General features: G+C 63.2%; 99 protein-coding genes, 4 pseudogenes and 2 riboswitches (2 of these 105 cut by a window edge). Of the genes and pseudogenes, 59 read left to right on the plus strand and 44 right to left on the minus strand.

Annotation, left to right across the window (positions count from 1 at the left end; all coding sequences use genetic code 11):
* The 14 genes and pseudogenes from IHQ72_RS30740 to IHQ72_RS30805 form a co-directional block, all read left to right on the plus strand.
* Window positions 1–708, plus strand: partial view of an ammonium transporter gene (locus tag IHQ72_RS30740; protein ID WP_258119357.1) — the 3' portion only. Its footprint begins 687 nt before the window's first position; 708 of the gene's 1,395 nt are visible here — the last part of the coding sequence; the start codon falls outside the window, past its left edge; its stop codon occupies window positions 706–708.
* A 22-nt stretch (window positions 709–730) separates the two neighbouring features.
* Window positions 731–949, plus strand: coding sequence for a hypothetical protein (locus tag IHQ72_RS30745; protein ID WP_258119358.1), 219 nt, complete (start codon window positions 731–733; stop codon window positions 947–949).
* Window positions 950–1,080: 131 nt separating this feature from the next.
* The gene (locus tag IHQ72_RS30750; protein WP_258119359.1) at window positions 1,081–1,977 is read left to right on the plus strand and encodes a class II glutamine amidotransferase; all 897 of its coding nucleotides are present in this window, start codon (window positions 1,081–1,083) and stop codon (window positions 1,975–1,977) included.
* Window positions 1,978–1,981: 4 nt separating this feature from the next.
* Complete coding sequence (locus tag IHQ72_RS30755) at window positions 1,982–2,713, plus strand: GXGXG domain-containing protein (RefSeq protein ID WP_258119360.1); 732 nt, start codon at window positions 1,982–1,984, stop codon at window positions 2,711–2,713.
* 6 nt (window positions 2,714–2,719) lie between these two features.
* Window positions 2,720–4,048 (plus strand): FMN-binding glutamate synthase family protein, encoded by a 1,329-nt coding sequence (locus tag IHQ72_RS30760; protein ID WP_258119361.1) that lies wholly within the window; start codon window positions 2,720–2,722, stop codon window positions 4,046–4,048.
* 37 nt (window positions 4,049–4,085) lie between these two features.
* On the plus strand, window positions 4,086–5,393 hold the full coding sequence (glnT, locus tag IHQ72_RS30765; protein ID WP_258119362.1) for a type III glutamate--ammonia ligase: 1,308 nt from the start codon (window positions 4,086–4,088) through the stop codon (window positions 5,391–5,393).
* A 92-nt stretch (window positions 5,394–5,485) separates the two neighbouring features.
* Window positions 5,486–6,739 carry a sarcosine oxidase subunit beta family protein gene (locus tag IHQ72_RS30770; protein ID WP_258119363.1) on the plus strand — a complete coding sequence of 418 codons (1,254 nt, stop codon included), beginning with the start codon at window positions 5,486–5,488 and terminating at the stop codon, window positions 6,737–6,739.
* 15 nt (window positions 6,740–6,754) lie between these two features.
* Window positions 6,755–7,024: a sarcosine oxidase subunit delta gene (locus IHQ72_RS30775; RefSeq protein ID WP_258119364.1), complete on the plus strand. Its 270-nt coding sequence runs from the start codon at window positions 6,755–6,757 to the stop codon at window positions 7,022–7,024.
* Between the two features lie 175 nt (window positions 7,025–7,199).
* Entirely contained in the window at window positions 7,200–10,175 is a 2,976-nt protein-coding gene (locus IHQ72_RS30780; RefSeq protein ID WP_374120416.1) for a sarcosine oxidase subunit alpha, read from the plus strand.
* Entirely contained in the window at window positions 10,168–10,797 is a 630-nt protein-coding gene (locus IHQ72_RS30785; RefSeq protein WP_258119366.1) for a sarcosine oxidase subunit gamma, read from the plus strand. Before IHQ72_RS30780 ends, IHQ72_RS30785 begins: the two co-directional genes overlap by 8 nt.
* 309 nt (window positions 10,798–11,106) lie before the next feature.
* A complete protein-coding gene (locus tag IHQ72_RS30790; protein WP_258119367.1) occupies window positions 11,107–13,476 on the plus strand; it encodes a trimethylamine N-oxide demethylase in 2,370 nt (789 codons plus the stop codon).
* 238 nt (window positions 13,477–13,714) lie between these two features.
* A pseudogene (locus tag IHQ72_RS30795) lies at window positions 13,715–15,423 on the plus strand (trimethylamine N-oxide permease).
* A 191-nt stretch (window positions 15,424–15,614) separates the two neighbouring features.
* Entirely contained in the window at window positions 15,615–15,821 is a 207-nt protein-coding gene (locus tag IHQ72_RS30800; RefSeq protein ID WP_258119368.1) for a GDCCVxC domain-containing (seleno)protein, read from the plus strand.
* A gap of 83 nt (window positions 15,822–15,904) precedes the next feature.
* A complete protein-coding gene (locus tag IHQ72_RS30805) occupies window positions 15,905–16,219 on the plus strand; it encodes a putative quinol monooxygenase (RefSeq protein WP_258119369.1) in 315 nt (104 codons plus the stop codon).
* A gap of 105 nt (window positions 16,220–16,324) precedes the next feature.
* On the opposite strand, the gene IHQ72_RS30810 is transcribed toward IHQ72_RS30805, so the two are convergent.
* The 4 genes from IHQ72_RS30810 to IHQ72_RS30825 all read right to left on the minus strand — a co-directional run bounded on the left by IHQ72_RS30810 (window position 16,325) and on the right by IHQ72_RS30825 (window position 23,106).
* Complete coding sequence (locus IHQ72_RS30810; protein ID WP_258119371.1) at window positions 16,325–17,818, minus strand: aldehyde dehydrogenase family protein; 1,494 nt, start codon at window positions 17,816–17,818, stop codon at window positions 16,325–16,327.
* Between the two features lie 67 nt (window positions 17,819–17,885).
* Entirely contained in the window at window positions 17,886–21,032 is a 3,147-nt protein-coding gene (locus tag IHQ72_RS30815; RefSeq protein WP_258119372.1) for an efflux RND transporter permease subunit, read from the minus strand.
* A gap of 251 nt (window positions 21,033–21,283) precedes the next feature.
* On the minus strand, window positions 21,284–22,423 hold the full coding sequence (locus tag IHQ72_RS30820) for an efflux RND transporter periplasmic adaptor subunit (protein ID WP_258123987.1): 1,140 nt from the start codon (window positions 22,421–22,423) through the stop codon (window positions 21,284–21,286).
* Window positions 22,424–22,497: 74 nt separating this feature from the next.
* A complete protein-coding gene (locus IHQ72_RS30825; protein ID WP_258119374.1) occupies window positions 22,498–23,106 on the minus strand; it encodes a TetR/AcrR family transcriptional regulator in 609 nt (202 codons plus the stop codon).
* 299 nt (window positions 23,107–23,405) lie between these two features.
* Here IHQ72_RS30825 and IHQ72_RS30830 point away from each other — a divergent pair, with 299 nt between their 5' ends.
* Entirely contained in the window at window positions 23,406–23,759 is a 354-nt protein-coding gene (locus IHQ72_RS30830) for a VOC family protein (RefSeq protein WP_258119376.1), read from the plus strand.
* Window positions 23,760–23,951: 192 nt separating this feature from the next.
* Window positions 23,952–24,848: a PhzF family phenazine biosynthesis protein gene (locus IHQ72_RS30835; RefSeq protein WP_258119378.1), complete on the plus strand. Its 897-nt coding sequence runs from the start codon at window positions 23,952–23,954 to the stop codon at window positions 24,846–24,848.
* 111 nt (window positions 24,849–24,959) lie between these two features.
* Here IHQ72_RS30835 and IHQ72_RS30840 read toward each other — a convergent pair whose 3' ends face one another.
* The 4 genes from IHQ72_RS30840 to IHQ72_RS30855 form a co-directional block, all read right to left on the minus strand.
* Entirely contained in the window at window positions 24,960–25,415 is a 456-nt protein-coding gene (locus IHQ72_RS30840) for a DUF417 family protein (protein WP_258119379.1), read from the minus strand.
* A gap of 159 nt (window positions 25,416–25,574) precedes the next feature.
* Window positions 25,575–27,212, minus strand: coding sequence for an acyl-CoA synthetase (locus tag IHQ72_RS30845; RefSeq protein ID WP_258119381.1), 1,638 nt, complete (start codon window positions 27,210–27,212; stop codon window positions 25,575–25,577).
* A gap of 73 nt (window positions 27,213–27,285) precedes the next feature.
* Complete coding sequence (locus tag IHQ72_RS30850) at window positions 27,286–27,588, minus strand: type II toxin-antitoxin system RelE/ParE family toxin (RefSeq protein WP_258119382.1); 303 nt, start codon at window positions 27,586–27,588, stop codon at window positions 27,286–27,288.
* Between the two features lie 17 nt (window positions 27,589–27,605).
* Window positions 27,606–27,851, minus strand: coding sequence for a type II toxin-antitoxin system ParD family antitoxin (locus IHQ72_RS30855; protein ID WP_258119384.1), 246 nt, complete (start codon window positions 27,849–27,851; stop codon window positions 27,606–27,608).
* A 169-nt stretch (window positions 27,852–28,020) separates the two neighbouring features.
* Between IHQ72_RS30855 and IHQ72_RS30860 the strand changes: the two genes are divergently transcribed.
* The 4 genes from IHQ72_RS30860 to IHQ72_RS30875 all read left to right on the plus strand — a co-directional run bounded on the left by IHQ72_RS30860 (window position 28,021) and on the right by IHQ72_RS30875 (window position 31,770).
* Window positions 28,021–28,986 (plus strand): sugar-binding transcriptional regulator, encoded by a 966-nt coding sequence (locus IHQ72_RS30860; RefSeq protein ID WP_258119385.1) that lies wholly within the window; start codon window positions 28,021–28,023, stop codon window positions 28,984–28,986.
* Window positions 28,987–29,071: 85 nt separating this feature from the next.
* Complete coding sequence (locus IHQ72_RS30865) at window positions 29,072–31,126, plus strand: bifunctional aldolase/short-chain dehydrogenase (protein WP_258119386.1); 2,055 nt, start codon at window positions 29,072–29,074, stop codon at window positions 31,124–31,126.
* A 103-nt stretch (window positions 31,127–31,229) separates the two neighbouring features.
* A complete protein-coding gene (locus tag IHQ72_RS30870) occupies window positions 31,230–31,490 on the plus strand; it encodes a type II toxin-antitoxin system ParD family antitoxin (RefSeq protein ID WP_374120417.1) in 261 nt (86 codons plus the stop codon).
* Window positions 31,483–31,770: a type II toxin-antitoxin system RelE/ParE family toxin gene (locus IHQ72_RS30875; RefSeq protein ID WP_258119389.1), complete on the plus strand. Its 288-nt coding sequence runs from the start codon at window positions 31,483–31,485 to the stop codon at window positions 31,768–31,770. The genes IHQ72_RS30870 and IHQ72_RS30875 overlap by 8 nt, the downstream gene beginning before the upstream one ends.
* A 202-nt stretch (window positions 31,771–31,972) precedes the next feature.
* On the opposite strand, the gene IHQ72_RS30880 is transcribed toward IHQ72_RS30875, so the two are convergent.
* The 3 genes from IHQ72_RS30880 to IHQ72_RS30890 all read right to left on the minus strand — a co-directional run bounded on the left by IHQ72_RS30880 (window position 31,973) and on the right by IHQ72_RS30890 (window position 35,672).
* Window positions 31,973–33,028, minus strand: a complete 1,056-nt coding sequence (locus tag IHQ72_RS30880; RefSeq protein ID WP_123146924.1) for a substrate-binding domain-containing protein — start codon at window positions 33,026–33,028, stop codon at window positions 31,973–31,975.
* A 61-nt stretch (window positions 33,029–33,089) separates the two neighbouring features.
* Complete coding sequence (locus IHQ72_RS30885; RefSeq protein WP_258119394.1) at window positions 33,090–34,109, minus strand: ABC transporter permease; 1,020 nt, start codon at window positions 34,107–34,109, stop codon at window positions 33,090–33,092.
* Between the two features lie 36 nt (window positions 34,110–34,145).
* A complete protein-coding gene (locus IHQ72_RS30890) occupies window positions 34,146–35,672 on the minus strand; it encodes a sugar ABC transporter ATP-binding protein (protein WP_258119396.1) in 1,527 nt (508 codons plus the stop codon).
* A 136-nt stretch (window positions 35,673–35,808) separates the two neighbouring features.
* On the opposite strand from IHQ72_RS30890, the gene mtnK reads away from it, so the two are divergent.
* From mtnK to IHQ72_RS30905, 3 genes are all read left to right on the plus strand, one after another.
* A complete protein-coding gene (gene mtnK, locus IHQ72_RS30895) occupies window positions 35,809–37,080 on the plus strand; it encodes an S-methyl-5-thioribose kinase (protein ID WP_258119398.1) in 1,272 nt (423 codons plus the stop codon).
* The gene (gene mtnA / locus IHQ72_RS30900; RefSeq protein WP_258119400.1) at window positions 37,077–38,168 is read left to right on the plus strand and encodes an S-methyl-5-thioribose-1-phosphate isomerase; all 1,092 of its coding nucleotides are present in this window, start codon (window positions 37,077–37,079) and stop codon (window positions 38,166–38,168) included. Before mtnK ends, mtnA begins: the two co-directional genes overlap by 4 nt.
* 337 nt (window positions 38,169–38,505) lie before the next feature.
* A complete protein-coding gene (locus IHQ72_RS30905) occupies window positions 38,506–39,333 on the plus strand; it encodes a phosphogluconate dehydrogenase C-terminal domain-containing protein (RefSeq protein ID WP_258119402.1) in 828 nt (275 codons plus the stop codon).
* Between the two features lie 183 nt (window positions 39,334–39,516).
* Here IHQ72_RS30905 and IHQ72_RS30910 read toward each other — a convergent pair whose 3' ends face one another.
* Both IHQ72_RS30910 and IHQ72_RS30915 read right to left on the minus strand, forming a co-directional pair.
* Entirely contained in the window at window positions 39,517–40,284 is a 768-nt protein-coding gene (locus IHQ72_RS30910) for a hypothetical protein (RefSeq protein ID WP_258119404.1), read from the minus strand.
* 63 nt (window positions 40,285–40,347) lie between these two features.
* A complete protein-coding gene (locus IHQ72_RS30915; RefSeq protein ID WP_258119406.1) occupies window positions 40,348–42,021 on the minus strand; it encodes a polysaccharide biosynthesis/export family protein in 1,674 nt (557 codons plus the stop codon).
* A gap of 691 nt (window positions 42,022–42,712) precedes the next feature.
* On the opposite strand from IHQ72_RS30915, the gene IHQ72_RS30920 reads away from it, so the two are divergent.
* The 6 genes from IHQ72_RS30920 to apnL all read left to right on the plus strand — a co-directional run bounded on the left by IHQ72_RS30920 (window position 42,713) and on the right by apnL (window position 49,906).
* Window positions 42,713–43,654: a D-ribose ABC transporter substrate-binding protein gene (locus IHQ72_RS30920; RefSeq protein WP_095483864.1), complete on the plus strand. Its 942-nt coding sequence runs from the start codon at window positions 42,713–42,715 to the stop codon at window positions 43,652–43,654.
* Between the two features lie 94 nt (window positions 43,655–43,748).
* Window positions 43,749–44,423 (plus strand): DUF2291 family protein, encoded by a 675-nt coding sequence (locus tag IHQ72_RS30925; RefSeq protein ID WP_258119411.1) that lies wholly within the window; start codon window positions 43,749–43,751, stop codon window positions 44,421–44,423.
* Complete coding sequence (locus tag IHQ72_RS30930; RefSeq protein WP_258119412.1) at window positions 44,420–45,973, plus strand: sugar ABC transporter ATP-binding protein; 1,554 nt, start codon at window positions 44,420–44,422, stop codon at window positions 45,971–45,973. The genes IHQ72_RS30925 and IHQ72_RS30930 overlap by 4 nt, the downstream gene beginning before the upstream one ends.
* On the plus strand, window positions 45,970–47,034 hold the full coding sequence (locus tag IHQ72_RS30935) for an ABC transporter permease (RefSeq protein ID WP_258119414.1): 1,065 nt from the start codon (window positions 45,970–45,972) through the stop codon (window positions 47,032–47,034). Before IHQ72_RS30930 ends, IHQ72_RS30935 begins: the two co-directional genes overlap by 4 nt.
* Window positions 47,035–47,036: 2 nt before the next feature.
* On the plus strand, window positions 47,037–48,071 hold the full coding sequence (locus tag IHQ72_RS30940; RefSeq protein ID WP_258123988.1) for a Gfo/Idh/MocA family protein: 1,035 nt from the start codon (window positions 47,037–47,039) through the stop codon (window positions 48,069–48,071).
* Window positions 48,068–49,906 (plus strand): D-apionate lactonase, encoded by a 1,839-nt coding sequence (gene apnL, locus IHQ72_RS30945; protein ID WP_258119416.1) that lies wholly within the window; start codon window positions 48,068–48,070, stop codon window positions 49,904–49,906. The genes IHQ72_RS30940 and apnL overlap by 4 nt, the downstream gene beginning before the upstream one ends.
* A 2-nt stretch (window positions 49,907–49,908) precedes the next feature.
* Here the strand turns inward: apnL and IHQ72_RS30950 are convergent, their stop codons facing one another.
* The gene (locus IHQ72_RS30950) at window positions 49,909–50,622 is read right to left on the minus strand and encodes a transcriptional regulator NanR (RefSeq protein ID WP_258119417.1); all 714 of its coding nucleotides are present in this window, start codon (window positions 50,620–50,622) and stop codon (window positions 49,909–49,911) included.
* Between the two features lie 143 nt (window positions 50,623–50,765).
* Between IHQ72_RS30950 and oiaX the strand changes: the two genes are divergently transcribed.
* The 9 genes from oiaX (at window position 50,766) to dhaL (ending at window position 61,001) form a co-directional block, all read left to right on the plus strand.
* Entirely contained in the window at window positions 50,766–52,016 is a 1,251-nt protein-coding gene (gene oiaX / locus IHQ72_RS30955) for a 3-oxo-isoapionate-4-phosphate decarboxylase OiaX (RefSeq protein WP_258119419.1), read from the plus strand.
* A gap of 13 nt (window positions 52,017–52,029) precedes the next feature.
* Window positions 52,030–53,364 carry a four-carbon acid sugar kinase family protein gene (locus tag IHQ72_RS30960; RefSeq protein ID WP_258119421.1) on the plus strand — a complete coding sequence of 445 codons (1,335 nt, stop codon included), beginning with the start codon at window positions 52,030–52,032 and terminating at the stop codon, window positions 53,362–53,364.
* Between the two features lie 158 nt (window positions 53,365–53,522).
* Window positions 53,523–54,407 carry a helix-turn-helix domain-containing protein gene (locus tag IHQ72_RS30965; protein WP_258119422.1) on the plus strand — a complete coding sequence of 295 codons (885 nt, stop codon included), beginning with the start codon at window positions 53,523–53,525 and terminating at the stop codon, window positions 54,405–54,407.
* 89 nt (window positions 54,408–54,496) lie between these two features.
* The gene (locus tag IHQ72_RS30970; protein WP_258119424.1) at window positions 54,497–55,156 is read left to right on the plus strand and encodes a 2Fe-2S iron-sulfur cluster-binding protein; all 660 of its coding nucleotides are present in this window, start codon (window positions 54,497–54,499) and stop codon (window positions 55,154–55,156) included.
* 3 nt (window positions 55,157–55,159) lie between these two features.
* Window positions 55,160–56,146 carry an FAD binding domain-containing protein gene (locus tag IHQ72_RS30975; protein ID WP_258119426.1) on the plus strand — a complete coding sequence of 329 codons (987 nt, stop codon included), beginning with the start codon at window positions 55,160–55,162 and terminating at the stop codon, window positions 56,144–56,146.
* Between the two features lie 9 nt (window positions 56,147–56,155).
* The gene (locus IHQ72_RS30980; protein ID WP_258123989.1) at window positions 56,156–58,444 is read left to right on the plus strand and encodes a xanthine dehydrogenase family protein molybdopterin-binding subunit; all 2,289 of its coding nucleotides are present in this window, start codon (window positions 56,156–56,158) and stop codon (window positions 58,442–58,444) included.
* 127 nt (window positions 58,445–58,571) lie between these two features.
* Window positions 58,572–58,718, plus strand: a riboswitch (FMN riboswitch).
* 76 nt (window positions 58,719–58,794) lie between these two features.
* The gene (locus IHQ72_RS30985; protein ID WP_258119427.1) at window positions 58,795–59,268 is read left to right on the plus strand and encodes a 6,7-dimethyl-8-ribityllumazine synthase; all 474 of its coding nucleotides are present in this window, start codon (window positions 58,795–58,797) and stop codon (window positions 59,266–59,268) included.
* A gap of 75 nt (window positions 59,269–59,343) precedes the next feature.
* Window positions 59,344–60,351 (plus strand): dihydroxyacetone kinase subunit DhaK, encoded by a 1,008-nt coding sequence (locus IHQ72_RS30990; protein WP_258119428.1) that lies wholly within the window; start codon window positions 59,344–59,346, stop codon window positions 60,349–60,351.
* Window positions 60,352–60,362: 11 nt separating this feature from the next.
* Window positions 60,363–61,001, plus strand: a complete 639-nt coding sequence (dhaL, locus tag IHQ72_RS30995) for a dihydroxyacetone kinase subunit DhaL (RefSeq protein ID WP_258119433.1) — start codon at window positions 60,363–60,365, stop codon at window positions 60,999–61,001.
* 6 nt (window positions 61,002–61,007) lie between these two features.
* Here dhaL and derI read toward each other — a convergent pair.
* The 3 genes and pseudogenes from derI to IHQ72_RS31010 all read right to left on the minus strand — a co-directional run.
* Window positions 61,008–61,436, minus strand: a pseudogene (derI, locus tag IHQ72_RS31000) (D-erythrulose-4-phosphate isomerase); the annotation flags it as partial.
* A 28-nt stretch (window positions 61,437–61,464) separates the two neighbouring features.
* Window positions 61,465–62,193, minus strand: a complete 729-nt coding sequence (locus IHQ72_RS31005; protein ID WP_244602704.1) for a triose-phosphate isomerase — start codon at window positions 62,191–62,193, stop codon at window positions 61,465–61,467.
* A 39-nt stretch (window positions 62,194–62,232) separates the two neighbouring features.
* On the minus strand, window positions 62,233–63,000 hold the full coding sequence (locus IHQ72_RS31010) for a DeoR/GlpR family DNA-binding transcription regulator (RefSeq protein ID WP_258119438.1): 768 nt from the start codon (window positions 62,998–63,000) through the stop codon (window positions 62,233–62,235).
* A 292-nt stretch (window positions 63,001–63,292) separates the two neighbouring features.
* Between IHQ72_RS31010 and fba the strand changes: the two genes are divergently transcribed.
* A complete protein-coding gene (gene fba, locus IHQ72_RS31015; protein WP_095483847.1) occupies window positions 63,293–64,357 on the plus strand; it encodes a class II fructose-bisphosphate aldolase in 1,065 nt (354 codons plus the stop codon).
* A 43-nt stretch (window positions 64,358–64,400) separates the two neighbouring features.
* Here the strand turns inward: fba and IHQ72_RS31020 are convergent, their stop codons facing one another.
* The 10 genes from IHQ72_RS31020 to IHQ72_RS31065 all read right to left on the minus strand — a co-directional run bounded on the left by IHQ72_RS31020 (window position 64,401) and on the right by IHQ72_RS31065 (window position 76,218).
* Complete coding sequence (locus IHQ72_RS31020) at window positions 64,401–65,342, minus strand: sugar phosphate isomerase/epimerase family protein (RefSeq protein ID WP_258119439.1); 942 nt, start codon at window positions 65,340–65,342, stop codon at window positions 64,401–64,403.
* On the minus strand, window positions 65,342–66,859 hold the full coding sequence (locus IHQ72_RS31025) for a glycerol-3-phosphate dehydrogenase (RefSeq protein WP_258119441.1): 1,518 nt from the start codon (window positions 66,857–66,859) through the stop codon (window positions 65,342–65,344). The genes IHQ72_RS31020 and IHQ72_RS31025 overlap by 1 nt, the downstream gene beginning before the upstream one ends.
* 49 nt (window positions 66,860–66,908) lie before the next feature.
* Complete coding sequence (locus IHQ72_RS31030) at window positions 66,909–67,949, minus strand: 2-hydroxyacid dehydrogenase (protein WP_258119442.1); 1,041 nt, start codon at window positions 67,947–67,949, stop codon at window positions 66,909–66,911.
* A gap of 10 nt (window positions 67,950–67,959) precedes the next feature.
* Complete coding sequence (locus tag IHQ72_RS31035) at window positions 67,960–69,513, minus strand: FGGY-family carbohydrate kinase (protein WP_258119443.1); 1,554 nt, start codon at window positions 69,511–69,513, stop codon at window positions 67,960–67,962.
* Window positions 69,513–70,637 (minus strand): ABC transporter ATP-binding protein, encoded by a 1,125-nt coding sequence (locus IHQ72_RS31040; protein ID WP_258119445.1) that lies wholly within the window; start codon window positions 70,635–70,637, stop codon window positions 69,513–69,515. The genes IHQ72_RS31035 and IHQ72_RS31040 overlap by 1 nt, the downstream gene beginning before the upstream one ends.
* Window positions 70,634–71,752, minus strand: a complete 1,119-nt coding sequence (locus tag IHQ72_RS31045; protein WP_258119446.1) for an ABC transporter ATP-binding protein — start codon at window positions 71,750–71,752, stop codon at window positions 70,634–70,636. The genes IHQ72_RS31040 and IHQ72_RS31045 overlap by 4 nt, the downstream gene beginning before the upstream one ends.
* A gap of 5 nt (window positions 71,753–71,757) precedes the next feature.
* Window positions 71,758–72,615, minus strand: a complete 858-nt coding sequence (locus IHQ72_RS31050) for a carbohydrate ABC transporter permease (protein ID WP_095518160.1) — start codon at window positions 72,613–72,615, stop codon at window positions 71,758–71,760.
* A 9-nt stretch (window positions 72,616–72,624) separates the two neighbouring features.
* The gene (locus tag IHQ72_RS31055) at window positions 72,625–73,548 is read right to left on the minus strand and encodes a carbohydrate ABC transporter permease (protein WP_077381507.1); all 924 of its coding nucleotides are present in this window, start codon (window positions 73,546–73,548) and stop codon (window positions 72,625–72,627) included.
* A 205-nt stretch (window positions 73,549–73,753) separates the two neighbouring features.
* Window positions 73,754–75,199: an ABC transporter substrate-binding protein gene (locus IHQ72_RS31060; protein ID WP_123146896.1), complete on the minus strand. Its 1,446-nt coding sequence runs from the start codon at window positions 75,197–75,199 to the stop codon at window positions 73,754–73,756.
* A 44-nt stretch (window positions 75,200–75,243) separates the two neighbouring features.
* A complete protein-coding gene (locus IHQ72_RS31065; RefSeq protein ID WP_128284199.1) occupies window positions 75,244–76,218 on the minus strand; it encodes a sugar-binding transcriptional regulator in 975 nt (324 codons plus the stop codon).
* 220 nt (window positions 76,219–76,438) lie between these two features.
* On the opposite strand from IHQ72_RS31065, the gene IHQ72_RS31070 reads away from it, so the two are divergent.
* The 12 genes and pseudogenes from IHQ72_RS31070 (at window position 76,439) to IHQ72_RS31125 (ending at window position 92,294) form a co-directional block, all read left to right on the plus strand.
* Entirely contained in the window at window positions 76,439–77,497 is a 1,059-nt protein-coding gene (locus IHQ72_RS31070; protein WP_258119454.1) for a substrate-binding domain-containing protein, read from the plus strand.
* A gap of 35 nt (window positions 77,498–77,532) precedes the next feature.
* Window positions 77,533–78,762 (plus strand): ABC transporter substrate-binding protein, encoded by a 1,230-nt coding sequence (locus tag IHQ72_RS31075; RefSeq protein WP_258119455.1) that lies wholly within the window; start codon window positions 77,533–77,535, stop codon window positions 78,760–78,762.
* Between the two features lie 101 nt (window positions 78,763–78,863).
* Entirely contained in the window at window positions 78,864–79,709 is an 846-nt protein-coding gene (locus IHQ72_RS31080) for a carbohydrate ABC transporter permease (protein WP_258119457.1), read from the plus strand.
* The gene (locus IHQ72_RS31085) at window positions 79,706–80,548 is read left to right on the plus strand and encodes a carbohydrate ABC transporter permease (protein WP_258119460.1); all 843 of its coding nucleotides are present in this window, start codon (window positions 79,706–79,708) and stop codon (window positions 80,546–80,548) included. Before IHQ72_RS31080 ends, IHQ72_RS31085 begins: the two co-directional genes overlap by 4 nt.
* Before the next feature lie 21 nt (window positions 80,549–80,569).
* Window positions 80,570–81,610, plus strand: coding sequence for an ABC transporter ATP-binding protein (locus IHQ72_RS31090; protein WP_258119461.1), 1,041 nt, complete (start codon window positions 80,570–80,572; stop codon window positions 81,608–81,610).
* Window positions 81,611–81,670: 60 nt separating this feature from the next.
* On the plus strand, window positions 81,671–82,951 hold the full coding sequence (locus tag IHQ72_RS31095) for an amylo-alpha-1,6-glucosidase (protein WP_258119462.1): 1,281 nt from the start codon (window positions 81,671–81,673) through the stop codon (window positions 82,949–82,951).
* 289 nt (window positions 82,952–83,240) lie between these two features.
* Window positions 83,241–84,641, plus strand: a complete 1,401-nt coding sequence (locus IHQ72_RS31100; RefSeq protein WP_258119464.1) for an SWIM zinc finger family protein — start codon at window positions 83,241–83,243, stop codon at window positions 84,639–84,641.
* Complete coding sequence (locus tag IHQ72_RS31105; RefSeq protein ID WP_258119466.1) at window positions 84,638–86,146, plus strand: DUF5691 domain-containing protein; 1,509 nt, start codon at window positions 84,638–84,640, stop codon at window positions 86,144–86,146. Before IHQ72_RS31100 ends, IHQ72_RS31105 begins: the two co-directional genes overlap by 4 nt.
* Entirely contained in the window at window positions 86,100–87,179 is a 1,080-nt protein-coding gene (locus IHQ72_RS31110) for an ATP-binding protein (protein ID WP_077381511.1), read from the plus strand. The genes IHQ72_RS31105 and IHQ72_RS31110 overlap by 47 nt, the downstream gene beginning before the upstream one ends.
* Before the next feature lie 6 nt (window positions 87,180–87,185).
* Window positions 87,186–89,444, plus strand: a complete 2,259-nt coding sequence (locus IHQ72_RS31115; protein ID WP_258119469.1) for a DUF5682 family protein — start codon at window positions 87,186–87,188, stop codon at window positions 89,442–89,444.
* A pseudogene (locus IHQ72_RS31120) lies at window positions 89,437–90,689 on the plus strand (VWA domain-containing protein). The gene IHQ72_RS31115 and the pseudogene IHQ72_RS31120 overlap by 8 nt, the downstream one beginning before the upstream one ends.
* A 186-nt stretch (window positions 90,690–90,875) precedes the next feature.
* Window positions 90,876–92,294 carry an FAD-binding oxidoreductase gene (locus IHQ72_RS31125; protein WP_258119470.1) on the plus strand — a complete coding sequence of 473 codons (1,419 nt, stop codon included), beginning with the start codon at window positions 90,876–90,878 and terminating at the stop codon, window positions 92,292–92,294.
* A gap of 43 nt (window positions 92,295–92,337) precedes the next feature.
* On the opposite strand, the gene IHQ72_RS31130 is transcribed toward IHQ72_RS31125, so the two are convergent.
* Together IHQ72_RS31130 and IHQ72_RS31135 are read right to left on the minus strand one after the other, a co-directional pair.
* Window positions 92,338–93,267, minus strand: a complete 930-nt coding sequence (locus IHQ72_RS31130; protein WP_258119471.1) for a pseudouridine-5'-phosphate glycosidase — start codon at window positions 93,265–93,267, stop codon at window positions 92,338–92,340.
* Window positions 93,268–93,298: 31 nt separating this feature from the next.
* On the minus strand, window positions 93,299–94,408 hold the full coding sequence (locus IHQ72_RS31135; protein ID WP_258119472.1) for a carbohydrate kinase: 1,110 nt from the start codon (window positions 94,406–94,408) through the stop codon (window positions 93,299–93,301).
* Window positions 94,409–94,582: 174 nt separating this feature from the next.
* On the opposite strand from IHQ72_RS31135, the gene murQ reads away from it, so the two are divergent.
* The 3 genes and pseudogenes from murQ (at window position 94,583) to IHQ72_RS31150 (ending at window position 96,798) form a co-directional block, all read left to right on the plus strand.
* Window positions 94,583–95,506: an N-acetylmuramic acid 6-phosphate etherase gene (gene murQ / locus IHQ72_RS31140; RefSeq protein ID WP_258119474.1), complete on the plus strand. Its 924-nt coding sequence runs from the start codon at window positions 94,583–94,585 to the stop codon at window positions 95,504–95,506.
* 37 nt (window positions 95,507–95,543) lie between these two features.
* Window positions 95,544–95,661, plus strand: a pseudogene (locus IHQ72_RS31145) (esterase); the annotation flags it as partial.
* Between the two features lie 6 nt (window positions 95,662–95,667).
* Entirely contained in the window at window positions 95,668–96,798 is a 1,131-nt protein-coding gene (locus IHQ72_RS31150) for an anhydro-N-acetylmuramic acid kinase (RefSeq protein ID WP_258123990.1), read from the plus strand.
* Here the strand turns inward: IHQ72_RS31150 and IHQ72_RS31155 are convergent, their stop codons facing one another.
* Window positions 96,799–97,224 carry a GNAT family N-acetyltransferase gene (locus IHQ72_RS31155; protein ID WP_258119475.1) on the minus strand — a complete coding sequence of 142 codons (426 nt, stop codon included), beginning with the start codon at window positions 97,222–97,224 and terminating at the stop codon, window positions 96,799–96,801. It lies immediately after the preceding gene.
* A gap of 155 nt (window positions 97,225–97,379) precedes the next feature.
* On the minus strand, window positions 97,380–98,552 hold the full coding sequence (locus IHQ72_RS31160; RefSeq protein WP_258119476.1) for an MFS transporter: 1,173 nt from the start codon (window positions 98,550–98,552) through the stop codon (window positions 97,380–97,382).
* A gap of 48 nt (window positions 98,553–98,600) precedes the next feature.
* Between IHQ72_RS31160 and IHQ72_RS31165 the strand changes: the two genes are divergently transcribed.
* Window positions 98,601–99,140, plus strand: a complete 540-nt coding sequence (locus tag IHQ72_RS31165) for an Lrp/AsnC family transcriptional regulator (RefSeq protein ID WP_258119477.1) — start codon at window positions 98,601–98,603, stop codon at window positions 99,138–99,140.
* A gap of 17 nt (window positions 99,141–99,157) precedes the next feature.
* Here IHQ72_RS31165 and IHQ72_RS31170 read toward each other — a convergent pair whose 3' ends face one another.
* The 6 genes from IHQ72_RS31170 to IHQ72_RS31195 form a co-directional block, all read right to left on the minus strand.
* A complete protein-coding gene (locus IHQ72_RS31170; protein WP_258119478.1) occupies window positions 99,158–99,994 on the minus strand; it encodes a GNAT family N-acetyltransferase in 837 nt (278 codons plus the stop codon).
* 5 nt (window positions 99,995–99,999) lie between these two features.
* Window positions 100,000–100,746 carry an aspartate/glutamate racemase family protein gene (locus IHQ72_RS31175; RefSeq protein WP_258119480.1) on the minus strand — a complete coding sequence of 249 codons (747 nt, stop codon included), beginning with the start codon at window positions 100,744–100,746 and terminating at the stop codon, window positions 100,000–100,002.
* Between the two features lie 8 nt (window positions 100,747–100,754).
* A complete protein-coding gene (locus IHQ72_RS31180; RefSeq protein ID WP_258119481.1) occupies window positions 100,755–101,573 on the minus strand; it encodes an ABC transporter permease in 819 nt (272 codons plus the stop codon).
* 4 nt (window positions 101,574–101,577) lie between these two features.
* Window positions 101,578–102,462, minus strand: coding sequence for an ABC transporter permease (locus IHQ72_RS31185; RefSeq protein WP_258123991.1), 885 nt, complete (start codon window positions 102,460–102,462; stop codon window positions 101,578–101,580).
* A 229-nt stretch (window positions 102,463–102,691) separates the two neighbouring features.
* Window positions 102,692–103,981 carry an ABC transporter substrate-binding protein gene (locus IHQ72_RS31190; protein WP_258119483.1) on the minus strand — a complete coding sequence of 430 codons (1,290 nt, stop codon included), beginning with the start codon at window positions 103,979–103,981 and terminating at the stop codon, window positions 102,692–102,694.
* A 34-nt stretch (window positions 103,982–104,015) separates the two neighbouring features.
* Window positions 104,016–105,104, minus strand: a complete 1,089-nt coding sequence (locus IHQ72_RS31195; protein WP_258119484.1) for an ABC transporter ATP-binding protein — start codon at window positions 105,102–105,104, stop codon at window positions 104,016–104,018.
* A 262-nt stretch (window positions 105,105–105,366) separates the two neighbouring features.
* Here IHQ72_RS31195 and IHQ72_RS31200 point away from each other — a divergent pair, with 262 nt between their 5' ends.
* The gene (locus tag IHQ72_RS31200; RefSeq protein ID WP_258119486.1) at window positions 105,367–106,080 is read left to right on the plus strand and encodes a GntR family transcriptional regulator; all 714 of its coding nucleotides are present in this window, start codon (window positions 105,367–105,369) and stop codon (window positions 106,078–106,080) included.
* A gap of 156 nt (window positions 106,081–106,236) precedes the next feature.
* On the opposite strand, the gene IHQ72_RS31205 is transcribed toward IHQ72_RS31200, so the two are convergent.
* The 7 genes from IHQ72_RS31205 to IHQ72_RS31235 form a co-directional block, all read right to left on the minus strand.
* A complete protein-coding gene (locus tag IHQ72_RS31205) occupies window positions 106,237–106,821 on the minus strand; it encodes a HupE/UreJ family protein (protein ID WP_258119487.1) in 585 nt (194 codons plus the stop codon).
* A 38-nt stretch (window positions 106,822–106,859) separates the two neighbouring features.
* The gene (locus IHQ72_RS31210; protein ID WP_258119488.1) at window positions 106,860–107,402 is read right to left on the minus strand and encodes a hypothetical protein; all 543 of its coding nucleotides are present in this window, start codon (window positions 107,400–107,402) and stop codon (window positions 106,860–106,862) included.
* Window positions 107,403–107,404: 2 nt separating this feature from the next.
* Window positions 107,405–108,613: an agmatinase family protein gene (locus IHQ72_RS31215; RefSeq protein WP_258119489.1), complete on the minus strand. Its 1,209-nt coding sequence runs from the start codon at window positions 108,611–108,613 to the stop codon at window positions 107,405–107,407.
* Between the two features lie 12 nt (window positions 108,614–108,625).
* A complete protein-coding gene (locus tag IHQ72_RS31220; RefSeq protein ID WP_258119490.1) occupies window positions 108,626–109,435 on the minus strand; it encodes an ATP-binding cassette domain-containing protein in 810 nt (269 codons plus the stop codon).
* Window positions 109,432–110,244 (minus strand): ABC transporter permease, encoded by an 813-nt coding sequence (locus IHQ72_RS31225; RefSeq protein ID WP_077381712.1) that lies wholly within the window; start codon window positions 110,242–110,244, stop codon window positions 109,432–109,434. The genes IHQ72_RS31220 and IHQ72_RS31225 overlap by 4 nt, the downstream gene beginning before the upstream one ends.
* Before the next feature lie 105 nt (window positions 110,245–110,349).
* Window positions 110,350–111,414: a putative urea ABC transporter substrate-binding protein gene (locus tag IHQ72_RS31230; protein WP_258119493.1), complete on the minus strand. Its 1,065-nt coding sequence runs from the start codon at window positions 111,412–111,414 to the stop codon at window positions 110,350–110,352.
* A 100-nt stretch (window positions 111,415–111,514) separates the two neighbouring features.
* Window positions 111,515–111,629, minus strand: a riboswitch (guanidine-I (ykkC/yxkD leader).
* Window positions 111,630–111,769: 140 nt separating this feature from the next.
* Window positions 111,770–112,456, minus strand: a complete 687-nt coding sequence (locus IHQ72_RS31235; protein WP_258119495.1) for a GntR family transcriptional regulator — start codon at window positions 112,454–112,456, stop codon at window positions 111,770–111,772.
* A 296-nt stretch (window positions 112,457–112,752) separates the two neighbouring features.
* On the opposite strand from IHQ72_RS31235, the gene IHQ72_RS31240 reads away from it, so the two are divergent.
* The 3 genes in view from IHQ72_RS31240 to IHQ72_RS31250 are tightly spaced (at most 58 nt apart) and all read left to right on the plus strand, a layout consistent with a single transcriptional unit that may run on beyond the window.
* Entirely contained in the window at window positions 112,753–113,880 is a 1,128-nt protein-coding gene (locus IHQ72_RS31240) for a BMP family ABC transporter substrate-binding protein (RefSeq protein WP_258119497.1), read from the plus strand.
* 58 nt (window positions 113,881–113,938) lie between these two features.
* Window positions 113,939–115,045, plus strand: coding sequence for an ABC transporter permease (locus IHQ72_RS31245; RefSeq protein ID WP_258123992.1), 1,107 nt, complete (start codon window positions 113,939–113,941; stop codon window positions 115,043–115,045).
* A protein-coding gene (locus IHQ72_RS31250) for an ABC transporter permease (protein ID WP_258119499.1) crosses the window boundary here: on the plus strand, window positions 115,045–115,343 show its 5' end (the start). It continues 628 nt past the right edge of the window; 299 of the gene's 927 nt are visible here — the first part of the coding sequence; its start codon is at window positions 115,045–115,047; the stop codon falls past the right edge of the window. Before IHQ72_RS31245 ends, IHQ72_RS31250 begins: the two co-directional genes overlap by 1 nt.

Here is a 115,343-nt window from a genome sequence, read left to right on the forward strand (position 1 = left end):
TGGCTGGTCACTATCGGCCTGTTCCTGATCTTCACCGGCTTCTGGGGCTTCTATGCCGCATGCAACATTCCGCTGATCAGCCCGGCCACGATTGCCGGCCAGATCACCGGCGAGACCTGGACGGCGACCAACATCTATCTCGCGCCGACGACGCTTTCGGCGATCACCTTCAACTTCCTGATGTCGCTGTCGGGCGGTATGCTGGCCGGCTACATCGTCTCCAAAGGCGACCCGTTCTGGACGTTTTCGATGGGGCTGTGCGGCGTTATCTCAACCTCGGCCGGCAACGACCTCTATCACCCGATCCAGGCACTGCTGATCGGCGCGATCGTCCCGAGCATCTGCTATAAGCTGCACTATTTCGTCGAGCGCCGCTTCAAGATCGACGATGCGGTGGGCGCCGTCGCCGTGCACGGTTACGGCGGCTTCCTCGGGGTCGTGGTGGCGGGCTTTATGCTGTGGGGACAGCCGTCCTCGCCCTATGAGGGCTTCGCGCACATCAACCCGCTCGGCAATTTCGCTGGTGCGGTGCTGATGTTCGTGCTCGGCTTCGTCCCCACCTTCATAGTTTGCAAGATCCTCAACAGCATGAACCTCCTGCGCGTACCGGCGAAGGTGGAACTCGAGGGCGTCGACTTTGCCCTTAACCATGCGTTTGAGGCGTCGGTCCGCGAAGTGGGAGCCGCCGAAAAAGCCATGATCAAATAGTCAACGGGCAAGGAGAACCGCAATGTCTACCAATGGAATGGAAAGCTGGGCTGTGGACCTCAAGGACGTCGGCGCGATCTACCCGTTTCAGGGTTCCGAAGTCGTGATGGTGATCATCGGCCTCGTCTTCTGGATCGGGTGGCACGTTCTTCAGACGCGCCAGGAGAACGCTGAGATCGAGGCCGATATGGCTGCGGATCGCACCGGGGATGAGACGAGAAGGGCAATCGACCGCCATTAAGTCGCCGACGGTCGTCTGGCGCGTCATTTGCGCCAGACGACTTGTCCAAGATGAAAAAAACTTTCATACGAGTTGAATTCGACTCATGAAGCTGGTAGCAGCTAAATCATACCTCATCTCGGGAGCCTGACATGTGCGGAATCGTCGGACTGTTTTTGAAGGACAAGTCGCTCGAGCCCCGGCTCGGCTCGATGCTTTCGGAGATGCTGATCTCGCTCAGCGATCGCGGTCCCGACAGCGCCGGCATCGCCATCTATGGAGCGCCATCCGGCAACGAGGCCAAGATCACCATCCAGTCGGCCAAGCCGGAGCACGATTTCCGCAACCTCGACGCCGAACTCGCCAGGGCGATCGGAACGCCGGTGAACATCGCAGTGAAATCGACGCATGCGGTCGTCAGGACCACGCCCGACAAGATCGATGAAGTGCGCGAGGCCATCCAGGCGCTGCGCCCCGATATCCGCACCATGGGCGCCGGCGACGTCGTCGAAATCTACAAGGAGGTCGGCTTGCCCGAAGCGGTCGTCGATCGCTTCGACGTGCGCAGCATGACCGGTACGCACGGCATCGGCCACACCCGTATGGCGACGGAATCGGCGGTGACGACGATGGGCGCGCATCCGTTCTCGACCGGCGCCGACCAGTGTCTGGTGCATAATGGCTCGCTCTCCAATCACAACAATGTCCGTCGCGAGCTGATCCGCGAAGGCATGAAATTCGAGACCGAGAACGACACCGAAGTCGCGGCCGCCTATCTCTCCTCGCAGATGGCGCATGGCAAGAATCTCGGCGAGGCGCTGGAAGGCACGCTGAGCGACCTCGACGGCTTCTTCACCTTTGTCGTTGGCACCAAGAACGGCTTCGGCGTGGTGCGCGATCCGATCGCCTGCAAGCCTGCCGTCATGGCCGAGACCGACCAGTATGTCGCCTTCGGCTCGGAATATCGCGCGCTCACCAAGCTGCCCGGCATAGATAATGCGAGGGTCTGGGAACCCGAGCCCGCAACCGTCTATTTCTGGGAGCATTGAGTTCATGTCGGCAATCAACGTCTCCAAGGTACTCGACCAGAGCCATGCGTCACGAGTCTTCGACCTGGCCGAGATGCCGCTGCGCGAGCTCAACCGGGCGCTTCATAATTTGACCCTCGGTTCGAACGAGACCGCCTGGGAAGTGCTCAATCCGAAAGGCAGCCATTCGGTCGCCGTCGGCGTCGACCAGCCGGTCACTATCGATGTCCGCGGCAGTGTCGGCTATTATTGCGGCGGCATGAACGACGGCAGCGCCATCACCGTGCATGGCTCGGCCGGACCCGGCGTTGGCGAAAACATGATGTCGGGTTCGATAACGGTGAAAGGCGACGCCAGCCAATATGCCGGCGCCACCGGTAGGGGCGGGCTGCTGGTCATTGAGGGTAACGCGTCGTCGCGCTGCGGCATTTCGATGAAGGGCATCGACATCGTCGTACATGGCAATATCGGCCACATGTCGGCCTTCATGGCGCAGTCCGGCAATCTGGTGGTGCTGGGCGATGCCGGCGACGCGCTCGGCGATTCCATCTACGAGGCGCGGCTCTTCGTGCGCGGCAAGGTCGGCAGCCTCGGCGCCGACTGCATTGCCAAGGAGATGCGGTCCGAGCATCTGGAATTGCTGCAAGGCCTGCTCGACCGCGCTGGGGTGACCGGCGTCAAAGCGGCGGAATTCACGCGTTACGGCTCGGCGCGCACGCTCTACAATTTCAACATCGACAACGCCGACGCGTATTGAGGCAGCATGACCTATCGCAACCCGCCGACGACGCCGCGCAAATCAGCGACCTTCGACGACTACACGCTTTCCGAGATCCGCCGCGCCGCGGCGACCGGCATCTATGATATTCGCGGCGCCGGCGCCAAGCGCAAGCTGCCGCATTTCGACGACCTGCTGGTGCTCGGCGCCTCGATCTCGCGCTATCCGCTGGAAGGCTATCGCGAGCGCTGCGACACTGGCGTGGTGCTGGGTTCGCGCCATGCGAAAAAGCCGATCGAGCTGAAAATCCCGATCACCATCGCCGGCATGAGTTTTGGCTCGCTGTCCGGTCCGGCCAAGGAAGCGCTCGGCCGCGGCGCGACGCTGTCGGGCACCTCGACGACGACCGGCGACGGCGGCATGACCGAGGAAGAGCGCGGCCATTCCAAGACGCTGGTCTACCAATATCTGCCGTCGCGTTACGGGATGAACCCGCGCGATTTGCGACGGGCGGATGCGATCGAGATCGTCATCGGCCAGGGCGCCAAGCCCGGCGGCGGCGGCATGCTGCTTGGCCAGAAGATCTCCGACCGTGTCGCCGAAATGCGCACGCTGCCGAAGGGTATCGACCAGCGCTCGGCCTCGCGCCACCCCGACTGGACCGGACCCGACGATCTCGAGATCAAGATCCTGGAACTGCGTGAAATCACCGACTGGGAAAAGCCGATCTACGTCAAGGTCGGCGGCGCGCGGCCCTATTACGACACAGCCCTTGCGGTGAAATCAGGCGCTGATGTCGTCGTGATCGACGGCATGCAGGGCGGCACCGCCGCAACCCAGGAAGTATTCATCGAGAATGTCGGCCAGCCGACGCTTGCCTGCATCAGGCCGGCGGTGCAGGCACTGCAGGATCTCGGCATGCATCGCAAGGTGCAGCTGATCATCTCGGGCGGCATCCGCAATGGCGCCGATGTCGCAAAGGCGCTGGCGCTCGGCGTCGATGCGGTGTCGATCGGCACCGCAGCACTGGTCGCGCTCGGCGACAACGATCCGCGCTGGGAGGCCGAATACAACGAACTCGGCACCACCGCCGGCGCCTATGACGACTGGCATGAGGGGCGCGACCCGGCCGGCATCACCACGCAGGATCCCGAACTGATGGAGCGGCTCGACCCAATCGCCGCCGGGCGACGCCTGGCCAACTACCTGAAGGTGATGACGCTGGAGGCGCAGACGATTGCCCGCGCCTGCGGCAAGAACAGCCTGCACAATCTCGAGCCCGAGGATCTCGTCGCGCTCACGATCGAAGCCGCCGCCATGGCCGGCGTGCCGCTGGCCGGGACCAACTGGATACCGGGGAAGAACGGCTTCTGATATCAAACTACCAAATACCAATAAGCGAGGAACTATAATGGGGAACGATCTCGCCGCCTTCGCCAAAGGGAACGGCGTCAAATATTTCATGATTTCCTACACCGACCTGTTCGGTGGGCAGCGCGCCAAGCTGGTTCCGGCGCAAGCCATCGCCGACATGCAGAAGGACGGTGCAGGCTTTGCCGGCTTTGCGACCTGGCTCGACCTGACGCCGGCGCATCCCGACATGCTGGCGGTGCCGGATCCGGATTCGGTCATCCAGCTGCCGTGGAAGCCGGAAGTCGCATGGATTGCTGCCACTTGCATGATGAACGAAAAATCGGTCGAGCAGGCGCCGCGCAACACGCTGAGGCGGCTGATTGCCGAGGCGGCGGGCGACGATATGCATGTCAAGACCGGCGTCGAGGCCGAGTTCTTCCTGATCTCGCCGGACGGCAAGACGATTTCCGACGAATACGACACGGCGTCAAAGCCCTGCTACGACCAGCAGGCGGTGATGCGGCGCTACGATGTCATCGCCGAGATCTGCGACCACATGCTGGCGCTCGGCTGGGGCCCCTACCAGAACGACCATGAGGACGCCAACGGCCAGTTCGAGATGAACTGGGCCTTCGACGATGCACTGGCGACCGCCGACAAGCATTCCTTCTTCAAGTTCATGGTCAAATCTGTTGCAGAAAAGCACGGCCTGCGCGCCACGTTCATGCCAAAACCATTCCCCGGCCTGACCGGCAATGGCTGCCACGCCCACATCTCGGTGTGGGACAAGGACGGCAAGACCAATGTCTTTGCCGACAACGCCATGGAGCTTGGCCTGTCGGCGAAGGGCAAGAATTTTCTCGGCGGCATCATGAAGCATGCCTCAGCACTTGCCGCGATCACCAACCCGACCGTCAATTCCTACAAGCGTATCAATGCGCCGCGCACTATTTCGGGCGCCACCTGGGCGCCGAACTCTGTGACATGGACCGGCAACAACCGCACCCACATGGTGCGCGTGCCCGGCCCCGGACGCTTCGAGCTGCGCCTGCCCGACGGCGCGGCAAACCCTTATCTGCTGCAGGCCGTCATCATCGCCGCCGGCCTCGACGGCATCCGCTCGAAGGCCGATCCCGGCAGGCGCTACGACATCGACATGTACCAGTTCGGTCATACGGTGGAGGGCGCGCCGAAGCTGCCGCTCAACTTGCTCGATGCATTGCGCGAGTTCGACAACGACAAATCGCTCAAGGCGGCGCTGGGTGAGGAATTCTCGTCGGCTTATCTAAAGCTGAAGCACCAGGAATGGAATTCCTATGCTTCCCACTTCACCCAGTGGGAGCGTGACCACACGCTGGATATCTAGAGCATCGGAACGAAAAGCGTGAAGCGGTTTTCGGATGATTCCGATGCGTCAAGAAAGGTCCTGCGTGGCGCGAGCGACCTCGGAATAGATTTATGAAATACTCGATCTTCTCCCTCGCCCGCGCCGCATTTTCCGGCCACAAGACCTGGCAGCGCACCTGGCGCGACGCCAGCGTGAAGGACCGCTACGACGTGGTGATCATCGGCGGCGGCGGTCACGGCCTGGCGACGGCATGGTTTCTCGCCAGTGAGTACGGCATCAGGAATGTCGCCGTGCTCGAAAAGGGCTGGATCGGCTCCGGCAATGCCGGCCGCAACACCACCATCATCCGCTCCAATTACGGGCTGCCCGGCAATACCGGCTTCTACGAGCTGTCGATGAAGCTGTGGGAGCGCATGGAGCAGGACCTGAACTACAACACGATGGTCAGCCAGCGCGGCGTCATCAACCTCTATCATTCCGACGCGCAGCGCGACGCCTATGCGCGGCGCGGCAACACCATGCGCATCAACGGCATCGATGCCGAACTCTTGGACCTTGCCGCGGTCAAGAAGATGATGCCGTTCCTGAACTTCGACAATGCACGCTTTCCCGTGCAAGGCGGCCTGCTGCAGCGCCGCGGCGGCACGGCACGCCACGACGCGGTGGTCTGGGGCTATGCTCATGCGGCGAGCGCGCTCGGTGTCGACATCATCGAGAACTGCGAGGTGACAGGTTTTGCGCGCGACGCCAACGGCAAGGTGACCGGCGTCGAGACGTCGCGCGGCACAATCGGCGCCGGCAAGGTCGGCATGGCCGTTGCCGGCAGTTCGTCGCGCGTCGCGGCGATGGCTGGACTGCGCCTGCCGATCGAGAGCCACGTGCTGCAGGCCTTCGTTTCCGAGGCGATCAAGCCGCTGATCCCCAATGTCATGACCTTCGGCGCCGGCCATTTCTACGTCAGCCAGTCCGACAAGGGCGGACTGGTCTTCGGCGGCGACATAGACGGCTACAATTCCTATGCCCAGCGCGGCAATTTGCCTGTGATGGAAGACGTCTGCGAGGGCGGCATGGCGCTTATGCCGATGATCGGTCGCGTGCGCCTCTTGCGCCAGTGGGGCGGCATCATGGACATGTCGATGGACGGCTCGCCGATCATCGACAAGACCCCGGTGGACGGGCTCTATCTCAATGCCGGCTGGTGTTATGGCGGCTTCAAGGCAACGCCCGGCTCCGGCCTTGTGTTTGCCCATCTTTTGGCCCGCGAGGAACTGCACAAGGAGGCCGCGCGCTTCCGCCTCGACCGGTTCCGGCGGGGTGCTGTGATCGATGAAAAGGGCGTCGGCGCCCAACCTAACCTGCACTGAGGACGGTCCAAAAGCATGCGTATTGTCTGTCCCTTCTGCGGCGAACGCGAACTCGGCGAGTTCACCTATCTCGGCGACGCCAAGCCGCTGCGTCCGGCAGCCGGTGGCTCGGAAGACGAGGTGTTCGACTACGTCTATCTGCGCGACAACATTGCCGGCGAGACCAGCGAACATTGGTACCATGGCGGCGGCTGCCGGGCCTGGCTGAAGATCGCCCGCAACACGCTGACACACGAGATTTCCTCGGTCGAGCCGGCCGCGGGCGTGGGTCAGGCTGCAAAATGAATTCTGTCCAAGTTGGCGCCGCCCCTCACCCTTACCCTCTCCCCGTGAAGAACGGGGAGAGGGGGATCGCCAGCGTTGCGGCCAGTCCCCTTCTCCCCGTCGCTATACGGGAAGAAGTGCCCGGCAGGGCGATGAGGGGCAGCGCGGCGTTCTTACATGATGGCCGGCAATCGTGATCTCCAGTCAATCCCATCGTCTCGCGTCCGGCGGCCTTATCGACCGCTCGGCGCCGCTGAATTTTCGCTTCGACGGCAAAACCTTTGCCGGCTTCCAGGGCGACACGCTCGCCTCGGCGCTGATTGCCAATGGCGTCAAGCTGGTCGGCCGCTCGTTCAAATACCATCGGCCGCGCGGCATCCTGACATCTGGCTCGGAAGAACCCAACGCGCTGGTCGAGTTGCGCACGGGGGCGCGCCGTGAGCCCAACACCAAGGCGACCACCGTCGAACTTTATGACGGTCTGGAAGCCGCCAGCCAGAACCGCTGGCCGTCGCTGCGCCACGATCTGATGGCGGTGAACCAGCTGTTCTCACCAATCTTCGTCGCCGGGTTCTACTACAAGACCTTCATGTGGCCGGCGAAATTCTGGGAGGCGATCTACGAGCCAGCGATCCGCCGCGCCGCCGGTCTCGGTCGCGCCGCGGGCGTTGCCGATCCCGATCATTACGACAAGGCATGGGCGCATTGCGACGTGCTGATCGCCGGCTCCGGCCCTGCCGGGCTCGCGGCAGCGCTCGCCGCCGGTCGCAGCGGCGCCCGCGTCATCCTGTGCGAGGAAGATTTTGCACTTGGCGGCCGCCTGCTTGCCGACGGCGGCACAATCGACGGCATGCCGGCGGCCGAATGGATTTCCCGCACGCTGGCCGAACTCGCCACGCTGCCCGATGTCCGTCTCATGAACCGCACGACGCTGTTCGGCGTCTATGACGGCGGCACTTATGGCGCCATCGAACGGGTCAACGATCACCTGCCCTTCCCGCCCGAACACCAGGTGCGCCAGCGGCTGTGGCGGATCGTGGCCAAACGCTGTGTCGTCGCCGCGGGTGCCATCGAACGGCCGATCGTCTTTGCCGGCAACGACACGCCCGGCGTGATGATGGCTTCGGCAATGCGGACCTATGTCGCGCGCTATGCGGCGACCCCTGCGAAGCGGATCGCCCTGTTCATCAACAATGAGGATGGCTGGCGCACGGTCCAAACCGCGCTTGGCGCCGGACTGCAGATCGCCGCGGTCATCGATGCGCGTCCGGACGTGTCCGCCACGCATCGCGCGCTCGCCGCCAAAGCCGGCTTTGCCGTTTTGAACGGCTCCGTCGTCGGTGTCGAAGGCGGCAAGGACGGTGTCAGGAAAATCTCGATATCGCTGACCGGCGGCGCACGCGCCGAAGTCGAAGCCGACGGGCTTGCCGTTTCCGGCGGCTGGAACCCGGCGGTCGGGCTGACCTCCTGCCATCGCGGCCGGCCGAAATGGCAGGACGATTTATCCGCCTTCGTGCCGGACAGCGCCCCTGTGGGCATGGTGGCCGCTGGTGCCGCCAACGGTGCCTTCGGCCTCGGTGCCTGCCTGCGACAGGGATTCGCCGCCGGTGCGACGGCAGCGCAGAGTGCCGGGCGCGATGGCAATCCCAGCACGCCGCCTGTCGCCGACGATGAGGCTTTTTCGCTGACCCCGCTCTGGCATGTCGCCGGCAAAGGGAAAGCCTTTGTCGACTACCAGCACGACGTCACCGCTGCGGACATCGAACTGGCGCAGCGCGAAGGTTTTGAATCCGTCGAGCATCTGAAACGCTACACGACGCTCGGCATGGCCACCGACCAGGGCAAGACCTCGAACGTCGCCGGCCTCGCCATCCTGGCGGCGGAATCAGGCAAATCCATCCCCGAGACCGGCACGACGATCTATCGCCCGCCCTATGTGCCGGTCGCCATCGGCGCCTTCGCCGGCCATCATCGCGACGAGAATTTCCATGCGACAAGGCTGACGCCGTCGCATCACTGGGCGGCCGAACAGGGCGCGGTGTTCGTCGACACCGGCCTGTGGAAGCGCGCGCAATGGTATCCGCGCGCCGAGAAGGACTGGCTGGACTCGGTCACCCGCGAGGTCAAGGCGGTGCGCGGCGGTGTCGGCTTCTGCGACGTCTCGACGCTCGGCAAGATCGACGTGCACGGCCCGGATGCCGGTGCCTTCCTCGACCGCGTCTACATCAACACCTTCTCCAATCTTGCTGTGGGAAAAGCCCGCTACGGGCTGATGCTGCGCGAAGACGGCATGGTCTATGACGACGGCACCACGTCGCGGCTGGCCGAGGATCACTATTTCCTGACCACCACCACCGCCAAGGCCGGGCCGGTGATGCAGCATCTCGAATTCTGCCGGCAGGTGCTGTTTCCGGAACTCAACGTGCAACTGACATCCGTCTCCGACCAGTGGGCGCAATTCTCGATCGCCGGGCCGAGCGCGCGGGAGTTGCTGAAACAGGTCGTTGATGAATCCGAGGACCTCTCGAACGAGGGGTTTCCATTCATGGGCGCGCGGGAGGTATCCCTTCGCGGCGGCATCGGGGCGCGGCTGTTCCGCATTTCGTTCTCCGGCGAGATGGCGTTCGAGATTTCCGTTCCGGCCCGCTACGGCGACGCGCTGGTGCGCAATCTGATGCTAGCCGGCAAACAATTCGGCGTGACGCCCTACGGCACCGAGGCGCTCGGCGTCATGCGCATCGAAAAGGGCCATGTCGCCGGGCCGGAACTGAACGGCACGACGACCGCCGCCGATCTCGGGCTTGGCAAGATGATGTCGACCAGGAAGGATTTTATTGGCCGCGTCATGGCCGGGCGCGAGGCGCTGGTCGCACCGGATCGGCAGGTCGTGGTCGGCATCAAACCGACCGACAAGACGCGCCGCCTGCGCTCCGGCGCGCATATCATTCCGAAGGCCGAGATACCGGGTCCCGACAACGACCAGGGCTATGTCACCTCGGTCTGTTTCTCGCCGACGCTTGACCAGTGGATTGGGCTCGCGCTTGTCGAGCGCGGCCGCGAGCGCATCGGCGAGATCGTCCATGCGCATGACCCGCTGCGCGGCGAAGACTATGACGTCGAGCTGTGCAATCCCGTCTTCTACGATCCGGATGGAGGGCGCCAGCGTGGCTGAGTTTTCTTGGGCTTCCCGCAGTCCGCTGGAGGATGTCCTTGTCGTGGGCGCCTATGGCGCGCGCGACGTCGAACCGGGCATTTCGCTCACCGAGGTTCGCAATTTCGACCTGATCCAGATGATGGCGCGACGCGGCAAATGGGCGGAAATGGCAAGCACCGCCAAGGACCGTTTCGGCGTTGCCGCCCCGGATGTGCCGAAGGCCGTCAGCGCTTCGGACGTGACGCTCATCTGGTCGGGACCGGATCAGTTCCTCGTCCTGTCCAAGGGCGGCAAGCACGCGATGGACATTTTGAGCCAGGCGTTTTCGCAATCCGCCTCGCTGTCCGATCAGTCGCATGCGCGCGCCCTGATCAGCGTCTCGGGAACGAAGGCGCGCGCCATGCTGGCCAAGCTGTCGTCGCTCGACCTGCACCCGGCGTCGTTCCCGATCGGCGCCGCTGCCGCGACATCGATCGACCACACCAGCGTCAATCTCTGGCGTGGCAATGACCGGCCGGATGGGCAGGCGGTGTTCAACCTTTTGGTGTTTGCCACGTTCGCGGAAAGCCTGTGGCACACGATGCTCGACGCGGCGGCCGAGTATGGCGTCGACATCAGGCTCTCGGAGGAATTGGGGTAGTCTTCGCGCCCTCTCCTTCTCCCCTTGTGGTAGAAGGTGGATTGGCGCGCAGCGCCAAGACGGTTGAGGGGTGCTGGAAGAAACTCGGCGTCAAAGAGTCAAATGATTCTAGGCGCTTACGTCTGGCCGTTGCGATCCGTCCAGCACCCCTCATCCGACCGAGCTGCGCTCGGCCACCTTCTCCCACAAGGGGAGAAGGGAGAACCGCGCCTAGTCGCTCCGGCTTGCCAAAACTGCAAGCACTGCTATTCTTCCCGCTAATATAATTTCACGTACAGGCAAACTTGTTTCTCAAGACATAGGGTCGAGATGAGCCAGTCGCCCTACCCCGCCGTCGTCGCCGGACCGCCCCGGCCGAGCCTGATCCTGCGGCCCGGCCAGATCGCGCTGCCGGCTGGCATGGAGCGCTATTGCGTCCAAGGCAATGGCGCGGCCCTCATCGACGTCGAGGCCGGCGACACGATCAGCGTGCGCAATGTCGAAGGCGGGCAGGCGTGCGAGCTTTTGGCATGGGACAGGAGCGGCGCCACCGACGCCGGCATTTTCGGCGAAAAATCGAACAGCAACGCCGCCGGCATCAAGACGCTGCTGGCCGATGGCGATGACAGCCTCGCTTCCTTGCGCCGAGGGCTCGAGCGACGCCAGGTGCAACTTGATCAAGCAAGGGCGGTTCGCGTCTTCGGCGGCGCCACCCCTGCCGGCACTGAACAGAGTTTTACCGTCGCCCGCGACGGCTCGATGCTCATTGCCGCCCCGGGCGGGCCGATGCTCGTCGACGGCCATGACACGGCGACGCCGCTCAACGTCATTGTCCGGCGCGCCACCATTCGCCCAGCGGCGAAGTCGCAATTGGGCGACCCGCTGGCCGAACCAGTGCTCGATTTGCGCGTCCATTCGGCGACCGCCGAATCCTACTTCGTCAAAGCCGGCGACTATCTGCAGATCATCGATGTCGACGGGCGCCAATGTACCGATTTCCAGTGTTTTTCGGCGCGCAAGCTGGACAAGGGGCGCGACCATCCGCTCGACGTGACGACGACCCGCACGCTGATGGGCTCCAGCTACCCAATGCCCGGCCTGCACTCGAAATATTACGACCAGGACATGGAGCCGCTGGTCGAGGTGGTGCAGGACACATGCGGGCGGCACGATGCATTCGCGCTCGCCTGCGCCGCCAAATATTACGATGATATCGGCTATCCCGGTCACCCCAACTGCTCGGAGAATTTCAACCGGGCGCTCGCCGATAAGGGCGTTAGCCCGCGCGCGGGCTGGATGGCGATCAACTTCTTCTTCAACACGGCGATCGACGCGCATGGCGTCATGGTTTCCGACGAGCCGTGGTCGCGGCCGGGCGACTATGTGCTGCTGCGCGCGCTTACCGACATCGTCTGCGTCTCGTCCGCCTGCCCCGACGACACGACGCCGGCCAATGGCTGGAACCTGACCGACATCCATGTGCGGACCTATTCCGGTCAGCACAAATTCTCGCGAGCGATCGCCAGACGCATGACGCCCGATTCGGAACCGAAAATGACCCGCGAGACCGCTTTTCATTCGAGCTTTGCCAAGCACACCCGCAACTTCGTCGAGTACAGGGGCTATTGGCTGGCCAATTCATTCGCCAAAGAGGGCCCGATCGATGAATACTGGGCCTGCCGGCAGGATGCCGTGATGATGGACCTGTCGCCGCTGCGCAAATTCGAGGTCACCGGCCCGGATTCGGAAGCGCTGCTGCAATACACGCTGACCCGCGACGTGAAAAAACTCGGCGTCGGCCAGGTGGTCTATTCCGCCATGTGCTACGAGCATGGCGGCATGATCGACGACGGCACGCTGCTCAGGCTCGGCAAGGATAATTTCCGCTGGGTCGGCGGCGACGATCTTTCCGGCGAATGGCTGCGCGAGACGGCAATGAGCCTCGGCCTCAACGTGCTGGTGCGCTCGTCTACCGACCAGATGCACAATGTCGCCGTGCAAGGACCGAAAAGCCGCGACATCCTGAAGGAAATCGTCTGGACCTCGCCGCTGCAGCCGTCGATAGAGGAACTCGAATGGTTCCGATTCGCCGTCGCCCGCATCGGCGGCGGCAACGGCATTCCGGTCGTCGTTTCGCGCACCGGCTATACCGGCGAGCTCGGCTACGAGATCTGGTGCCATCCGCGCGACGCCGAAAAGGTGTTCGACGCCATCTGGGAGGCCGGCCAGCCGCACAGCCTGAAGCCGATGGGGCTGCAGGCGCTCGACATGGTGCGCATCGAGGCCGGGCTGATCTTTGCCGGCTATGAATTTTCCGACCAGACCGATCCGTTCGAAGCCGGCATCGGCTTCACCGTGCCGCTGAAGAGCAAGACCGACGATTTCATCGGCCGCGAGGCGCTGATCCGGCGCAAGGAAAATCCGCAGAAGAAACTGGTCGGCCTCGACATCGACGCCAATGTCGCGGTCGGCCATGGCGATTGCGTCCATGTCGGCCGCGCTCAGATCGGCGAGGTCACATCGAGCATGCGCTCGCCGGTGCTGAACAAGAACATCGCGCTGGCCAGGCTTGACGTCACCCATGCCGCCATCGGCACCGAGGTCGAGATCGGCAAGCTCGACGGCCACAGCAAGCGGCTGCCGGCACGCGTCGTCGCCTTCGCCCACTACGACCCGCAAAAAACCAGACCGCGCTCCTGACGATTTCCGGCCTGAAATCAGCTGGCGGCGCGTGCCGCCGGCGCGTGTTCCACATCTGCGATGTGCACAGCTTCACAAAAACGCTTGACGTGAAGGCGTGACGCGTCAATCTTCACTCGTAAGAAAAAAATACTACTGAGCGGAAACGCCTGAGGTCGTTCAACGCGTGCGTCGGTGACGCCTCGCGAGGTGTCGGCTGTCGCCGATGGGGAACATCAAAAATGGGGAATGCACAGATATGAGCACGATAGTCTCTGCCCTGGTGTCGCCTGCCGAAGGGCAGCTGCACCGGAATATCGATTGGCGCGGCGCCTTTTGGGTGGCAAGCGGCGTTCCCGCCCTTGTCCTGTTTTCGATCGGCGGCATTGCCGGCACGACCGGCAAACTGGCATTCCTGATCTGGACCGTGTCCATGATCATGGGCTTCCTGCAATCCTTCACCTATGCGGAAATCGCCGGCCTGTTCCCGAACAAGTCCGGCGGCGCCTCGATCTATGGCGCCACCGCCTGGCTGCGCTATTCCAAGTTCATCGCGCCGCTTTCGGTGTGGTGCAACTGGTTCGCCTGGTCGCCGGTGCTGTCGCTCGGCTGCTCGATCGCCGCGGCCTACATCCTCAACGCGCTGGCGCCGGTGCCGCTGTTTACCGACACCTCGCCGGAAGTCGCCGCCTATCTCGCGGCAAATACCGGGGCGAGTGCCGCCGATGCCATCGCGGCGGTGAGCGCGGCCGCAACACCGGCGATCCGCAACTGGACGCTCTACGGTCACACGCTGGGTCCGGTCTCCTTCACCTTCAACGCCACCTTCTTCATCGGTGCGGTGCTGATGCTGATCATCTTCTCCATCCAGCATCGCGGCATCCTGGGCACCGCCAACGTGCAGAAATATATCGGCCTGTTCGTCATCATTCCGATGCTAATCGTCGGCGTCGTGCCGATCATCACCGGCCAGATCGACTGGGCGAATTTCTCGCCGCTGGTGCCGCTCGCGGCCGCCTATGCGCCCGAGCCCGGGGCGTGGAACATCGCCGGCTGGACGCTTGTTCTCGGCGGCATGTTCATCGCCGCCTGGTCGACCTACGGTTTCGAGACCGCCGTCTGTTACACCTCCGAGTTCAAGAATCCCGGCACCGACACCTTCAAGGCGATCTTCTATTCCGGCCTGCTGTGCATGCTGCTGTTCATCCTGGTGCCGTTCACCTTCCAGGGCGTGCTCGGCTTGAACGGCATGCTGGCGACCCCGATCGTCGACGGCTCCGGCGTTGCCGACGCCTTGGCCGGCATGGTCGGCGGCGGACAGCTGATCCATAGCCTGCTGGTGATGCTGATGATCCTGGCCCTGGTGCTCTGCATCATGACGGCGATGGCGGGCTCCTCGCGTACCCTCTACCAGGGCTCGGTCGATGGCTGGCTGCCGCGCTATCTCAGCCACGTCAACGAGCATGGCGCCCCGACCCGCGCGATGTGGACCGACCTGATCTTCAATCTGTTCGTGCTGGCCATCGCTTCGGCCGATGCGACCAGCTTCTTCTTCATCCTCGCCGTTTCGAATTGCGGATACATCATCTTCAACTTCCTCAACCTGAATGCCGGCTGGATCCACGCATCGACAACGGCCACATCGCGCGGCCGTGGAAGGCACCGAGCTGGCTGCTCGGCCTCGGCGCCATCCTTGCCTATGTCAACATGATCTTCATGGGCGCCGGCGCCAAGGTCTGGAACCCGATGGCGCTGTGGGCAGGACTCATCACGGCTGCCCTCATCATCCCGGTGTTCTGCTTCCGGCATTACGTCCAGGACAAGGGCAAATTCCCCGACCACATGCTGGCTGATCTCGGCATGACATCGTCCGATCTCGCCGTCAGAAAGGCGGGCATCCTGCCCTACCTGACACTGATCGCCGGCGTCGTGGTGATGCTGCTAGCCAACTGGCTGTTCGTCATCTGACATCGGCCTGAAAGGATCGAGTGCGGACCGCCGCGCTCGATCCGATTTGCTTCCAGAGGCTCGTCGCAAGCTCGCTCACTGGAAGCTCGCGATCGCGAGGTCGGGTAGTGTCTCAGTTTGAAATTTGACGCCGCGCTTGTCGCGATCCGGGCCGAACTCCTATATGCTTAGCGGAAAGCATTGGAGCGGCAATGAAGCTTGAGAGCACCATCACTTGCCCGGACTGTGGGCACCAGTCTGTGGAAACGATGCCGACCGACGCCTGCGTTCACTTCTACGAATGCAAAAACTGCAGGTTACTCCTGAAGCCCTTAGCGGGCGATTGCTGCGTTTTCTGCTCATATGCCGATCTGCCATGCCCGCCGCTTCAGGAGAGTAGCCATGCCAACCGGATCTAAAGGCCAGAAGCGCCCCGCCGACGTGATCGGCAACGCCGTCCGCGTCATGCGCATTGCGACCGGTACAGGAAGCGGAATAGCGAATGATTGTCAGGATAGCAGAACTGGAGATCGATCCCGACCAGATCGAGGCTTACGGCGCACTCCTATCAGAAGAGATTGAAGCCTCGGTGCGGCTAGAACCTGGGGTCATCTTCCTGTACGCGCTGTCGGTCAAGGGAAGCTGCGATAAGGTGCTGGTGATTGAAGGCTACGCTGATCAAGCAGCCTATGAGGCGCACCTCACCACGCCACATTTTCTCAATTACAAGACTCAAACTGCCGACATGGTGAGATCGCTTCGGCTAATCGAGACGGACCCGATCTCGCTCAAAGCGAAAAATCAGATTTCAAACTGAGACACTACCCGAGCAACGACCCGCCGCCGAGGCGGGTTTTTTGTTTCAGGCTTTGCCAGCATCTTGGCGGTCAGCGCCGCGGTGGAGGATTGGCAGGCGGATCGCTCAATCGATCTTGATGAACACGCCCTTGGTGTTGAGATACTCGTCGAGGTGCTCGGCGCCGCCCTCGCGGCCGTAGCCGCTCATCTTGTAGCCGCCGAAGGGCACGGCCGGATCGATGGCGTGATAGGTATTCACCCAGACCGAGCCGGCGCGGATTTTTCGCGACAGCTGGTGCGCGGTGGCGACATTGCGGGTGAAGACCCCGGCAGCAAGACCGTAGGGTGTGTTGTTGGCCCGCTCGATCGCCTCATCGAGCGTATCGAACGGCAGCGCCGAAATGACCGGCCCGAAGATTTCCTCGCGCGCGATCTTCATGTCGTCCGAAACGCCGGCAAAGACCGTCGGCGCGACGAAATTGCCAGCGGCCAGCGCGCCTTCCACAAGGCGCGTGCCACCGGTGACGAGGATTGCGCCCTCCGCCGTGCCGGCTTCGAGATACGAGGCGACCCGCTGCAACTGCTTTGCCGAGACTAGCGGACCGATTTCGGTTGCCGGGTCGATGCCGTCGCCGATCCTGAGACCCTTGGCATAGGCCGCCAGCCGCTCGACGAACTCGTCATGGATGGAGCGCTCGACGAACAGGCGCGAGCCGGCGATGCAGATCTGGCCGGAATTGGCGAACACTGACATCGCCGCCACCGGCACCGCTCTGTCGAGATCGGCGTCCGCACAGACGATGACCGGCGACTTGCCGCCGAGCTCCAGCGAGACGCGCTTGAGGTTGCCCGCCGACGCCCGGACGATCGACTGGCCGGTCGCCGTCGAGCCGGTGAAGACGATCTTGTCGACGCCCATATGCTCGGCAAGTGCCGCACCCGCCTCGGCGCCGGTGCCGGTCACGATATTGACGACGCCTTGGGGAACGCCGGCCTCGTTCATGATGTCGGATATCAACAGCGGCGTCAGCGGTGCCTCTTCGGAAGGTTTCAGCACCACCGTGCAGCCGGTGGCCAGCGCCGGTCCGATCTTCCAGATCGAAGCGGCCGTCGGTGCGTTCCACGGGATGATGGCGCCGACGACGCCGACCGGCTCCTTGCGCGTGAAGGAGATGATTTCGCCCGGCAGCGAGTTCTCGATCGTCTCGCCATGCAGGGACGTTGCCATGCCGGCGTAATAGCGCAGCATACCGATGACACGGTTGCGGTTGGCGCGGGTGCGCACGATCGGCATGCCCATGTCGGTCGTGTCCGAGCGGCTGATCTCCTCCCAGTGCTTTTCGAAGAGGTCGGCGATCTTGAGGAGCAGCACCTGCCGCTCATAGGGCTTGAACCGGCTCCATGGCCCGTCGAAGGCCCTGCGCGCCGCGGCCACCGCCAGCTCGATATCCTCGCGGTCGCCGCGCGGCACCGTGGCAATGACCGCGCCGGTGGCGGGATTGCGGGTCCCCATGGTCCGGCCCGAGCGGGCGTCGACCCAGGCGCCATCGACGAACATCTGACGGTGGCGTCCGTCGATCGGCTGGCGCAGCGCCACCGGTGTCTGAGCTACGGTCATGACGTCCTCCTCCAGCGCTCTGCCGGTGGGCGGATTTAATCCCTGGACGTCACATCTGCCAACAGCTCTATTCGGCTGCCAGAGCCAGTCGCGGTCTGTCGTCGTTTTCTGCCAGCTCCGGCTCGGCCGCCTGCTCCGCGTCCTCGGCCTTCTTGCGCTCCCTGCCGAAGAACAAGGCATAGCCTGCCGGAAGGACGAGAATGGTGAGCACCGTGGCGACCAGGATGCCGCCCATCATGGCGTAGGCGAGCGGACCCCAGAAGACGCCACGCGAAATCGGGATCAGCGCCAGGACCGCCGTCAACGCCGTCAGCATGATCGGCCGGAAACGGCGGACCGCCGAGCCGATGATGGCCTCCGAGTGTTCCATGCCGGCCGCGATATCCTGGTCGATCTGGTCGACCAGGATGATCGAGTTGCGCATGATGATGCCGAGCAGCGCGATCACGCCGAGGATGGCGACGAAGCCGAACGGTGCGCCACTGATCAAAAGTGCCGCCGCCGCGCCGATGATGCCGAGCGGACCGGTCGCCAGCACCAGCATCGCCTTGCCGAAGTGCTGCAGCTGGATCATCAGCAGCACGACGATGACGGCCAGCATGATTGGAGCTTTCGCAGCAATGGAGGCCTGACTTTCGGCCGAATCCTCGGCGCCGCCCTGGATCTCGATGTTGTAGCCGGGTGCCAGACCGTCGCGCAGGCCTTGCATCTCGCTGTACATCTTCATCACGACATCGTTCGACTGCACGCCATCCGGCAGCGTGGCACGCACGCTGATGGTCGGCAGGCGGTCGCGGCGCCATTCGACGCCTTGCTCCAGCACCGGGACGACCTTGGCGACCTGCGACAGTGGCACGAAGCCACCGAAATCCGTCGGGACAGAGACCGAGTCGACCGCCGACAGCAGGTGGCGGCTCGCCTCCGGTTCCCGGGCGACGATCGAAACGGTCTCCTCGCCGTCGCGGAAATCATCGAGCGGCGCCCCCGTCATGCTTGCCTGCAGCGTCTGGCGGATGCGCTGCGAGGTGACGCCGAGCGCCCGGGCGCGATCCTGGTCGATCACCAGCTTCATCTCCGGCACTGGCTCCAGCCAGTCGTCGTGAACGGCGCCGAGCAGCGGATTTGCCTGGAACTTCGCCTTCACCTCGTCGGCGATGCGGCGCACCTCCTGGCGATCCGGGCCCATGACGCGCATCTGCACCGGCCAGCCCGTGGGTGGCCCGAGGAACAGGCGGTCGACCTTGGCGCGGACCGACGGGAGATCCTCGGCCAGAATGGTGCGCAGCTTGACGATCAGCCGTTCGCGGGCCGGTTCGTCATTGGCCATCACCAGAAGCTGGGCGAAGTTCGGATTGCGAAGCTGCTGGTCGAGCGGCAGGAAGAAGCGCGGCGCGCCCTCACCGATATAGGTGGCGATGAAGCGCTTGTCCTTGTCGTCCATCATCCTGGTTTCGAGCGCCTTGGCCTGCGTCTCGACTTCCTTGATGCTGGTGCCCTCCGGCAGCCAGAGGTCGACAAGGATTTCCGGACGCGATGACTGCGGGAAGAAATTCTGCGGGATGAACTGGAACGCCCACAGGCTGGTTGCGAAGGTCACCAGTGTCATGGCCAGCACGATGATGCGGTGGCGCACGGACCAGCCGACGGTGGCGCGAAGCCGGCGGTAAAAGGGCGTATCGAAAACATCGTGATGGCTGCCGGCGTGTTTTCGCTGCTTGAGGATCATATGACCAAGCCACGGCGTGAAGTAGACCGCCACGAACCAGGAGACGACCAGCGCGATGCCGACGACGTAGAACAGCGTGCGTACGTATTCACCGGCCGTCGAGGCCGCGAAGCCGACCGGAATGAAGCCGGCCGTGGTGATCAGCGTGCCGGACAACATCGGGAAGGCCGTCGAGGTATAGGCGAAGCTCGCCGCCTCGACCTTGACAAGTCCTTCCTCGAGCTTGCGCTCCATCATTTCGACGACGATCATCGCGTCGTCGACGAGCAGGCCGAGCGCGATGATCAGCGCGCCGAGCGAAATGCGCTGCAGATCGATGCCGATCTCGTACATGATGGCGAAGGTGGCGGCCAGAACGAGCGGAATGGTGATCGCGATCACCAGGCCCGAACGCCAGCCGATCGTCAGGAACGAGACGACAAGCACGATCAGCAGCGCCTCGCCAAGCGCTTCCATGAACTCGGTCACCGCTTCCCTGACGACTTCCGGCTGGTCGGCGATCTGATCGACCGAAACGCCGTAAGGCAACGCCTCTTCGAAGCGGTGATAGGTCGCCTCAACGTCCTTGCCGACATCGGTGACGTTGAAGCCCTTGGCCATGACGACGCCGACCTGGACACTGTCGTGCCCGTTGAAGCGGTATTTGCGCTGATAGGGGTCTTCGAGGCCTGTGGTCACGGTGGCGATGTCGCCGAGGCGCGTCACCTGGTTGCCGGCGCGCAGGCGAAGTTCGCGGATGTCGGCCGCCTCCGTCACGTTGCCTTCGACCGAGATGCGCACCGAACGCTGGCCGGTGTCGACCGAGCCTGCCGGATCGACATTGTTCTGGCCCTTGATCGCGTTCTGCAGATCGGTGAGCGTCAGGCCGCGCTCGGCAAGTACCTTGGACGAAACGTCGATGTAGAGTTTTTCCGGCTGGTCGCCGATGATCACGGCCTTTTCGACGCCGGGCGTCGTCAGCAGCATGTCACGCGCCTGGATGGCTAATTTCTTCAGCTCGGGATAGCTGTAGCCGTCGCCGCTGATCGAATGCAAGGTGATGAAAGTGTCGCCGAACTCATCGTTGAAGTAGGGCCCGAGCAGCCCCTGAGGCAGCTCATTGGCGATGTCGCCGACCTTCTTGCGTACCTGGTAAAAGGCATCCGCGACTTGCGTGGGATTGGTGTCGCCTTCCACCTGCAAGGTGATGATGGCGCTGCCGGCGCGCGTGTAGGAACGGACGAAATCGAGATGCGGCGTTTCCTGCAGCTTGCGCTCGATCTTGTTGACGACCTGGTCCTCCATCTCCTGGATCGAGGCCCCCGGCCAGACAGCCTGGACGACCATGACGCGGAAGGTGAAGTCCGGGTCTTCCTTCTGGCCCATGCGCATCAGGCCGAGCGCACCGGCAACGATGATCAAGCCGAACAGGAACCGCGCAATGCTCGGGTGCCCGATTGCCCAGCGCGAAAGATTGAAGGGCCGCTTTTCATTGGTGTCGGTGGTCATAGCGCCAGTCCATTTGTCTGATCGTCAGCGCACGCACACGGCATGCCCACGGAGCTTCTAATGCTGGCTTCCGGGCGGCGAGGCTTTCCGAGCGGAGAGACACTCATCGCGGTGGGACGCGAGGATCGATGTGGGGGGTTACATCGACCTGACGTCTCGACAATCGGGCACCTGCCGCCCGGAAACCATGACCTGCTTGACCTCGCGGCTTGCGCCGATGCGAGGAAAAGCCGGTTTAATTTGCTTGGCCGTCAGCGCACGCGCTTGGCGGCATTGCCATCGTCGTCCGCCGATGCGGACTGTTGCACCGCATCGCCGGTCAGCTTGACCTTCAGATTTTCGGCCATGAATTGCGTGCCCGCCGCAACGACGATGTCGCCGGGGTTCAATCCTTCGGCAACATGCACGCCGTCGGCGGTGAACTCGGCGACCTTGATCGGACGCGCATGGACGGTCTCGCCGTTGCGGTCCACGGTCCAGACGACCTGCTGGCCATCCTTTTGCGCTAGGGCGCTCAACGGGATCGATACGCTCTGCGGGCTGTTGTTGGCCGCCGACGCCTCAATGTTCGCGGTCATGCCGAGAAGCACGCGCGGATCGTTGGGCAGGCTGACGCGAACGGCAAAGGTACGCGACTGCTGATCGGCGCTGCCGGCGACTTCACGGACCTTGCCGTCGAGCGTCAACGCATCGTCGGACCAGAAGCTTGCCTTGACATTCTTGCCCGGCTTGAACTGGGCGATATCCATTTCCGGAACGGCGATCAGCACTTCCTTTTCGCCATCGACGGCAACCGTCACAACCGGCGTGCCGGAGCCGACCACCTGACCGACATCGGCGGCGACTGATGTGACGATGCCGTTCCTGTCCGCCTTGAGGTCGGTGTAGAGGACCTGGTTTTTCGCCTGATCTAGCGCTGAGCGGGCGGAATTTCGGGTGGCGACTGCCTGATCATAGCTGAGCGTTGCCTGTTCGAGCTGCGATTTCGACGCAAAGTTCTTGGCAAACAACTGTTCGGCACGACGGCGGGCAAGGCCTGTCGTCTCGACCTGCCGCTCGGCCGCCTCGAGGCTGGCCTCGGCGCTGTTGACCGAAAGGTCGTAGTCGGCGGGATCGATGCGGGCCAGAACGTCGCCCGGCTTCACGCGCTGGCCGATATCGACCAGGCGCTCGGTGATCTTGCCGTTGATGCGGAACCCGAGATTCATCTCGGTGCGGGCGCGCACCGATCCGGAGTAGGAAAGCTCACGCGTATCGTTCGCCTTGGCGATCTCGACGACCTTGACTGGCCGGATAATGTCCTTGACCTCCACTTTTTCTTGCGAGCAGCCGGCGAGCCCGAGCGCCGCGAGGACGACCAGAGCCGGACCAACGGCCGGTAGCCTGTTCATGATGGATTTGGACAAAGACACTTGCGTACTCCCGAACTGGAGATGAATTATCGGCAACCGGCCGACGCCGCCGGTCATTTCTTCAAGGCCCTGATCGCAAACTCGATAAGCTCGTCCGGCATCGCCCGATTCTTTTTGGCAAGGCACTGGGCGACCATCTGCGGATGACAGAGGGTGATGATGGCGGCGCTGAAACAGCGCGAAGCGACTTCCGGGTCCTGATCGGCAAACTCGCCGGTTGCGATACCGTCGCTGATCACCTCCGCCACCAAGCCGCGGATCCTGTCGATATGCTTCTCGATGACATGCCAATCGCGTTCGATGGCAACGACGACCATTTCGTGCACCTTCTCCTGGTCGAGCATGGTGTCGCGGGTCCACTGATAATGCGTTTGAACGTAGCGGCGAAGCTTTTCGCTGGCCGTTCCGGGACCATGGCAGGCGTCGTAGGTCAGTTGGTAGCAGGTAGCGAGCATGCGGCCGCAAACGGCCTGATGGATTTCGACCTTGGAGGCGAAGAAACGATAGATGTTGGCCGTCGACATGCCGAGTTCACGCGCTATGTCGGCGACATTGGTCTTGCCGTAGCCGTAATGGCGGAACAGTCGCTCGGCGCAATCGAGGATGCGCGCGACATTCTCCTGCCGGACCAGGTCGGCCGTCGTATCGAGGGTATCAGACATCTTTTTTCATGAGCTCATTACGAATGACGAATTTTGAATTTCGTCACTCGTAATTCGAAATCACCCGCCTGTCAACAGGTGACATTATCCGTCTTAGGCGACTGGTGACATCTGTTGACACCACTTGGGCGTGATCAGCGTTAATGAACCTGCTACTGGCAGTGCACATGTACCCGCCAGGCCATCAATGCTCATCTACGGCGTTTTGCGGCTCAGATGATCGGCCCGCTATTTGTTCAAAACGGGCTCCAGTGTGCGCAGCAATGCATTATCATCTAATGCGGAAAGGAGTTTATGGGATGACCGTACTGCGCATCGTCACGAATATTGCAACAGACAGCATTCCGGATGTTCGGAAGTTCTATTCCGACCTGTTCGGGCTCGATGCCGTGATGGATCACGGGTGGCTCGTCACGCTGGCGTCCAGCGAAACAACCATCCCCCAGATCAGCATCGCCAGCGAGGGCGGCTCAGGCACGCCGGTGCCCGATCTGTCGATCGAGGTCGACAATGTCGACGAGGTGTATCTTCGCGCAAACGAGATCGGCTGCAGAGTGGTCTATGACTTGACCAACGAACCGTGGGGCGTAAGACGTTTCTTCATTGCCGACCCGACCGGCAAACTGCTCAACGTGCTCTCGCATCTTCGTTAAAGCGCGTCGCCTGAAGGGATTCATGCGAGCGCTTTAAATCTCTAGCTTTATGCACGTCGTTGTCCCAAAACCGCAGCGCACTTTTGGGCCGCATGCATTAGAAATTGCCTGCAAATGCGGGGACATTGGCGACCTTCCAAACATTCAGCCCCAACGACTGAAACGGGCCCAATTGCGGTCATCGGAGGACACTTGAGCAGAACAATTCCATTTCATTTCGTCGATGTCTTCGCGGTAGAGCCGCTGACGGGCAATTCACTTGCGGTGGTCGACAGCGGTGGCGAGTTGGCGCTTGAGCTCATGCAGAACATTGCACGTGAGTTCAACCAGTCCGAGACAACCTTTGTGCTACCGGCGACCCGGGCGGACGCCGACTGGAAGTTGCGCTCTTTCACGCCGAAAGGTGTAGAGGTTTTCGGTGCAGGCGGCCACAACACGCTAGGGGCTTGGTGGTGGCTCGCTGCAGCGGGGCGGCTCGATCTGGGCGATGGCCCAACATGGTTTCACCAACAGATCGGCGACTTGGTATATCCATTGGCTATCTGGCAAAGCCAAGGGAAACTCGAAAAGATCATTATGCAGCAAGAAGCCCCAGTGGCTGGCCGGCAGCTCTCAAACCTTGGCGCTCTTGCCAAGGCACTCGGCCTTGACACTGAAGAAATAGCGGCGGATGTCGTGCCTTGCCAGGTGGTCTCGACTGGTGCTGCCCATCTCCTGGTGCCGATCCGCGATCGCGAAGCCGTCGACCGGATTTCGCCTGATGCCAAGCAACTTTTCGACCTGCTCAACGAGGTCGGCGGGGAAGGCTGCTACGTCTTCTCACTCGATCCACGCCAGCCCGAAACCACAGCGTATGCACGGTTTTTCAACCCGACTGTTGGCATTTCAGAGGATCCGGCAACCGGTACGGCGGCTGGTCCGCTCGCCGCACACCTCGTTGCACACGGTCTTGCACAGCCCGGCGTAGTCAAGGTCGAGCAAGGCACGGCGCTCGGACGTACCAGCATCATTGAGGTAGATGTAGATGCCGGCTCAGTGAGCGTATCGGGACGCTGCATTGTGGTGGCGAGCGGGGCGTTTTCGATCTAGTCGAAGGTTGCAAATCCGGTAGCCGCGCAGGCAGCGAACCTATGCCCCCACAAGATCGCATTGGCGCGCTATGCGGATGACGTCTGCCACTCGCCTTCGACTCGGATTGGCTTAGGTAGCCGATTTGTTTAATCTGTTCAGGCTTTCGCCCAGTATGACAAGCGCGATGCCGAGCAGCGCGATGTCCTTGATCAGGAACTGACCGGCGGGACCGAGCGCGGGAAAGCCCAGCGTCGGCTCCCAGATCGGCAGGGCAACCATGATCGAACAGGTGACCAGGAAAATCAGGACCGCCAATGCCCCGCCGGCCACACCGGCGCCAGCCGACCAGGGGCAGGCAATCAGGAGAAGTGCGGTCGCGATCTCGACGACACCAAGCACATAAGAGGCGCCGGCTTCACCAAAAACCGGATACATCCAGGCGAGCCAAGGCGTGCCGCTGATCAACGGCCTCAACGCCTCGATCTCCACCGCCGTGAACTTCATCCCGCCGATCATGAGAAGCGGCAGTATGACCCCGGTCAGGGCGACGATCCGTCCGGCTTTGCCGACAGCGGTGTTCTCCATTGGAATGCTCCTCATGCTGGATCTTCTGCCGAGTTGGTTCTGTATCGAGGACGATCGGGAGGCACTCGATCCGACACTGAGTGATCTTTTTTGCTCCGTTCAAGCTGGGTTTAGCTGGGCCAATGGTGATCTGGCACGGATTAATGGGTTCTGACCTAACTACCCCTTCGCCATCTCCCTCAGCCTGAACTTCTGGATCTTGCCGGTTGAGGTCTTCGGGATTTCGGCGAAGATCACCGCCTTCGGCACCTTGAAGCGGGCGAGCAGCGCGCGGCAGTGATCGATGATCTCGGCTTCGGTCGCCGTCCTGCCCGGCTTCAGCTCGACATAGGCGACCGGCACCTCGCCCCATTTGTCGTCGGGCCTGGCAACGACGCCGCAGGATGCGACGGCAGGATGCTTGTAGAGCGCCTCCTCGACCTCGATCGAGGAGATGTTCTCGCCGCCGGAAATGATGATGTCCTTGGAGCGGTCCTTGAGCTGGATGTAGCCGTCGGGATGCCTGACGCCGAGGTCGCCCGAGTGGAACCAGCCGCCGGCAAAGGCCTCGTCGCTCGCTTTGCGGTTCTTCAGATAGCCCTTCATGACGATGTTGCCGCGGAACATGACCTCGCCGATCGTCTCGCCGTCGGCCGGCGTCTCATCCATCGTCTTGGGGTCCATCACTGTCAGATCCTCGAGCGCGGCATAGCGCACGCCTTGCCTGGCCTTCCTCGCCGCCCTGAGACCCTTGTCGAGCCCGTCCCACTCGCCATGCCATTCGTTGACGACGGCCGGGCCATAGGTCTCGGTAAGGCCATAGAGGTGAGTGACCACAAAGCCTGCATCGGCCATGCCCGACAGCACTGCTTCCGGCGGCGGTGCCGCGGCCGTGCTGAAGGTGACCGTCTGCGGAAATTGCCGCTTGTCCTCGTCCCTGGCATTGATCAGCACCGACATCACGATCGGCGCGCCGCACAGATGGGTGACGCCATGATCGGCAATGGCGTCATAGATCGGCTTCGGCCGCACCCAACGCAGGCAGACATGGGTGCCGGCCTGCACGGCCAGCGTCCATGGAAAGCACCAGCCATTGCAGTGGAACATCGGCAGCGTCCACAGATACACCGCATGCTTGCCCATAGCGGCATGGATGGTGTTGGCGTAGGCCATCAGTGCCGCACCGCGATGATGATAGACGACGCCCTTGGGATTGCCTGTCGTGCCGGAAGTGTAGTTGAGCGAGATCGCATCCCATTCGTCGTCCGGCATCGACCAGGCGAAATCCTCGTCGCCACCCGCGACGAAGTTCTCGTAGTCGAGGGTGCCGATCCGCTCGCCCTTGGGATAAGGGGCATCGGTGGCGTATTCGGGATCGTCATAGTCGATGACCAGCGGTTTTACCTTAGCCAGCGCCAGCGCCTCGCTGACGACATTTGCGAATTCGCGATCGACGACAAGCAGCTTGGTTTCGGCATGGTCGAGTTGGAAGGCGATGACCGCGGCATCGAGGCGGGTGTTGAGCGAATGCAGTACCGCCTTGATCATCGGCACGCCGAAATGCGCTTCCAGCATCGGCGGCGTGTTGGACAACATGACGGTGACGGTGTCGCCCTTGCCGATGCCGCGCCTCTGCAGCGCCGAGGCAAGCTTCAGCGACCGCCGCCAGAATTCACGATAGGTCGTGCGCTGGCGACCATGGATGATAGCAACATGGTCGGGAAAGGTCTTTGCCGCCCGCTCCAGATAGCTGAGCGGCGTCAGCGGCTGGTGGTTGGCTGGTTTCCTGTCGAGATCCTGTTCGTAGGGATTGCCCATCCCGTCCTCCCCAATATCGAGCGCTTCCAACCACGGGACGCCGCGGACGAGGCCGCCTCAGCTACTCCCGCCGCTACTCCTCGCCCTTACCTTCTGACCATAAACTATCGATGTCCCGATGCCCTTCGACGATATTCGCCACCTCGAACCAATCGCCGTTATAGCGGAAGAAAATCACGTATCCTCTGAAAGCGAAACTTCTGATATCTGGCCGCAGATCGGGACGAGCACGGCCAATCGTCGCCGGCAAGCTCGACAGATCACGGCATTTCTGGCGCAGAGCATCCACAAAACGTCGGCCGATCGCCAGGCTGCCGCTTTCGCGAGTTATGTATTCAAAGATATCAACCAAATCTGTTTGGACCGACGGCAACATGCGCAGCCGTGGCACTCCTAGAAGCCTTCCTTTGCGAGTTGCTCAGCCTTGGCTTCCATGGCCGCATCAATATCCTGCTCGGTCGCTTCGCCGTCGTCGGCAAACGATTTGTCCAGCATGGCGCGCAAGGCCTTCAGCTTTTCCTCGCGTTCCTCGACCAGGCGCAGGCCCTCGCGCACGACTTCGCTGGCAGAGCCGTAGCGGCCACGCTTCACAATGTTGGCCACAAAGGCTTCCCAGCGATCTCCCAATGAGACGTTCATTCTCGAGCCTCCTGTTTCGTAAATGGTACTGCAATAACAATGAATGCGCAATTACTGACATAGCGGAGATCTCGCGCTCCGTTGCCTGGCAACGGGCGAAAAGCGGCCAGCACCTCGGCCGCGTTTGACTTTTGTCGAGAGCCGTGAATAATGTCAGTGAGGAGATGGCATGGCGATCCGACCGGCAGAACAGCTTATCCACAAAGCCGCCTGGCTCTACTATGCCCATGGCTTGCGCCAGGACCAGGTGGCCAGCCAGCTCAAGATTTCCCGAGCCTCGGTCGCCATGTATCTGCGCAAGGCGCGCGAGACCGGCATCGTCAACATCTCGACCTCGACCCAGCTTTTCACCGACGACGTCCTGGCGCGCCAGCTCGAAGACGCGCTGAAGCTCGACGCCGTCTGGATCGCGCCGGAAAACGGCCATATCGCCGATCCGTCGACCGACATCGCGGTGCTGGCGGCCAGCGTCTTTCTCGAACTGATCAAGAAGGGCGACCGCATCGGCGTCGCCTGGGGGCGGACCATCTATACGATCGCCGACATCATGTCCTATGCCGATCTGCAGGATGTCACGGTGGTGCAGCTCTGCGGCAACCTCGGAGCCCCCTACTCCTACCGGCCCGACCAATGCACCATGGAAATCGCCCGCCGGCTCAACGCCGAGGGGCTCAATTTCTATGCACCGCTGGTGCTGACGACGGAAGAACTGGCGCGCGGCCTCCGCGCCGAGCCGGTGATCCGCGAGCAGCTATCGGGCATTAGTGAATGCAACCTGGCGCTTTACTCGGTCGGCACCGTCGACGCCGACAGCCATGTCGTCAAATGCGGCGCGCTGACTGCGAGCGAAATGGAGGTGCTGCGCCGCGCCGGGGCTGCCGGCGTCATCGCTGGGCAGATCATCGACGCGCAAGGTCAGGCGCTCGATTGCAGCTACAACCGGCGGGTCATTTCGGCGGAGCTGTCATCGCTGCGCAAGATCGAAAAGCGCCTCGTGGTGGTGCAGGAGGACAGCAAGTTCGGACCGCTGGTGGCGGCGATCGCGGGTGGGTTGTGCACGCATCTGGTGGTCGGCGCACGGATGGCGCGACGGCTGCTCGACCATGCCGGACCGGCAGCGGAAAAGGTCGCCTAGATACGTAAAACTCCGCCGCGGGCGCATTGTCATCAAGGCGTCGCGGCGTTCCTGTTCACACAAAGAGAAATCGGACGAAGCGAACATGAAGAACCTGTGGAACGACGGCGACGCGGAGAAGCTGGTTGCCGACTATGCAAACAAGGGTGTTGCCCGTGACCTGGCGCTGCGCGTCTACACGACACGGCTTCTAGGCGGCGAACCGCGGCTTGTCCTGCATGGCGGCGGCAACACCTCCTGCAAGACAAAGGCCACCGATCTCGTCGGCGACGAATGGGACGTGCTTTGCGTCAAGGGCAGCGGCTGGGACATGGGCGTCATCGAGCCGCAGGGCCTGCCGGCGGTCAAGCTCGGCGCCCTCTTGAAGGCGCGATCGCTCAAAAAACTCTCCGATGAGGATATGGTCGCCCTGCAGCGGGTGAACCTCATCGACCCGTCTTCGCCCAATCCTTCGGTCGAGACGCTGCTGCACGCCTTCCTACCGCACAAATTTGTCGACCACACGCACTCGACCGCCATCCTGGCCATCGTCGACCAGGACGACAGCGAGGCGCTGAGCATGAAGGTCTTCGGCAGCAAGATGGGATTCGTGCCCTACATCATGCCGGGCTTCGACCTGGCGAAGGCGGCTGCCGATGTCTTCGACGCCGACCCGACGGTCGAAGGCCTGATCCTCGACAAGCATGGCATTTTCACCTTCGGCGACGATGCCAAACAGGCCTACGACCGGATGATCCATTATGTGAACGTCGCCGAGGATTTCATCGCCAGCCACGGTAAGCCCCGCACCGAAAAAGCCGCCTTGCCGGTCAGACTGGCGAAGCCTGCGGATATCGCGCCGATGCTGCGCGGCGCGGTGGCGGTAGCGCGCGGTGAAGGCCGCTTCGACCGCATGATCAGCGATTTCCGCACCTCGGAAGCGATCGTCGATTTCATCAATTCGGCCAGGATTGCCGACTTTGCCGGGCGCGGCGTGTCGACGCCCGACCTGTCGATCCGCATCAAGACCGGACCGATGGCGCTGCCGGCACCCGACGCCGACAAGATCGGCGACTACAAATCCGTCATCAGCCAACATGTCGAGAAATTCGCCAAGGACTATCGCGCTTACTTCGAAACCAACGACGCACTCGACGATGTGAAGCGCACGATGCTCGACCAGATGCCGCGCCTGACGCTGGTGCCGGGCCTCGGCATGTTCGGCCATGGCCGCACGCTGAAGGATGCGAAGATCGCCTCCGACGTCGGTGAAATGTGGATCGAGGCGGTGCGCGGAGCCGAAGCGATCGGCGATTTCCGCCCGCTGTCCAAAGCCGACCTGTTCCCGCTCGAATACTGGTCGCTGGAACAGGCCAAGCTCGCCTCCAACAAGCCGAAGCCGCTGACCGGCCAGGTTGTGCTGGTCACCGGCGGCGCCGGCGCGATCGGCGCCGCCACGGCAAAGCTGTTCGCCGACAACGGGGCCCATGCCGTCGTTGTCGATCTCGACGCGTCAAGGGCTGCCGAGGCAGCAAAAAAGGCCGGCAACAGTTCGATCGGCATTGGTGCCGACATCACCGATCCGGCGCAGATGCGCGCTGCGTTCGACAAGGCGGTCGCCGTCTACGGCGGCCTCGATATCCTGGTTTCCAATGCCGGTGCGGCCTGGGAAGGCAGGATCGGCGAGCTCGACGACGCCACTTTGCGCAAGAGCTTCGAACTCAATTTCTTCGCCCACCAGTCGGCGGCGCAGAACGCGGTGCGCATCATGCTCGAACAGGCCACCGGCGGCGTGCTGCTGTTCAACACCTCCAAGCAGGCGATCAATCCGGGTCCGAAGTTCGGCGCCTATGGCATACCAAAGGCGGCGACGCTGTTCCTGTCCAGGCAGTATGCCCTCGACTATGGCGCCCATGGCATCCGCTCGAATGCCGTCAACGCCGATCGCATCCGTTCGGGGTTGTTGACCGACGCCATGATTGCCAGCCGCTCGGGCGCGCGCGGCGTGTCGGAAAAGGAATACATGGCGGGCAATCTGCTTGGGCAGGAAGTGACGGCCGGGGACGTCGCCCAAGCCTTCCTGCATCATGCGCTGGCCGAGCGGACCACCGCCGATGTCACGACGGTCGACGGCGGCAACATCGCCGCGGCGTTGAGGTAACTGAAACTTTGCCATCCTCGCGGTGGGAGATCACCGGAAATCCTAACAAAGATTGTTAGATCTCGTGAGATATGATATACGGTTAGGCATGAAAACCCAACCCATGCGCACCCTTACCATATCCCTCACCCCGCAACAGGCGGCCCGCCTGCAAAGCGCTATCGAGGGCGGGGGATATGCCTCTAACAGCGAGATTGTCCGCGACGCCCTGCGCCTGTGGGAACAGCGCGAGGAATTGCGCGCCTTGGAGTTGGAACATTTGAAACGGGCCTATGCCGACGGCATGGCCAGCGGCAAGCCGGTGGAAGTTGAACCCGCCGAGTTCATACGCGGTTTGAAAGCAGAACGCCGCGCCCGTGGCTAGATATCGGCTCACGCCGCGCGCCTCGCAGGATTTGCGGGATATTTGGCGCACTATCGCAATCGAGAATGAAAAGGCAGCCGACAAGCTGCTTATGCGCTTTTTTGACAAACTGGAGCTGGCGGCGGAGCATCCCAAGATGGGCACAGCCAGGCCAGAGTTGAGCTTGACGGCCCGCGTGCTCATCGAAGGCCGCTACATCGTCATCTACGAACCGCAGTTGGAGGGCATCCTGGTCGTGGCAATCGTCCACGGGATGCGCGATCCGGAGCACTGGGTGTAAAAAACCAGAGAGGCTGACGGAGCAGGCATTCAGACCTAAAGCGCGTCGCGTTTGACCGGCCTCATGCGACGCGCTTTAGGTTGTTGTTTTTATGCATGTCGTTGTCGCAAAACCGCTGCACACTTTTGCGCGACATGCATTAGAAAAGAGCGACCCAAAAGCCGCCCGCGAGCCGCTCTTTCCTTGCGCCTGCGATGGAACGTTACTTGGCGTTCGGGTTCGGCATCCAGGCCGGCATCGCGACATCGGCATGGGCGAACTGCGGCAGCTTGGCCGAGAGGTCTTCCATGTTCTTGATGTCCTTGTCGATCAGGTCCTTCTGGGTGATCAGCGTCGGCGGCACGATGACGTTGTGGCCGGGGTCTTCGCCGGCCAAAAGCTGCGCCAGCGCGCGCACCGAAACCTGGCCGACGACTGCCGGATTGGTGGCGGCCGTTGCCGCCCAGGCGCTGTCAGGCTCGCGCATCGCGGCGATGTCGGAGGTCGAGATGTCGGCCGAATAGATCTTGATGTCCTGGGACAGACCGGCCTCGTCGACGGCGATCTTCACGCCCTTGGCAAATTCATCATAGGGCGCGAACATCACCTTGATGTCGGGGTTGGCCGAGAGCACCGAGCGGGCCTGGTTGGCGACGGAATTGGCGATCGGATTGTCGAGCGTGCCGAACATCGCCGCCTCGTTGATGCCGGCATATTTCTTCTTGAAATCGACCCAGGTCTCGTTGCGGCGGTCGAGCGGCGCGATGCCGGCGACGTAGACGTAGCCGGCCTTCCAGCTCTCGCCATTGTCCTTGACCGCCTGTTCGAGCGCGAGGCGCGCGAGGTCGCGGTCGGACTGCTCGATCTGCGGTATCTTGGGGTTTTCGACGTTGACGTCGAAGGCGACGACCTTGATGCCGGCGTCGACCGCGCGCTGGGCGGCTTCCTTCATCGATTCCGTCAAGCCGTGCTGGATGATGATGCCCTGGACGCCGAGCGCAATGGCCTGGTCGACCATGTCTGCCTGAAGGGCAGCGTCCTGACGGCTATCGAGGACACGCAGATCGACGCCGAGCGCCTTGGCCTGCGCTTCGACACCGGACAGATAGGCCTGGAAGAAGTCACCGGTCGAGAGATAGCGGACCAGCGCGATCTTGACGGCGCCGGGCTTATCGAACGGCGCCGGCTTGTCCTGCGCCATCGCCGGGACCTGCATCAGCAGCGCGGCGCCGGCAAGCCCGAGTGCTGCCTTACCCAAAAGTCTTCTTGTGATCTTCATGTTGTTTCCTCCACTTGTTGAACTCAAATTTCAGCCGGTCGAAATCCTATCTGTCGAAATCCTATCTCTTGCCCCTACCGGAAAGGGCGAAGGTGAAGACAAGGGCAACCACGAGAACCAAGCCCTTGATGAAATCCTGCGTGTAGTAGGGCGCGTTCATCATCGTCAGGCCCTGCAGCAGCACGCCGACAAACACCGCACCGACGGCCGTGCCGAAGGCGTTCGGCTTGGCGGCGCCGAGGACCGCGTAGCCGATGAGCGCCGCTGCGACAGCATCGAGCAGGAGATTATTACCCGAGGCGATGTCGCCGCGTCCAAGCCGGGCAGCGAGCAAAATGCCGCCGATCGAGGCAAAAACCCCTGAAATAACGTAGGCCCAGATTTTGTATGCCTTGACAGGCGCGCCGGCGAGCTCGGCAGCCCGTTCGTTGCTGCCGACCGCATACATCATGCGTCCGAAACGGGTGTATTCAAGAAAGAACCAGATCATCACTGCAAGCAAGAGCAGGACGACCACCGAAACCGGGATGAGGTTGGGGATGAAGAAATCGAAGCGGTGGCGGCCGAGCGCCAGGAAGGCGGCGCCGAACGTGCCGTTGGCGACCGAGCCGTCGGGCATTGTCATACCGGTGGCGATCGAGCGGCCCTCGGTCGGGATACGCTGCAAACCGACGAGCAGGAACATCATGCCGAGCGTCGCCAGGAGATCCGGCACGCGCATATAGACGATCAGCCAGCCATTGATGAGCCCGACGATGGCGCCGATCAGGAGACAGGCGACGACCGCGACGACGGCGTTCTGCTCCAGCACCACCATGACATAGGCGGCTGCCATCATGGCGCTGGTGGCGACGGAGCCGATCGACAGGTCGAAGCCGCCGACGACCAGGGTGGCAGTGACGCCGAGCGCCAGCACGCCGGTGATGGCGACGGACTGAAAGATGAAGACGGCGCTCTGCGGCGAGACGAAGCCATCGGCGGCGACGGCGAAATAGGCGATCAACCCGAACAGCAGAGCGATGAAGCCATAGCGAATGGCATGGTCGCGCGCGGCTGCCATCCTTACCCAACCCGAACTCATGCCCTCTCCATTCCACGTCCCATTATCTGCCCGCCCTCACGCTGCGCTGTGCAGCGGCCCGCCCGCCACTTCGGCCAGCAGACGCTCAAGATCGATGTCGGCATTGTGATGTTCGCCGACGATTGTCTGCTCCGACATCACCAGGATGCGGTCGGCGGTCTCCAGCGCCTCGTCGAGTTCAGTGACGAACAGCAGCGTCGCACGGCCGTTCGCGCTCGCCCGCAGCTTGGCCGCGATATCGCGCCTGGCTGAAATGTCGACGCCCTGAAACGGCTCGTCCAGGATGAACAGTTTTGCCGCCTGCGACATCCAGCGCGCGACCATCACCTTCTGCTGGTTGCCGCCGGAAAGCGCCGACATTTCGTCTTTCTCCGAGCGGCAGACGATGCCCAGTTCCCGTATCTGTTGGCGGGCGGTGGCGCGCTCGATGCGGCGCTTGAGCACGCCCAGACGCGACATCTGCTTGTGGAATGGCAGGCTGATATTCTCCTGAATGTTGAAGTCGCCGACGATCCCGTTTTCGCTCCGGTCCTTGGCGACGAGAAATACGCCGGCGGCGATCGCCTCGCCTGTCGAACCCGGAGCATAGGGTTTTCCGTTCAACGTCATGGTCCCGGTGAGCGGCTTGTGGACGCCAAACAGCGTCTCGGCGAGCGCGGTCTTGCCGACGCCGACGAGGCCGGTGATGGCAACGACCTCGCCATCGCCGAGCGTCAGCGAGATCGGCCTGGCGCCTTGCGCAATGCGCAACCCGTCGATCGTCAGGACAGGCCTGGTCGAATTCCTGGCGACGATCCGGTCGAGGTGGATCTTGCGGCCGAGCATGGCGTTGACTGCGCCTTCATAGTCGAGCGGCTTGCGGTCGAAAACGCCTGAGATGACGCCGTCGCGCATCGAGACGATACGGTCGGCAAGCCGCCTGATGTCCGACATGCGGTGCGAGATGTAGAGGATTGCGACGCCGTGCCCGCGAAGCCTGTCGAGCAGCGCGAAAAGCCGGTCGGCCTCGGCGCTGGACAGAGAGGACGTCGGCTCATCGAGGATCAGCACTTTCGGCTGATGCGCCATGGTGCGGGCTATCGCCACCATCTGGCGGTCGGCCAGCGAGAGATCGCTGATCCGGGCTCTCAGGTCGATGGCCAGCCCCATGCGGTCGGCAACCGCCTTTGCCTCGCGACGCACCCGGCCCGGATTGAACAGGGTCGGCGCGCCACTGCCACTCAGCCTGTCGAGCGTCAAATTGGTGGCGACGTCGAGGTCGGCTACGACACCGTCATTGATGTTTTGATGGACGGTGACGACACCGGCGCGTATCGCCTCCGCCGGCGTATTCGGCGCGAAATCCTCCGGCGCGAAGTCGTGGCCGGCAAGGCTCATCGTGCCGCCGCCGCGCTCGTAGACGCCGCTGATGATTTTGACCAGGGTGGATTTGCCGGCGCCGTTGGCGCCCATCAGCACGGTCACTTCACCGGCATGCAAATCGAGCGAGACGCCGCCAAGCACCTCGATATGGCCAAAGGACTTCCTCAGGCCGTGCACGCGGAACACGGCATTATTGCCCATTCGTTCCTCCCTGACCATGACGCTAGGGGCTGCTCCGGCAATTGTCAACACGATTGACAATTGCCAGAGAGCTTCCTAGCTTGGACCAACCGCCTTGGCTCCACTATGATGGGAGCACATCAGCGGGAGGGTGAGGATGACTGGGAAATTGCCGTTCGAAGCACTGTCGGTCGACACCCTGGCAGCACGCCTCGGCGCCAACGATGCCCTGTGTTCGCATATCGGCAAAGATACAAGCCGATGGAAGGTCCGCGAGGTCGGCGACGGCAATCTGAACCTGGTCTTCGTCGTTGAGGGCGCCACTGGTGCTGCCGTCGTCAAGCAGGCCCTACCCTATGTCCGCCTGGTCGGCGACAGCTGGCCGCTGCCGTTGAAGCGCTCCTTCTTCGAGTATCACGCGCTGACGCGACAGGAGGCGAGAGCGCCAGGTTCGGTGCCTGCGATCCATCACTTCGATGAGAGCCAGGCGCTGATCATCATGGAATATCTGTCACCGCACATCATCCTGAGGCGCGCGCTGATCGAGGGCCGGCAGCTGCCGAACATCGCCAGAGACATCGGCCTGTTCATGGCCCGCACCCTGTTTCGCGGCTCCGACCTGCATATGGCGACCAAGGATCGTAAAGCCGATCTGGCGCTGTTCGCCGACAATGTCGAGCTCTGCGACATCACCGAGAACCTGGTGTTCTCGGACCCGTATTTCGACGCCAAGATGAACCGGCATACGAGCCCGCAGCTGGACAGCATCGTCGCAGAGTTGCGCGCGGACCGCGATCTCAAGGTCGAGGCGCAGCGGCTGAAGCACATTTTTGCGGCCAATGCGGAGACGCTGCTGCATGGCGACCTGCATTCCGGCTCGATCATGGTCACCGACTCAGAAACGCGGATGATCGATCCCGAATTCGCCTTCTACGGCCCGATCGCCTTCGACGTCGGCATGCTGCTCGCCAATTTCTGGATGGCGTTCTTCTCGCAGCGTGGCCACGAGCGGAATGGAAAGCGCGACACCATGCGCGCCTATCTGCTCGATGTGACGGTCGACACATGGTCGGTCTTCCGCACCGAGTTCTCGCATCTGTGGCGAACCGAGCGCACGGGCATGCTCTACCAGAAGTGCCTGTTCGAGGATCAGGGCGACAGGCTTGGCGCCGAACAGGCGCTCGATCACATGCTGCATCAGGTCTGGACCGAAATGCTGGGCTTTGCCGGCGTCGAGGTGCACAGGCGCATTCTGGGCCTCGCGCACAACGCCGATTTCGAGACCATTGCCGACGAGGATCTGCGCGCCACATGTGAGGCAAAGGCGCTGAAATTCGGCCGTCACATCGCCGTCAACCGGCGCCAGATTCACAGCATCGACGAGGTCAACACGCTGGCCGCGCTGATCGAGCAGGAGAACAGAATTTGAACGTCGGCGACCGCCACTATCGCACCATCTGGCTGAGCGACGACGGGCGTTCGGTGGAGATCATCGACCAGCGCTGGCTGCCGCATGATTTCCGCGTGGAAAAAGTCGGCACCGTTGCCGGCATCGCCACGGCGATCCGCGACATGTGGGTGCGCGGCGCGCCGCTGATCGGCGTCACCGCAGCCTATGGCGTCGCCATGCAAATGGCAAACGATCCTTCCGATGCAGCACTCGACGGCGTCTGGGAGGTCTTGCACGAAACGCGCCCGACAGCGATCAATCTGCGCTGGGCGCTCGATGAGATGCGCAATTTCCTGCGGCCGCTTCCATCTGGACAACGCGGCGAGGCTGCTTACCGGCGCGCCGGCGAAATCGCCGACGAGGATGTCGGCCTCAACCGCGCCATCGGCGCCAACGGCCTTGAACTCATCAAGGAAATCGCGGCGCGCAAGCAGCCGGGCGAACCGGTCAACATCCTGACCCACTGCAACGCCGGCTGGCTGGCCACCGTCGACTACGGCACCGCCACGGCGCCGATTTATCTGGCTACGGAAGCCGGCATTCCCGTTCACGTCTATGTCGACGAAACGCGCCCGCGCAACCAGGGCGCTCAGCTGACCGCATGGGAGATGGCCGGCCATGGCGTGCCGCATACGCTGATCGTCGACAATGCCGGCGGCCATCTGATGCAGCGCGGCAAGATCGACATGGTCATCGTCGGCACCGACCGCACCACCGCCGACGGCGACGTCTGCAACAAGATCGGCACCTATTTGAAGGCGCTGGCCGCGGCCGACAACGACGTGCCGTTCTACGTCGCGCTGCCCTCGCCGACCATCGACTGGACGGTGGGTGACGGGCTGGCCGAAATCCCGATCGAACAGCGCTCCAGCGACGAGGTCTCACTGGTCTGGGGCAAGACCGCGAATGGCGAGATCGCGCAGGTCCGCATCTCGCCGGAGACGACGCCCGCGGCGAACCCGGCCTTCGACGTGACGCCGGCACGGCTGGTCACCGGGTTGATCACGGAACGCGGCGTCGCCAAGGCCTCGCGCGAAGGTTTGAAGGCGATGTTTCCCGGACGCTGATGATCCTGTCCCGCGGATACTGCTGAAACGGTTGCAGCGGACCACCGCCTAAACGTCAAGACTGCCGGTCTCGCCGGACCCTGAAAGACCCGCCCTCGCGGGCTATGAAAAAGATCTGCGTCTACAAGACTCGGGCATTCCGATGTCGATCCACCTCATGATCCCGACAAGGCCGCCACCAAGTGGCGCAGCCAATGGCGCGGGACTGCGCCAATGGAATTGGCTCTCTTGAACTCGTTCGTCCCAAATCGGATTGCCAAGCCATGGTAGTGTGATTATACCAGTTACTAAGGTGACGATCGGCAGGGCCATCGTTCGAGATCAGGAGTACGGCTAGATGACAACGATTGCGCTGTTTGGTGCCGGCGGCAAAATGGGTTACCGCCTGTCGACCAATTTTCGCGGCTCTCCCTACACGATACGCCATGTCGAGGTCAGCGACGCCGGCTGCGAGCGGCTGAAGACGGGGCTGGGCATCGACGCGGTCAGCGCAGATGAAGCCCTGAACGGCGCCGAGGTGGTGATCCTGGCGGTTCCCGACACCCATATCGGCAAGGTTGCGGCCAGCATCGAGGGCAAGCTTGCTTCCGGCACCATGGTCGTCGTGCTCGACGCCGCGGCACCTTTCGCCGGCCATTTGCCGAAACGGCCGGACCTGACCTATTTCGTCACCCATCCCTGCCACCCGCCGATCTTCAACGACGAAACCGATATGGCGGCCAAGAAGGACTATTTCGGCGGCGTCAAGGCCAAGCAGCATATGGTCAGCGCACTGATGCAGGGGCCGGAGGAAGATTTCGCCAAAGGCGAAGCAATCGCCAAGATCATCTGGGCTCCGGTCATGCGGTCGCATCGCGTCACGATCGACCAGATGGCGCTGCTCGAGCCGGGCCTTTCTGAGACTGTCTGCGCCTCCCTGCTCGTTGTCATGAAGGAAGCAGTCGACGAGGTCGTCGCCCGCGGGGTCGACCAGCAAGCGGCGCTCGACTTCCTGCTTGGCCACATGAACGTGCTCGGCGCCGTCATCTTCGGTGAAACCAAGGGTGTGTTCTCCGACGCCTGCAACAAGGCCATCGAGTTCGGCAAGCCGGTGCTGATGCGCGACGACTGGAAGCGGGTCTTCGAGCCTGAGGAGATCGCGGCCAGCATTCAGCGCATCACCTGAGGCGGAAGTAACTGAAAATCATGGAAGCATTTTGAGCCGTCCGCCCCCGGGGCGGCTTTTCATTGATTGATTTGCATCCTCAACAATGCGGTTGTGGCCCGGCATCGAGGAGGGGCAATCTCATGCAACGCTGGCCAATCCTGACTGTATTTCTCGTGCTACCCTTTGCGTGACAGGCGCGTCCTATGTCACCGCGGTGACCTTACCCGCCGCATCGAGGCGACAGCCGACTCGCGCCTGCCGAACCTCGATGCCGCCTTGTCTTGCGTAGTGTATGCGCACCTCGATCCGCGCCGTGAGTGCGCCCCGACGTTGCTGGCGCAACGGACCTGCGCTTACCGCGTGAACACGTACGGCACCAAGGGGCGTCGCAGCCGACGCGATCGCCGTGCGGCAGGCGCGCACCACAGCTTGTGGGGTACCGGGTGTCGCTTTCAGTGGCGCCAGAAATCCCAACGGATAGCCATTGGTGATCGGCGCCAACGCGTCGCGACCAGTTCCGGAAGGCCTGAGCGCGCGCGGCAGTACGGCGAATTGTCTCGCGGCCTTGGCCTTGGCGGTGGCAGGCGTGATGCCGGCGCTGCCGCTCGCGACTTGCCCAGAGCCCAGGGCGGGGTTGCCTGGCTTACCGCCTGGAGCGGTGCCCGATCCGGACGAAGGGTCGCCCACCCCGACACCTGTGGATAGGCCCCCGGTTGCGCCGCCGAGGTTGCCGCTGACGCCAAGTCCGGCACCGAGCGATCCTTTGCCCGCGCCGAGCGATCCGCCAAGGCTTGCTCCCCCTACTCCGTCGACGCTCGAGCCGCCCGCCACAGAGGCGCCTTTCGAGCCGGCGCTCACGCCAGCACCGACCCCGACACCGCCAAGTTTACCACCAAGCCCCGCGTCAAGAGCCGAGGCAGGGCCAATTGCGATCGCGACTGTCAATGCGGCTGCGACGTATTTGTTCATTTCCATACTCCTCCTGCGGCATGTATCTCGGCCCACGGAAATGCGGTTCGCGATCAGCCCTCGCTAGCGAGAGCCGAGCTTCGGCGGTCGCTTCGGGAGCAACGCGTCGGGAAGCGCAATGGTCGCCACCAGAACAGGTCGCGATGGCCTTTTGACCTTCACTTTGTGGATTTCCCGCAACCCGGGTTGATGGGCTGGTCGCGAGCGCGCAGACACATCTCCACGTGAAGTTGCGCCGGCACGTGCCTTCGGAGCGCGGTTCATACGCTCGGTGCGACGCTCATCCCGGGCCTTTTCAATGTCAGTCGCCTTTCGCGCGGCGCTGAGGTCGCGGGCTAGACCGATGGCCTTGTTGCGCTCCTGCTCCAACGCGACGCTCAGCTCCATTGAGACTCGGCTCGCTTCCTGCTTTGCCGCGTCGCGTTCCCGGCGAGCGCTGTCGAGATCACGTGCGGCTGAATCTGCCCGTTCGCGTTCCAGTTCGAGTGCATCGCCAGCTCGCTTTAAAGCCGCCTCTGCCACCTGTCGTTCCTTGATGGCGTTGGTCTGCGCGGCCGCAGCCAGATCTGCGCTTGTCTTAAGAGCGTCGATAGTTTGGCGCGCCACGGTGAGTTCGCGTTCGAAGCGCTCAGCCTTGTGCCGCTCCTCATCAAGCGCTCGCTGCGCCTCTGCCACAGAGGCCTCCATAGAGTGACGCGCTTCAAGCCTGGCCGCCTTCTCGTGATCGGCGAGAATGGCTTTGGCCTTTAAGCCTTTGACTTCGCGTTGCGCCACTTCCAGATCGAGCGCGAGCTCTTCGGCTCTTCGCCGCTGCTGATTTAGGGCTTGTCCTTGTTCAGCCATCGTGTCGGCTGCCGCACGCGCCTGCGCGCTGGCGTCGCGGGCGCCGCGCTGCATCACGGCCAGTTCCGTTCGCGCCGCCGCCAATTCGCGGCCCTCATGGTCACCGCGAGCCGGCTGCACGCTCTTCCTGAGCGCGTCCACTTCCCTCAGCGCCGCAAAGAGCTGCTGTTCCAGTGCGCCGCGGTCAGTCCGCACCGCATCGAGTTCCCGTACCAAGGCGGCAGCCCGTTGACGCGCCGTCGCAAGGTTCTGATTGTGTCGGACGGCATCGTTGCGAGCAGTCTGGCGAGCCGCAAGTGCTTCCTCGCGAGCTGCCGCAATTTCCATGCGAGCGGCGGACAGCTCATTCAGCAATGCCCCTTCCAGAGCTTGCTGTTGCTCCGCTGCAGGCTGCCAAGGTGTGTGGGAACCGCGCACGCTCGGTTGCGCCTCGGCCTTGCCCTTCTCGACACTGGCGCGTTCCGAAGCCACGGCCGAAGAGCTGTCGTCGGCTGCGTCTGCCGGCGGGTCGGGCGCTTTTCGTTTGCCCGGGTGTTCCACCGAACCTGTGATGTCCGAGGGCAGATTTTGTATCAGTTTGACGGTTGTATCCGCCCGTTCTTGACGGCCGCTCCTGGCTTGCAAGCGATCGGAAATCAGCTCTGCCAGCTCCTCCTCACGCAGACCTGCGGCGGCAATGTTCCCGATCACTGGAAGGTCAAGCGTGCCAGCCGAGTCGATGGTGAAAGTATGGTTGAGCTGCAACGCCTCCAAAACGCCATCGCGCAAGGCAGTCCATCGCCAAACATGCAGTTCGATCGTGTCTCGCGGGGCAAGTCTGTCGTCAGTCTTCGGCCGACCGTGTGCCGCGGATTCCAGCAGCAGGATGATACAGAACGAAATGAGGCACAACATGGCGCTGCAGCTCCTGCCGCACATGCCACGAAATGAAGCCAAATGCCGTCGGTCAGCAAAGCTTAGCGCGGGGCTGCAGGATGGCGGCCTGGAACTCTGCACAAAATTCATAGCTGAACCTCACCGGCAACGCGATCCTTGCCGCGAACGGATCCATAAGAAACCCGCGCGCAGGCTGGAGCCGCGGAGAAATTCCACAACCAAAGCGCGATACTAGCAAAGCCTGCGCGTACCGCTGAGCACCGAATAAGGCGTAGGAGTGTCTCCTCTTTACTTACTTATTACGCTCTCACCCCGCGTATCATACCCCTTACGGTGGTGGTTATCCGGCTTGGCCAGCTGCCGGCGCATCGTAGGGAACGAAGTATCGCTCTTGGTGGATGCCTCTCGATAGCCGGTGGCTGATGCAGGAGCCGCTCGCTGCTCATCAGATACATATCATCTGAATTTGTGGTTGACTCATTATACCAGTTGGCTTAGCTGTTGGAATGGCTTTGGCCAGCCGAGGCCGGGCTGAAAATTGGGTAGATGGCAGGTGGAGGGGCAGCTGGGGACGGAACCGAACAGGATGATCCGCCCAGGTGAGCCGGCGAATGACCGATCCGCGACACGGACGCGATCCGCCTGGCGAACTGGGATGCATTTTAGCCCGGGCCGCGGAGGCACAGGCTTTTTCAAATGGGAGGAAATCATGAAACTCACTCGCAGAATGACACTTGCGGCTTTCGCCGGCATGCTGGCGCTTGGCACCGCCGCACCCGCCTACGCGGCGGATCTCATTGCCATCATTACGCCTTCGCACGACAATCCATTCTTCAAGGCCGAAGCCGTCGGCGCGGAAGCCAAGGCTAAGGAACTCGGCTACGAAGCACTGGTGCTTGTCCATGACGACGACGCCAACAAGCAGTCCGAGCTGATCGACACCGCGATCGGCCGCGGCGCAAAGGCGATCATCCTCGACAATGCCGGCGCCGACGCCACCGTCGCCGCCGTGCAGAAAGCCAAGGATGCGGGTGTTCCCTCGTTCCTGATCGATCGCGAGATCAACGCTACCGGCGTCGCCGTCGCGCAGATCGTCTCCAACAACTACCAGGGCGCCCAGCTCGGCGCGCAGGAGTTCGTCAAGCTGATGGGCGAGAAGGGCAATTTCGTCGAGCTGGTCGGCAAGGAATCCGACACCAATGCCGGCATCCGCTCCAAGGGTTACCACGATGTCATCGACGACTATCCGGACCTGAAGATGGTGGCGCAGCAGTCGGCCAACTGGAGCCAGACCGAAGCCTATTCCAAGATGGAATCGATCCTACAGGCCAACCCGGACATCAAGGGCGTGATCTCCGGCAACGATACGATGGCGATGGGCGCCTATGCCGCCCTTGCCGCCGCCGGACGCAAGGACGTCATCGTCGTCGGTTTCGACGGATCGAACGACGTGCGCGACTCGATCGCTTCAGGCGGCATCAAGGCCACAGTCCTGCAGCCGGCCTATGCGCAGGCGCAGATGGCAGTTGAGCAGGCCAACGACTTCATCAAGAACAAGAAGTCTCCGGCCGAGGAAAAGCAGCTGATGGACTGCGTCCTGATCAATGGCGACAATGCCGCTAAGCTGGAAACCTTCGCGCTGACCAACTGAGCCGGCGTGACATCAATAGCAAGGGACGAGCTTCCGGCTCGTCCCTTGCTTCCATTTCCTGGGTGCCCCTGACCGCCATGCCGAACAAGCCGACATGTTGAACAAGCTGACTTGGCCGACCGTTGCCTGGCCGATCCTCGCCGCGCCGATGCTTGCCGTTACCGTCGGCATTAGCCTGACCGCCTGCAAGATCCTGCCGACACCATCCGGAGAAAACGACGGCAAAGCGCCGGCCTTCAATGCGGACAAGATGGTCGGGGATATCTGGGCTGCCAAGGTGGTGCCCTATCTCCAGCAGAAGGCCGGACCGTTTCCCGAGGTTCATGCCCTGGCGAAAGCCGATCCAGCGGCTGCCGGCGCCAAGTATGGCAATCCGAAGAAGCAGGCGAATTCGCCATGGACCTTTGCGGTTCGCCTCGAAGGCAAGGTGGTCACGGCGAATACACAGTCACGCGCGGCGACCATGGACGTCGATGCCGACGGCGACGGCAAGGCGGATGCGCGGGTGCAGATCGGACCGGCGATGCGTGGCACCGCGCTGCGCGACAGTCTCGACTTCATCCAGTTCAACGATTTCACCAACCAGATCGACTTCGCCCAGTTCGGCAAGGCGTTCAACATCTATGCCGACAGGACAGTGCTTTCCAAGCTGCCGCGCGAAGCGCTGGAGGGCCGGAGCGTTAGGGTTGTCGGCGCCTATGCCATGGGCAGCGGCCAGGACCTGCCGCTGGTGACGCCGGCGGAGGCAGAGATCGGGCCGAAGCCATGAATGCCGCCATCGATCACGATGTCATCCTGAAACTGGAAGACGTCTCGAAGGTTTACTCGGGCACCGTCGCGGTCAAGCGCGCGAATTTCGAGGTGCGCAAGGGCGCGGTCAACGTGCTGGTCGGCGAGAACGGTGCCGGCAAATCGACGCTGATGAAGATCATCGCCGGCGTCGAACAGCCGACGCTCGGCCGCATTCTCCTGGAGGGCGAGGAGGTTTCCTTCTCATCGTCGGGGGACGCGGTGAGCAGCGGCATCGGCATGGTGTTCCAGGAGCTGAACCTGTTCGGCAATCTCACGGTCGCCGAGAATATTTTCGCCACGCGCGAGATCACCAACCGGTTCCGCAAGATCGACAGCCGCGAACAGGAGCGCCGCGCGGCGGAATTTCTCGAGCGCCTGGAAGCCGGCATCCGGCCCGATATGCTGGTCGAGGACCTGCGCATCGGCCAGCAGCAATTGGTCGAGATCGCCAAGGCGGTTTCGCTCGACGCGCGCATCCTGATCATGGACGAACCGACCTCGGCGCTGAGTGCGGCGGAGGTCGAGATCCTGTTCAAGGTGATCGCCGACCTCAAGGCGCGCGGCGTGGCGATCGTCTACATCTCGCACCGGCTCGAGGAGCTGATCCGTATTGGCGACTACATCACCGTGCTGCGCGATGGGCGGATCACCGGCCAGGAGAAGATGAAAAACGTCGACATGCAATGGATCGTGCGGCAGATGATCGGCTCGGACGCCAAGGACTTCGCCAAGGCCGACGGCCATATTCCAGGCGAAGAGATCTTCCGCGCCGAGGACATCTGCCTGCCGCGCGTAACCGGTGGGCTTGCCGTCGATCATGTCTCGCTGTCGCTGCGCGCCGGCGAAATCCTCGGCATCTACGGCCTGATGGGCGCCGGGCGCAGCGAGCTGTTCGACTGCATCATGGGACGTCACGGCCATGCGACAGGATCGATCTTCATCGCCGGCAAGAAGGTCAGAGAGCGCGACACGACGCGGCGGATCCGGCGCGGGCTGGCGTTGATCCCCGAGGACCGCCAGCGCGAAGGGCTGGTCTCGATCCTTTCGGTTGCCAGCAACCTGACGCTGGCTAGCCTGTCGCGGTTTGTCCGCCTGTTTCACATTCGCGGTGCCGAGGAAAACCAGGCGGTGACGCAGATGGTGCGGGAACTGGCGATCAAGGTCGCCAATCCGGCACAGGAGGTCTCGTCGCTGTCGGGCGGCAACCAGCAGAAGGTGGTCATCGGCAAGGCGCTGCTCACCGGACCCAAGGTGCTGCTAATGGACGAACCAAGCCGCGGCATCGATGTCGGCGCCAAGGCCGATGTCTTCCGCACCATGCGCAAACTGTCCCGCGACGGGCTGGGCATACTTTTCGCCACCTCCGATCTCGACGAGGTGATGGCACTGTCGGACCGGATCGCGGTGATGAGCAATGGAAAACTGACCGGCATGTTCGATCGCGCCGAGGCGACGGAGGCGGCACTTGTCGCCGCATCGGCGCTTGGCCACGGACCGGTCCCCGCACACGGAGAGCCACGCCCATGACTGACATCCCGGCCAAGGCCTCAGTTGCCTCCGCCTCGAACGGCTCCGTGCTGCTGACGCTGATGAAGGCGAGGACGTTCATCGCGCTGATCGCCGTCCTGATCTTCTTCTCGATCGCAGCGCCGAATTTCCTGTCGGCCGCCAATCTGATCCTGATGTCGAAGCACGTGGCGCTGAACGCCTTCCTGGCCATGGGCATGACCTTCGTCATCATCACCGGAGGCATCGACCTGTCGGTTGGTTCGATCGTCGGCCTGTGCGGTATGGTCGCCGGCTATCTCGTGCTCAACGGCATCGACCTGCAGATCGGCTACACGATCTATTTCAACGTCTTCGAGATCGCACTGATCACACTTGCGGTCGGCATACTGATCGGCGCCGTCAATGGATTGCTGATCACCAGGCTGAATGTCGCGCCGTTCATCGCCACGCTCGGCGTGCTCTACGTCGCGCGCGGCCTGGCGCTGCTGTCGTCCGACGGCCGCACCTTCCCGAACCTCGTCGGCAAGCCCGATCTGGGTACGACCGGATTCGGCTTCCTCGGTGCCGGCCGGCTGCTCGGCCTGCCGGTTTCGATATGGATACTAGTCGTCGTAGCACTTGGGGCGGCTTACCTGGCCAAATACACCCCGCTCGGCCGCCACATCTTCGCCGTCGGCGGCAACGAGCGGGCGGCGCGGATTTCGGGCATCCGGGTCAACATGGTGAAGATGTTCGTCTACATGTTCTCCGGTTTCTGCGCGGCAATCGTCGGCCTGATCATCTCGTCCGAGCTGATGGCCTCGCATCCGGCGACCGGCGAAAGCTTCGAGCTCAACGCCATCGCAGCGGCGGTGCTCGGCGGCACCTCGATGTCGGGTGGCCGCGGCACGATCGGCGGCACCATCGTCGGCGCCTTCGTCATCGGCATTCTCTCCGACGGGCTGGTGATGATGGGCGTAAGCTCGTTCTGGCAGATGGTGATCAAGGGCCTCGTCATCATCGTCGCCGTCGTCGTCGACCAGGCGCAGCGCCGGCTGCAGAGCCGCGTGACGCTGATGCAGATGGCAAAGGCAGGCTGATGGTGGCGGAACTGCGTGGAGCGCTGATCGGCTGCGGCTTCTTTGCCGTCAACCAGATGCACGCCTGGCGCGATATCGCCGGCGCCTCGATCATCGCCATTTGCGACCGCGATCCGGAACGGCTCAAGGTCGTCGGCGACCAGTTCGGCATTGCGCGGCGCTATGCCGCCGCGGCAGCACTTTTTGCCGGCGAAAGACTGGACTTCGTCGATATCGCCACCACCGCGCCGAGCCACCGTCCGCTCGTCGAGATGGCAGCACAGAACCGCGTTCCGGCAATCTGTCAAAAACCGTTTGCGCCGTCGCTTTCTGACGCCAAGGCCATGGTCAGGGCATGCGCCGACGCCGGCGTGCCGTTGATGGTGCATGAGAATTTTCGCTGGCAGTCACCGATCCAGGCGGTCCGTGCTGCGCTCGACAGCGGTGAAATCGGCACACCCTTCTTCGGACGGATCTCGTTCCGCTCGGCCTATGACGTGTTTTCCGGCCAGCCCTATCTGGCGACGGGAAAGCGCTTCATCATCGAAGACCTCGGCATCCATAGTCTCGACATTGCCCGCTTTCTGCTTGGCGACGTTTCGACGATCACGACACGAACCGCTCGCATTAATCCTGAGATTGCCGGCGAGGACGTCGCTACCATGCTGATGGACCACAAGAGCGGCGCAACGTCCGTGGTCGATTGCAGCTATGCGACGAAGCTCGCCACTGAGCCGTTTCCGCAGACACTGGTCGAGATCGACGGCAGCGATGGTACGATCCGGCTCGAGCAGAATTACCGGCTCACCGTCACCGGCAGGAACGGAACGGCGGTCAGCGACGTCTCGCCGCCGCTGCTGCCCTGGGCATCGCGCCCATGGCATAACATCCAGGAAAGCGTCGTCGCCATTCAAAAGCACTGGGTGGATTGCCTGGCGAACGGGACCGAGCCGGCAACCTCGGGTGCGGACAATCTTAGGACCTTGGCGCTGGTCGAAGCCGCCTATGCAGGTGCTGCGAGCCGTGAACCGGTGCAACTCGACGCCTTGCTCAGATGACCGCCGACGCCTTCCTCCTCTATGGCACGCATGCGGTCGAGGCCGAGCCGGTCGGGCTGCGCGCCGGCGTGCTCACCGCCGACTTCGTCAACGGCAATCTGCGCACCATCCGCCATGGCGGCATCGAAGTGCTGCGCGCCATAGCCTACATCGTCCGGGATCGCGACTGGGGCACCTATGAGTCGGCGCTTACGGATTTAGTCATCGACCAGGGCGCCGACACTTTCTCGGTCAGCTATTCGGCAAGTTGTGTCGGACCGCGGGGAAGCCGACTCGACTTTCGCGCGACAATTAATTGTTCCGCCGACGGCCATCTGGCTTTCGACGTGAGCGCACTTCCCGAAAGCGATTTCGAAACCAATCGCTGCGGTTTCTGCATCCTGCATCCGATCGCCGGCCTGGCCGGCAGTCCGGTCACGGTCGAGCACACCGACGGCAGCGTAGTGGAAACAAAGCTTCCGCTGCTGATCGACCCCTGGCAGCCTTTCAAGGATGTGCGGGCGATCGCCCATGAGGTCCGGCCTGGCGTTATCGCCGAATGCCGGATGGAAGGCGACGCGTTCGAAATGGAGGACCAGCGCAACTGGTCGGATGCGTCCTACAAGACCTATGTCCGGCCGCTCGCGCTGCCGTGGCCCTATATGCTGCCTGCCGGCGAGACTGTGCGCCAGACGATCAGTCTGCGTGTGGCCGGCGATGGGAAAGTGCCGGCTGCCGCAGCAACCGCCGAACCAATCCGCGTCGAGCTCGGCGAAACCGGACCGCTGCTGCCGGATATCGGCGTCATCATCTACCCGGATGAGGTCGAGACGGCGCTGGCGAACCTGCCGAAACTGTCCGCGCTCGGCCCGCAACAGCTGATGTTCCACTACGATCCGACGCGCGGCCACGGCCTCGACGCCTTGCAGTCCTATGCCCGGCTCGCCGCCGCCTACCCGGCCGTGACGACGCTGGAATGCGTCGTTTCCTGCGTTGGCGATCCCGATGCCGAGCTTTCAGGTGTCGCTGACATGGTGCGACAGGTCGGGCTGAGGCTCTCGGCCATCGCCGTTTCGCCTTCGGTCGACCGGCAGTCGACGCCGCCGGGCAGCGCATGGCCTGAATGTCCGCCACTCGAAGACCTTTATGCCGCGGCGCGCCGCGCGTTTCCCGATATCCGCCTCGGCGGCGGTATGTTCAGCTATTTCACTGAGTTGAACCGCAAGCGCGTTCCCGCCGACTTGCTCGATTTCGTCACCCACTGCACATGCCCGATCGTGCACGCCGCCGACGATCTCAGCGTCATGCAATCGCTGGAGGCGCTGCCTTTCATCACCGCATCGGCGCGGGCGATCTTCGGGGCAAAACCCTACCGGATCGGCCCGTCGACCATCGCCATGCGGCAAAACCCCTATGGCGGCGCGACCAAGGCCAACCCGCATACTCAGCGCATCGCCATGGCCGACCGGGATCCTCGCCATGCCGGCCTGTTCGCGGCAGCATGGACGATCGGCTATGCCGCGCGCGTCGCGCCGGCCGGGCTGGAGGCACTCACGCTTTCCAGCTTCACCGGACCGTTCGGCGTGCTGGCGGCATCCGGGGAACCCGTCGGCGAAGGTGAACCCCGGCCGACCTTCCAGGCCGTGCGAGGGCTTTGCGAACTGGCCGGCTTCAGGCACGTAGCGGCGAGGACGAGCGATGAGACGCGGGTGCTCTCGCTGGCCGCCCGTTCTGCCGCGGGCAAGACCGTCATGTGGCTGGCGAACCTGACGGCGAGCAAAGTGACGGTTGATATTTCCGGGTTCGAACGACGCCACCTTGTGATGACGCCTTACGCGATCATCCGGATCGGGTGAAATCAGCTGCCGGAATTCATCACATAGAGCGCGCGTGAGCGCTCGAGGTGCTTGATCATCGCCTTTTCGGCGCCGTCCGCATCCTTCTGCTCGATGCGCCCGATGATCTCTTCGTGCTCGGTCAGCGTGAAATTTTCCTTGCCGGTCCAGATCAGCATTTCGGTGTGATATTCCTTCAGCCAGCCCAGCATCGCTTCGCTGACTGCGACATAAATCGGGTTGCCGGATATTGCCGCGATCTGGGTATGAAATTTCATGTCGGCCGATATGAAAGCCTCGGAATCGCCGCGAAAGCTCCGCTGTTCGGCAACGGTTGCGCGCAACCGCTGAACGTCCTCGGCGGTGGCTTTTTCTGCGGCTTCCCTGACCATGCCGCGCTCGAAGAAGATGCGCGCGTTCTTGAGGTGCTCCAGCGTGTCCTTCGATGACGACAGGATGATCTTGGCCGCGCCGTCGACCTGTTTGATGATCGACTTGGCGGTCAGCTGAAGCACTTTCGCCCGCTCGCCGTGCGAGATCGCAACAAGACCCATATTGCTCAACGCCTGCATCGCTTCGCGGATCGCAGGCCTGCCGACCTCGAAGCGCTCCATCAGTTCGCGCTCCGACGGCATGTCGTCGCCTGGCTGCAATTCGCCGCTGGTGATCAGGCGCTTCAGCCTCAAAAATACTTCGTCGGAAAGCTTGCGCCGGACGATCGGCTCCGAACGGTTCATCGTCGCGAATCACTCCTTTGACCGGTGTCTGTTTAGCATTGCCATCACGAATCCCGGAATGCTCGGCCGAGCAGGATATCGCTTGCAATACTTATGTACTCATTATACCAGATTTCCAGGATCAGGGAATTTTTTTTCGAACTATGATCACCCTCACCTATCGCATCGAGACATCGGCGAGCATCGAGGCGCTGGCGGCCAAGATCGCCAGCGACCAGTCGACCGGAACCTTCGTCGCGCTGGCCGGCGAAACCGAAGAGCTCAAGGCGCGGGTGGCGGCGCGCGTTCTTGCGATTAGACATCTGCCGGACGCCGATCGCCCGTCCCTTCCCGAAGCCGGCGACGGGCCTTTCAGGCGCGCGGATGTCGATATCGCGTTTCCGCTCGATGCCATCGGCACCGATCTTTCGGCGCTGATGACCATCGCCATCGGCGGCGTCTTTTCGATCAAGGGCCTGTCCGGCATTCGCGTCGTCGACATGAAGCTGCCAGAGGAATACCGGGGCGCGCATCCGGGTCCGCAGTTCGGCGTCGCCGGCAGCCGCCGGCTGACCGGCGTCACGGATCGCCCGATCATCGGAACGATCGTCAAGCCGGCGCTGGGGCTGCGCCCGCACGAGACGGCCGCAATGGTGGGTGAGCTGATCGACGCCGGCGTCGATTTCATCAAGGACGACGAGAAGCTGATGAGCCCGGCCTATTCGCCTCTGTCGGAACGGGTCAAGGCGATCATGCCGCTCGTCCTCGACCATGAGCAGAAGACCGGCAAGAAGGTGATGTATGCTTTTGGCATCTCGCACACAGACCCGGACGAGATGATGCGCAACCATGATCTGGTGGCGAAGGCAGGCGGCAACTGCGCGGTGGTCAACATCAATTCCGTCGGCTTCGGCGGCATGGCCTTCGTCAGAAAGCGCTCCAGCCTGGTGCTCCATGCCCACCGCAACGGCTGGGACATTCTCACCCGCCACCCCGGCCTCGGCATGGAGTTCAAGGTCTGGCAGCAGTTCTGGCGGCTGCTCGGCGTCGATCAGTTCCAGATCAACGGCATCGCTTCGAAATACTGGGAGCCGGACTGGTCCTTCATCGAGTCCTTCAAGGCAGTGACCACGCCGATCTTTTCGCCTGATGATTGCGCGCTGCCGGTCGCCGGCTCAGGCCAATGGGGTGGACAAGCCCCCGAAACCTACCGGCGAACCGGCCGAACGATCGATCTTCTCTATCTCTGCGGCGGCGGCATTGTCAGCCACCCTGACGGACCGGGCGCCGGCGTGCGCGCCGTGCAGCAAGCCTGGCAGGCGGCCGTCGATGGCATACCGTTGGCGGACTTCGCCCTGAGCCACCCCGAACTGGCGCGGTCGATCGAAAAATTCGGCTACGGCAAAGCTGCCTGAGCAAAGCGACGCCATGCAAAACCTGCTCCTGAGCTATTATGGCGATGATCTCACCGGCTCGACCGACGTCATGGAGGCGCTCGAGCTCGGCGGCGTGCCGACCGTGCTGTTCATGCGTCAGCCGGACGAGGCCCTGCTTTCGCAGTTCAGGCATTGCCGTGCCATCGGCCTGGCCGGCACCAGCCGCAGCGAGACGCCGCAATGGATGGACACGCATCTGCGAGGCGCCTTCGCCTGGCTGAAGACCCTGAACGCCGAGATCTGCCACTACAAGGTCTGCTCGACCTTCGATTCCAGCCCGGCGATCGGCAGCATCGGCCGGGCCATCGAGATCGGCCGCTCGGCTTTCAGCCAAGCCAGCGTGCCGCTGGTGGTCGGCGCGCCGCAGCTCAAGCGCTACACCGCCTTCGGCCATCTGTTTGCGTCTTACCGCGAAAGATATTACCGCATCGATCGCCATCCCGTGATGAGCCGCCACCCGACCACGCCGATGGATGAATCCGACCTGCTGATCCATCTGTCGCGCCAGACGGACCTCAGCTCGGGGCTGATCGACCTGGCGACGCTGCAGTCGGCGTCCCGCTCGGAAGCGTTCGATCGCCTGATCGAGAATGGCAGCGACATCGTGCTTTTTGATGTCGACAGCCTGGAAAGTCAGGCGCTTGCCGGCAAGGAGATATGGCGCGGCCGCAGGCCGGGCGGCACTTTCGTCGTCGGCTCTTCGGGCATCGAATATGCGCTGCTGGCCGAATGGGTGTCCAACGGGACCGTTCGTGCCGAGCCCAGCTTTTCGCCGCCGGGCGCGGCCGACCGGATTGCGGTGGTCTCGGGCAGCTGCTCGCCGACAACGGAACGACAGATCCGGCATGCTTTGACGGACGGTTTCGACGGGATCGCAGTGGATCCTGTCGAACTGGTTTCTGAGGCCTCCGGCGACGCGATCGCGCGCGCGGCAGCAAACGGCCGTGCTAGCCTGGAAGCCGGGCGCAGCGTCGTCCTCTACACCGCGCTTGGACCAGCAGCCGACCGGGGCGCCGAAATCGACCGGCAGCAAGGCGCCCGCCACAAGCTTGGCCGCGGCCTCGGCGAACTTCTTCGCGAGCTGACGATCAAGCAGAAATTAAAGCGCGTGGTCATCGCCGGCGGCGACACGTCGAGCCATGCACTCGGCCAGCTGGGCGTCGATGCGCTGACGGTGCGGATGCCGCTGCCCGCCTCGCCGGGCTCTCCGCTTTGCGTCGCCCACTCGCGCGTCAAGGCAATCGAAGGACTGGAGGTCGCCCTCAAGGGCGGGCAGGTCGGAACCGATCGCTATTTCTGCGCCATCCGCGATGGGCTCGCTGGTTGACAGGATTTGCCTGATCTCACGACTTCTTGAACACGGCGCGGTTACCAACGCACGATGCCTGTCCCACATAAACCGCCGTATACGTAGCGGCGGGGCGGCGCACAACGCTCAAGCGGGGCTGGATCACGGCTCCGCAATTGAACCAGCGGGGTGGCGCGATGTCATTCAGACCGTTGCTTGGTGATGGACGGGTTCGGAGTCAGGAGGAGAAGTCGGAGACCCTGCAAACCGCGTCATGGGGCAGCTCCTCGATCGTTTTCGACAATCGGCGGTGGGCGTGCCGGGAGGCGGAACTCCGCTGGACAGCCCCTCATCACCTGATCGTGCTGACCGAAGAAGGCGGAACGTCCCATACATCTATCCGGCACGAGGCAAGATCCCTCTATGACGGAATGGACCGGCCCGGAGCCCTCACCTTCGTCCCCGCAGGCGCGGAGCGGCAGGGCTGCTATCGCGATGTAAACCTGTCCTACTCAGCCTTGTGGATCGATCCCGATATCAGGCTTCCTGGATGCGAACGCCTGAGAGACCTGCCGATCCTGGTGAACAGGAAAGACGTGGTGATCGCCACGCTCCTGAGTTCGCTTCGCGACGAGATGGCACTCGGCGACAAGCCGGACACTGCCTATGTCGAGCATCTGGTCGCCCTTGTCAGCCTCCGTGTGGCCAACCTGAACCGGGAGCAACAGCCGCCTGTACGTCACGGCTGTCTCAGCCGTCGGGCGCTTGGTCGAGTCCGGGATTACATCGATGCACATATGAATTCCGACGTTTCGCTAAGCGAGCTGGCAGCTGTCGTGGACATGGCCGTCGACAGTTTTGCTCGCCGCTTCAAGGCGACGACCGGCCTTGCACCCTATGCCTATCTGATCGAGGAACGCGTGCGGCGAGCGGAGACGCTGCTGCGCGAAACGGATTTATCGATCGCTAGCATTGCCTTTCGCCTCGGCTTTTCAAGCCAGAGCCACTTCACCACGACGTTCCGGCGTCTCAGGGGCATGACGCCTCGGGCCTATCGGGTGAATTCTTCTCCGGAATCCTGACATTGCCGCCGGTTTCTTGAAAGAAAGCCGCCGCGCGCACCCCACCTCCAGTGTCGATGAGTGACAGACCTGCGACTGGGAGATCATGCATGGCCAAAACAGACAGAAGGAGCGGGCCGACGCGTCGAACGGTGCTGGAGGGAGGGGTGGCGACCGGCGTGCTCCTGGCTACCGGTATACCGGTTGACGCCGAGCCGGCCGACAGCGTCACGGCGGCCGCCTCGCCCACGCCGGTACCGACGATGCCGATGTCCCTGCGGATCAACGCGAGGGATTTTGCCGTCGAGCTCGACCCGCGGACGACGCTGCTCGACGCGCTGCGCAACCATCTCGGCCTCACCGGCTCGAAAAAAGGCTGCGACCACGGCCAGTGCGGCGCATGTACGGTGCTCGTCGATGGGCGCCGGATCAATTCCTGCCTGACGCTTGCCGCAATGCATGAAGGCGACGAGATCACCACGGTCGAGGGCCTTGCCGAGGGTGACCGGCTGCATCCGGTGCAGGCCGCCTTCGTCGCCCGCGATGGGTTCCAGTGCGGCTATTGCACGCCGGGCCAGATCTGCTCCGCCGTCGGTATGCTGGGCGAGGCCAGGGCCGGCTGGCCGAGCCATGCGAGCGCCGACGTGGCGGCGGCTTCCATCGCCCTCACCGATGCCGAGATCCGCGAGCGGATGAGCGGCAACATCTGCCGTTGTGCCGCCTATCCGAACATTGTCGCTGCAATCCGCGACGCGGCAGAGGAGGCGTGAGCAATGCAGTCCTTCACCTATGAACGTGCGGCAAGTGCCGAGCAGGCAGCCGCCGCGGTTGCGGCGCGGCCGGACGCCAAGTTCATCAGCGGCGGCACCAACCTACTCGACCTGATGAAGCTCGATATCGAGCGCCCAGCGCATCTCGTCGACATCAGCCGGCTGCCGCTCGATCGGATCGAGGAGACGGCGGAAGGCGGGCTTCGGGTCGGCGCCCAAGTCCGCAACAGCGATCTCGCCGCCGATCCGCGGGTGAGGTCGCGCTATCCGATGCTCACGCAAGCACTGCTGGCGGGAGCGTCCGGCCAGATACGCAACAAGGCCTCGACCAGCGGCAATCTCCTGCAACGCACGCGCTGCCCTTACTTCTACGACCGCAACATGCCTTGCAACAAGCGCGAGCAGGGTTCGGGCTGCGCGGCGCTTCAGGGCTTCAACCGTATGCACGCAGTACTCGGCGCGAGCGAAGCCTGCATCGCGGTCCATCCCTCCGACATGGCGGTTGCCATGTCCGGACTCGACGCCAGGATCGAGACCATATCGCCCGGCGGCGCGGCTCGCACGATCCCGATCGGCGATTTCCATCGATTGCCCGAGGCGACGCCCCACATTGAGACCGTGCTTGGCCACGGCGAGATGATCGCCACTGTCACCCTGCCGCCCCCGCCACCCGGTCGGCAGGTTTACCGCAAGGTGCGCGACCGTGCTTCCTACGCCTTCGCGCTGGTGTCGGTGGCGGCAATCGTCGAGAAAAGCGGCGATCGTATCCGAAGCGCTCGGATCGCGATGGGCGGCGTGGCAGCGAAGCCATGGCGCGCAACGGAGGCGGAGCGCATGCTCGCAGGAGCCGCGGCGTCCGACGGCGCCTTTACCGATGCGGCCGAGGCCGCGCTCGCCGGTGCCGTCGGGCATGGCGCCAATGATTTCAAGATCCCGCTGGCGAAACGGACGATGCGGCACACGCTCGCTGCTGCCGTCGAGAGTGCGTGAGGTGACATGATGACAGAGACGAAGACCAGCGAGAACCGTCCTTCCGAAACACGTAGCGGCGTCATCGGGCGGCCGATCGACCGCATCGACGGTCCGCTCAAGGTGAGAGGCGGTGCCACCTACGCCTACGAGAATGCGCTGGAGGGTACAGCCTATGGCTACATTCTCGGCGCCGCCGTCGCCAAGGGGCGCATCGCCGAGATCGACACGGCCGAAGCCGAACGGGCGCCGGCAGTGCTGCTGGTCATGACGCACCGGAATGCGCCGGCCCAGCCGGATTTCGGCCCAGCGGTCACGCCGACCGTGCCGGAGGTCTTCACCCGCGCCCGGCCTGCGCTCAACAGCGACCGGGTGCGGTATTACGACGAGCCCGTCGCGCTGGTCGTTGCGGAGACGTTCGAGGCGGCACGCGCTGCCGCCGGCCTCATTAGAGTGCGCTATGACGAGGAGCGGGGCCTCTACGATTTGCCCGGGCGTGTGGCCGACGCTTATGCACCAAAGCGGACCAATGCCGGCTTCGAGACCGACAGCGTGATCGGCGACTTCGAGAGCGCCTTTGCGGCGGCTCCGGTCAAGATCGATGCTACTTACCGGACGCCCTTCGAACATCACAATCCGATGGAGCCCCATGCGACGCTCGCCGCCTGGTCAGGCAACGAGCTGACGATCCATACATCGGCGCAGACCTTGGCGAATTTCCGGGCGGGCGTCGCCAGCACGCTTCGCATCCCGCCCGAGCGTGTGCGCATCGTGAGCCCCTTCATCGGCGGAGGCTTCGGCTCCAAGCTGATTGCCCATTCCGATACAATCCTGGCCGCCCTTGCAGCGCAGGTCCTGCAGCGTCCCGTCAAGATCGCGCTGACGCGACAACAGATGTTCGCCAATGCCGGTCACCGCGCAGAGATGATCCAACAGGTGCGTCTCGGTACGGACACCGACGGGCGGCTCACCGGGATCGCGCACGATGTCTGGTCGGCAACCTCCAGCTTCGAGGAGTACTGCGAGCAAACGGCAGTTTTTGCCCGCTCGCTCTATGCGGCGCCGAACCGTGTCACCCGCCATCGCCTGGTTCCACTGGACATAAACCGCGGCGAATGGATGCGCTCGCCCGGCGAAGCGCCCGGCATGCTGGCCTTCGAATGCGCCATGGATGAGCTCGCCGAGCGGCTCGGCCTCGACCCGATCGAACTCAGGATCCGCAACGAACCGGCCCAGGATCCCGAGCGCGGCGTGCCGTTCTCCACCCGCAATCTCGTCGCCTGCATGGAGGAAGGCGCCCGCCGTTTCGGTTGGCAGCGGAGAAACCCGACACCCGGCCGCACCCGAGAGGGCCGGAAGCTCATCGGCTACGGCATGGCGGCGGCGATCCGTCCGAACTACATCGGCGCGGCGACGGCGCGGGTTGCGATCGACCGGGACGGTCGGGTGACGGCGCGGCTCGACATGACCGATATCGGGACCGGCACCTATACGATCCTGACCCAGATCGCTGCGGACAGCCTCGGCCTGCCGATCTCGTCCATCAAAGTGGAGCTTGGCGACAGCCGCTTCCCGCGGACCGCTGGCTCCGGCGGGTCCTGGGGCGCCGCGAGCGCGGGTTCGGCGCTGCATAACGCCTGCAATGCCCTCAAGGAACGCATCCTGGAGGCGGCGCAGTCGAGCGAAGCCTCACCGTTACGCGGCGCGAACGCCACCGAGGCAAGCTTTGCCGACAGCGAGGTCAGGATCGGCCCGCGGTCGACAAGCCTAGCAGATCTCATCCGAAGGATCGCTCCGGCGGGTTTCGAGGCCGAAGGCTCCGTAGCCGCGGGCGCCGCCACCCAGTCATACAAGGCTTACTCGCAGCATTCCTATGGAGCGCATTTCGCCGAGGTCGCTGTCGATTGCGATACCGGTGAGATCCGCATGCGCCGGATGCTGGCCGTGATGGGCGCGGGCCGTATCCTCAACGCCAAGACCGCCCGCTCGCAGATCATCGGCGGCATGACCTGGGGGATCGGCGCGGCGCTGATGGAGCAGACGGTGCTTGACCCGCGCTACGGCCACTTCGTCAATCACGACCTTGCCGAGTATCACGTTCCGATCAACGGCGACGTCGCCGAGATGGAGGTCGTCTTCCTCGAGGAACATGACGACAAGGCCAATCCACTTGGCGCGAAGGGTCTCGGCGAGCTCGGCGTCTGCGGTGCGGGGGCTGCTGTCGCCAACGCCATTTACAACGCGACCGGCGTGCGAGTGCGTGAATTTCCCATCACCTTGGACAAGGTGCTGCCTGCCTTGCCGGTGATCGCCATTTGACAACGCAAGTTGCCCGATCCTCGCTTGCCATCAAGCGTGACTAGGTCGGAACGGATCGCTATTTCTGCGCCATCCGCGATGACGTCGGTGGTTGACAGTGCTATCCGACCCTTCCATACAACGTCGTCAATGTTCTCAGGGCGGGGTGAAAGTCCCCACCGGCGGTGAGGGTCTCGGCCCAAGCCCGCGAGCGCCTTCCAGATGATCGGAAGGGTCAGCAGATCCGGTGTGATTCCGGAGCCGACGGTCACAGTCCGGATGGAAGAGAACGAACGGAAGACGGTCCGCTTTCGCGGTTCGGACTCCGTATCGTGCGTCCTGATTCTGGTTCGAAACGGAAGGATGGACCCATGAATCAGCATTCCCAGAAAGACTATGAAACGATCCGCGTTGCCGTCATTCGCGCGCGCTGGCACGCCGACATCGTCGACCAGTGCGTTGAAGCATTCGAGGCGGAGCTGGCGGTTCTCGGGGAGAAACGCTTTGCCGTCGATGTCTTCGACGTGCCGGGCGCCTATGAGATTCCCCTGCATGCAAAGACGCTTGCCGAGACCGGTCGCTATGCAGCGATCCTCGGCGCCGCGTTTGTCGTCAATGGCGGGATCTACCGGCATGAATTCGTGGCGGGCGCTGTCATCGACGGCATGATGAACGTGCAACTGTCCACCGGCGTGCCGGTGCTTTCGGCGGTGCTCACCCCGCACAACTATCATGACGGTGCGGACCATCACCGCTTCTTCTTCGAGCACTTCAAGGTCAAGGGCAAAGAAGCAGCCAATGCCTGCGTGCAGATCCTGGCCGCGCGGGAACGTATTGCCGCGTGAAATGTCCGTCCCTGGGTAGAAATCCCGGTAACACGCTGTACTATCTGCGAAAATACCGAAATCGGGAGGATGCAAGTGCAGACCAAGAAGATCATCAACGACGGCAACCGCACTGTCGACGAGATGCTGGAGGGTATCCTGGCCGCGCATCCCCGCCATCTCAAAAGCGCGGAGGGCAGCCCACGCTCGATCATCGCCCGTGATGGACCTCGCCAGGGCAAGGTCGGCCTCGTCATCGGCGGCGGCTCCGGCCACGAGCCGACATTCCTCGGCTTCGTCGGCAAGGGGCTGGCCGACGCGGCGGCAATAGGCAACGTCTTTGCGTCGCCGCCGCCGGACCCGATCCTCGAATGCGCCAAGGCGGCCAGCGGCGGTGCCGGCGTGCTGTTCATGTACGGCAACTATGCCGGCGACGTGATGAATTTCGATATGGCCGCAGAGATGGCGGCGATGGACGACATCGAGGTGCGCACGGTGCTGACCACTGACGACGTCGCATCGGCGCCGCGTGACCAGAGGCAAAAGCGCCGTGGTGTTGCCGGCAATTTCTTCATCTTCAAGGCTGCGGGTGCCGCCTGCGACCGGATGCTGTCATTCGACGAATGCCAGCGTATCGCCAGGAAGGCCAACGATCACACCTTCACCATGGGCGTGGCGCTGTCGCCCTGTTCGCTGCCGCAGACCCGCCGGCCGAATTTCGAAATCGGGCCCGACGAGATGGAGATCGGCATGGGCATCCATGGCGAGCCGGGCATCGCGCGCGGAAAGCTGAAAACGGCCGACGAGATCACCGATGAGATGCTGGACAAGATCCTCGACGAGATGGCGCCGGCGCGTGGCGACAAGGTCGCCGTGCTCGTCAATTCGCTCGGCTCGACGCCGCTGATGGAGCTCTACATCATGAATCGGCGCGCCAAGCAGAGGCTCGATGACATCGGCGTGTCAGTTCATGCAACCTGGGTCGGGAATTATTGCACCTCGCTCGAAATGGCCGGCGCCTCGGTGACGCTGATGCATGTCGACGGCGAATTGCAGACGATGCTCGACCATCCTTGCGACTGCGCCATGTTCCGCGCCGGATGAAAGTAGCATCCATGACATCCATCGATACGGCCGGCTTGAAAACAATGTTCGATGCGATCGCGGTGGCGATCGAAGTCGACAAGGACCGGCTCTGCCAGCTCGACGGCGTCATCGGCGACGCCGATCACGGCATCGCCATGGCGCTCGGCTTCGGTGCGGTGCGCGATGCGCTGGCGCCGCTGGACCTTTCGGCGACCGAGCCGACAGCTCTCCTCAACACCGCGGCGAAATCGTTCCTCAACGCCGTCGGCGCTTCGTCAGGCCCGCTCTATGCGACGGCCTTCATGCGCGGCGCGGCCGCCGTCAAGGGCAAGGCGACCTTGGCGGGTGCCGATTTCATCGCCCTGTTCCAGGCGATGGCGCAAGGCATCCAGGATCGCGGCAAGGCGGAGATCGGCGAAAAGACGATGGTCGACGCCTGGCTGCCGGCGGCGCAAGCAGCGGCGGCCGCGCATGCCTCAGGCAAGACCGTGTCCGAAAGCCTTGAGGCAGCGCTTCAAGCAGCCGAACGGGGCGCCGAGGCGACCAAGGATATGATCGCCGCGAAGGGCCGCTCGTCGCGGCTCGGCGAGCGGTCACTCGGGCACGTGGACCCTGGCGCCGCGTCGGCAGTCACCGTCATCGGCGCAATGCGGAAAAGCTTGGCTTAGCCCAGCTGCATCGAGCCTGTCGATCGCCTGGACATTGCCGGCCGACGGTCCCTTTTCGTCGAACTCCGATGCGAGCCAGGCGTCGACGATCGACTTGGCCAGTTCCGGGCCGATGACGCGGGCGCCCATGGTGATGATCTGGGCATTGTTGGATTTGGCCGCGCGCTCCGCCGAATAGGTGTCATGGGTGAGTGCTGCGCGAATGCCGGGCACCTTGTTGGCCGAGATGGAAACGCCGATGCCGGTGCCGCAAAACAGAATGCCGCGATCGTTCTCGCCGTCGAGGATGGTCTGGGCGAGCTTCTGCGACAGGTCGGCATAGTAGCCCGCCTGGCTGAGGTCGCTGACGGCGAGGCCGGGTTTGGTGGCGAGATGCTCGGCAATGACGTCGAGCAGCGGTTTGCCGGCACTGTCGGCTCCAATGGCTATTTTCATTTTTTCTGTCCTTTCCTATTCGATTGATTCAGATCGCCGCCGAGGCGCGTTGAAGGATGTCGATGTAACCATCCGCCTGCCAGGCGGAGCGGCCAATGAACAGCCCGTCGATATGAGGCTGGCCGATCAACTCGGCGGCATTTTGCGGATTGACGCTGCCGCCATAAAGCACCGGCGGTATGGCCGGCAGAAGATCGCCGGCGATCTTCTTGATCAGCCCCTGTTGCCTATCGGCATAGTCCGCACTTGCCGGAATGCCCTTGTCGCCAATCGCCCAGACCGGTTCGTAAGCAAACACGATCGTCGCCGCCTTTGCCTGGCCTTCGAGGTATTGCAGCGCGCCATGCACCTGCATGGCCAACACCGCGTCGGCCTGGCCGCTGTTGCGTTGCGCCAATGTCTCGCCGACGCAGATGAGCGGCACAAGCCCGTGCTTTACCGCCGCGGCGGTCTTGAGGCCGACCGCATGGTCGGTCTCGCCGAAATGCTCGCGCCGTTCGCTATGGCCGAGCTCGACGAGGTCGAGCCCGCAGTCTTTCAACATCACCGGCGAGATCTCGCCGGTCCAGGCTCCGGCGTCGGCCCAGTGCATGTTCTGGGCGCCGACCTTGACCCGCGTCGTCGCTAACGCTTTCTTGACCTCGCGGACCGCCGTGAAGGGCGGGATGACGAAGGGCTGGATGCGGTCGTCGAGACCGGGAACGAATCCCGCCAGCGCCTTGGCGAAGTCAGTCGCCTCTGCAAGCGTCTTGTTCATTTTCCAGCTTGTGCCGACCCAGTAAACCACGCGTCCTCCTCAATCCTTCTCGACGACCGTTAGCGAAACACCGGCGGCATCCAACGCCTCGCGCATCTGCGGTCCCAGTTCGCGACCGGTGAAGACGGCGTCGAACGCCTTGAGATCGGTCAGGAAATGCAGGGCCGTGCGGCCGAACTTGCCGTGATCGACCAGCAGATATTTGCGGGCGGCGGCGGCCATCATCAGCCGCTTGGTGTGGACCACTTCCTGGTCCTGGTGGAAGGCGGAAGCGCCGTGGATGGCCGACGACGACAGGAAGGCCACATCGGCGCGCAACGATCTCAACGTGTCCTCGGCAAGCAGGCCGAAGAAACCGTGGAACTTCTTGCTGTACTGGCCACCGAGCGCGATCAGGGTGATCCCTCCAACGCCGGCCAGATCCTGGATGACGGCCAGATTGTTGGAGATCACGGTAAGCGGGCGGAGATCCGCAAGGTGGCGCGCAATGCCGCCGGCCGTCGAGCCGTCGTCGATGATCACCGTCTGGCCCGGTTCGATCATCGCCACGGCAGCAGCGGCCAAACGCTGCTTCTCCTCACCGGCCTGCTTCTGACGGTAGCGGAAATCGCTCTCGAAAAGGCCGCTCGGCTGGATCGAAGCACCGCCGCGCACCTTGCGCAGGAAGCCGTTTTCCTCAAGCTCGTCGAGATCGCGATGCACGGTCATCTTCGACACGCCGAAGCGCGTGGCAAGCTCATCGACACTGGCCGTGCCAGTGTCCATCAGAAAATCCATGATGCCTTGCCGCCGGCCGTCGCTCTTCATTGCCCAGCCTGTTTCCTGAATTCCGGCCCGCTGCGAATCCGCGGTGGCGGAAACGGCGAGCCAAAGCCATTATAACAGAGGAAATCGCATAGGTATCTAAATTTTTGTGATCATGTTACATTTCTTTGGTATATTATTCGCTTTTGATTGCTGTCTTGTAACAAGAATTGCTCCCGGCGCCTTGGCCAAAGGTTGCGGTTCTCCGGAAATCCGGCCAGAAGCATCAGTGGGCTGAACGACGAACGAACGGCTCGCAACCATAGGCTTGAAACCAAATACGGGAGACTATTGGGTGGCTCGCATCACATTGAGACAATTGCTCGACCATGCCGCCGAACACGGCTATGGCGTGCCTGCGTTCAACATGAACAATATGGAACAGGGCCTCGCCATCATGGAGGCCGCCGAGGAGACCAAATCGCCTGTTATCCTGCAGGCGAGCCGCGGCGCCCGCGCCTATGCCAACGACGTCGTGCTGGCCAAGCTGATCGACGCACTGGTCGAAATCCACCCCGATATCCCGGTCTGCATGCATCTCGACCACGGCAACAACGAAGCCACATGCGTGACCGCGATCCAGTATGGCTTCACCTCGGTGATGATGGACGGATCGCTGAAGGAAGACGGCAAGACGCCGGCCGACTACGATTATAATTCCGGTATCACGCGGCGCGTCGTCGATATGGCGCATTGGGGCGGCGTGTCGGTGGAAGGCGAGATCGGCGTTCTCGGCTCCCTGGAGATGGGCGGCGGCGAACAGGAAGACGGCCACGGCGTCGAAGGCGCCGTCAGCCACGACCAGTTGCTGACCGATCCGGAGCAGGCGGTGCAATTCGTCAAGGACACGCATGTCGACGCGCTGGCCGTCGCCATGGGCACCAGCCACGGCGCCTACAAGTTTTCGCGCAAGCCGGACGGCGCGGTTCTGGCCATGAATGTGATCGAGGAGATCCATCGCCGCCTGCCGAACATGCACCTCGTCATGCATGGCTCGTCCTCGGTGCCGGAAGAGCTGCAGGAGATCATCAACAAATATGGCGGCCAGATGAAGCCGACATGGGGCGTGCCGGTCGAGGAGATCCAGCGCGGCATCAAGCACGGCGTGCGCAAGATCAACATCGACACCGACAACCGCATGGCGCTGACCGGCGCGATCCGCAAGGTGCTGACCGAGAACCCGAGCGAATTCGATCCGCGCAAATATCTGACGCCGGCAATGGCCGCTATGAGGAAGCTCTGCAAGGAGCGGTTCGAGCAGTTCGGCACCGCCGGCAACGCTCCCAAAATCAAGCCGCTGCCGGTCTCGGAAATGGCCAAGCGTTACAAGTCGGGCAGTCTCGATCCGAAATTCGGCTGACGTATTCTGGTTCTAAGCAGGAGCCGAATTGGCTCCTGCTTATCTATCCTGTTCGCGGCAAAATCGCCGCCCTGCCGGTCTCGATAAAGGGCGCCCAGTAGTCGACCGACTCGCGGATCATGGCGACGACCTGGTGGTCGACCGGCTCGCGTTCGCGAAACGACAGTTCAAGGCAGATCTCGTTGTCGACGCCGCCGCCGCGGCGAACCGTCTCCAGAAGCTTTTCCGGCGTGATGCGGCCGTCCTTGTTGTAGGCGGCGATGAACGGCCAATGGCCGCCTTTGTTCATCGACGACTGTTTGATGTGGATGATCGGCGATACCCTGGGAAAGGCTTCGGCCCAGGCATAGGGATCGATGTCGGCCGGGTTGCTCGAGGTCACGTCGCCATGGTCAATATCGACCATCATCTTCAACGGAATGGCCATGCCGGCTGCTTCGATCTGGTTGTGCAGTGCCCAGCAACTCTCGATCGTATGGCCGAATTCGCGGCCGACCGACATCGGCTCCCAAAACAGATAGGTTAATCCGGCCGTCTTGGCGTGCTCGGCGACCTCGCGCCAGCATTCCAGCGCGATGTCGAAAAGCCGCGCGCGACGCTCGGGATCGTCGAAATCCCTGTGCGTGAAGATCGCGAACTGCGTGCCCATGCCGCTGGCGCCGAGCTCGGCCGAAATGTCGGCAAAGGTCTTGAACCAATCGACATAGTAGCGGCGCACGTCGGCGTCCGGATGGCCGAAATGGTTGAGCCTCCCATAAGGGCCGGTCATCCCCGACGTCACGCGCACGCCGGTGCGGTCGAGCGCGGTGCGGAACAGGCGGTTGAATTTCGAAATCGTCGCCGCCGGCCAGCCGGGATTGACGAATTCATGCGTGAGCTGCACGTCCCGGATGCCGATGTCGTAGGCGATCGCATCGATCAGATCGTCAGGTTCGGCGAAACGGTTGACCAGCGGATTGGTGTTGAGGGAAAGTGTAAAGGCCATCAGCTTGCTTTCACCAGCCGGCTCGCGCACCAGTCCTCGAAGGCGGCTCTTTCTGCGGCGGACAGATTCAGCCCATGCTTGGTGCGCCGTTCGAGAATATCGGCTGCGGTCAGCGCCCATTCATGTTCGAACAGATAATTGGCCTCGCGTTCGAAAAAATCCTTGCCGAAGCACCGCCCCAGATCGGTGAGCGACCTGGCCGCCCCGACCAGAACGCGTGTCCTGGTGCCGTAGAGCCGGCCATAATGCTTGACCAGCGATGCCGGCATCCAGGGAAATTCGCGGCCGAGATCGCCGAGAAACTGTTCGAAGTCGGCGTTGGCGATATCGCCGCCCGGCAGATGCCCTTTCGACGTCCATGGCTTTCCCATTTTCGGAAAGAAAGGGGCGATCCGGTCCAGCGCGTGCTCCGCCAGCTTGCGGAAGGTGGTGATCTTGCCGCCGAAGACGGAGAGCAGCGGCGCCTGGCCGACTGAGGCGTCGAGTTCGAAAATATAGTCGCGCGTCACCGCGCTCGGATTGTCGGCATTGTCGTCATAGAGCGGCCTGACGCCCGAGAACGAATGGATGACGTCGCTGCGGGCAAGTTCGCGCTTGAAGTAGCGGTTGACGACCTTGATCAGATAATCGATCTCGCCGGCGTCTGCGTTAACGTCTTCCGGTCGCCCTTCGTAAGGGATGTCGGTGGTGCCGATCAGGGCCAGATCGTTCTGGTAGGGATTGATAAAGATCACGCGCTTGTCGCTGTTCTGGACGAGATAGGCCTGCCGCCCTTCCCAGAATTTCGGCACGACGATGTGGCTGCCCTTGACCAGCCGGACATTCCGCTTGGAGTTCTGGCCGGCCACGCGGTTGATGATGTCGTTGACCCAGGGACCGGCGGCGTTGATCAGTGCCCGCGCCCGAACCGTGGTCCTGACGCCGGTTCGGCTGTCGCGCATCTCGACCGACCACAGGCCGTTTTCACGGCGGGCGGCGGTGCAGGCGGTCCGGGTAAAGACCTTGGCTCCCCGTTCCGCGGCGTCGAGCGCATTGATGGTGACGAGACGGGCGTCGTCGACCCAGCAATCGGAATATTCGAAACCGCGCTTGAACGCATCCTTGATCGGCGCGCCTTCGGGCGCGGTGCGCAGGTTGAGTGTGCGGGTGGCCGGCAGCCGCTTGCGGCCACCGAGATGGTCGTAGAGGAACAGGCCGAGCCGGACCAGCCAGGCCGGCCGGTCGTCAGGGCTGTGCGGCAGCACGAAGCGCATCGGCCAGATGATGTGCGGCGCGGATTCAAGCAGCACTTCGCGCTCGATCAGTGCCTCGCGCACCAGCCGGAACTCGTAATATTCGAGATAGCGCAGGCCGCCATGGACGAGCTTTCCCGACCGCGAACTGGTGCCTTCGGCCAGATCGTCTTTTTCGCACAGAATGACGGAAAGCCCGCGGCCAGCTGCGTCGCGCGCGATGCCGGCGCCGTTGACGCCACCGCCGATGACGAAGAGATCGACGATTTCAGTGGCGCCGCTCATCTCGCCGGATCCTCAATGCCTGGACTGTGTTTCATGGCTGCCGCGACCTTCAGCATGGGTTGACCGGTGGGAGCCCGGCGATGAAGCGGCGCACCTCTTCGGCCGCCTGCTCGGCCGCATAGGTCACCGTGCGCACCGATGCGCCGGCGATATGCGGCGTCAGCGTAACATTCGGAAGCTGCAGCAACGGCCAGTCGGCAGGCACCGGCTCGACCGCAAAGGTCTCGAGCATGGCGCTGCCGATATGGCCTGAGACGAGCGCATCGTAGAGCGCGTCGTAGTCGACCAGCGGCCCACGCGCGGTGTTGATGAAGATCACCCCCGGCTTCATCCGGGCGATGGTGTCCTTGTTGATCAGGCCGCGGGTCTCCTCGGTCACGCGAGGATGAAGCGTGACCACATCGGAGCGGGAAAGGAGATCGTCCAGCGCGACCAGTTCGACGCCGGCATTGCAGTCTTCGACGCTCAGTTGCACATAGGGATCGGTGACCAGCATGCGGCAGCCGAAGGCGCGCAGCAGCCGAACCAGCCTGGTGCCGATGTTGCCATAGCCGATGACGCCGACGGTCATTTCGTTGAGCTCGCGGCCGGTGCGGTCGGCCCGGTAGAGATCGCCGCGCCATTCCCCCTTGCGCAATGCTTCGTGCCCAACCCGGATCAGCCGCGTCTCGGCAAGGATCGCACCGATGGTGAACTCGGCCACAGCACTGGCATTGCGGCCGGGCACATTGACCACGGTGATGCCATGGGCCTTGGCGGCGGCCATATCGATGTTGATCGGGCCGCCGCGCGACACCGCGACCAGCTTCAGCGCCGGCAGACGCCGCATCATGGTTTCGGAGAGCGGCGCAAGCTGGGTGACGAAGATCTCGGCGTCGCCGATGAAATCGACGACGTCGTCCGGATCGCCAAAATACTCCTTGACCTTGTCGAGGCCGAGCGCCGCATTGCCGAATTCCATCGGCTCGTCGGGCCAGGCCGCCTCAAGGGTACGAATGTCGAGATTGTCGCCGCAAGCCTTCTCGATCTTCTCGCGAAACACCTCGGGAAGCATGAAACGGTCGCCAATAATTGCAATCTTCTTACGCATGCTCGACTTCTCAATTTGCCTTGGATGCGGCCATCGAACGCCAGACCGGCCGCAGCGCCTCATGCGCCAAGGTGTAGGACGGAACCATCCGCTCGTAGATCGCGGCAAGTTTTCGGTCGCTCGGCTCCGCCGCGCCAAGCAGCGGCGTGACCCATTCGCCGACGCATTCGTCCATCGACTTGTACTGGCCGACACAGACCGCCGCGATCATTGCGGCACCCGCCGCACCGGCCTCCTCGCGTTGGCTGGTGCGAATGTCGGCGCCGACGACAGCACCCAGGATCTTGCGCAGAGCCGGGCTTCTGGCCGCACCGCCGGTCAGCCGGATCTCGCTCGGTAGCGGCCCCATGGCGGCATAGCAATCGCGCGACGCGAAGGCCAGTCCCTCGATAACGGCGCGGACCATGTCGGCGTAACCGTGCCGCGACGAGATGCCGACGAAACCGGCCCTGGCATTGGCGTCGACGAACGGCCCGCGCTCGCCGGCCTCCGACACATAGGGCTGATAGAGCAGCGAGGCCGGCTCCGATGACGATATCCATTCATCGACCAGCGCGATCATCTCGCCATTGGTGCGCGTGATGCCTTGCGAAGCGAGAATGCCGGCGGCGAGACCCAGGACCCAATCGATGTTGAGTGTCGCAGCCATGTTCGACTGCATCTGCGCAAAGACACCGGGCACCGGCATCGTCATCGTATAGCCGGTCGCGGCCTCGTTGAGCAGCACCTCGTCCGGCGTCTGCGCAAGCCGCATATGCATGCCGGTGGAGCCGATGATGGAGCAGCCGGGCCTGCGCTCGCGATCGAGCAGGCCGGCGCCGAGCGCGGTGCAGGCCACGTCAACATAGGCCAGCACGACCGGCGTACCGGCAAACAGACCGGTCGCTTCGGCAGCCGCTGCCGACAGGCCGGCGCTATGCCTGGTGCCGTCGACGATCGGCGGCAGCAGATGCCTGAGGTCGGTGACCCCGAGCACCTCAAGCACATCGTCGCAATAGCCACGGGTGCGGAAGTCGCCGAAGGTGAAGGTGCCCTCGGACGGATCGGTGGCGCGTTCGCCGGTCAGCCTGAAATAGAGCCAGTCCTTGCAATGGAATGCTGTCGCGGCGGCGGCAAGCATGTCAGGCGCGTTGCGCTTCATGAAGGCTAGTTGCGGTCCCTGCTGGCACGCGGCCAGCCCGCTGCCGGTCTTTTCGAAGCGGTGCCGGTCATCGGGCCGCGCACGGATCTCCTCGACGATCGCGGCAGCGCGCGCGTCGAGCCACAGCCAGCCTTTGGCGACCGGCTCACCGTCCTTGTCGATCAGCCAAGTGCCATCGCCCTGCCCGGTCACGGCGACCGCGATGGTGCGGCTGGCGAGGTCCGGGACCTTGTCGGCAAGCTGGCGCAAGGTGGTCGCAGTATCGGCCCAGGTGCGCGCCAGATCCTGCTCGGCGCCGCCGCCCGGCAAGGTCTCATACCGGTTCGGCAACGCCGCGGCCGCGAGTTGCCGGCCCGCCGTGTCGAAGGCGACGGACTTGATGACAGACGTGCCGGCGTCGATGCCGATCAGCACATCCCGCATCAGGCAAGCTCCATGCCGTGCGAAATGGCCATGCCGCTGGACTGATCGAAGACGTGCAGGTTCTTCGGATCGATGCTGATGTTGATCGGCGCGCCAAGCTCCAGCCGGGTCCGGTCGTGTTCGACCAGGACCAGCGACCCGCCGGCGAAATCCGCCGCGATGTGCGTCTGGTCGCCGAGCCACTGGTTGGCCGAAACCGTGGCCGGCACGCCATCCTTCGAGCGGCGAACAGCATAGGGCCTTATGCCGATGACGACCCGCTCCCGTTTGAGCAACTCGTCGCGAACCGAGCCGCTGAACGCGTCCTTGTCATAGTCGAGCGAAAGTCCGTCGGGCAGCCGCAGATTGATCTTGTCGGCAGCCGTGCCGACATAGGCCTCGAAGACATTCATCGGCGGCTCGCCGACGAAGGTGCCGGTGAACAGGTTGGCCGGCCGCTGCTTGAGCATGTCGGGCGTGTCAAACTGCTGCAGCACGCCGCCTTCCATCACCGCGATCCGGTCGGCAAGCGCGTTGGCCTCGGTCTGGTCGTGGGTGACCAGGATAGCGGTCAGGCCGCGCTCCTTGATGAAGTGCTTGATGCGGCCGCGCAGCACGGCGCGAAGCTGCGGTTCGAGCTGGCCCATCGGTTCGTCAAGCAAATGCAGATCTGCCTCGCGGATCAGCGCACGGCCGAGGCTGGCGCGCTGCTGCTGGCCACCGGAGATGGAACTCGGATAGCGCTCCAGAATGTCCTCGATCTCGAGCAGCTTGGCGATGCTGGCAACCTTCGCATCGACCTCACCTTTCCGCAGCTTGGCCGCCTTGAGCGCAAACGCCATGTTCTCGCGCACCGTCAGCGGCGGGTAAAGCGAATAGCCCTCGAACGCCATCGCCACATTGCGCTTGACCGGAGGCAGCGTGTGCACCTTGCGGCCGGCAACCGAGATGATGCCGCGCGAGACCTCCTCGAAACCGGCGATCATGCGCAATGTCGAGGTCTTGCCGCAGCCGGACGAGCCGAGCAGGGCGACGATCTCGCCCCTGCCGATTTCCATCGTCAGGTTCTGGACAGCGTGCACGCCCCTGTCGATCGGGCCGTAGAACTTGTCGACACCGGAAATGGTGAGTGCGCTCGGGCTCATGCCGCTTCTCCGCTGCGCAAATTGACGACGTTCCTGGCGCCGATGCGGTCACCGCTCGTATGATCGAACAGCAGGGCGCTTTTGCCGTCGACGGCGATATGGGCCCTGCCCTCGGTTTGACCCGGTGTTCCGGCCGGCCGGGAGACCAGGATTTCACGGCCGCGCACGGTGCGCACCAGCGTGACGATCTTTTCATTGAGCGGCGTCTCCGCCTCGACCGTCACCGGAATGGCAGCGGGCGAGCTTTCATCGACGAAGCTCAGCGCTTCCGGCCGCAAGCCGATCACGCAATCGCGGCCGACCGTCGCGTCATAGGCGCCCGTCAGATGGACCTGAACATTCGACAGGCCGACATAGATGCCCTTGGCGTCACGCGACGGCTTGACGTCGAGCAGGTTGATGGTCGGGTCACCGAACAGCCGCGCGATCTCGATGTTGGCCGGCTCACGATAGATCTGCTCGGGCGTGCCGAGCTGCTTGATGACACCTTGCGACATTACCGCGATGCGGTCGCCGAGCGCCATGGCCTCCTTGTAGTCCTGGGTGACGTAGACGACGGTCGCGCCACGGTCGGCCAGCAGCCTCGGCAGTTCCAGCCGCATTTCGAAGCGCAGTTTGGCATCGACGTTGCGCAGGGGATCGTCGAGCAGGAGCACCGGCGGCGAGCCGACCAGAGCGCGGGCGAGCGCGGTGCGCTGCTTCTGGCCGTTGGACAGCGCCCGTGGCTTATGGCTGAGCACGTGGCCGATCTTCAGCAGCTTGGCGACGCCCTCGACGCCCGCCTTCATCGCACTTTGCGTCGAACGCTTGGCCTGAAGCGGTGTCGCAATGTTGTCGAAGGCGGTCATGTGCGGAAACAGCGCGAAATTCTGGAACGCCATGCCGACGCCGCGGAACTCGGCGTCAAGATCGGTCATGTCCTCGCCGCCGATGAAGATCTTTCCCTCATCGGGGTCGATGACGCCGGCGACCAGCCGCAGCAGCACCGTCTTGCCGGCGCCGGACGGTCCGAACAGGACAAGGGTTTCGCCATCGGCAACGGTCAGCGACAGATTGTCGAGAACAGTCTGGCTCTTGTAGCGCTTGACGACATTTCGCAGTTCGAGGCTGGCCATGAGAACTATCCCTTTACCGCGCCGAGCGACAGGCCTTCGACGAGATAGCGCTGCGCATAGAGGGCGAGCGCCAGCGTCGGCGTGATCGACAGCACGATCGCCGCCGAGATCTGGCCGTACTGGATGCCGGAGGAGGTGATGAAAGCCAGCGCGCCGACCGTCACCGGCTGCTTATCGGCCGAGGCGAGCACGAGCGCGAAGACGAAATTATTCCAGGCGAAGATGAAGGCGAGCAGGCCGGCAGCCGCGATGCCGGGGCCGGCAAGCGGCAGCGCGATCTTACGGAAGGTGGCGAACCAGGAATGGCCGGCAATGCGATAGGCGTATTCGATATCGGCCGGGATGTCCTCGAAATAGCCGCGCACGATCCACAGGATCAGAGGCAGACAGATCAGCTGATAGACCCAGATCAGCCCGATATAGGTGTTTGCCAGTCCAAGCTTCTGGAAATAGAGGGTGAGCGGCAGCAGCACCAGCAACGCGGGCGCGAACCGGAACGACAGCAGCGTGAAGGCAATATCCTCCGAGCCGCGAAACTTATGCCGGGCAAAGGCATAAGCCGCCGGAACGCCGAGCAGCAGCGCGACGGCGACCGAGGTGACCGACAGGAACACCGAATTCCAGAGGTTGCGCATGAAGGCGATGTCGAGCGTGCCGGCTGCCGTCGTCAGCTTTCCGGTGATCAGCGCGGTGTAGTTGGCCAGCGTCGGCTTGAAGACAAGCTGCGGCGGAATCCGCAGGATGGTCTCGTTGGTCTGGAACGACATCATGAGGATCCAGACGATCGGGAACATGAAGAAGATAACGACCAGCGTCAGCGCTATGCCGCGCAGGATGCGTTCGAGAAGCGAGGTGTGTTCCATCTCAGCCTCCTATGCCTGGCCGCGGGCGCGTTCGCGCAGCCGCAGCCAATTCTTGATGAAGATGTTGGAGAGGAAATAGGTGATCGCCCACAGGATGATCATCAGTGCTGCCGAGCGGCCGACATTGGTCGACTGGAAGAAGTTGAGATAGGCCTCGACCTGGAAGACGGTCAGCGTATCGCCCGGCCCCCCCTGGGTCATGGCATAAATGATGTCGAACTGCTGGATGGAATCAAGCAGACGGAACAGCGTCGCCGTCAGGATGTAGGGTGTCAGCATCGGCAAGGTGATGCGGAAGAACACGAAACTCCTCGGCACGCCGTCGAGGGCTGCCGCCTCGAACGGCTGCGTCGGCAGGCTGCGCAGGCCGGCAAGCAGCAGGATCATGATGAAGGGTGTGTAGACCCAGATGTCGACAAGAACCACCGTGAAAAGTGCGGTCGACGGAGACGAGGCCCAGCGGAAATCCTGCAGTCCGATCAGGCTGGCGAGATAGCTCAGCACGCCGAAGCCGGGATTGGTCATCAGCTTCCACATCAGCGCGGCAAGCGCCGGCGCCGTCATTAGCGGCATCAACAGCATGATCGAGATGAAATTGTTCAGCGTCGAGCGCTTCTGCAGCAGCATGGCGATGCCGAGACCGAGAAGCAGTTCGAGCAGGACGGTGATACCGGCATAGAGCAGCGATATCTCCAGCGTGTTCCAGAACCTCGGGTCGGTGAAAAAGGAGATGTAATTGTCGCCCCAGTTGAACTGCCGCGCCCAGGGCTGGCTCAGCCGATAGCGCTGGAACGAATAGACGACCGATGTGAAGAACGGGATCAGGATGCCGATGCAGACGAGCAAGGCCGGCAGGCTGAGTACATAGGGCAGCACTTTCTTGCTGATCCTGAAGCCGGAAGGCCTGTTTCTTTGCATTGTCGCCGCAGTCATCGTTGCTCACCCGTCATCTCTGTTGCTTCGCCCTGCCGGCCGCCCAGGGAGCTAGGCGGCCGGTGGGCGAGTGGCGGCACCGCCAGTGTTTGAGCATCGGATTTTCCCAAAACCGGTTTCCACTTTTGGGTCCGATGCTCCGGGCGCCGCTTCGCAGTGGAATGGCCGGCTGGCCCGCAGAAGCGGGCCAGCCGGCCGCCAGGACTCAGCCGAGCCCGGCTTCCTTGAGCTGGCCGTCGACGCTGGTGGCCAGCATGTCGAGGCCTTCGTCGATCGGCACTTCCTTGGCCACCATCTTCTGCAGCGTCGCCGCCCATTCGGTGGTGAGATCGAAGAACAGCGGCTGCGGGGTGAACTTGATGCTGGCGCCGGGCGCCGAAACGTCGAACATCTCGACATAGCCCGGATAGCTCTTGTTCAGCTTCTCGCGGAACATCTGGTCGTTCCAGACCGACTGACGCACCGGATTGACGAAGTCCATCTCGGTCGCACCGAACAGTGCATGCTCGGGCCCGGATGCCCATTGCATGAAGTACCAGGTGGCGTCCTTGTCCTTCGAGAAATTGGACATCGACAGCGACCAGATCCAGATATTGGGCGTTGGAGCCTTGGCGGCGGGATTGGCCTTGAAGGCAGAGAAGGCGAGCTTGCCTGCCATCTTGTTGTCGCCGCCGTTCATGAAGTAGCCGAGGATGTCGGCGTCGAAGATCATCGCCGAGGCGCCGGCGCCAAGGTCGGTGCCGACCTGATACCAGGTGTAGGTCGACCAGTCCTTGGGGCCGCTCTCCTGGATCATCTGGACCCATTGCTTGTGGAAGGCCTTGGATTCGGCGGTGTTCATCGCGGCCGACAATTTGCCGTCAGCCGAGACGTTCAGGTCCTTCTGGTCAAAGTTGGCATAAGCCGACAGGAAGCCGGGATGGATCGTCGCCCAGGAGCGTGAACCGCGCACGCCGATGCCGTAGACGCCACCACCAACATCCTTGGTGAGCTTGGCCGCCGTAGCGACCATCTCGTCCATATTGCCGGGAACGCTGACGCCGACCTTGTCGAACATACCCTTATTGTAGGTGATGTTGTTCTGTTCGAAGCCCCACGGAATGCACCACTGCTTGGCGTCGTCGGAACCGAGCACGCCGCCAGGCTGACCGTTCCAGGCGCAGGACTTCCTGACACCGGGCAGGAAGTCGTCCCAGGCATAGTTCACGTTGGTCTTGGTCGGATCCTTGATCCACTCGTTAAGGTCGGTGATCCAGCCGGCCGGGCCATAGGTCCAGGTCATGTAGGCGCCGGTCATGAAGGCATCGTATTCCGGCGAGCTGGCCGACAGCGCAGCGGTGACCTTGTCGAAATAGACATCCTCCGGGAAGACGTCGTAGACGACTTCCATGCCGGTCAACTTCTTGAAGTTTTCAAGGTTGGCGATCATCGCATCCGCGTAAGGATGCTTGTTGAGCAAGAGCTTGATGGTCTTGCCCTTGTGCGCCTGCCAGTCGAAGTCCGCCGCCAGCGCACGGGTCTGCCCCAGATTGAGCAGCGTGCCGGCCGTGCCAGCGGCAAGGCCCATCGCGCCAAGACCCTTGATCAGCCCACGACGATCAACTTGTCCGCGCAGGAACGCATCGATCAGGTCTTTTTCTTTCTCATGCATTTGTCTTCTCCTCCACAGGGTAGTTTCAATCGAATGGCTGCCGGCTACCCGACCGGCGTCTGCTCCACGAGTGATCGCGCCGTCCGCTCATCGGTGACCAAGCCCTTGAGATAGCGGCCCTCCAACACCGATTTGATGGCACGAACCTTCACCTTGCCGCCGGCAACGGCGACAATCCTGCGATTGCTGATGTCTTCGCGCGCCAGGGCCAGCGCCCGGTTGGAAAGGGTCGTCTCGACCGCTTTTCCAGCATCGTCGAAGAAATGGCCGAGCAGTTCGCCGACGCCCCCCTTGCGGCGAATCTCTTCCATCTCGCCCTTCTCGATCATGCCGGTGGCGACCAGCGACGCCTCGCGCTCGGCGGTGCCGATACCGGCAATGAGCAGGTCGGCGGCCTTGCCGAGATCGAAGACCTCGCTGATACCCTTCTGCCCGAGCAGCACGGTTCGGTCCTCGACCGTGTTGGCGAACATCGGCACCGGCATCACATAGGCTTCCGCGCCGGTCCGTTCGGCCAGACGGTGAATGACATCGTGCGGATTGGCCGAGAACTTGCGCGTCAGGCCGCCAAGCAGCGAAACGAAGCGGGTCTTTTCGGCCGATATGCGCGGCAGATATTCGACGCAGGCGGCCAGCGTGCGGCCATGACCGACGCCGATCAGCGTGTCCTCGCCGCGTTCGATCTCACGCTTGAGGAATTGCGCACCGGCGATGCCGAGCGCCTTCAGCGGCAAGTCTTCGCCATCGAAGTCGGGGACGACCTCGCAATAATCGAGGCCGTAGCGGCTGGACAAATCGTCTTCAAGCGCGACGCATTCCGACACTTCGCCGTCGATATAGACTTTGACCAAGCCTTCCTGATTGGCCTTGGTGATGAGGCGATGCGCCTTGAGGCTGGTCAGGCCAAGCCGCTTGGCGACCTCCGATTGGGTCAGGCCGCCAGCATAATGAAGCCAGGCGGCACGCGTCGCCATGCTGGTTTCATCGTCGCGCAGGAGGCCGTTTCCAAAACCAACCATTTCCGCCCTAAGATATTTTTATCAATCGGTGCAAAATTTTTCACAAGCCGCCGCCGGAGTCAAGCACCGCGTGGTTCAAATCACGCTAAGCGGGCCAAAAACAGGGTTCGGCCCGCTGTAGCGCGATCGACACCTCATTGGCCCGGCCGAGGATTTAAAACGTTTGCAATCTGACTGGAACCCATTACAAACGCTTCAAACACTTCGATTGGGAGGAACGGTGCCGGCCCGCGTCACCAAGCTCAAGGAACTTGCAGCGCAGCTCGACCTGTCGATCACCACGGTGTCGCGGGCGCTTGCCGGTCATCAGCAGATCGCCTTGAAGACGCGCGAGCGCGTCACTGAAGCCGCGCGCCAGGCCGGTTACGTGCCCAACACGGCAGCCCGCACGCTGGTCTCCGGCCGCAGCGGCTTTGTCGGCATGGTGCTGCCGATCCGCGGCCCCAATCTGGTCGATTCCTTCCTTGGCGAATTCGTCACCGGGCTTGGCGAAGGGCTGGTTTCGCATGGCACCGATCTGATCCTCGCCGCCGCGGCGCAAGGCCAGTCGGAACTTTCCGTGCTTCGCCATGTTGTCGAATCCGGACGCGCCGATGGCGTCGTCGTCACCCGCATCGCCGAGGTCGACGAACGGCTCGCCTATCTGCGCCAACGCAATTTCCCATTCGTCGCCCATGGCCGGCTGCTCGACACCGACTTCGCCTACAACTGGCTAGACACCGATGGCGCGCACGCCTTCGGTGAAGCCTTCGACATGCTCTACGATCTCGGGCACCGCCATTTCGGGCTGGTGACGATCGCCGAGCCGATGACGTTTCGCCATCTGCGGCAAGACGGGCTCGCCGCAGCGATCGCGCGCCGAGGCGATCCGTCGGTCAGGCTCGATGTAGCGACGGCGCCGCGCTTCGATCGCGGCGCCCGCATCCAGGCCATCAACCGGCTGCTGCATGCTGACGAGCGGCCGACGGCTATCGTCGCGCTGTTCGACGAGCTGGCGCTCAGCGTCATGGAAGAGGCCGCCCGCGCCGGCCTGGTCATCCCTCGCGACCTTTCCGTCATCGGCTTCGACAACATCGCCGCCTCGGCCTATGCACCGCCCGGCCTCACTACATTCGATGCGTCGATCCGCCAATGCGCGCGCGAGATCGGCGAGATGCTGTTGACCGTCATCGGCGACAAGTCCGCCGCGCCGCTGACACGGCTGATCCGGCCGACATTGGTTTCGCGGGCAAGCCATGGCCCGGCACCCATAGGACCGGCACCCACAGGACAAAACTGAAGCCGGGCGGCGCACAACCAGGGAGGAAGACCACGATGAATGCGTTGAAGACACTGGCAGGCGCCGCACTCGCGCTGTCGATGGCGATCGGCGGCGCGCAGGCCCAGGTGCTGTTCTGGTCGACGCAGGCGCGGCCTGTGGAGGAGACGCAGAAAATGCGCAGCGAAGTGCTGAAGTCGTTTGACGGCCAGGTCGACTACCAAGTCGCCGAGGACGGGCCCTGGCTGACCCGCCTCCAGGCCGAGCTGCAGGCCGGCTCCGGCACCATCGGCGTACTCGGCGGCCTGCACGGTGACTTCTCCACGGTCGGCGCGAACCTTGTCGATCTGTCCGGCGTCGATATCGGCGGCGTCAAGCTCAACGAGGCCTACAAGAAGCTCGGCATGCTCGGCACAGGCGACCAGAAATATCTGCCTTGGATGCAGGCCACCTTCCTGATGGCGGCCAACAAGCAGGCGCTGCAATATCTACCGGCCGGCGTCGATCTCAACAAAATCACCTATGACAAGCTGATCGAATGGTCGAAGAACATCGCCGAGAAGACCGGCTCGCCGAAATTCGGCTTCCCGGCCGGACCGAAGGGGCTGAAGCACCGTTTCTTCGAGGGTTTTCTCTATCCGTCCTACACTGGCTCGATGGTGACCAAGTTCCGCTCGGCGGAGGCCGAGACCGCGTGGAACAAGTTCAAGGAATTGTGGCAGTACACCAACCCGAATTCGACCAGCTATGCCTTCATGCAGGAGCCGCTGCTGACCGGCGACGTGTGGGTGGCGTTCGATCACGTGGCGCGGCTTGCCGATGCGTTCAACCAGAAGCCGGACGAGTTCGTCGCCTTCCCGGCGCCAGCCGGCCCGGCGGGTCGCGGCTACATGCCGGTGGTCGCCGGCGTCGCCATTCCGAAGACCGGATATGGACAAGGCCAAGGCGCTGGTTGCCTATATGCTGAAGCCGGAAACACAGATCGCGACGCTCAAGGCCACCAACTTCTTCCCCGTGGTCGACGTAAATCTGCCCGACGACATGCCGGCCTCGGTGAAAGCCTTCGGCCCGGTGATCGCCACCATGACCGGTGCGCCGGATGCGCTGCCGGCATTGCTGCCGATGGGGCTCGGCGATCTGGGCGGCAAGTTCAACCAGGTCTATGTCGACAGTTTCGAGCGTATCGTGCTCGGTGGCCAGGATGTGCGTGGCGTGATCGAGGAACAGGCGACGGCGCTCAAGGCCCTCATCGACCAGGCCAAGGCACCGTGCTGGGCACCCGATAAGCCGTCCGAAGGCGCCTGCCCGGTCGACTAGAATCCTCCCGAGGGGCGTCCGGAACCTGTTGCGTTCCGGGCGCCAGCCGCACCACGCCAAAGGACATGCCATGCACGGCAAGGCCCTGCCCTATCTGCTGCTGATGCCGGCGACGCTGTTCCTTTGCGTCTTCTTCCTCTACCCGTTCGCGCTGGTCGCCTTCGAAGCTTTCACCCGTGACGGCGGCTTCACGCTGGACAATTTTCGAACCATGACCGGCAACTGGAAATTCCCGGTCGCCTTCTGGAACACCATCCTGCTCGCAGCCATCGTCGTGCCGATCCAGCTGGTTATGGCGCTGTTGATGGCTACGGTCGTGTCCAGGCTCGAAACCGGGCGGGGTGCGGCGCTCTACATCTTCGCCATTCCGCTCGGCATCTCCGATCTCGCCGCCGGGCTGATCTGGCTCGCCATTTTCGACCAGTCCGGCTTCCTCAACACTCTGCTGTCGAACCTCGGCCTCGTCGACAGGCCCGTCATGTTCCTCGGCTACCAGAGCAAGCTGACCATCTTCGTCGCCGTGATACTGGCCGAGATCTGGCGCGCGACTGCGATCATGATGGTCATCCTGGTCGCTGGCATGGGGCTCATCCCCCGGGAATATCACGAGGCGGCCGAAGTCTTTGGCGCGAGCCCGTGGAAGCGCTTCGTCAAAATCACGCTGCCCTTGCTGCGCCCTAGCCTGCAGACGGCGATCATCCTGCGCGTCATCCTCGCCTTCGAGGTTTTCGCCGTGGTGGCGGCGCTCGGCGGCACCAATTTGCCGGTATTGATGGGTGAGACCTACAACTGGCAGTTCTCGCTGCAGGACCGCAACGTTGCCGCCGCCTTCGCCCTGCTCATCCTCGCCATCTCGGTCGGCCTCACGCTGTTCTTCCTGCGTGTGCTGCGCGTGCCGAAGGAAGCGCGCATATGAGCGCCGTCGCAGAGATGCCAATCCCCGCGCCCGCGACCCGCAAGGCCGGCAACTGGCTGCTGGTCGCCACCGTCATCCTGCTATCGGTCTGGGTGCTGCTGCCGATCTATCTTCTGATAGTCAATGCCTTGTCGTCGCCGGAAGAGGTCACTGCCTTTCCGAAACGCTTCTTCCCTTCCTTCGATTTCGGCAGCCTGTCTTTCTTCATCAATTTCGCCGGCGTCGGCCGTGCGCTGTGGAACTCGGTCCTCGTCGCCACGCTGACGATGATCCTCTCGATCGGTTTCGGCGCGCCCGCCGGCTACGCGCTGTCGCGCTTCGATTTTCCGGGCAAGGGCACGTTCCGCTTCCTGGTGCTGATGACCCGCGCCTTTCCGCTGCCGCTGCTGGCGCTGCCGCTTGCGGTGATGTTCATCCGCACCGGCCTCGACGACACCGCCATCGGGCTGGCGCTGGTCCACACCACGCTGGCGCTGCCCTTCGCGGTGCTGATCACCTTCTCACTGTTCTCAGGCATTCCGGTAGAGCTCGAGGAAGCGGCGTGGACGCTCGGCTGCACCCGCCTGCAGGCCTTTCGCAAGGTCATCCTGCCGCTGGCACTGCCCGGCATCGCGGCCTCGGCGGTCTTTGCCTTCACCATCTCCTGGAACGAGGTGTTTGCCGCCGCCGTGCTCACGATCGAGAACCGGACGCTGACCGCCTTCCTGCTGCAGAGCCTCGGCGAGTCGCCGCTCTATCTCAAATTCGCAGGTGGGGCTGCACTGGTCATCCCAGCGCTGATCTTCATCTTCGCCGTCCGCAAATACCTGTTCGCCATGTGGGGGATCGCCAACCGATGACGCGCGATAGGGAGAAAGCCGATGGCTGAGATCGCCATAAAACAAGTGGCCAAACGCTTCGGCGGCTTCACCGCGCTGCATTCGATAGACCTCACCATCGCCGACCAGGAGTTCATGGTGCTGCTCGGCGCCTCGGGCTGCGGCAAGACGACATTGCTCAGGATCGTCGCCGGATTGGAAATGCCGAGCCAGGGCGAGGTCTGGATCGGCGGCCGTCGCGTCGATCATCTGCCGCCGCGCGACCGCGGCATCGCCATGGTGTTCCAAAGCTATGCGGTCTTTCCGCATCTGACCGTGTTCGAGAACATCGCCTTCGGCCTGCGCATGAAGAGATTGCCGCAGCAAGAGGTCGAGCGCCGCGTCAACCGCACCGCCGAGCTCATGCATATCGAGCAATTGCTGAAACGCTATTCGGGCCAGCTTTCCGGCGGCCAGCGCCAGCGCGTCGCCGTCGCCCGCGCGCTCGCCATGGAGCCCGACGTCATCCTGATGGACGAGCCGCTGTCCAATCTCGACGCGCTGCTCAGGCTCGAAATGCGCGCCGAACTCAAGGGTGTGCTCGCCGCGTCCAAGACCACCACCATCTATGTCACTCACGATCAAGTCGAGGCGATGAGCCTCGCCGACCGCATCGCCGTCATACATCAGGGCCACATCGTCCAGGCCGCCTCGCCGGTCGAGGTCTATAGCAATCCGGCCGCACGCTTCGTCGGTTCCTTCATCGGCAATCCGCCGATGAATTTCATCCCCGCGACGAAGACTGCGAACGGAAGCTGGACCGTCGCCGGCCTGACGCTGCCCGGTCCCAAATCGGACAAGCACAAAATTGAATTCGCCATTCGCCCCGAAGATGTCGACGCAGGTGACGAGGGGCTGCATGCCACCGTGCGCGTCGTCGAGCCGCTCGGTCCGCACACGCTGGTCACCTGCGACGTCGAGGGTGGGCTGTTTCGCGCCATCCTCGAATCGAATGCCACGATCGCCGTCGGCGACCACCTGCGACTTGCGCCCAAAGCCGATCGCATCCGCTGGTTCGATCCTGAAACCACCAACGCCCTTTGATCCCGCGAACGCCCTTCAATCGCGCCAACGCCCTTCAATCCTGAAAGTACGAACGCTTCAATGATCTCTCTTGCCGTCAACGAAACCATCGCCCGTGCCGTCGAGGTGCTCAGGGAAAACGACCACGGCGACTATACCATCCCGACCAAGGGCCTCTATCCGTTCCAGTGGAACTGGGATTCCTGCCTGACCGCGCTCGGTCTTGCCCACTATGACGAGGCGCGCGCCTGGACCGAGATCGAGACGCTGTTCGCCCATCAATGGCCGGACGGCATGGTGCCGCATATCGTCTTCCATGTCCTGAACGACAGCTATTTCCCCGGACCGGAGGTCTGGAGGACCAATCGCCCGACTGCCACCTCCGGCATCACCCAGCCGGCGGTGGCGGGCTTTGCGGTTCGCCGCCTGTTCGACCGGGCCAGGGACAAGAAACTGGCCGCCGAGCGCGCCCGCGCGCTGCTGCCGAAGATCGACGCCTGGCATCGCTGGTTCTACGAAAACCGCGATCCAAGAGACGAAGGACTGGTCGCCATTATCCATCCATGGGAGTCCGGCCGCGACAATTCCATCGACTGGGACCATGCCTTCGAGCGCGTGCCGACCGAAGGCGTCGAGCCCTATACGCGCCGCGACACCTTGCATGCCGACCCGGCGCACCGGCCGACCAAGGCGCAATATGACCGCTACCTCTGGCTGCTGCAGCATTTTCGCGCACTTGGCTGGGACAATGCAAAACTGCACGATGCCTCACCCTTCCAGATCGTCGATCCCGGCTTCAACGCCATCCTGATCCGCTCAGCGGCCGACCTTGCCGATCTCGCCGAGACGCTTGGCGAAATGGAGATCGCCGACGCTAACCGCAGCCGCGCCAAAAAAGGGCTTTCGGCGATGGAGCGGCTGTGGAGCGATACGTACGGCCAATATCTCTGCCTCGACCGCGTCGCCGGAAAGCTCGTCGACAGCGCCTCCGTCGGAGGCATCCTGCCGGTCTTCTCGGCCATCCCGAAACCCCGCACTGCTGCAATCGCCGCCACCATCGAGCGTATCGCCGGCAAGGCAGGCTACATCGTCCCCTCGCACGATCTCGACGATCCCCGCTTCGACGCCAAACGCTACTGGCGCGGCCCGGTCTGGCTGGTGGTCAACTACATGATCGCCGACGGCCTTGCTGCTGCCGGCTATGCTGATGTCGCCCGGCATATCACCCAGTCCAGCCTCGATCTCATCGCCGATAGCGGCTTTGCCGAATATTACGATCCGCTCAGCGGCGAACCGCTCGGCGGCGGCCGTTTCACCTGGACGGCGGCAATGGTGATCGAATTCCTGAAAGGCAGAGGCTGACGCCCCTCTTTGCTTCAGGCGACCTCCAGTTGCATGGGCCGCCAAGGCCTGCTCCCGTCCACCTGAGCGCATAACTGGGCTGGCCGGCGCCAAACGCCGCGCTTTGCTGGAAGTCCTCCGCCTGCCGAATGGCGGTGGACGTCGCTTGCGGATCAGGCGGATTCGGGCACATTAGGAGAATAGGGGCAGAGACGTATCGATCTTCGCTTCACGAGAGCTACAATAATTCTTCACAAACGGCTATCTATCCTGGCGACAGGCGTTTGGTTCGAGTCACGAGGGGCGCGGCTTGGAATTCGATTTGAAGACCATTGAGGCGCTTGCCCCCGATCAAGCGTCGCTGAGCGCTGCCTCCAAGCTGACCAAGCGATCGAACTGGCCGCGGCTGGAAAAGAATGAGCAGCAGGCGCTCATCTGGGGTGAATGTCAGGGCTCCGGTTCCAATCCTTATCGAGTGGTGGTCGACACTGGCGACCACAGCTACAAATGCACCTGCCCGTCGCGAAAATTCCCGTGCAAGCACACGCTGGCCCTGATGTGGATTGCCGCCACTGCGCCAGCCAGTTTTGCAGCCGCTGAATCGATACCGGAATGGGTGAATGACTGGCTTGGCCGGCGCAGGAAGACGACGCCAGCGCCAGGGCAACCGACATCCGGCGCGGCAGCCAAGAGCATCGATGAAGCCGCACGGACGGACGAGAGCGCCGCGGTCGAAGACGTAGCGGCGGTGGAGCGTCGCGAGGCAGCGCAGCGCAAGCGGGCGGGAGACACGCGAGAAGCAGTGTCGGCGGCGCTCGATGAGCTCGACCAATGGATCGCCGATCAGTTGCGGCTTGGACTTTCCGGGTTTGTCGACGGCAGCAGCGACCGTTGCCGCCGGATTGCCGCCCGGCTGGTCGACATGAAGGCAACCGCGCTTGCCGGTCGCATCGACGAGATCCCACCGCGGCTCATGGCGCTGCGCAGTGAGGAAAGACCAGATGCTGCGATCCGCGAGCTTGGCAAGCTTGTGCTGCTGGCCAAGGCGTGGCGGTCGGCGCCCGACGATCCCGAGTTGAAGCGCCTTGTATCGACGTCTGAGACCCGCGAACAGGTTCTGGCCAATCCCAATGCAAGACAGGTCGAAAGCTTCTGGGAAGTTCTGGGCGAGAAGATCGAGAGCCGCCGTGACGGTCTCGTCAGCCATTCGACCTGGTTGCTAGATCTGAAGAGCACTACCCCGAAATTTGCCGTGCTGCTCGATTATTTTCCGGCTTCTGCCGGACGCCGGTCCAACGCTTTTGCTCCGGGCGATCGTTTCGATGCTCGGCTGGTCTTCTATCCATCACGCAAGCCGCTCCGCGCACTGGTGGCGGAGCGCATGGGTGAAGTGATGTCCGGCGCGTGGCCTGATTTCAGCTTCGGCGCTGCAAAGGACCCACTCGCCACGCATGCTTCCTATCAGGATGCTGCGCCTTGGATCACCGACTGTCCTCTCATGCTGCCGCCTGGTGCGATCCTGGTCGACGACCGCGGCACAGGCTGGTGGCAGGCCGCGGATGATCCGCAAGGGATCGCCTTGCCGATCGCAGGCGCTGTCAATCAAACATTGCTCGGCCTCGACCTTGCGGCCACGGCAGCGCTCTGGGATGGCGCCCGGCTTGACCTTCTGGCGGCTCAAAGCGGATTCGGGAGACTTGACCTGTCGTGAACGAGGGCGAGCAAACAGGCCTGGCGACAATGCGCGATTGCTGGATCACCGGCGGAGCCACCTTCGATCTGGCTCCGACCGCCTGGAAGACAATCGCCGGCGGTGCAAGTCCCGACGAGCAGGAGCGCCGGCTCCTGGCAATCGCAGCACAAGCGCTCGACGTCGCCCTGCGGCCGGCGGCGCCGAAGACGCTCAAGCGCCGGCCGCCGCTGCCCAGGCTTGCGCTCCCGATGCTGCCGGAGCGGTTGCGGCCGCTGTTGAGAGCCGCTCTGAAACATGGCGTCGACGCGAGACGCAAGACGCGCGTGGTGACGCTTGTCGCCAGCCGCGGCTTTGTGCTCCATCCGATGGACTGGATGCCCGTCGCGTCGGATCAGAACAGTCCGGACGTCTACGCTCCCTGGATCGACTGGCAAGCAAGCGTGGACGGGGAGAGACATGCCCCGCAAGAGAAACTGACGGCGGAAAATTGGGATGAGTTCTATCCCGCCGCGCGACGCATCGCGCTGGCAGACATGCGCCGCAGTGGACCGGCTTCGGCTCGACTGCTGGTCGAGGCCAAGGCTTCGGGCGAGCCCGCCGAGGTCAGGCTTGCGCTGATCGAACTCATGCGCTTCGGCCTGAATCCTGAGGACGCGCCGTTCCTTAAAAGCCTCTCCGCCGACAGGTCCGGCAAGGTGCGCGAACTGGCTGGCCGACTGCTGGCAAGGTTGGGAGAGCACGGCCGTTCAAACGATGGCGGACCGGGTGATCCCGCAGCTGAACTCGCCGCTTTCATCAGCGAAGGCAAATCCGGCTTCATCCGCCGCCGCAGCATCTACACGCCGGCGAAGTTGAAATCGCCGGCGCAGGAAAAGCGTCGCGCCGAACTGTTCGAGACCTGCAACCTGGTCGACCTCGCCGCGCGGTTCAGTGCTACCGAACCTGAGTTCATAGGAGCCTGGCAATTCGGCGCCGACAACAATGCCGACATCCTGATCGCACGAATGGTCGCCGCGTCAGGGAGCGACGCCGCGGTGACGCATATGGCGGACGCACTTGTCGCCGATGGCGGCAAGCCAGCGCTGTTCGTACTGCACCTCACGCCGCGCCTGGACAGTCGCAGAAAGCGTGTCCTCGTCAGGCTGATCCTGAAAGACTCGAAATATCTTGGTGCTCTCAACCTTGCCGAAGGCATTGAAGCGAGTTGGCTGGAATGGGGCGACCTGACGAATGGCCAGACGCTGCCGGCGTTGCGTTCTGCTGTCGCGGGAAACGACGACATCGTGAAGCGAGGCATCGACGAAATACTGGAAACGATGGGCTTTCTCGCCACTGCGGCGACGGCGGAAAAATTGATCGAGGACGTTGTTGCGGCCGGTATGCCCCCGGCGGCTCCCTCGCTCGTGCTTCTACGTCTCAACGCATCACTGGCGGGGGGCCTGGAACCAACACGTGACCAATCCGGAGAACAGCAAAATGAACGCAGCCATCCGCCTCCCTGTCGAGCAGGCCTACGCCTCTGAATTGCAGGCGCTGGCGCGCGGTGACGACAGGCAAAAGCCTGCCGGCTGGAGCCTGTCGCCACAGGCTGTGCTGACCTATCTGCTGGGCGGGAAGGCCGGCGACGGCACGCCGGTAACGCCAAAATATGTCGGTCGCCGCCGATTGATGGAAACCGCAGTGGCAACGCTCGCCACCGACCGGGCGCTGTTGCTGCTCGGCGTTCCCGGAACGGCCAAGTCCTGGGTGTCTGAACATCTCGCCGCCGCCATCATGGGTGACTCGACGCTGATCGTGCAGTGCACGGCCGGCACCGACGAGAACCAGATCCGCTATGGCTGGAACTATGCGCAACTTCTGGCAAAGGGCCCGAGCCAGGAAGCATTGGTGCCGACGCCGCTCTACCGCGCCATGCAGACCGGCAAGCTCTGCCGGCTCGAGGAACTGACGCGCATGGGGTCGGATGTGCAGGACACGCTGATCACCGTGCTTTCAGAAAAGATGATGCCGATCCCGGAATTGAACACATCGATCTATGCCCAGCGCGGCTTCAACATCATCGCCACGGCAAACAACCGGGACAAAGGTGTGAATGAACTCTCCTCGGCACTCAAGCGCCGTTTCAATGTCGTGGTGCTGCCCTTGCCGGAAGACATGGCGGAAGAGGTGGCGATCGTCTCCAAGCGGGTCGATGAGATGGCCGGCGGGCTCGACCTGCCGGTGCCGAAAAATGTCGGCGAGGAGATCGCCCGCGTGCTGACCATCTTCCGCGAATTGCGGTCCGGTGCGACCGCCGACGGCAAGGTGACACTGAAGACGCCTTCGGGCTCGCTGTCGACCGCAGAGGCGATCGCGACGATGGTTGGCGGGCTCAGCCAGGCGGCGTGGTTCGACAGCGGCAAGCTCGGCGCCGAAGGTCTCGCCGCCAGCCTAGTCGGCGCGATCGTGAAAGATCCGGTACAGGACAAGGCGGTGCTGGAGGAATACCTGGAAACAGTGCTCAAGAAGCGGCCTGACTATGCAGGCTACTATGCGGCCTTGAACGCAGCGATCTGACGCGCCATGGGGCACAGCGACGTCACCTATTTCGGTATACGCCATCACGGGCCGGGTTCCGCCGACAGCCTTGTGCAGGCATTGCAGGATTTGCAGCCGGTCGCCGTGCTGATCGAGGGGCCGATCGACGCCTCCGCGCTGCTGCCCTTGCTGGCGCGCCCGGAAATGCAGCCGCCGGTGGCGCTGCTTTGCTATCCCGAGGAGGATCCGGCTTCGACAAGCTTCTGGCCATTCGCCGAGTTCTCGCCCGAATATCAGGCGGTGCTTTGGGCCGTGGACAAAAAGGCGGCGTTGCGCTTCATCGACCTGCCTTCGTCGGCGCGCTTCACGGCAGCGGCGGCCGACGGCGCGGAAAAGGTCGATACCGGCGAAGCGAAGGAAGCAAGCGAGCATGACGACGTTGCTCCGCATCGGCGTGATCCGATAGGCACGCTGGCCCGCGCCGCCGGCTATGAGGATGGCGAAAGCTGGTGGTCGGACATCATCGAGCAGAATCCGGAACCAGGCCCCATATTCGCGGCCATCTCCGACGCGATGATAACGCTGAGGGATGGTGAAGGCTCGATCGCGCAGTATGAGGCCCAGCGCGAAGCGCATATGCGGCTCGAAATCGCTGCGGCGCGCAAGGAATTCGATGGACCTATCGCCGTCGTCTGCGGGGCGTGGCATGTGCCGGCACTGCAGGCGACACACCCGCAGAAAAACGATCAAGCCCTGCTTAAGGGGATTGCAAGGCGCAAGAGCACAATGACATTGGCGCCGTGGACGGGACCGCGTCTGGCGCTGGGCTACGGCTATGGCGCGGGCGTCGTCGCACCGGGCTGGTGCAAGCATCTCTGGCGCACGCGCGGCCGGCGCGATGCAGCAACCTTGTGGCTTGCAATGATTGCAGCGGTGCTGCGGGTGAAGGGTCATCTGGTCTCGACCGCTTCGTTGATCGAAGCCGAGCGGCTCGCCCGGACGCTCGCCGCGATTCGCGAGCGGCCGAAACCCGGGTTTGAGGAATTGCGCGACGCCGCAATTGCGGCTCTGTTCAATGGCGAAGCGTTGCTGTGGGCCCTGGTCGAGGCCGAGCTGCTTCTAGGTGCGGACGTGGGCGAAATTCCACCCGACACGCCGTTGGCGCCGTTGATCGAGGATCTGCAGCGCAACCAGAAGGCGGCGCGGCTGAAACCTGAAGCGCTGGAGCGGGAACTATCAGTCGACCTGCGAAGCGACAGCGGGCTGTTTCGTTCGACATTGCTGCATCGGCTGAACGTGCTTGGTGTGCATTGGGGCAAGTTGACGGACGCCGGTCGGAGCCGTGGCACCTTCCGCGAGCGGTGGACCCTGGCCTGGGAGCCGGAATATGCCGTTCGCCTGGTGGAGAACCTGATCTACGGGCCGACCATCGAAAAGGCTGCCAACGGCCGCCTGATCCAGATGATCGAAGCCGCAGCAACCCTCGATACGCTTGCGGCACTGGTCCAGGGCGCCATCACGGCAGGCCTGTCGGAAGCATCGACGGCCGGTCTCGCGGCCCTGGAGGCGCGCGCGGCGCGCAGCAGCGAATGCCTGGAGATTCTGGCCTCGGTGCCGCCGCTCGCCGACATCATCCGCTACGGCGAGGCCCGCAAAACGGAGACGAACCGGCTTTCCGGCCTGATGGAGCGGCTGATCGTCGAAGGTGCGATCGCGCTTCCCTATGCGGCACGCGACCTGGATGAGCAGGCCGCCGCGACGCTGGCTAGCGCGATGCGCAAGGCCGATGAGGCGATCAGGCTGGTCGAGCCCGGGGAAGACGTGCTGGACGGATGGCGCAACGGGCTGGCTGCCGTGCTGGAGGGGTCGCGGGCGACGGCGCTGCTGGCCGGATGCGCCGCGCACCTGCTCTACGAGGCCGGCCGCCTGTCCGCCGAAGCCGCAGCCGGACTGCTCGGGCGACGCCTGTCGCCGGGCACGCCGGTCGCCGAGGCGGCGGGGTTCTTCGAGGGCTTCTTCAGCACAGCCGGTCAACGGCTGATCTATGACGAAGGTCTGCGCGCCGCGGTCGATTCCTGGCTCAAATCTCTCGACGAAGATGCTTTCATCGCGCACCTGCCGTTGCTGCGCCGCGTCTTTTCCAATCTGGACAGCATGGAGCGCCGGCGGCTGATCGAAGCGGTTCTCGGCCGCGCCGCGCGCTTGCCGGCTGGCCTGACGCCGACGCCGGATGGCGGCGAGGCATGGCGCCGACACCTGGAACGGCTTGGACCATTGCTCATGGGAGGAAACGGCAATGGATGACGAGGGCGAAATGAACGGGCCTGGCCCACTCACTGCAGACGCCGGAGGGGAGCGCCGCTGGCGCCTGGCGATCGGCGCCGATGACGAGGCGTCGGCGGCACTTTCCAGCGACGACAAACGACTTTCGGCGGCACTCGATGCTCTCTACGGCGATGGTGCCAGCGCCGCAGCCAGCGACCCGCGCAAGCGGCGCGGCGGACTCGGCCGCTCGGCGCCGCGCGTTGCACAGTGGATGGGCGACATTCGCTCCTATTTCCCGCGCCAGTCGTTCAGATCGTCCAGAAGGACGCTTTCGAACGGCTGGACCTGAAGCAGATGCTGATGGAGCCGGAGTTCCTCAAAGCGATCGAGGCCGACGTCAACCTCGTCGCCGACCTGATTTCGCTGCGCTCGGTCATGCCGGCCAAGACCAAGGACATCGCCCGCACGATCATCGCCGATATCGTTGCCAAGCTGATGCAAAGGCTGGAGCAGAAAACCGCCGAGGCGATACGCGGCGCGCTCGACCGATCGAGGCGCACCAACCGCCCGCGTGCGCGCGATATCGACTGGCAGCGCACCATCTCGGCGAACCTTCGCCACTACCAGCCCGAGCACAAGACCATCGTGCCGGAGAAGCTGGTTGGTTTCATGCGCAAGCAGCGCCGGCTTGTCGATCTTGACGAAGTCGTTCTCTGCGTCGACCAGTCCGGCTCGATGGCGAGTTCGGTGATCTACGCCTCGATCTTCGCAGCGGTGATGGCCTCGCTGCCGGTCGTGCGCACGAAGCTCGTCTGTTTCGATACTGCCATCGTCGACCTTACGGAGGAACTCAGCGATCCCGTCGAAGTGCTGTTCGGCGTGCAGCTTGGCGGCGGTACCGACATCAACCAGGCGGTCGCCTACTGCGCCGACCGTATCGAGCGGCCAACCAAGTCGCATCTGGTATTGATCACCGACCTCTACGAGGGCGGCAACGGCCAGGAGTTGCTGCGGCGGCTGGCGGCGCTGGTTCGATCCGGCGTCAATCTCGTCGTGCTTCTGGCGCTGACCGACCAGGGCCGGCCCGGCTATGATCCCACCATGGCAGGTTCGGTTGCGGCGCTTGGCGTGCCGGTCTTCGCCTGCACGCCGGATCTGTTCCCGGACATGATGGCGGCGGCATTGCGCCGGGAGGATATCGGCGCCTGGGCGGCGGGGGCCGATATCAAGCTCATTCGCGCCGACGCCGAGGCGCCGAGTCACTCAACACCTACTCCCATATAGGTTTGACAAATAGCGGGCCGCACCTATGGTCGACCTGTTACAGGAGCGGCGCATGGCGAAAACAACCGGCTATATTTTTGGCGGGTTTTCCGCACGTTTACCGGACGACAGAAATCGGTCGCAGCCCTCGCCCTCGCGTCTTCCGGCCGCAACGGTGCGGCCGGCGCGTTCACGTCCTTGAGCCTTATGTCCCAGAGGGTTGCCGAGCTCCTGTCGCGGCTGGAAAAGCGGTTGGACAGGTCAGCGATTGTTTCGGCCGACGAGGCCGGACCGCGTTACAGGGAAGATCCCGACGGCAAAGCCGGCGCGCCGCCGGAGTTCGTCCTGCGTCCGCGCACTGCCGGCGAGGTGTCGGACATACTGCGCCTGTGCAACGAGGCGGGGCAAAGGCTTGTCGTCCAGGGTGGCCGAACCGGGCTTGCCGGTGCGGCTCGCATCCAGCCCGGCGAAGCGGTGCTGTCGCTGGAGCGCATGACGGCGATCGAGACCCCCGACCGCGAGGCGGCAACGATCGTCGCCGAGGCCGGCGCACCACTGCAGATGGTGCAGGACGCGGCCGATACGGCCGGCTTGCTGTTCGGCGTCGACATCGGCGCGCGCGGCACGGCCACGGTCGGCGGCAATGTCGCCACCAATGCCGGCGGTATCCGGGTGCTGCGCTACGGCATGTACCGCGCGCAGGTGCTCGGCCTGGAAGCGGTACTTGCCGATGGCAGCATCCTGACTTCGCTCAAGGGCTTGCCCAAGGACAATTCCGGCTATGATCTCAACCAGCTCTTCATCGGCAGCGAAGGCACGCTGGGCGTCGTCACGCGCGCCTGCCTGCGGCTGCACCCGAAGCCGGCCACCGAGGTCAACGCCTTCTGCGCGCTTGCTTCGCTCGACGCGGCGATCGCGCTGCTCGGTCTGCTCAGACAGAGACTTGGACCCCTGCTCTCGGCCTATGAAGTGAATTTCGCGCCGCTCTATGGCGCCATGGTCGCCGGCATGGATGCGCTGGCGCCGCTGCCCGTCGGCTCGCCCGTCTATGTGCTCGCCGAGATACAGGGCAGCGAGCCCGACCGCGACGGCGAACGTTTTGCCGCTGTGCTGATGCAGGCGGTCGAGGACGGCGTGATCGACGACGTGGTGGTCTCGCAGTCGCCGCGCGAATTCCGCGCGCTGTGGGCGGTGCGAGAAGACGCCAATCGTTTCCTGTTTTCGATAAAAGGCCTGGTCGGCGTCGATATTAGCATCCCGCTGGCGAGGATGGGCAGTTTCCTGCGGGAAGCGGAAGCTGCGGTCCAGGCCGTTGACCGCAATGCCGACATCTACGTCTTCGGCCATCTCGGCGATAGCAATCTGCACTATCAGGTGCGCACCGTGGATCCGGCGGCCGCATACGACATCGTCTATCGGGGCGTCGCTGCGGCTGGCGGCGGCGTGTCGGCCGAGCATGGCATCGGCCTCGACAAGAAGGAATGGTTGCACCTCGTGCGCAGCGATGCCGAGATCGCGGCCATGCGGCGCTTGAAAGCGGCTTTCGATCCGAAGAATATCCTCAATGCCGGGCGGGTCTTCGACCTCGCGCCGGCGGCTAGCATACGTGACGTGCCGCCCCAATGAGGCTGGAGATCGAAGGCCGGTAGCGCTGCCCGGGTGCTTGAGTCTATCTGCCCACGGGCTTCAATCCCGCATGCGCCACGGCAATGCGGGCAGCGAGCGCGGCGTTGTTGCGGACCAGCGCGATATTGGCCTTCAGGCTGCGACCCTGCGAAAGCTCGTTGACGCGGGCGAGCAGGAACGGCGTCAGTTCCTTGCGCCCGATGCCGCGTTTCTCGGCCTCTGCCACCGCTGCCGTGATCGTGCCGTCGATGAAGGCCGGATCGAGCGCATCCACTTCCGGAATTGGATTGGCGACGAGGATGCCGGTGCCCGAGCCGATCTGCTCGTGCAGCAGCATGGCCTGCGCAATGTCCTCGGGCGTATCGAGGCGATGATCGGCTTTCAGTCCGCTGGAGCGCGTATAGAAGGCCGGAAAATCGTCGCTCTGATAGGCAATCACCGGCACGCGCTGGGTCTCCAGATATTCCAGCGTTTTTGCAATATCGAGGATCGATTTCACGCCGGCGCAGACGACGGTCGTGCCGGTCTGGCCGAGTTCGGTCAGGTCGGCCGAGATATCGAAAGTGGCCTCGGCGCCACGATGCACGCCGCCGACGCCGCCGGTCGCGAAAATGCCGATGCCGGCGAGTGCGGCGATCCGCATCGTCGCCGAAACCGTGGTTCCGGCCGACCCGCCGCCCACCATGATGGCGGCGAGGTCGCGCCCGGAGGCCTTGACCACGTCTTTTGCCGCTGCCAGCTGCTCCAGCTCCCGGTCACCGAGCCCGACTTTGATCATGCCGGCGACCACCGCGATCGTGGCGGGCACCGCACCGTTCTCGCGCACCACGGTTTCGACGCCGCGCGCAGTCTCCAGATTGGCCGGATAGGGCATGCCATGGGTGATGATCGTCGATTCCAGCGCCACCACCGCGCGGCCTTCACGAAGTGCTGCCGCTACTTCGTCGTTCAGGTGGAGAAGGGAAGGTTTCATCGTCATTTCGCTTTCAGGGTTCGGCTCGCGTTCAGGCGGGAATGCGGTACATGCCGGCGGTGAGGAAGCGCGGCGACAGATCGGGATGAACGCTGGATTCGCTCTCGGTGGTCAGCGTGGCGAGCAGCGCGCCGGTGCGCGCAGCGTGAGGAACGGGATCTCCCGAAAGCACCTTGTACATGGTGCCGGCAATCATCGCGTCGCCGGCACCGGTGATGTCGACGGCGCGGGCCGGGACGGAACGCATCGTCGCCACGCCGCTCTCGGTCGCCACCGCAAATCCATGAGCGCCCATGGTCACGATCACCTCGCTGGCGCCGGCCGCGCGCAGCGCCGAAGCAGCCTCCTTCGGCTTAAGCCGCTTGTCGGCATCGGTGATGCCAAGCATCGTGTTGGCCTCGTCGCGATTGGTGAACATAAGGTCGATGCCGGACAGGTCCTTCGGCAGGCGTGCCGATTTCGGCGACGAGACCGTGTCGACGGCGAGCTTGAAGCGCGCGCCCTGCTTGCGTGACATCAGCGCTGCGATAGTCGCGGCCGGCAGGTTGCAGTCGATGAACACCCAAGTCGCCGAAGCAAGATGCGGCCAGAAGCGGTCGAGATAGGAGGGCGAAAACAGATCGAAGATCTCCATGTCGGCGATGCCGAGCACGAGATCGTTGTTGAGATCGAGGATGGCCGCATATTCCGCCGTCGGCCGCTCCATGGTGGTGATGACCTGGCTGACATCGGCGCCGAGGTCGCGCAGATGCCGCACCAGCGAGCGGCCGGTTTCGTCGTCGCCGACGATCGAGACGAAGCTTACGTCGACGCCGAGGCGAACAAGGTTTTCGGCGACGTTGCGGGCGACCCCGCCGAAGCTGCGATAGCCGTCGACCGGGTTCGACGTCCCGAAGATCAGATCCTTCTTGGCGTGGTACTTGCGGTCCAGGACGGCGCCGCCGATGCAGATCATGCGCTTGGAGGCCGGCAACACATAGCCGCGACCAAGAATGTAGCCCTTGTTGACGAGTTGCACGATGTGGGCCGCGACGGTCGAGCGGGCAATGCCGAGCGCGGTCGCTATATCCTGCTGGCCGGCGAAAGGGTTCGCCGCGATGAGATCCAGCACTGCCTGTTCCTGTGCTCCAAGGTCGTCCATCGCCTCACCCCGGCCCGCGCAATTCATGGCTGAACTTTTATCAACAACAGATGATGTTGTCAACATTTGTTTGGATCTACAGGGGTCCGCCAATGCCAGCCGCTGGTACTGGTCAACGCTTGGCGCCGCATCACATTACTTGTTGCCGATGGCAAGAAGTTTGAAAGTAAGCGGATGAATGAACAGGAGTTGATGTCGGAGCTGGAGCGGTTGGTTTCCGAGGATCGGAACCCGAGGACGATGGATATCGACCTGCTGCCGACCATCGAGATCCTACGCGAGATCAATGGCGAGGACAGCGGCGTTCCGGCCGCCGTCGAGAACGTCATTCCGGAAATTGCTGCCGCGGTAGACCGGATCGTTAGTGCGTTTCAAAAAGGCGCGAGGCTTGTCTATATGGGCGCCGGCACGAGCGGCCGGTTGGGAGTTCTCGACGCCTCGGAGTGTCCGCCAACATTTGGCGTGCCCGAGGACATGGTGCTCGGCCTGATCGCGGGCGGCCCCAAAGCGCTGGTGCGGGCTGTGGAAGGCGCCGAGGATGATCCGCAACAAGGCATGAAGGCACTGCAGGACATCAAGTTGACCGCCGACGATGTGGTGGTCGGCATCGCGGTCAGCGGCCGCACACCCTACGTCATCGGCGGCTTGACCTATGCAAGGCAGGTGGGAGCAACGACCGTGGCGCTTTCCTGCAATCCCAGGTCAGTCATTGCCGGCATTGCCGACATTGCCATCTCTCCGCTTGTCGGCCCCGAGGTTCTCGCCGGCTCGACCCGGTTGAAGTCGGGAACCGCGCAAAAGCTGGTTCTCAACATGCTGACGACAGCCAGCATGATCCGGATCGGCAAGAGCTATCAGAACCTGATGGTGGATCTTAATCCCAGCAACAAAAAGCTCGTCGCCAGGGCGGTTGGGATCGTGATGCAGACCACCGGCTGCACAGCGCAGCAGGCACGACGGGCGCTCGACCAGACCGGCAAAGACGTCAAGCTGGCGATACTGGTGACAATCACCGGGATGGGCATCGAAGAGGCGCGGAAGGCGCTCGACAATGCGGGCGGGTTTCTGCGAAAGGCGATAGGCGAAAAGACGCTGTGAAGCCGCCTGGATACCAGGATACTGGTATACAGGACGGATCGACTTCCACAAAGGCAAGGCATGGACCTTGCTCACCAACCGGATCCATCCGACACGTCAACAGCGGGATTATCGAGATTCGCCAATCGGTCGGCGATCTCGTCAACGGAGCCTAACAAGTGATGATTGCGAAAAGTGGGGAACCAATCTGGGCCGTCGGCCTGATGACCGGCACCGTGCTGGACGGCAATATCGACGTTGCGCTGATCAAGACCGATGGCGAGCGGATCGCGGATTTCGGCACCTACACGCTGGCGCCTTACCCCGGATCGATCCGAACCCTGCTGGAGGAGACGCTGCGCCAAGCCAGGACCTGGAATTTCACCGGATCGGAGCCGGCGATCTTTCGCGAGGCTGAAGAAGCACTGACGCGCGCCCAGTCGGCGGCCGTCAAGGATCTGGTCGAAAGCTACGGGCTGACGATGGCCGATATCGGGGTCGTCGGCTTCCATGGCCAGACCGTGCTGCATCGCGCGCCGCAAGTCGGCCGGCTCGGCCAGACCCGCCAGCTCGGCGATGGCGAGTTGATGCATTCTATTCTGGAAACCAAGGTCGCCTATGACTTCCGCTCGGCCGACATGCGCGCCGGCGGGCAAGGGGCGCCGCTGTCCGCGGCCTACCACGCCGCGCTGCTGCGCGATGCCGATATCAGCGGCGACACGGCGGTCCTCAATCTCGGCGGCGTCGCCAACATCACCTGGTGGGACGGCAAGGACAATGTCGTCGCTTTCGACACCGGACCGGCCAACGCGCCGCTGAACGATTTCATCAAGGCGAAAGGGCTCGGCGAAATGGACCGCGACGGCGCGCTCGCGCGGACCGGCACTGTGGACGAAGCTCGGCTGGCCAAGCTCTTGCAGCATCCCTATCTGGCCAAGCCCTATCCAAAATCGCTGGACCGGTTCGATTTCGGCGCGGCCATGGCGGATGGGTTGAATGCGAAGGATGGTGCAGCGCTGCTGACGGCATTCACCGCGGCAGCCGTCGGCAAGGCGCTCGACCTGCTGCCGCATCGGCCAAAGCGTCTGGTGGTCAGCGGTGGCGGCCGCCACAACCCGACGATCATGGCCATGCTTGGCAGCCGCGCCGGCGTCGAAGCCGTGCCGGCGGAGGCGCTCAGTTGGAAGGGTGACGCGGTGGAGGCGGAGTGCTTTGCTTTCCTTGCGGTTCGCGTGCTCAGGGGTCTGCCGATCAGCTTCCCGACCACCACCGGTGTGCCACAGCCGATGCGCGGCGGGCGCCTTGCCGGCTGATCAAGTCGACAATTTCTTCTGCAGGAAGACGCGGCCGCGGCCGACGGGAAAATCGGGAAGCACGCCGAACGGCCGATAACCCTGACGCTCATAGACCTTGGCCGCTTTCGGATTGAACGTGTCGATCAAGGCGCCATGACAGCCGCGTGCGACGGCTTCCTGTTCGGCTGCGTCCAGCATCCTGCCGGCCATGTGCTGGCCGCGCAGTCGCTCATCGACCCAGAGCCATTGCACATAGAGCCAGCCCCAGGCGGTGTATCCCGAGATGCCGGCGACAACCGCACGGTGCTCGTCGCGCACGAACACGGCCAGTGCCTTCCTGTTGGCCGGACCGACGTCGCTGTCGTTGAACGCGCTGAGCCGCTCCCCGAGAAAAGCGAGTTCTTTCGGCAAAGGATCGGCGGTGGTTTCAAGCGTCGTGTTCATCGCATGTCCAGACGGGTTCACAGCCGGATATCGGTATACAGCGCCGCGTCCTTCCGGATGCTATCGCTCTTTCATTTGCATTTATCGAAGGACAGGAGGGGGGCGCAAGCTCTGCCGCCGCGTGGCTCAAACCGGCTACTTGCGATGGTCCGCGACTACCGTGGCGAATGCAACGCCGCCGCCGAAGCGGCAACCAGCATGAGCAACGCTGCAGCCACCGCCGATGCCGCAAAACCAAAGCTGGAATAAAGCGGTCCGAAGGCGGTGGTGCCGACAAACACCGCGAGGTAGGTCACCGCGCTGTTCAAGCCCATGATCGTGCCGCGCCGCGCAGGATCGAGCGCCGAGAGGCGCATCACCAGGACGTTCAGCCCGAAATGATTGGCAAGGCCCCAGACCGCCACCATCGCGATGGTCAGATGGAAACTACTGCCTGCCGCGGCGAGCGCGACATAGACGATCGCGACCAGCAGATAAGCGAACGGCATGACTCGTCGCGCGCCAAGCCGATCGATCACGCCGTCAAGAAGTGCCGCCATGCCGAAGCCGGCGCCATAGGCGAGCGCGGCCAACCCGTTGGCGCTGACCGGCCGTCCCAAGCCATTGTGAAGGTGATCGCCGAGATAGCCATAGACACCGTAGAAGGCGGTCATGAAGGCGCCGCAGGCGACCAGAAGCGGCACTATGCCGGGAACGGCCAAGGCGCCGAGCGGCGTCGGCGCCGGGCCGCTTTTCCTGACATCGCTCAGCGACGTCAGCGTAAGGCCGGTCAACGCGAGCGCAGCAAGCACCGCAACCGCTGCGAAAACGGCGCGCCAATGCAGCAGATCGGCAAGCACCGCCGACAACGAGACGCCGGCCACCATGCTCAGCGTCCATCCGATCAGCACGACGCCGATCGTCCCGCTTTCGCGGCCAGGTGGCGCGATCGCAGCGGCGCTGGCATAGATTGCCGGCATGGCGATACCCGCGGCGATGCCGGCGAGAAGCTGGGCCGCAACCAGCGTCGTTACCGTCGGCGCGGCGGCGCTGGCGAGAAGCGCGACCGCCAGCAGCAGCAAGGCTCCTTGCAGCATGCGGCGGGCGCCAAGCCGATCGATATAGCGCGCCAGGAACAGGGCGCTTGCGGATGTGCCGAGGCCGAACGCGGCGGACGCGATCATGACGGCCGGCACGCTTGTCGCAAACGAGGCGGCGACCGCCGGTGCTATCGGACCGAGAACCAGCGAGTTGGAACCGATCACGGCGATGCATCCGGTCAGCAGATAGGCGAGCGCCGGAATAGGCGGCCTTGCCGTCAGTATTGCGACTTGATCACTGTTCGACATTCGTCGATAATGTCCGTATTAAATTCTGTATCAACAAGGAATTTCATTATGGATGAAGAAACAGATGGCATTCCGCAGAACAGGCCCGCTGTCCGGGACGTCGACGCAATTGACCGAAAGATATTAGGCGTTCTGGTCGACGACGCTACGATCAGCTATGCCGAGCTCGGTGATCGCGTCGGCCTGTCGCCGCCGGCAGCCCATGAACGGGTAAAGCGGCTTCGGCGCAGCGGCGCCATTCGCAACACCGCGGCGATCATCGATCCCAAGGCGGTACGCAAGCCGTTGCTCGCTTTCGTGCACATCGACACCAAGGGCTGGGGAAAGACCCCCGAACTGATGGCGATTTCCGAGCACCCCGAAGTCGAGGAGATTCATTCGGTGGCCGGCGACACATGCATGCTGATCAAGGTCCGCACCGAGGACACTCGGGCGCTCGAAGGCCTGCTGTCGCGTCTTTACGAAACACCTGGCGTCACCTCGACGCGAAGCTATGTGGTTCTGTCGACCTATCTCGAGCGGCCGGTGCAGCCCGGGATTACGACCGAATGGCCGACGCCCCGGCACATGGCCAAGCCGCTGTATTAGGGCCACCCTGCGTCCAATCAACCCAGCTCCAAGGTCGTTATCGCAAAGACCCCGGACTGCGCGAGCTGCGGCGCTTTTCCCTTGTACATTCGAGCCGTTTCGAAACCCGGTTGAAGGCCCGCGGACGTCAGCAGGCCTGCAAATTGCCCGCTAGTCTCGGGAACGTCGAGATGGACATTCCCGGGTCCGGAGAGGTTGGCGAGCGCCGCGAAAAGGCGGCTTGCTGCGTCCAGGCTGTTGGAAAAGAGCGGACCGATCTTGCAGCCGTCGCGGCATCGGCGCGCGACGCCGTACCCCTCGATCGCGCCATCCCTGACGATCGCAAGCGCCATGTGCGGCGGGCGCAGCCAGTGTTCCAAGAAGGATCGCCTCGGTGCGGGAAAGAACCGGCTGTCGTAGTCCAGGACATCGGGCATGAGTTCCGGGCCTATGGCGCAAATGTCGCTATCGGTGGCTTCCGGAACATTCGGCGCTCCGACGAACCGGATCGTTCGGTAGACCGGCGCAAAACCCATGCTGCGGTAGTTGGCCTGCTGTTCGACGACACCATCGAGGCCGATTGTCCGGCTGCCGAGCCGCGCCATGCCGGCGTCCCAGACCGCCTTGCCATGGCCCTCGCCGCGCCTGTCCGGCCGACAGATGTAGAGACCGATGAAGCCGAAATCGTTGCCATAGGCGACGGCCGAAATACCGGCCACCATCTCGCCATCGACAAAGGCACCGATGAAGCCGTCGGGATCCGCCGCCTGGAACGCCACGGCATCGCCGAGGCCGGGATTCCAGCCCTCCGCTGCCGCCCAGTCGACGAGGGTTTCCAGTTCGTCAAGTGCGAGCGTTCTGATCGTTCGGCGCATTGCGATCACTCGGCGGCAACGGTACCGGGGGCAAAGGATTTCAATGCGCCACGATAAGGCTTTGCCAGCGGATTTGCATAGGCGCCACGCTTGGACGTCGACAGGCCAAGCGCGATCAGTGCCTCGGCCTGCTTGACCGCCGCGCCGACGCCATCGATGACCGGAACGCCGAATTGCCGCTGCAGCTCGGCGGCGAGATCGGCCATGCCGGCACAGCCGAGCACGACGGCCTCGGCGCGATCCTCGTCGAGTGCGCGCGCGATCTCGCCCCGCAGCTTCAGGATCGCGTCCGATGCCGGATCTTCGAGGGCAAGCACCGGAATGTCGGCGGCGCGCACGCGTGCCCGTCCTGCCATGCCATAGCGTTGCACCAGCCCTTCGACCGGCACGCGCGAGCGCTCGGTGGTGGTGACGACGGTGAAGCGCTGGGCGATGAACGAGGCCGTGCTGAGCGCTGCCTCGCAAATGCCGATGACGGGAATGTTGGCCATGGCGCGCGCGGCATCGAGGCCGGTGTCGTCGAAACAGGCGATGATCGCGGCCTGCGCGCCTGAGCGCTCGCCGGCAGCGATCTCGACCAGCAGGCCCGGCACCGCAAGCGCCTCGTCGTAGTAGCCTTCGATCGATACCGGACCCATCGACGACGTAACCGCGACGATTTTCGTTCCGGCGCCAGCGACGAACCGCGCCGCAGCGCCAATGGTTTCGGTCATGCTGGCGGTTGTGTTCGGATTGACAACGAGGATTTGCACTGCGGCTCTCAAATACGCGCCCGGCGACGGCCGACATAGACGATTGCGCCGAGCGTCACCAAAATCACCAGGAAGGAAAACACGGTCGTCACGGTGCCCAGGGCATAGAGCACCGGCGTCGTCACATTCGTCGTCATGCCGTAGATTTCGAGCGGCAGCGTGTTGAACGTGCCCGAGGTCATCAGCGTGCGGGCGAACTCGTCATAGGACAGGGTGAAACCGAACAGGCCGACACCGATCAGGCTGGGCGCGATCATCGGCAGGACGACATGCGCGAAAGTCTGCCAGGAGGTCGCACCCAAGTCCCGCGCGGCTTCCTCATAGGCCGGCGAGAACCGGTTGAAGACGGCGAACATGATCAGCACGCCGAACGGCAAGGTCCATGTCAGATGTGCACCAAAAGCAGACGTGTACCAAGCTGGGCGGAAGCCGATCTGCTGGAAGACGACGCCAATGCCGAGCGAGATGATGATCGACGGCACGACCAGGCTGGCGACGGCCAGATAGAACAGTGCGGTGGCACCGCGAAATTTCTGGCGGAAGGCAAGACCGGCGAGCAGCGACACGCCAACGGTCACGACCATCACCATCATGCCAAGGATGAAGGAGCGTTTGAAACTGCCGCCGAAATCGCCGACCGCCTGGCGCTCGAATAGATTGGCGAACCAGTGCAGCGAAACGCCGTTCAATGGGAATGTCAGCCCGCCATTCTCGCCCTGGAAGGACAGGATCAGGATCGCCGAGAGCGGGCCGTAGAGAAACAGCACGAAAAGGGCGAAGAAGGCCGCCAGCACGTAGAATTCGAGGGTGCGCTTGTCCCGGCTCATCGCCTCACAGCTCCTTGCGGATGTCGACGATGCGCAGAATGCCGGCGACCATCAAGAGCACCAGAACCAGGAGCACGACCGCGTTGGCGGCCGCTGCCGGATATTGCAGCAGCGACATCTGGTTCTTCATCATCAGCGCGACAGAGGCGCTCTGTCCGCCGGACATCACCTGCACCGTCGAAAAGTCGGCCATCACCAGCGTGACGACGAAGATGGTGCCGATCGCCATGCCGGGCTTGGCGAGCGGGATGATGACGTTCCACAACACCTGCCAGCCGGAAGCGCCGGCATCACGCGCGGCCTCGATCAGCGACTTGTCGATGCGCATCAGCGTGTTGAAGATCGGCGTCACCATGAACAGCGCGTAGAGATGCACCATGGCCAGCACCACGGCGAATTCCGAATAGAGCAGCCATTCGATCGGCTTCGGGATCAGTCCGATCTGCACCAGCGTCGAGTTGACCAGGCCGTTGCGGCCAAGCACCGGAATCCACGAGATCATCCGGATGATGTTGGAGGTCAGGAACGGCACAGTGCAGACAAGGAACAGCACCATCTGCATGGCGGTGGTCCTGATATGGAAGGCGAGGAAATAGGCGACCCAGAAGCCGACGAACAGCGTCAGCGCCCAGACGATGGCGGCGTATTTCAGCGTGTTCAGATAGGTTTTCCAGGTGACCCAGGAGCCGAGCGTGTCGGAATAGTTGGTGGTCAGGAAATCCGGGTACATCGCCGCGAAGTCGTAGTCCCAGAAAGAGACCACGGCGATCATCAGGATCGGCAGCAAAAGGAACGCGCCGAGGATCAGCGCCAGCGGTGTCGCCTGGAGATAGGGGACGATCGCGCCGATCGAGAAACGGCCGCGCCTGGCGGGTTTGGCGGCGGCCATTGCAGGGCGTTCGAGCGCAACTGTCATGAACATCTCGGTGGTGGTCGGCTATGCGGCTGAGGCCGCGTTTCCTTCTCCCCCTGTGGGAGAAGGTGGATTGGCGCGCAGCGCCAAGACGGATGAGGGTGTTGGAAGAAACTCAGCGTTAGCGATCCGTCCAACACCCCTCATCCGACCGAGCTTCGCTCGGCCACCTTCTCCCACAAGGGGAGAAGGGGAAGAGGTTGCGCTACGCCGCGATGAATTCGTTCCAGCGCCTCACCATGTAGCGGTCCTCGTCCATGACCGAGTTCCAGCAGGCGACCTTGCCCATGCGCTCGACGAAGGAGCCGCCGTCACGCACGGCGCCCGCCTTCTCCATGACCTTGCCGTCCGGCGCCATGATGTCACCCTTGGCCGGCTTACCGTCGACCCAGTAGCCCCATTCGTCCTCGGACATGAACTGCTTGGCCGTATCCATGGCGGCCGAGTAGTAGCCTTGACGGTTGAGATAGGCGCCGACCCAGCCGGACAGATACCAGTTGATATATTCGTAGGCGGCGTCGAGCTCGGCGCCCTTGAGATGCGCCGCCAGGCCAAGGCCGCCGCCCCACGAGCGGTAGCCTTCCTTGAGCGGCTGGTATTTGCAGGCGATGCCCTTGGAACGGACCGCGGCGACGGCCGGCGACCACATCGACTGGATGACCACTTCGCCTGAAGCCATCAGGTTGACGCTCTCGTCGAACGATTTCCAGAACGCCCGGAACTGGCCGTCCTGCTTGGCCTTGATCAGGAAGTCGATCGTCTTGTCGATCTCCTCCTTGGTCATGTTGCCCTTGTCGGCATATTTGATGTTGCCCATGGCTTCCATGATCATCGCCGCATCCATGATGCCGATCGACGGGATGTTGAGGATGGCGGCCTTGCCCTTGAAGGCCGGATCCATGATGTCGGCCCAGGTGGTGATGTCGCGGCCGACAAGGTCGGGGCGGATGCCGAGCGTATCGGCATTGTAGATGGTCGGAACCATCGTCATCCACTGCGTCGGTTCCTTGGCGAAGGTCTTGGCGTCCTGCGCTTCGACGAAGCCGACCGTATGCGGCGCGGTGCCCTGGGCAATGACGCTGTCGGGCGTCAGCTTGCCGGTGATGAAGAGCGGTACGATCTTGTCGTAATATTTCAGCTTCTTGACATCCATCGGCTGCATCACGCCGGACGGATACACCTTCTTGGCGATCCAGTATTCGATGTCGGCGATGTCATAGCTGTCCGGCTGGGTCACCGCGCGCTGGGCGGCGGCGTCGGAATCGGTCGCGGTCATCTCCAGCGTGATGCCGAGATCGGCCTTGCACTTGTCGGCGATGGCGTTGAGGTTGGACACGCCGGTGCCGAACTGGCGCAGCGTGATCGGGTTCTGCGCCCAGATCGTCGGGAAGCCCGTGATGGCGCCCGAGCCGGCGGCAAAACCAACGACAGCGGCACCGGTCTTGAGCAGCGAGCGGCGGGAAATTCCTGTCTTCTTGTCTGTGGTGTTGGTCATGGTCAGTTCCCCTGTTTTAACTGGTTATTCTGGTTCAGGAATCGAAACGGCCAAGGACGATCGCGTCCTCGGCGTCCCAGGCGATCGGCACGGCGTCGCCGACGGAGACCGGCTTGGCGAAGAAGCTGGTGTCGTCGACGATCACGGTAAAATCCTCGATACCGGCGCCATTGACCGAGAGCTTCACGGTCGAGCCGCGGTATTCGATATTGGAGACGATGCCGGCGAAACCCAGCCCCGTGGCCGGCGGGTCGCCGATCCGCACATGGTCGGTGCGAATGGCGATATCGATCGGCTCGCCGATCGCCCTGCCCTGCCCGCTGGCCGCAAGCGAGGCGCCACCCGGCACATCGAAAACAACCATGCCGTCGCGGCTGCCGCTGACGCGGCCGGAGACGACGTTGTGATCGCCCATGAAACGGGCAACGAACGCAGTGGCCGGCCGCTCGAAGACGATGCGCGGATGCGCCGCCTGCTCGATGCGGCCGTCATTCATGACCACGATGAGGTCGGCGAGCGCCATGGCCTCCTCCTGGCTATGGGTGACGTGAACGAAAGTGATGCCGAGCGACGTCTGCAGCTTCTTCAATTCCGCCCGCATGCGGATCTTCAGGAACGGATCGAGCGCCGAGAGCGGCTCGTCGAGCAGCAGCGCCTCGGGGTCGGTGATCAGCGCCCGAGCCAGAGCGACGCGTTGCTGCTGTCCGCCCGAAAGCTGCGCCGGTCGGCGGCTGGCGTAGCCCTCCATCTGCATCAGCTTCAGCATATCGAGCGCCTTGGCGCGGCGCTCCTCCTTGCCGACACGCTTCATCTTGAGGCTGAACGCAACATTGTCGACCAGGTCGAGATGCGGAAATAGCGCGTAGGACTGGAACATCATGGCGGTGCCGCGCCTGGCCGGCGGCAGGTCAGTGACCACTGTGTTGCCGAGACGCACGTCGCCGCTCGATATGCTTTCGTGCCCGGCAATCATGCGCAGCGTCGACGTCTTGCCGCAGCCGGACGGCCCGAGCAGGCAGCAATAGGTTCCCGCGGGAATTTTCAGGCTGATGTCTTCGACGGCAGTCGTTGCGCCATAGATCTTCGAAACGGACACGATGTCGATTTCGGCGGCTTTGGACATCCGGCTTCCTTCTCTAAATCAACTTAAGCAAAGCATCATGCATGCCAATTGCCCTCCATCGACCTCAAACAATTGATTCCTTGGGAAAATCGGACTCGCATCCGGCTGCCCGCCGAAACGACACGCTTATGCGATGCACAAATTATAGGCGATAGCCGGCGATTCGCGCAAAAATCGTATGCAATCTTTTCTGACATCGCATTCACTTTGGCCCTCGTGCAAGCGACCCGATTCAGGGTAGAAAGGCGCAGGGACCACCATCATGAATATAGCCGACCAGACTTTCCCTGCTGTCGACAGTGCCAACGAGGATCGCGCCCAGGCAATCCGCGACCAGTTGCGCGACGCGATCGTCGATCGCCGGCTGGCGCCCGGAACCAAGCTGTCGGAAGGCGAGGTCGGCACTTTGTTCGATGTCAGCCGCACCGTGGCGCGCGCGGCGCTGCAGATGCTCTCCTTCGAAGGCTTGGTGCGGATCGAGCGCAATCGCGGCGCCTTCGTCGCCAACCCGTCGCCGGAGGAAGCGCGTCAGGTCTTCGCTTCGCGCCGGCTCATCGAGCCCGGCATCGCGATTGCCGCAGCCGGGCGGATGACGCCGGACCATGTCGCTGCCTTCAAGGCGCAGCTCGATGAAGAGGGCCGCTTCATTGCCGAACGCGGACCAAATGCAAGACGCTCGGAAATCAAAGCTTCGGGCGATTTTCACCTTCTGCTGGCTTCGGTTGCCGGAAACGCGATCCTCCAGCGCTTCATGGAAGAGCTGGTGGCGCGGTCATCGCTGGTGATCGCGCTCTATGGCCGCTCGGGCGTGTCGAGCTGCGGCCATAGCGAGCACATGAATATCCTCGAGGCGCTGGAAAATGGCAATTCCGAACGGGCCAGCGCACTGATGCTGCACCACATCGACCATATCGAGGCCGACCTCGATCTGCGCGTCAGGAGCGGTCCGGCACTCAGGCAGGCACTCGAATTCTGACGGTCATTCCGACCGGAGGGACGCGAAAACCGCGCCCTTCAAAGCCGCTGGGCCCGGATTTTCAGGATCTGGTACAGCATGTCGCGAATGCGCCGCAGCCTCATCGACCATTTCTGGCTCATCTGCATTCCAGTTCTGTTTGGCGTTCGCCGCGTCTCAAAAAGCTTGGGCCGCCATGGCCATTCCAACCAGCGAGGTGGCGATCCCAGCGGTGCGGACCGTCATCGGCCAACGAGCGAGCTTGAAGACGGACAACACCCCGATCGCATGCAGCATCGACGTGCCGAGCATGAAACCAGCGGCGTAGGCGATGCCGCTGGCGCTCTCGGAGATCTCGAGGCCGTGGGCGTTGCCGTGAAAGAGGCCGAACAGGGCTGTCAGTGCTGCTGCGGCGGCCAGCGGCAGCGGCCGGGCAAGGCCGACCATGGCACCAAAGGTCACGAGCGACAGCGCGATGCCGGTTTCAAGGGAAGGCAGGCCGATGCCGGCCATGCCGAGCAAGGCTCCGGCGACCATGGCCGAGACAAAGAACAGCGGCACAAGGACGATACTGCGCCCGCTGGCCAGAGCGCCAATCATGCCGACCGCGACCATGGCGAGCAGATGATCCATGCCGAACAGCGGATGTTCGAGGCCGGCGAAAAAGCCGTAGACGTGAGCGCCGCCGCTATGGGCGAACGCCAGCGAAGGTATGAGCGCGGCGAGAGATGAAAGGGTGCCAAGTCTTGCGAATGTTTTCATGGTTGTACCTGGTTGATAAGAGTGACCGGGTTCTGGTTTCAGTGCCCGGGAACGGCGAATTGCGAAGCCGCGGAACGGTCCGTAAGGGCACGCGCCGCGGCGAAGCCGAGCGGCTTTTGCTCAGTGCCATCGTGATAGATGAAAGCGAGGCGGCGGCGGTGCGATGTCAGGCGCGCCGGCAACGGGTGATAGGCGACGCCGGTGCCACCGACGAGCGGCATGACCGCGCCGACGTCGACCAGATCATCGGTTTCGACGCGAAGCAGATGAAGCCGCACGCCGTCCGCCCTCTCGCCGACAAAGGGTATGCCGGCCAGACGCAGAAAGCTGGATGGGTCCGGCGCCCGGGCAAAGCCTTCGAGGAAGGCGGTTTCGACAAGATCGAGGTCGACCGATGCGGGATCGGCGGGTGGCTCGTGAGCCTGGTCATGCGCCAGATGCGGCGTCTGCCATTGCAGCGGCTTGCCAGCGGGTCCGTTGTGGCCGAGGGCGTGCGGATGGTCATGACGACCATTCGGGCCATGATGATGGTGGTGACCGTCGCCATGGTCATGACTGTGGTGGTGATGATCGTCGTGCATGGTCAAAAACTCACCGGTTTGTCGATGATCGATTTATGCTTGCCGAGATTGCCGTGGGCGACCATCGAGCCGAGCGCCTCGACGACGACACGCACGCCGAACAGCGCGGTGATGTCCGACGTGTCGTAGGGCGGCGAGACCTCGACCACCTCCAGCCCGCAAATGCCGGGCGCCGTCACCAGCCCAAGCAGCTTGAGCGCCTCGCGCGGCAGGAAGCCGCCCGGCTCAGGCCAGCCCGTGCCGGGCACGAAACCGCAATCGAGGCTGTCGACGTCGAAAGAGATGTAGACGGCGTCGGTGTCTTTCCATGCGAGTTCGAGCGCGATTTCCGCCGCCTTCTCAAGGCCTATCTGCTCGATGTCGGCAATGGTGAGCACGTTGGTGCCGCGCTTCCTCGCCTCGGCGACGCCGTAGCGGGGAACCTGCCAGCCGCCGATGCCGAGCTGCACGAGATTGGTCGCCGAGACGTTCGGCAGGTTGGTCGCCCAATACCAGGGCGTGGTGTGCATGCGCTCGTCGAGATCCTTTTCCTGGATGTCGATATGGCGGTCGAAATGGATGATGCCGATGCGTTTCGAGGTCACGTCGGCGATGCCGCGCACGCAGGGAAATCCAATCGAATGGTCGCCGCCCAGCATGATCGGCAGCGCGCCGGACGAGGCGACATGGCTGACGCCCTTGGTGATCTGGTCGAAGCTTTTTTCGAGATTGGCGGGAATGGTGAAGACGTCGCCGGCGTCGCACAGCGTCATCTGCTCGCGCAGGTCGACGCCGAGCTCGTAGTTGTACGGCGTGTAGAGCGCCGAGATGCGACGAATGCCTTGCGGCCCGAAGCGGGTTCCCGGCCGGTAGGTGGTGCCGCTGTCGAAAGGGATGCCGATGACGGCAGCATCATATTTGCCGACGTCGCGGACGTTCTCGACATAGGGCGCCTTGAGAAAGGTATTGATGCCGGCGAAATGCGGCAGCTCGCCGCGCGCGAATGTCGGGATCGACTTGTCGACGATCGACTCCGATCCCGGCAGGCCCATGTCGAGCGCCCATTGCTGCTCTTTGCGCCAGCCGCTTTCCGGCAGCTTGCCCTCGGCCTCGATCGACTTCCAGCCCTGGGTGCCGCGCGCGTCGAAATCCGGGTGGTGGAAGCGTTCCCTGGCCTCCCGGGCGACCAGCCCTGCCCGGCGGTGGCTGCGTTCGGGGATATTTCTGGACATTCACGGTCTCCGTTACGACGCCGTCGTCGCCATTGCTGTATCCGGCCGGGTCGTCCCGACCATCGCGGCCACCTTGGCCAAGTGATGAGAGGAAGCCCGGGTCTTGCGATCGAGCTTCAAATCGTAGGTGATCGTCGCGCCGTAAGCGGACGGGAACTGCGGATCGTGGCGCAGCTTGTCGAAAACCAGCACGCGGGTGCCGAGCTTGAAGGCCTCACCGATATCGTGGGTGACCATCACCACCGTCATGCCGTGCTCGGTCCACAGCTCGGTCAGCAGGTCGTGCATCTCGACGCGGATGCCGGGATCGAGCGCCCCGAACGGTTCGTCGAGAAGCAGGATCTGCGGACGGCCGAGCAAGGTCTGCGCAATCGCCAGCCGCTGCTGCATGCCGCCGGAAAGCGATGCCGGATAAAGGTCGCGCGCATGAGCGAGCCCGACGCGCGCCAGCATGGCCTCGGCCTCTTGCCTGGCCTTTCTGCGCCTGGCGCCGAAGACGCGGCCAAACGGCCCGCCCGAGCGAAAGTCTTCGACCAGCAGCAGGTTCTGCATGGCGGTCAGATGCGGAAATACCGAATAGCGCTGAAAGACAATGCCGCGCTGCGGCGTCGGCTCGGGCACGATCGGGCCATCGCCGACGATGACGACGCCGCTGCTCTGCTGCTCCTGGCCGAGCAGAATGCGCAGGAACGTCGATTTTCCGCAGCCGCTGGCGCCGACCAGCGATAGGAATTCGCCGGCCTCGGCGGTGACGTTGACCCGCTCGAGCACGCGGGCATCGCCATAACTCTTTTCCAGCCCGTGAACGACGATGCGGCTCATCTGGCCTCCAACGGATGCGCCCAAGGGGACATCGCTTGGGAAAGCCGCACCAGCAGCCAATCGGTGATGACGGCAAGCAGCGTGATCCAGGCGACATAGGGCAGGATGACGTCCATCGAGAGATAGCGGCGGACGAGGAAAATGCGGTAACCCAGCCCTTCGGTCGAGGCGATGGCTTCGGCGGCGATCAGGAAAAGCCAGGCCGGCCCGAGTGCCAGCCGCACGCAGGTGATGAGGCGCGGCATGACTTGCGGCAGCACCAGCCGCAAGACCATGGTCCAGCTGTTGCCGCCAAGTGTCTGTGCCTTGGCCACCAGTTCGGACGGCAACTCCATCACCCGGTTGGCGATGTCGCGCACCATCACCGGCGCGACGCCGACGGCAATCAGCGTGATCTTGGCCGTTTCGCCGAGGCCGAGCGCGATGAACAGGATCGGCAGCAGCGCCAGCGGAGGGATGACGCAGACGACGGTGACGAAGGGCAGCAGGAAGGCGCGCACCCGCGGAATGAAGCCGATGGCGATGCCAAGCGAAAGCGCGGCGAACGTGGCAACGCCCACGCCCGCGAACAGCCTGAGGAGACTGGCATAGGTGTCGACCCACAGGATGAGGTCGCCGGAGCGTCTGTCCGGAACCGTCGCCAGGTCAAGAAAGGCCGACCACATCTGTGCCGGCGAGGGCAGCAGCTTGTCGCTGGGATTGACCGCCAGTCGTTGCGCCGAAGCGATCAGATAGACGATCGCCACGAACAAGAACGGCAAGCCGCCGAGGAACAAGGCGCTGCCGCGCGAGACCTTCGCATTGATCATGCGAAGGCGCACCCTCGACCTCGGCCAGGAAGGGCGCGTGGTGCCCTCCCCGCCCGTCGCGGAGACTTCATCCCTGGCACTCATTCCCTTGGCCAGCATGTCGCGTCAGGGCGTTGCGGTTGCGGCCTCGGCCATGAAGGCTGGATCGAAACGCAGCTTGACGTTTTTGGCGTCGCCCAGCGTGGATCCGTCGGGAAAGCTCATGCCGACCACGTCGACACTCGTCGCGTTGGTGCCTAGGATGCCGTGGCTGAACAGGAAGTTGCGGACCAGATCCATCGTCTTCGGCAATTCGGTGCCGTTGGTGAACTCGACCGCCTTGGCGGGGTCGAAGAACATTGCCGTCGAAGCAAGCTGCGCGTCGAAGCCGGCGAGGTCCGTACCGGACGCCTTGGCCATCTCCTCCTTGGCTGCCTTGCCTTCCGGCGTGTCCGAGCTCATCAGGTCCATCGCTTCGTACCACGCGCCGGCAAGCGCCTTGCCCAGCGCAGGGTTGTCCTTCAGCGTCTCGGTGTTGACGACCATCATGTCGATGATCTCGCCGGGAATCTGCGAGGAATCGAACACTTTGTGCGCACCCGGCATGGCGACGATCTCGGACACCAGCGGATTCCAGGTGACGACCGAGGTGACGTCGCTGGTGCCGTAGGCGGCGACCATGTCGGCGTCGGAGGTGTTGACGACGGTGATGTCCTTCTCGGCGAGCTTGACCGTGTCCAGCGCCCGCGCCAGCAGGTAATGCGAGACGGAGAGCTCGACGAGATTGACCTTCTGGCCGGCAATGTCGGCGAGCGCGGCCTTGTCCTTGAGGATCACGGCATCGTTGCCGTTGGAGAAGTCGCCGATGATCACGGCGGTGGTGTCGACGCCGCCGCCAGCGGGGATCGACAGCGCGTCCATGTTGGTCATCGAACAGCCGTCGAAGCCGCCGGCGGTGTACTGGTTGATGCTTTCGACATAGTCGTTGATGCGGGTGATCTCGACGTTGATGCCGTTTTTTTCAGCCCATTTCTTCATGATGCCGCTGTCGGAAAGATAGCCCCACGGCATCCAGCCGACATAGATCGACCAGCATATCTTGAAGTCTTTCTTGGGCGCCGCGTCGGCGGCGGAAATCATGGGAAGGCTGAGTGATGCGGCTAGGATGATTGCGGCCAGCTTGCGAAGCATTGCGTACCCCTGTTCGCGATCCGGATTGCGACCGGACTTTATGTTGGGGTTTGCGGAGCGCGCATCCGGGAGAGGTTCGCGCCAGCAAACCCGTGCAGGGTTCTCCCGGGATTTTGGCCCGCCGTGTTCCGCCGGATGCCTCAGTGCATCCCTGGCGGTCGCATCTCTTGGACCAGCACCGCTTTGTTGCGGCCGGAACCCTAGACGCTCTGCACACCATCAACGAAGCAAGGAGCATGCCAAAGCCGAATTATGCCATAAGGCCGGCATTTGTGGAGCTGTGCAGCTTCGAGCATTCGCACGAGTGACGCGAAAATCATCGCATCGCCGACGGATTGGGCAGTTTGCCTGATTGCTAGGAAGATATCCCGATTGAATCCACCGCCGGTTTCATCGGGTCAACCGCGGCAAAGACGGCGCTCGCCTCGCTGACGATGGAAACGTGATCCTTGGCTGCATGCCCTGCGGCAGCGCTGTCGCCGCGCATGATCGCGGTAACGATGACGTCATGCTCCTGCCAGGATTTGGCCAGGCGGCCCGGCAGCATGAATTGCGCGCGCCGAAACGGCGCCAGCCGGCTGCGCGTCATGACGGTCAGTTCATAGATGTGCTTGCTGTGCGCGCCGCGATAGAGCCGGGTGTGGAACTCGGTGTTGAAATACTCGTAATCCTCCTCCGCACCCAGCTGCACGAGACGCGCCGATAGCTGGTGCTCGATTTCGAGCGCGCGGCGCTCGGCGGTGGTCATGCGCTCGGCTGAGAACCGCGCGCAGATCGCTTCAAGCTCGGCCATGCTCTCGAACATCGAGGCAAGGTGCTCCTGCGTCACCACGGCGACGGTGGCGCCCCGGTTGGGCCGCCTTTCGACCAGCCCCATGGCGCTCAGCCGGCCAAGCGCCTCCCTGACGGGGGTGCGCGACACATCGAAACGGGCAGCCAGCGAGGCCTCGTCGAGCTTTTCGCCGGGGCGCAGGAACCCGGTGACGATCCGGTCGCCGATCGCCCTCACCATCTGATCGACGGTCGTGCCCGACCTGATCAAGCTGCGCTTCCCCGACAATTCTCCTCCGTCCAGTCTTTTTCGCGGCCGTGCGACAAGTGGCTCGCCGGAAGTTTCGACTCGGGCGCCTCTATGCCTTTATTTTAATCTACATGTCAAATTGACCGTTTGAAAGGCAAAAAGTGTATGCAATTGCCTCTCGCTTGAGCAGAACGCGTCGGTGTATCGACTGATTTCATTTAATAAATTTTAGCTTTTGAACTGGCACAGCGATTGCATGCACTTTTCCGAGAAGGGAATCAATCGACCCGGAAAAGGGTCCAACAGGGAGCATCGACATGACCGAGAGATTCATGCTTAGCCGCCGCGAACTGCTCAAGACCTCCGCCGCCGGAGCGGCACTCGGTCTGGCCTCGGCGTCATTCCCGATCAGCAGGGCGTTCGCCGCTGCCGTCACCGTCGGCTTTATCTATGTCGGACCGAAGGACGACTACGGCTACAACCAGGCGCATGCCGAGGGTGCCGCCACATTGAAGGCCATCGAGGGCATCTCCGTTGTCGAGGAGGAGAACGTCCCCGAAACGGTCGATGTCCAGAAGACGATGGAATCGATGATCAACCTCGACGGCGCGTCGCTGATCTTCCCGACCTCCTTCGGCTATTTCGATCCGCATATGCTGGCCATGTGCGCGAAATTCCCCGACATGCAGTTCCGCCATTGCGGCGGCATGTGGAACAAGGACAAGCATCCGATGAATGCCGGTTCCTATTTCGGCTATATCGGCATGGGCCAGTATCTCAACGGCGTCGCCGCCGGCCACGCCACCAAGACCAAGAAGATCGGCTTCGTCGCCGCAAAGCCCATTCCGCAGGTCCTGCTCAACATCAACTCCTTCCTGCTCGGCGCACGCTCGGTCGACCCGACCATCACCTGCCAGGTGATCTTCACCGGCGAATGGTCGCTGGCGGTCAAGGAGGCGGAAGCCACCAATGCACTGGTCGATCAGGGTGCCGACGTCATCACCTGCCATGTCGACAGCCCGAAAGTGGTGGTCGAAACGGCGGCGGGACGCGGTGCCTTCATCTGCGGCTACCATGCCAATCAGAGTCCGCTGGCGCCCGAAAAATATCTGACCGGCGCGGAATGGAACTGGGCGAAGGTCTACAAGATGTTCGTCGACGACCTCGCGGCCGGCAAGCCGCTGCCCAATTTCACGCGCGGCGGACTGGCCGACGGCTTCGTCAAGATGAGCCCGCTCGGCCCCGCCGTCAGCGAGGCGGCGCGCGCCCAGTTCGACGGCACGCTCGCCGAAATGATGAAGGGCGGCTTTTCGGTGATCAAGGGGCCGTTGAAGAACAACAAGGGCGACGTCGTCGCAACCAAGGGCCAGACCTTCGTCGAAGCCGCGATCGAGCTGGAAAGCATGGACTATCTCGTCGAGGGTGTCGTCGGCTCGACCGCTTGAGCATGGATCGGAGACGGGGGCCATGGCAGACACCGTGAGCAGTGCGAGCGTGCCAGTGATGCTCGGCGCCCGAGGCTATCCGACGGCGCTCGAATGGATCGCCCGGCGGGCGGAAGCCTTCGTCATCCCGCTCGCGGCGCTGATTGTCGGCATGGCCCTGTTCAGCCTGTTCATCGCGCTGGTCGGCAAATCGCCGGCGCAGCTCTATGAAACGATGTGGCGCGGCGGCTTCGGCTCGTGGTTCTCGATCCAGAACTCGCTGTCGCGGGCCGCACCCTTGCTGCTTGCGGCGCTCTGCGTGGCGCTGCCGGCCCGGCTCGGCCTCGTCGTCATCGGCGGCGAAGGCGCGATCGTGCTGGGCGGCGTGGCCGCCGCTGCAACTGGCGTGGCCACCAGCGGCACGCCGGCCTTTTTCGTTGTACTTGCCATGGGCGTGGCGGGCATGGCCGCCGGCGGCATCTGGATCGGTGCCGTCGGCGCGCTACGCCACTACCGTGCCGTCAACGAAACCATATCGAGCCTTTTGATGGCCTATATCGCCATCGCCCTGATGAACCATCTGGTGGAAGGGCCGCTGCGCGATCCCGCCTCGCTCAACAAACCTTCGACCGAGCCGCTGGCGCAGGCCTACCGCATCGGCAACATTGCGGGCATGGACGTGCATTGGGGCCTGGTCGTCGGTGTTATCGCATGCATTCTGTCCTGGCTGCTGATCGAAAAGACGCGCTGGGGGTTCGCCGCCCGCATCGCCGGCGGCAATGTCAGGGCAGCCCAGGTGCAGGGACTTGCCGTCGGACCGCTGATCGTCGGTTTTACCGCGCTGGCCGGCGGCTTCGCCGGTCTTGCCGGCATGCTGGAAGTTGCCGCCGTGCAAGGCAGCGCCAATGCTTCGCTCGCCGCCGGCTATGGGTATACCGGTATCCTGGTCGCCTTCCTCGCCCGCCACAATCCGCTCGCCATCATCCCGGTCGCGTTTCTGCTTGGCGGCATCGACGCCTCAGGCGGCCTGATCCAGCGCCGCATGGATCTGCCCGACGCCACCGTGCTGGTGCTGCAAGGCATGCTCTTCGTCGTCATCCTGTTCAGCGAAACCTTCTACGGCCGCTTCAAGGCCTTCAATCCCGACCTCTGGCAGAGGCCCGATCTCTTGAAGGGGATTGCCTGATGGACTCAACCGAAATCGGCCTCTGGGGTGTTCCGCTTGCCATGCTCGGCGGCGCCATCCGCGTGTCGACGCCCTTCATCTTCGTGTCGCTGGGCGAAGCCATCACCGAACGTTCGGGGCGCATCAATCTCGGTCTCGAAGGCACGCTGGTGTTCGGCGCGATGACCGCCTATGCCGTGGCGGTGATGACCGGCTCACCATGGCTCGGTCTGCTGGCCGCCGCCGCCGCCGGTCTTTGTTTCGGCCTGTTCCACGGCTGGATCTGCAAATTCCGTGGGGTTAACGACATCGCCATCGG

The sequence above is a fragment of the Mesorhizobium onobrychidis genome, assembly GCF_024707545.1.
GTDB lineage: Bacteria > Pseudomonadota > Alphaproteobacteria > Rhizobiales > Rhizobiaceae > Mesorhizobium > Mesorhizobium onobrychidis.

Coding starts and splice junctions, on each gene's coding strand:
- IHQ72_RS30745 (WP_258119358.1), top strand. CDS start 731: ATGTCTACCAATGGAATGGAAAGCTGGGCTGTGGACCTCAAGGACGTC.
- IHQ72_RS30750 (WP_258119359.1), top strand. CDS start 1,081: ATGTGCGGAATCGTCGGACTGTTTTTGAAGGACAAGTCGCTCGAGCCC.
- IHQ72_RS30755 (WP_258119360.1), top strand. CDS start 1,982: ATGTCGGCAATCAACGTCTCCAAGGTACTCGACCAGAGCCATGCGTCA.
- IHQ72_RS30760 (WP_258119361.1), top strand. CDS start 2,720: ATGACCTATCGCAACCCGCCGACGACGCCGCGCAAATCAGCGACCTTC.
- glnT (WP_258119362.1), top strand. CDS start 4,086: ATGGGGAACGATCTCGCCGCCTTCGCCAAAGGGAACGGCGTCAAATAT.
- IHQ72_RS30770 (WP_258119363.1), top strand. CDS start 5,486: ATGAAATACTCGATCTTCTCCCTCGCCCGCGCCGCATTTTCCGGCCAC.
- IHQ72_RS30775 (WP_258119364.1), top strand. CDS start 6,755: ATGCGTATTGTCTGTCCCTTCTGCGGCGAACGCGAACTCGGCGAGTTC.
- IHQ72_RS30790 (WP_258119367.1), top strand. CDS start 11,107: ATGAGCCAGTCGCCCTACCCCGCCGTCGTCGCCGGACCGCCCCGGCCG.
- IHQ72_RS30800 (WP_258119368.1), top strand. CDS start 15,615: ATGAAGCTTGAGAGCACCATCACTTGCCCGGACTGTGGGCACCAGTCT.
- IHQ72_RS30805 (WP_258119369.1), top strand. CDS start 15,905: ATGATTGTCAGGATAGCAGAACTGGAGATCGATCCCGACCAGATCGAG.
- IHQ72_RS30810 (WP_258119371.1), bottom strand. CDS start 17,818: ATGACCGTAGCTCAGACACCGGTGGCGCTGCGCCAGCCGATCGACGGA.
- IHQ72_RS30815 (WP_258119372.1), bottom strand. CDS start 21,032: ATGACCACCGACACCAATGAAAAGCGGCCCTTCAATCTTTCGCGCTGG.
- IHQ72_RS30820 (WP_258123987.1), bottom strand. CDS start 22,423: ATGAACAGGCTACCGGCCGTTGGTCCGGCTCTGGTCGTCCTCGCGGCG.
- IHQ72_RS30825 (WP_258119374.1), bottom strand. CDS start 23,106: ATGTCTGATACCCTCGATACGACGGCCGACCTGGTCCGGCAGGAGAAT.
- IHQ72_RS30830 (WP_258119376.1), top strand. CDS start 23,406: ATGACCGTACTGCGCATCGTCACGAATATTGCAACAGACAGCATTCCG.
- IHQ72_RS30840 (WP_258119379.1), bottom strand. CDS start 25,415: ATGGAGAACACCGCTGTCGGCAAAGCCGGACGGATCGTCGCCCTGACC.
- IHQ72_RS30845 (WP_258119381.1), bottom strand. CDS start 27,212: ATGGGCAATCCCTACGAACAGGATCTCGACAGGAAACCAGCCAACCAC.
- IHQ72_RS30850 (WP_258119382.1), bottom strand. CDS start 27,588: ATGTTGCCGTCGGTCCAAACAGATTTGGTTGATATCTTTGAATACATA.
- IHQ72_RS30855 (WP_258119384.1), bottom strand. CDS start 27,851: ATGAACGTCTCATTGGGAGATCGCTGGGAAGCCTTTGTGGCCAACATT.
- IHQ72_RS30860 (WP_258119385.1), top strand. CDS start 28,021: ATGGCGATCCGACCGGCAGAACAGCTTATCCACAAAGCCGCCTGGCTC.
- IHQ72_RS30865 (WP_258119386.1), top strand. CDS start 29,072: ATGAAGAACCTGTGGAACGACGGCGACGCGGAGAAGCTGGTTGCCGAC.
- IHQ72_RS30870 (WP_374120417.1), top strand. CDS start 31,230: ATGCGCACCCTTACCATATCCCTCACCCCGCAACAGGCGGCCCGCCTG.
- IHQ72_RS30880 (WP_123146924.1), bottom strand. CDS start 33,028: ATGAAGATCACAAGAAGACTTTTGGGTAAGGCAGCACTCGGGCTTGCC.
- IHQ72_RS30885 (WP_258119394.1), bottom strand. CDS start 34,109: ATGAGTTCGGGTTGGGTAAGGATGGCAGCCGCGCGCGACCATGCCATT.
- IHQ72_RS30890 (WP_258119396.1), bottom strand. CDS start 35,672: ATGGGCAATAATGCCGTGTTCCGCGTGCACGGCCTGAGGAAGTCCTTT.
- mtnK (WP_258119398.1), top strand. CDS start 35,809: ATGACTGGGAAATTGCCGTTCGAAGCACTGTCGGTCGACACCCTGGCA.
- IHQ72_RS30905 (WP_258119402.1), top strand. CDS start 38,506: ATGACAACGATTGCGCTGTTTGGTGCCGGCGGCAAAATGGGTTACCGC.
- IHQ72_RS30910 (WP_258119404.1), bottom strand. CDS start 40,284: ATGAACAAATACGTCGCAGCCGCATTGACAGTCGCGATCGCAATTGGC.
- IHQ72_RS30915 (WP_258119406.1), bottom strand. CDS start 42,021: ATGTTGTGCCTCATTTCGTTCTGTATCATCCTGCTGCTGGAATCCGCG.
- IHQ72_RS30920 (WP_095483864.1), top strand. CDS start 42,713: ATGAAACTCACTCGCAGAATGACACTTGCGGCTTTCGCCGGCATGCTG.
- IHQ72_RS30925 (WP_258119411.1), top strand. CDS start 43,749: ATGTTGAACAAGCTGACTTGGCCGACCGTTGCCTGGCCGATCCTCGCC.
- IHQ72_RS30930 (WP_258119412.1), top strand. CDS start 44,420: ATGAATGCCGCCATCGATCACGATGTCATCCTGAAACTGGAAGACGTC.
- IHQ72_RS30935 (WP_258119414.1), top strand. CDS start 45,970: ATGACTGACATCCCGGCCAAGGCCTCAGTTGCCTCCGCCTCGAACGGC.
- apnL (WP_258119416.1), top strand. CDS start 48,068: ATGACCGCCGACGCCTTCCTCCTCTATGGCACGCATGCGGTCGAGGCC.
- IHQ72_RS30950 (WP_258119417.1), bottom strand. CDS start 50,622: ATGAACCGTTCGGAGCCGATCGTCCGGCGCAAGCTTTCCGACGAAGTA.
- oiaX (WP_258119419.1), top strand. CDS start 50,766: ATGATCACCCTCACCTATCGCATCGAGACATCGGCGAGCATCGAGGCG.
- IHQ72_RS30960 (WP_258119421.1), top strand. CDS start 52,030: ATGCAAAACCTGCTCCTGAGCTATTATGGCGATGATCTCACCGGCTCG.
- IHQ72_RS30965 (WP_258119422.1), top strand. CDS start 53,523: ATGTCATTCAGACCGTTGCTTGGTGATGGACGGGTTCGGAGTCAGGAG.
- IHQ72_RS30970 (WP_258119424.1), top strand. CDS start 54,497: ATGGCCAAAACAGACAGAAGGAGCGGGCCGACGCGTCGAACGGTGCTG.
- IHQ72_RS30975 (WP_258119426.1), top strand. CDS start 55,160: ATGCAGTCCTTCACCTATGAACGTGCGGCAAGTGCCGAGCAGGCAGCC.
- IHQ72_RS30980 (WP_258123989.1), top strand. CDS start 56,156: ATGACAGAGACGAAGACCAGCGAGAACCGTCCTTCCGAAACACGTAGC.
- IHQ72_RS30985 (WP_258119427.1), top strand. CDS start 58,795: ATGAATCAGCATTCCCAGAAAGACTATGAAACGATCCGCGTTGCCGTC.
- dhaL (WP_258119433.1), top strand. CDS start 60,363: ATGACATCCATCGATACGGCCGGCTTGAAAACAATGTTCGATGCGATC.
- IHQ72_RS31005 (WP_244602704.1), bottom strand. CDS start 62,193: ATGAACAAGACGCTTGCAGAGGCGACTGACTTCGCCAAGGCGCTGGCG.
- IHQ72_RS31010 (WP_258119438.1), bottom strand. CDS start 63,000: ATGAAGAGCGACGGCCGGCGGCAAGGCATCATGGATTTTCTGATGGAC.
- IHQ72_RS31020 (WP_258119439.1), bottom strand. CDS start 65,342: ATGGCCTTTACACTTTCCCTCAACACCAATCCGCTGGTCAACCGTTTC.
- IHQ72_RS31025 (WP_258119441.1), bottom strand. CDS start 66,859: ATGAGCGGCGCCACTGAAATCGTCGATCTCTTCGTCATCGGCGGTGGC.
- IHQ72_RS31030 (WP_258119442.1), bottom strand. CDS start 67,949: ATGCGTAAGAAGATTGCAATTATTGGCGACCGTTTCATGCTTCCCGAG.
- IHQ72_RS31035 (WP_258119443.1), bottom strand. CDS start 69,513: ATGCGGGATGTGCTGATCGGCATCGACGCCGGCACGTCTGTCATCAAG.
- IHQ72_RS31040 (WP_258119445.1), bottom strand. CDS start 70,637: ATGAGCCCGAGCGCACTCACCATTTCCGGTGTCGACAAGTTCTACGGC.
- IHQ72_RS31045 (WP_258119446.1), bottom strand. CDS start 71,752: ATGGCCAGCCTCGAACTGCGAAATGTCGTCAAGCGCTACAAGAGCCAG.
- IHQ72_RS31050 (WP_095518160.1), bottom strand. CDS start 72,615: ATGGAACACACCTCGCTTCTCGAACGCATCCTGCGCGGCATAGCGCTG.
- IHQ72_RS31055 (WP_077381507.1), bottom strand. CDS start 73,548: ATGACTGCGGCGACAATGCAAAGAAACAGGCCTTCCGGCTTCAGGATC.
- IHQ72_RS31060 (WP_123146896.1), bottom strand. CDS start 75,199: ATGCATGAGAAAGAAAAAGACCTGATCGATGCGTTCCTGCGCGGACAA.
- IHQ72_RS31065 (WP_128284199.1), bottom strand. CDS start 76,218: ATGGTTGGTTTTGGAAACGGCCTCCTGCGCGACGATGAAACCAGCATG.
- IHQ72_RS31075 (WP_258119455.1), top strand. CDS start 77,533: ATGAATGCGTTGAAGACACTGGCAGGCGCCGCACTCGCGCTGTCGATG.
- IHQ72_RS31080 (WP_258119457.1), top strand. CDS start 78,864: ATGCACGGCAAGGCCCTGCCCTATCTGCTGCTGATGCCGGCGACGCTG.
- IHQ72_RS31085 (WP_258119460.1), top strand. CDS start 79,706: ATGAGCGCCGTCGCAGAGATGCCAATCCCCGCGCCCGCGACCCGCAAG.
- IHQ72_RS31090 (WP_258119461.1), top strand. CDS start 80,570: ATGGCTGAGATCGCCATAAAACAAGTGGCCAAACGCTTCGGCGGCTTC.
- IHQ72_RS31095 (WP_258119462.1), top strand. CDS start 81,671: ATGATCTCTCTTGCCGTCAACGAAACCATCGCCCGTGCCGTCGAGGTG.
- IHQ72_RS31110 (WP_077381511.1), top strand. CDS start 86,100: ATGAACGCAGCCATCCGCCTCCCTGTCGAGCAGGCCTACGCCTCTGAA.
- IHQ72_RS31115 (WP_258119469.1), top strand. CDS start 87,186: ATGGGGCACAGCGACGTCACCTATTTCGGTATACGCCATCACGGGCCG.
- IHQ72_RS31125 (WP_258119470.1), top strand. CDS start 90,876: ATGTCCCAGAGGGTTGCCGAGCTCCTGTCGCGGCTGGAAAAGCGGTTG.
- IHQ72_RS31130 (WP_258119471.1), bottom strand. CDS start 93,267: ATGAAACCTTCCCTTCTCCACCTGAACGACGAAGTAGCGGCAGCACTT.
- IHQ72_RS31135 (WP_258119472.1), bottom strand. CDS start 94,408: ATGGACGACCTTGGAGCACAGGAACAGGCAGTGCTGGATCTCATCGCG.
- murQ (WP_258119474.1), top strand. CDS start 94,583: ATGAATGAACAGGAGTTGATGTCGGAGCTGGAGCGGTTGGTTTCCGAG.
- IHQ72_RS31150 (WP_258123990.1), top strand. CDS start 95,668: ATGATTGCGAAAAGTGGGGAACCAATCTGGGCCGTCGGCCTGATGACC.
- IHQ72_RS31155 (WP_258119475.1), bottom strand. CDS start 97,224: ATGAACACGACGCTTGAAACCACCGCCGATCCTTTGCCGAAAGAACTC.
- IHQ72_RS31160 (WP_258119476.1), bottom strand. CDS start 98,552: ATGTCGAACAGTGATCAAGTCGCAATACTGACGGCAAGGCCGCCTATT.
- IHQ72_RS31165 (WP_258119477.1), top strand. CDS start 98,601: ATGGATGAAGAAACAGATGGCATTCCGCAGAACAGGCCCGCTGTCCGG.
- IHQ72_RS31170 (WP_258119478.1), bottom strand. CDS start 99,994: ATGCGCCGAACGATCAGAACGCTCGCACTTGACGAACTGGAAACCCTC.
- IHQ72_RS31180 (WP_258119481.1), bottom strand. CDS start 101,573: ATGAGCCGGGACAAGCGCACCCTCGAATTCTACGTGCTGGCGGCCTTC.
- IHQ72_RS31185 (WP_258123991.1), bottom strand. CDS start 102,462: ATGGCCGCCGCCAAACCCGCCAGGCGCGGCCGTTTCTCGATCGGCGCG.
- IHQ72_RS31190 (WP_258119483.1), bottom strand. CDS start 103,981: ATGACCAACACCACAGACAAGAAGACAGGAATTTCCCGCCGCTCGCTG.
- IHQ72_RS31195 (WP_258119484.1), bottom strand. CDS start 105,104: ATGTCCAAAGCCGCCGAAATCGACATCGTGTCCGTTTCGAAGATCTAT.
- IHQ72_RS31200 (WP_258119486.1), top strand. CDS start 105,367: ATGAATATAGCCGACCAGACTTTCCCTGCTGTCGACAGTGCCAACGAG.
- IHQ72_RS31205 (WP_258119487.1), bottom strand. CDS start 106,821: ATGAAAACATTCGCAAGACTTGGCACCCTTTCATCTCTCGCCGCGCTC.
- IHQ72_RS31210 (WP_258119488.1), bottom strand. CDS start 107,402: ATGCACGACGATCATCACCACCACAGTCATGACCATGGCGACGGTCAC.
- IHQ72_RS31215 (WP_258119489.1), bottom strand. CDS start 108,613: ATGTCCAGAAATATCCCCGAACGCAGCCACCGCCGGGCAGGGCTGGTC.
- IHQ72_RS31220 (WP_258119490.1), bottom strand. CDS start 109,435: ATGAGCCGCATCGTCGTTCACGGGCTGGAAAAGAGTTATGGCGATGCC.
- IHQ72_RS31225 (WP_077381712.1), bottom strand. CDS start 110,244: ATGATCAATGCGAAGGTCTCGCGCGGCAGCGCCTTGTTCCTCGGCGGC.
- IHQ72_RS31230 (WP_258119493.1), bottom strand. CDS start 111,414: ATGCTTCGCAAGCTGGCCGCAATCATCCTAGCCGCATCACTCAGCCTT.
- IHQ72_RS31240 (WP_258119497.1), top strand. CDS start 112,753: ATGACCGAGAGATTCATGCTTAGCCGCCGCGAACTGCTCAAGACCTCC.
- IHQ72_RS31245 (WP_258123992.1), top strand. CDS start 113,939: ATGCTCGGCGCCCGAGGCTATCCGACGGCGCTCGAATGGATCGCCCGG.